Annotated in this window: 66 protein-coding genes and 1 tRNA gene (1 of these 67 running past the window's edge); 31 read left to right on the plus strand and 36 right to left on the minus strand. The window is 75.3% G+C overall.

What is annotated here, in order from left to right; all coding sequences use genetic code 11:
- Positions 1 to 94 precede the first annotated feature (94 nt).
- Complete coding sequence (locus ACL03H_RS10920) at positions 95 to 1009, plus strand: sugar kinase (RefSeq protein ID WP_412811045.1); 915 nt, start codon at positions 95 to 97, stop codon at positions 1007 to 1009.
- Between the two features lie 54 nt (positions 1010 to 1063).
- Positions 1064 to 2101 (plus strand): DUF3616 domain-containing protein, encoded by a 1038-nt coding sequence (locus ACL03H_RS10925; RefSeq protein WP_412811046.1) that lies wholly within the window; start codon positions 1064 to 1066, stop codon positions 2099 to 2101.
- A gap of 8 nt (positions 2102 to 2109) precedes the next feature.
- Here the strand turns inward: ACL03H_RS10925 and ACL03H_RS10930 are convergent, their stop codons facing one another.
- The 12 genes from ACL03H_RS10930 to ACL03H_RS10985 all read right to left on the minus strand — a co-directional run bounded on the left by ACL03H_RS10930 (position 2110) and on the right by ACL03H_RS10985 (position 10993).
- Entirely contained in the window at positions 2110 to 3114 is a 1005-nt protein-coding gene (locus ACL03H_RS10930) for an LLM class flavin-dependent oxidoreductase (protein ID WP_412811047.1), read from the minus strand.
- Positions 3111 to 3596, minus strand: coding sequence for a MarR family winged helix-turn-helix transcriptional regulator (locus tag ACL03H_RS10935; protein ID WP_412811048.1), 486 nt, complete (start codon positions 3594 to 3596; stop codon positions 3111 to 3113). The genes ACL03H_RS10930 and ACL03H_RS10935 overlap by 4 nt, the downstream gene beginning before the upstream one ends.
- 102 nt (positions 3597 to 3698) lie before the next feature.
- Positions 3699 to 4511 carry an IclR family transcriptional regulator domain-containing protein gene (locus tag ACL03H_RS10940; RefSeq protein WP_412811049.1) on the minus strand — a complete coding sequence of 271 codons (813 nt, stop codon included), beginning with the start codon at positions 4509 to 4511 and terminating at the stop codon, positions 3699 to 3701.
- An 89-nt stretch (positions 4512 to 4600) separates the two neighbouring features.
- A complete protein-coding gene (gene pcaC, locus ACL03H_RS10945) occupies positions 4601 to 4984 on the minus strand; it encodes a 4-carboxymuconolactone decarboxylase (protein ID WP_412811050.1) in 384 nt (127 codons plus the stop codon).
- Positions 4981 to 5739 (minus strand): 3-oxoadipate enol-lactonase, encoded by a 759-nt coding sequence (gene pcaD / locus ACL03H_RS10950; protein ID WP_412811051.1) that lies wholly within the window; start codon positions 5737 to 5739, stop codon positions 4981 to 4983. The genes pcaC and pcaD overlap by 4 nt, the downstream gene beginning before the upstream one ends.
- Complete coding sequence (pcaB, locus tag ACL03H_RS10955; RefSeq protein ID WP_412811052.1) at positions 5736 to 7061, minus strand: 3-carboxy-cis,cis-muconate cycloisomerase; 1326 nt, start codon at positions 7059 to 7061, stop codon at positions 5736 to 5738. Before pcaB ends, pcaD begins: the two co-directional genes overlap by 4 nt.
- 112 nt (positions 7062 to 7173) lie before the next feature.
- Positions 7174 to 7728: a protocatechuate 3,4-dioxygenase subunit alpha gene (pcaG, locus tag ACL03H_RS10960; protein ID WP_412811053.1), complete on the minus strand. Its 555-nt coding sequence runs from the start codon at positions 7726 to 7728 to the stop codon at positions 7174 to 7176.
- On the minus strand, positions 7728 to 8456 hold the full coding sequence (pcaH, locus tag ACL03H_RS10965; RefSeq protein WP_412811054.1) for a protocatechuate 3,4-dioxygenase subunit beta: 729 nt from the start codon (positions 8454 to 8456) through the stop codon (positions 7728 to 7730). The genes pcaG and pcaH overlap by 1 nt, the downstream gene beginning before the upstream one ends.
- A gap of 13 nt (positions 8457 to 8469) precedes the next feature.
- On the minus strand, positions 8470 to 9204 hold the full coding sequence (locus tag ACL03H_RS10970; RefSeq protein ID WP_412811180.1) for a CoA-transferase subunit beta: 735 nt from the start codon (positions 9202 to 9204) through the stop codon (positions 8470 to 8472).
- Positions 9205 to 9227: 23 nt separating this feature from the next.
- On the minus strand, positions 9228 to 10046 hold the full coding sequence (locus tag ACL03H_RS10975) for a CoA transferase subunit A (protein ID WP_412811055.1): 819 nt from the start codon (positions 10044 to 10046) through the stop codon (positions 9228 to 9230).
- A gap of 148 nt (positions 10047 to 10194) precedes the next feature.
- Positions 10195 to 10680 carry an NUDIX hydrolase gene (locus ACL03H_RS10980; protein ID WP_412811056.1) on the minus strand — a complete coding sequence of 162 codons (486 nt, stop codon included), beginning with the start codon at positions 10678 to 10680 and terminating at the stop codon, positions 10195 to 10197.
- 139 nt (positions 10681 to 10819) lie between these two features.
- Positions 10820 to 10993 carry a hypothetical protein gene (locus tag ACL03H_RS10985; protein WP_412811057.1) on the minus strand — a complete coding sequence of 58 codons (174 nt, stop codon included), beginning with the start codon at positions 10991 to 10993 and terminating at the stop codon, positions 10820 to 10822.
- A 330-nt stretch (positions 10994 to 11323) separates the two neighbouring features.
- On the opposite strand from ACL03H_RS10985, the gene ACL03H_RS10990 reads away from it, so the two are divergent.
- Positions 11324 to 12007: a response regulator gene (locus ACL03H_RS10990; protein WP_412811058.1), complete on the plus strand. Its 684-nt coding sequence runs from the start codon at positions 11324 to 11326 to the stop codon at positions 12005 to 12007.
- Between the two features lie 18 nt (positions 12008 to 12025).
- Here ACL03H_RS10990 and ACL03H_RS10995 read toward each other — a convergent pair whose 3' ends face one another.
- The 3 genes from ACL03H_RS10995 to ACL03H_RS11005 form a co-directional block, all read right to left on the minus strand.
- Entirely contained in the window at positions 12026 to 13783 is a 1758-nt protein-coding gene (locus ACL03H_RS10995; RefSeq protein WP_412811059.1) for a sensor histidine kinase, read from the minus strand.
- Between the two features lie 192 nt (positions 13784 to 13975).
- Entirely contained in the window at positions 13976 to 14452 is a 477-nt protein-coding gene (locus ACL03H_RS11000) for a MarR family winged helix-turn-helix transcriptional regulator (protein WP_412811060.1), read from the minus strand.
- A 57-nt stretch (positions 14453 to 14509) separates the two neighbouring features.
- Entirely contained in the window at positions 14510 to 15967 is a 1458-nt protein-coding gene (locus ACL03H_RS11005) for a DHA2 family efflux MFS transporter permease subunit (protein WP_412811061.1), read from the minus strand.
- Positions 15968 to 16738: 771 nt separating this feature from the next.
- Between ACL03H_RS11005 and cysC the strand changes: the two genes are divergently transcribed.
- The 7 genes from cysC to ACL03H_RS11040 all read left to right on the plus strand — a co-directional run bounded on the left by cysC (position 16739) and on the right by ACL03H_RS11040 (position 24954).
- A complete protein-coding gene (gene cysC / locus ACL03H_RS11010) occupies positions 16739 to 18226 on the plus strand; it encodes an adenylyl-sulfate kinase (protein ID WP_412811062.1) in 1488 nt (495 codons plus the stop codon).
- Positions 18227 to 18426: 200 nt separating this feature from the next.
- Positions 18427 to 19200: a 3'(2'),5'-bisphosphate nucleotidase CysQ gene (locus ACL03H_RS11015; RefSeq protein ID WP_412811063.1), complete on the plus strand. Its 774-nt coding sequence runs from the start codon at positions 18427 to 18429 to the stop codon at positions 19198 to 19200.
- On the plus strand, positions 19200 to 20105 hold the full coding sequence (cysD, locus tag ACL03H_RS11020) for a sulfate adenylyltransferase subunit CysD (protein ID WP_412811064.1): 906 nt from the start codon (positions 19200 to 19202) through the stop codon (positions 20103 to 20105). The genes ACL03H_RS11015 and cysD overlap by 1 nt, the downstream gene beginning before the upstream one ends.
- The gene (locus ACL03H_RS11025; protein ID WP_412811065.1) at positions 20105 to 21391 is read left to right on the plus strand and encodes a sulfate adenylyltransferase subunit 1; all 1287 of its coding nucleotides are present in this window, start codon (positions 20105 to 20107) and stop codon (positions 21389 to 21391) included. The genes cysD and ACL03H_RS11025 overlap by 1 nt, the downstream gene beginning before the upstream one ends.
- A 48-nt stretch (positions 21392 to 21439) precedes the next feature.
- Positions 21440 to 22102: a sulfotransferase family protein gene (locus ACL03H_RS11030; protein WP_412811066.1), complete on the plus strand. Its 663-nt coding sequence runs from the start codon at positions 21440 to 21442 to the stop codon at positions 22100 to 22102.
- A 115-nt stretch (positions 22103 to 22217) separates the two neighbouring features.
- Complete coding sequence (locus ACL03H_RS11035) at positions 22218 to 23738, plus strand: arylsulfotransferase family protein (RefSeq protein ID WP_412811067.1); 1521 nt, start codon at positions 22218 to 22220, stop codon at positions 23736 to 23738.
- A 100-nt stretch (positions 23739 to 23838) separates the two neighbouring features.
- Positions 23839 to 24954, plus strand: a complete 1116-nt coding sequence (locus tag ACL03H_RS11040) for a threonine synthase (protein ID WP_412811068.1) — start codon at positions 23839 to 23841, stop codon at positions 24952 to 24954.
- 3 nt (positions 24955 to 24957) lie between these two features.
- Here the strand turns inward: ACL03H_RS11040 and ACL03H_RS11045 are convergent, their stop codons facing one another.
- Both ACL03H_RS11045 and ACL03H_RS11050 read right to left on the minus strand, forming a co-directional pair.
- The gene (locus ACL03H_RS11045) at positions 24958 to 25941 is read right to left on the minus strand and encodes an NAD-dependent epimerase/dehydratase family protein (protein ID WP_412811069.1); all 984 of its coding nucleotides are present in this window, start codon (positions 25939 to 25941) and stop codon (positions 24958 to 24960) included.
- Positions 25942 to 26058: 117 nt separating this feature from the next.
- Complete coding sequence (locus tag ACL03H_RS11050) at positions 26059 to 26481, minus strand: universal stress protein (protein WP_412811070.1); 423 nt, start codon at positions 26479 to 26481, stop codon at positions 26059 to 26061.
- Between the two features lie 262 nt (positions 26482 to 26743).
- On the opposite strand from ACL03H_RS11050, the gene ACL03H_RS11055 reads away from it, so the two are divergent.
- Positions 26744 to 27913, plus strand: coding sequence for a S8 family serine peptidase (locus ACL03H_RS11055; RefSeq protein ID WP_412811071.1), 1170 nt, complete (start codon positions 26744 to 26746; stop codon positions 27911 to 27913).
- Between the two features lie 176 nt (positions 27914 to 28089).
- On the plus strand, positions 28090 to 28497 hold the full coding sequence (locus ACL03H_RS11060; RefSeq protein ID WP_412811072.1) for a hypothetical protein: 408 nt from the start codon (positions 28090 to 28092) through the stop codon (positions 28495 to 28497).
- A gap of 7 nt (positions 28498 to 28504) precedes the next feature.
- Here the strand turns inward: ACL03H_RS11060 and ACL03H_RS11065 are convergent, their stop codons facing one another.
- Positions 28505 to 28837 (minus strand): plasmid stabilization protein, encoded by a 333-nt coding sequence (locus ACL03H_RS11065; RefSeq protein ID WP_412811073.1) that lies wholly within the window; start codon positions 28835 to 28837, stop codon positions 28505 to 28507.
- A gap of 139 nt (positions 28838 to 28976) precedes the next feature.
- Between ACL03H_RS11065 and ACL03H_RS11070 the strand changes: the two genes are divergently transcribed.
- Positions 28977 to 29963 carry a DUF5914 domain-containing protein gene (locus tag ACL03H_RS11070; RefSeq protein WP_412811074.1) on the plus strand — a complete coding sequence of 329 codons (987 nt, stop codon included), beginning with the start codon at positions 28977 to 28979 and terminating at the stop codon, positions 29961 to 29963.
- Positions 29964 to 30213: 250 nt separating this feature from the next.
- Here ACL03H_RS11070 and ACL03H_RS11075 read toward each other — a convergent pair whose 3' ends face one another.
- From ACL03H_RS11075 to ACL03H_RS11100, 6 genes are all read right to left on the minus strand, one after another.
- Positions 30214 to 31749: an FAD-dependent oxidoreductase gene (locus ACL03H_RS11075; RefSeq protein WP_412811075.1), complete on the minus strand. Its 1536-nt coding sequence runs from the start codon at positions 31747 to 31749 to the stop codon at positions 30214 to 30216.
- On the minus strand, positions 31742 to 32443 hold the full coding sequence (locus ACL03H_RS11080; protein WP_412811076.1) for a methyltransferase domain-containing protein: 702 nt from the start codon (positions 32441 to 32443) through the stop codon (positions 31742 to 31744). Before ACL03H_RS11080 ends, ACL03H_RS11075 begins: the two co-directional genes overlap by 8 nt.
- Entirely contained in the window at positions 32440 to 33423 is a 984-nt protein-coding gene (locus ACL03H_RS11085; protein WP_412811181.1) for a phytoene/squalene synthase family protein, read from the minus strand. The genes ACL03H_RS11080 and ACL03H_RS11085 overlap by 4 nt, the downstream gene beginning before the upstream one ends.
- 91 nt (positions 33424 to 33514) lie before the next feature.
- A complete protein-coding gene (locus tag ACL03H_RS11090) occupies positions 33515 to 34192 on the minus strand; it encodes a fasciclin domain-containing protein (RefSeq protein ID WP_412811077.1) in 678 nt (225 codons plus the stop codon).
- Positions 34193 to 34314: 122 nt separating this feature from the next.
- Complete coding sequence (locus tag ACL03H_RS11095) at positions 34315 to 35832, minus strand: molybdopterin-dependent oxidoreductase (RefSeq protein ID WP_412811078.1); 1518 nt, start codon at positions 35830 to 35832, stop codon at positions 34315 to 34317.
- Positions 35829 to 36506 carry a hypothetical protein gene (locus ACL03H_RS11100; RefSeq protein WP_412811079.1) on the minus strand — a complete coding sequence of 226 codons (678 nt, stop codon included), beginning with the start codon at positions 36504 to 36506 and terminating at the stop codon, positions 35829 to 35831. Before ACL03H_RS11100 ends, ACL03H_RS11095 begins: the two co-directional genes overlap by 4 nt.
- 332 nt (positions 36507 to 36838) lie before the next feature.
- Between ACL03H_RS11100 and ACL03H_RS11105 the strand changes: the two genes are divergently transcribed.
- Positions 36839 to 37303 (plus strand): PPOX class F420-dependent oxidoreductase, encoded by a 465-nt coding sequence (locus ACL03H_RS11105; RefSeq protein WP_412811080.1) that lies wholly within the window; start codon positions 36839 to 36841, stop codon positions 37301 to 37303.
- Positions 37304 to 37457: 154 nt separating this feature from the next.
- On the opposite strand, the gene ACL03H_RS11110 is transcribed toward ACL03H_RS11105, so the two are convergent.
- From ACL03H_RS11110 to ACL03H_RS11140, 7 genes are all read right to left on the minus strand, one after another.
- Positions 37458 to 39980, minus strand: a complete 2523-nt coding sequence (locus tag ACL03H_RS11110; RefSeq protein WP_412811081.1) for an ATP-dependent Clp protease ATP-binding subunit — start codon at positions 39978 to 39980, stop codon at positions 37458 to 37460.
- Between the two features lie 78 nt (positions 39981 to 40058).
- Positions 40059 to 40964, minus strand: a complete 906-nt coding sequence (gene ligD / locus ACL03H_RS11115) for a non-homologous end-joining DNA ligase (RefSeq protein ID WP_412811082.1) — start codon at positions 40962 to 40964, stop codon at positions 40059 to 40061.
- An 11-nt stretch (positions 40965 to 40975) separates the two neighbouring features.
- Entirely contained in the window at positions 40976 to 41905 is a 930-nt protein-coding gene (ku, locus tag ACL03H_RS11120) for a non-homologous end joining protein Ku (RefSeq protein ID WP_412811083.1), read from the minus strand.
- 85 nt (positions 41906 to 41990) lie between these two features.
- A complete protein-coding gene (gene selB, locus ACL03H_RS11125; RefSeq protein WP_412811084.1) occupies positions 41991 to 43745 on the minus strand; it encodes a selenocysteine-specific translation elongation factor in 1755 nt (584 codons plus the stop codon).
- Entirely contained in the window at positions 43736 to 45031 is a 1296-nt protein-coding gene (gene selA, locus ACL03H_RS11130) for an L-seryl-tRNA(Sec) selenium transferase (RefSeq protein WP_412811085.1), read from the minus strand. Before selA ends, selB begins: the two co-directional genes overlap by 10 nt.
- 45 nt (positions 45032 to 45076) lie before the next feature.
- Positions 45077 to 45472: a DUF5313 family protein gene (locus tag ACL03H_RS11135; protein ID WP_412811086.1), complete on the minus strand. Its 396-nt coding sequence runs from the start codon at positions 45470 to 45472 to the stop codon at positions 45077 to 45079.
- Between the two features lie 36 nt (positions 45473 to 45508).
- Positions 45509 to 45604, minus strand: a tRNA-Sec gene (locus ACL03H_RS11140).
- Positions 45605 to 45753: 149 nt separating this feature from the next.
- Here ACL03H_RS11140 and selD point away from each other — a divergent pair.
- A complete protein-coding gene (gene selD, locus ACL03H_RS11145; RefSeq protein ID WP_412811182.1) occupies positions 45754 to 46743 on the plus strand; it encodes a selenide, water dikinase SelD in 990 nt (329 codons plus the stop codon).
- Between the two features lie 39 nt (positions 46744 to 46782).
- Here the strand turns inward: selD and ACL03H_RS11150 are convergent, their stop codons facing one another.
- Positions 46783 to 47433 carry a TetR family transcriptional regulator gene (locus tag ACL03H_RS11150; protein WP_412811087.1) on the minus strand — a complete coding sequence of 217 codons (651 nt, stop codon included), beginning with the start codon at positions 47431 to 47433 and terminating at the stop codon, positions 46783 to 46785.
- Positions 47434 to 47548: 115 nt separating this feature from the next.
- On the opposite strand from ACL03H_RS11150, the gene ACL03H_RS11155 reads away from it, so the two are divergent.
- The 9 genes from ACL03H_RS11155 to ACL03H_RS11195 all read left to right on the plus strand — a co-directional run bounded on the left by ACL03H_RS11155 (position 47549) and on the right by ACL03H_RS11195 (position 60514).
- Positions 47549 to 49231 carry an MFS transporter gene (locus ACL03H_RS11155; protein ID WP_412811088.1) on the plus strand — a complete coding sequence of 561 codons (1683 nt, stop codon included), beginning with the start codon at positions 47549 to 47551 and terminating at the stop codon, positions 49229 to 49231.
- A gap of 76 nt (positions 49232 to 49307) precedes the next feature.
- Positions 49308 to 52607: a formate dehydrogenase gene (gene fdh, locus ACL03H_RS11160; RefSeq protein ID WP_412811089.1), complete on the plus strand. Its 3300-nt coding sequence runs from the start codon at positions 49308 to 49310 to the stop codon at positions 52605 to 52607.
- 16 nt (positions 52608 to 52623) lie between these two features.
- On the plus strand, positions 52624 to 53520 hold the full coding sequence (locus tag ACL03H_RS11165) for a 4Fe-4S dicluster domain-containing protein (RefSeq protein WP_412811183.1): 897 nt from the start codon (positions 52624 to 52626) through the stop codon (positions 53518 to 53520).
- Positions 53517 to 54425: an NrfD/PsrC family molybdoenzyme membrane anchor subunit gene (gene nrfD, locus ACL03H_RS11170; RefSeq protein WP_412811090.1), complete on the plus strand. Its 909-nt coding sequence runs from the start codon at positions 53517 to 53519 to the stop codon at positions 54423 to 54425. The genes ACL03H_RS11165 and nrfD overlap by 4 nt, the downstream gene beginning before the upstream one ends.
- A gap of 256 nt (positions 54426 to 54681) precedes the next feature.
- The gene (locus tag ACL03H_RS11175; RefSeq protein ID WP_412811091.1) at positions 54682 to 55386 is read left to right on the plus strand and encodes an ABC transporter ATP-binding protein; all 705 of its coding nucleotides are present in this window, start codon (positions 54682 to 54684) and stop codon (positions 55384 to 55386) included.
- Entirely contained in the window at positions 55383 to 57743 is a 2361-nt protein-coding gene (locus ACL03H_RS11180) for an FtsX-like permease family protein (RefSeq protein ID WP_412811092.1), read from the plus strand. The genes ACL03H_RS11175 and ACL03H_RS11180 overlap by 4 nt, the downstream gene beginning before the upstream one ends.
- 426 nt (positions 57744 to 58169) lie before the next feature.
- Positions 58170 to 58364, plus strand: coding sequence for a hypothetical protein (locus ACL03H_RS11185; protein ID WP_412811093.1), 195 nt, complete (start codon positions 58170 to 58172; stop codon positions 58362 to 58364).
- Between the two features lie 54 nt (positions 58365 to 58418).
- Positions 58419 to 59795, plus strand: a complete 1377-nt coding sequence (locus ACL03H_RS11190; protein WP_412811094.1) for a DUF1727 domain-containing protein — start codon at positions 58419 to 58421, stop codon at positions 59793 to 59795.
- Complete coding sequence (locus tag ACL03H_RS11195; RefSeq protein WP_412811095.1) at positions 59792 to 60514, plus strand: type 1 glutamine amidotransferase; 723 nt, start codon at positions 59792 to 59794, stop codon at positions 60512 to 60514. The genes ACL03H_RS11190 and ACL03H_RS11195 overlap by 4 nt, the downstream gene beginning before the upstream one ends.
- On the opposite strand, the gene murJ is transcribed toward ACL03H_RS11195, so the two are convergent.
- Positions 60515 to 62164 (minus strand): murein biosynthesis integral membrane protein MurJ, encoded by a 1650-nt coding sequence (gene murJ, locus ACL03H_RS11200; protein WP_412811096.1) that lies wholly within the window; start codon positions 62162 to 62164, stop codon positions 60515 to 60517.
- Positions 62165 to 62258: 94 nt separating this feature from the next.
- On the opposite strand from murJ, the gene ACL03H_RS11205 reads away from it, so the two are divergent.
- Positions 62259 to 62720, plus strand: a complete 462-nt coding sequence (locus ACL03H_RS11205; RefSeq protein WP_412811097.1) for a YkvA family protein — start codon at positions 62259 to 62261, stop codon at positions 62718 to 62720.
- Positions 62721 to 62835: 115 nt separating this feature from the next.
- On the opposite strand, the gene ACL03H_RS11210 is transcribed toward ACL03H_RS11205, so the two are convergent.
- Positions 62836 to 63993, minus strand: a complete 1158-nt coding sequence (locus tag ACL03H_RS11210) for an acyl-CoA dehydrogenase (protein WP_412811098.1) — start codon at positions 63991 to 63993, stop codon at positions 62836 to 62838.
- Positions 63994 to 64133: 140 nt separating this feature from the next.
- Here ACL03H_RS11210 and ACL03H_RS11215 point away from each other — a divergent pair, with 140 nt between their 5' ends.
- The gene (locus ACL03H_RS11215; RefSeq protein ID WP_412811099.1) at positions 64134 to 64853 is read left to right on the plus strand and encodes a TetR family transcriptional regulator; all 720 of its coding nucleotides are present in this window, start codon (positions 64134 to 64136) and stop codon (positions 64851 to 64853) included.
- A 26-nt stretch (positions 64854 to 64879) separates the two neighbouring features.
- On the opposite strand, the gene ACL03H_RS11220 is transcribed toward ACL03H_RS11215, so the two are convergent.
- Both ACL03H_RS11220 and ccrA read right to left on the minus strand, forming a co-directional pair.
- Positions 64880 to 65038 (minus strand): hypothetical protein, encoded by a 159-nt coding sequence (locus tag ACL03H_RS11220; protein ID WP_412811100.1) that lies wholly within the window; start codon positions 65036 to 65038, stop codon positions 64880 to 64882.
- Positions 65039 to 65204: 166 nt separating this feature from the next.
- Positions 65205 to 66560 carry a crotonyl-CoA carboxylase/reductase gene (gene ccrA / locus ACL03H_RS11225; RefSeq protein ID WP_412811101.1) on the minus strand — a complete coding sequence of 452 codons (1356 nt, stop codon included), beginning with the start codon at positions 66558 to 66560 and terminating at the stop codon, positions 65205 to 65207.
- A 391-nt stretch (positions 66561 to 66951) separates the two neighbouring features.
- Between ccrA and ACL03H_RS11230 the strand changes: the two genes are divergently transcribed.
- The 5 genes in view from ACL03H_RS11230 to ACL03H_RS11250 are tightly spaced (at most 25 nt apart) and all read left to right on the plus strand, a layout consistent with a single transcriptional unit that may run on beyond the window.
- Positions 66952 to 72909: a Pnap_2097 family protein gene (locus ACL03H_RS11230; RefSeq protein ID WP_412811102.1), complete on the plus strand. Its 5958-nt coding sequence runs from the start codon at positions 66952 to 66954 to the stop codon at positions 72907 to 72909.
- Positions 72906 to 86204: an SDR family NAD(P)-dependent oxidoreductase gene (locus ACL03H_RS11235; protein ID WP_412811103.1), complete on the plus strand. Its 13299-nt coding sequence runs from the start codon at positions 72906 to 72908 to the stop codon at positions 86202 to 86204. Before ACL03H_RS11230 ends, ACL03H_RS11235 begins: the two co-directional genes overlap by 4 nt.
- Positions 86201 to 90805 carry an amino acid adenylation domain-containing protein gene (locus ACL03H_RS11240; RefSeq protein WP_412811104.1) on the plus strand — a complete coding sequence of 1535 codons (4605 nt, stop codon included), beginning with the start codon at positions 86201 to 86203 and terminating at the stop codon, positions 90803 to 90805. Before ACL03H_RS11235 ends, ACL03H_RS11240 begins: the two co-directional genes overlap by 4 nt.
- Complete coding sequence (locus ACL03H_RS11245; RefSeq protein ID WP_412811105.1) at positions 90802 to 109935, plus strand: SDR family NAD(P)-dependent oxidoreductase; 19134 nt, start codon at positions 90802 to 90804, stop codon at positions 109933 to 109935. Before ACL03H_RS11240 ends, ACL03H_RS11245 begins: the two co-directional genes overlap by 4 nt.
- 25 nt (positions 109936 to 109960) lie before the next feature.
- On the plus strand, positions 109961 to 115343 hold the 5' portion of the coding sequence (locus ACL03H_RS11250) for an SDR family NAD(P)-dependent oxidoreductase (RefSeq protein WP_412811106.1). It continues 1610 nt past the right edge of the window; 5383 of the gene's 6993 nt are visible here — the first part of the coding sequence; it begins with the start codon at positions 109961 to 109963; its stop codon lies beyond the right edge, outside the window.

Raw genomic sequence — 115343 nt, forward strand, 5'->3', positions numbered from 1 at the left:
CCCCTCCCCTTTTTCTCCCCCCTGGGCCTGGTCTCCCTCCCCCCCCCCCCCCCCCCCCCCCCCCCCCCCCCCCCCAGGACGGGGAGGACGGCGCGTGATCCGGGTTCTGGCGATCGGCGAGTGCATGGTCGAGCTCACCCACCGGGAGGGCGACCTGCTGTCGCTCGGCTGCGCGGGCGACACCTTCAACACCGCGACCTACCTGGCACGGCTGACCAGCCCGGACGACGTCGAGATCGACTACCTGACCCTGCTCGGCGACGACCACTACAGCGACCGGATCGTGGCCGCGATGCACGCCGAGGGCATCGGCACCGGCCGCGTCGGTCGGGTCCCCGGTGGCCAGCCGGGGCTGTACCTGGTGCGCACCGACGCGGCGGGGGAGCGCTCGTTCACCTACTACCGCTCGAACTCGGCGGCGCGCGGGATGTTCGGGGACGACGCGGAACCCGGTTTCGACGGCTACGACGTGGTGTTCCTGTCGGCGATCAGCGTGCAGATCCTCACCGATCCCGCGCGCGAGCGGCTCACCGCCGCGCTGGCCCGGTTCCGCGACGGCGGCGGCCGGGTGGCCTTCGACGGAAACTACCGGCCGGCGGGCTGGCCGGACGCGGCGACGGCGGCGGCCCGGATCGCCGAGCTGTGGGGGCTGGCGACGATCGGCCTGCCCACCTTCGCCGACGAGCAGGCGCTCTCCGGCGACCGCGACGCGGAGTCCACCGCGGAGCGGGTGCGGGCGGCAGGGGTGTCCGACGTGGCGGTCAAGGACGGTGCCGCGGGCTGCGTGGTCTTCGACGGACGGCGCCCGGTGCGGGTGCCCGCGGTGCCGGTCGAGTCCGTTGTGGACTCCACTGCCGCGGGCGACGCCTTCGACGCGGGATACCTGGCGGCCCGCTTCGCCGGCGCCGATCCGGTCGCGGCGGCGGGTGCGGCGCAGGAGCTGGCCGCCAAGGTGATCCGGCACCGGGGCGCCATCGTGGATCCCGGGCTGCTGCCCCGCCGCCGCTGATCCCGCGCGCCCGGCCCGTGCCTCCGCGCGGGCGGGCCCGGTGTAGAAAGTGGCATGGGCATCACACGGTCGGCGGCGCTGCGCTTCGGCGAGGACGCGGTCCGCGCGAGAACGCACCTCCACGTCTCCGCGGTGCGCACCGACGGCCACCACCTGTGGATCGGCGGGGACGAGACCTCCGCGGTGGAGCGGTTCAGCTGCGTCAACCCGAAGCACGCCGACGTCTACGCCGAGCATTCCTCGTACGACCTGACCGAGGTCCTGGAGCTGCCGGGCGAGCCCGCCCGGGAGCTCGACATCGAGGGACTGGCGCGGTGCGGCCCGTACCTGTGGGCCGTCGGCTCGCACAGCAGCGAGCGCAAGAAGCCCAAGGCGCACCACTCGGACGCGAAGGTGGTGAAGCGGCTCGCGGCGATCGAGCCCGAGCCGAGCCGCCAGGTGCTGGCCCGGATCGCGGTGGAGGACGGCGTCCCCGTGCGCACCGCGGCCGAGGGCCACCGCAGCGCGGCGCTCGGCGAGCCCGGTCTGCTCGGACTGCTGGCCGAGGACCCGCATCTGGCGCCGTTCCTCGGCATTCCCGGCAGGGACAACGGTTTTCACGTCGAGGGCGTCGCCGCGCTCGGCGAACCCGGTGCGGAGCGGGTGCTGCTCGGCCTGCGCGGTCCGGTGCTGCGCGGCTGGGCGGTGGTGCTGCGGCTGGAGCCGGTGGAACGGAACGGCCGGCTGGTCCCGAGCGAGCTGGACGGCCGCCGCCGCTACGCCAAGCACTTCCTGGACCTCGACGGTCTCGGCGTGCGCGACCTGTGCCCGCAGGGCGAGGACCTGCTGGTGCTGGCCGGTCCGTCGATGGCGCTGGACGGTCCGGCCCGGATCTACCGCTGGCTCGGCGGGGCACGTCCGGACGTTCCCGAGGTGGTGCGCGCGGAGGAGCTCGTGCACGAGGCGGACCTGCCCTTCGGCGCGGGCGATGACCGCGCCGAAGGGCTCGCCGAGCTCCCCGGCGGCGAACTGCTGGTCGTCTACGACAGCCCGGCGCCCGCGCGCCGCCCCGACCCGAACACGGTCCTCGCCGACGTGGTGCGCCTGGCCTGACGACCCGCTCAGAACCAGGCGTCGGCGAGGAGTTTCAGCGAGCGGTAGCGGTCGTTCGGGTCGTGGCAGTAGGTCACGGTGATCAGCTCGTCGGCGCCGGTGCGGTCGACGAGCGATTCGAGCTCGCGCACCGCGGTCTCCGGTGAGCCGATGGCGTTGATGCTGAGCATCGAGTCCGCGAACCGCCGCTCCTGCTCGCCGCCGACCTCAGCGGGGTCGGTCGGCGGTTGCAGGCCCCGGCGGTTGCCACCGCGGACGTCGAGGAACATCCGCTGGGCGGTGGTCCACAGCCGGGCGGCCTCCTCGTCGGTGGGGGCGACGACGACGTTGACGCCCACCATCACGCGCGGCCGGTCGATCTGCGCCGTGGGTGCCTCGGTGGAGAACGCCGAGCGGTACACCTCCAGGATCTCCTCCAGCCCCTGCGGCGCGAAGTGCGAGGCGACCGCGAACGGGAGGCCCAGCTGCCCGGCGATCGAGGCCCCGTTGACGGTGGAGCCGAGCACCCACAGCGGGACGTGCGTTCCCGTCGCCGGTCCCGCGGTGACGGGGGCGCTGTGCGCCAGTCCCTCATCGCTGAACCAGCCGGTGAGGTCGTAGAGCGAGTTGGCGAAGCTCTGCGGGTCGGCACCCGAGCGCGTCAGCAGCTGCGCGGTGAGCTGGTCGGTGCCGGGCGCGCGGCCGAGTCCGAGGTCGATCCGGCCGGGGTGCAGCTGGGCGATGGTGCCGAACGACTCGGCCACCTGCAGCGGCGCGTGGTTGGGCAGCATGATCCCGCCGGATCCGACGCGGATCCGCCGGGTGCGGTCGGCGGCGCGGGCGATCAGCAGGGCCGTGGCGGTGGCGCCGAGGTGCCGGGTGTTGTGGTGCTCGGCGTACCAGACCCGGGAGTAGCCGAGCTCGTCCGCGAGCACCGCCGCCCGCATCGAGGAGTCGATGGCGTCCGCCATGGTGGAGCCGTCCGAGACGGACACGAGATCGAGGACGTCGAGCGGGACGTGCGGTGTGCTCACGAGGCCCCTCCGGGCTGGTCGGTGTCGAGGAATTCGGCCGCGATGGCCTGGTTGTAGCGGGTGACCAGGTCCGCGAAGGCCCGCCGGTCCTGCTCGTCCCAGTCGGCGAGCAGGGCGGCGGTGCCGTCGATGCGGCGCGCGTGCACGGCTTGCACGGCACCGACGCCCCGGTCGGTGACCTGGGCGATCGATCGGCGCCGGTCGGCGGGGCAGGGCGAGCGCGTCAGCAGCCCGGCTCGTTCCGCGGCGAGCACCTGGCGACCCGTGGTCGAGGGGTCGAGGCCGAGCGCGGCGGCGAGGCAGGAGATGTCGGTCGGTCCCCGGAAGATCAGCGTGCGCAGCAGCAGGTACGCCGCTCGGTCGACCTCCTGGTAGAGGTCGCCGCGGCGGCACAGCATCTCCAGGTTCCGCGCCAGCACGGCGGTCTGGAACTCGATCGCGTCGAGCGGCCCGCACTCGTCCCCGGTGCCCGATGCTCCCACCGCGTCCTCCTGCCTCCGGAAGGGCCAACTACCGGTATCATACCGGTATTCGGGGGTGGCCGGTGTCGCGGGGCGGAGCGTCCGCTGCCGCGACGCGGCCGATCAGCGGACGGCGGCCGCCGAGCCGGGCGCCGCCCGCAGGTCCGCCGCGATCCCCTCGGCGGTGCGCAGCAGCGGCGGGAGGAGGTTCGCCTCGGCCTGTTCAGCGGTCGTCCTGCTGGCGTGCGAGGAGATGTTCGCGGCCGCCACCACCGCGCCGGAGCGGTCCCGGATCGGGGCGGCGATCGAGCGGAGCCCGGCCTCCAGCTCCTGATCCACGAGCGACCAGCCCCGCTCGCGGACGCGGTCCAGCTCCGCGCGCAGCTCCCCGGAACTGGTGATGGTGTGCGGGCCGAGCGGGTCGAGCCGCACCTCCGCCAGCAGCGCCTCCAGCCGCTCGGCGGGCAGGTGCGCCAGCAGCACCCGGCCCATCGAGGTCGCGTAGGCGGGGAAGCGGGTGCCGATGTTGATCGACACCGTCATGATGCGGGTGGTGGGCACCCGGGCGACGTAGACGATGTCGGCACCGTCGAGCACCGAGACCGAAGCCGATTCGCGCACCTCGGACACCAGCGATTCCAGGTGCGGCTGGGCGATCTCCGGCAGCGAGACGCTGGAGAGGTAGGCGAAGCCGAGCTCCAGCACGCGCGGGGTCAGCGCGAACGCCCTGCCATCGGTCCACACGTAGCCGAGCTGGACCAGGGTGTGCAGGAACCGGCGGGCCGCCGCGCGGGACAGGTCCGCGGCGCGGGCGACCTCGCTGAGCGTCATCTCCGGGCGCGTCTCGTCGAACGCGCGGATCACCGCGAGCCCGCGCGCGAGCGACTGCACGTACCCGGCCGATTCCGCGGCGGGTGAGGGCGGAGCCGGTTCCATCGTTCTCCTCGTTCGGGGTGGTTCCGACCGTCCACGGTGGCACACCGGATTCCGCGCGCGGCGGTGACCCGCGCCGGGCGGGCTCCTGGTCAGCTCTCCTCGGCGGCGAGGACGTCGCGGGCGAGCGCGAACGCGCGATTGGCCCTGGGAACCCCGGCGTAGACGGCGACGTGCATGAGCACCTCGCGGATCTCCTCCCGGCTCACGCCGTTGCCGCGCGCGGCGCGCACGTGCATCGCGAACTCCTCCTCGCAACCGGTGGCGGCCAGGATCGCCAGCGTCAGGCAGCTGCGGGCAGGACGCGGCAGCCCGTCGCCGCCCCACAGCTCGCCCCAGGCGTAGCGGGTGATGAAGTCCTGGAAACCGGCGGTGAACTCGGTGGTGGCCGCGACCGCGCGGTCCACGTGCGCATCGCCCAGCACCTCGCGGCGCACCGCCGTGCCCTGCTGGTGCCGCGTCGCGTCGTCGGTCATCGATCGCTCCTCGTGAAGTGGTCCAGCAACAACGCGTTCACCGCGTCCGGTCGCTCGGCGTTCGCGAGGTGCGCGGCGCCGTCCAGCACCTCCAGCCGAGCCCCGGGCACGGCGGCGGCGATCCGCTCGGCGTGCGGCGGGGGAGTGGCCGGGTCCTGGCGGCCCGCGATCACCAGCGTGGGCGCGGTGATCCGATCGAGGCCGCCGGCCAGGTCCATCGCGGCGATCGCCTCCGCGCAGCCCGCGTAGCCCTCGTCCGAGCAGGCGGCCAGCACCTCGCCGTGCCGCGCGAGCACCGCCGGGTCGGCGGCCGGGGTGAACCAGCGGGCCAGCGATCCGTCCACGAGGGAGCCCGTGCCCTCCCGGCGGGCCCGCGCCGCCCGTTCGCGCCAGGACCGGCGCGGGGCGAGTTCGGCCGAGGTGCACAGCAGCGCGAGCCGTCGGATCCGCTCCGGCGCGTGCTGGGCCAGCCACATCCCCGTCATTCCGCCCAGCGACACCCCCGCGAAGTGCGCGCGCCGGATCTCCAGGTGGTCCAGCAGCTCCAGCACGTCCCCCGCCAGGTCGGCCAGCGCGTACGGGCCGGCCGGGGCGGGCGTGCGGCCGTGGCCGCGCTGGTCGTAGCGCAGCACCCGGAAGCGCTCGGTGAGCGCGGGCAGCTGAGCGTCCCAGAGGCCGAGGTCGGTGCCCAGCGAGTTGGACAGCACCACCACCTCGGCGTCGGCGGGCCCGGTGAGCGCGCGGTGCGGGATCATCGTCGGGTGCCTTCCGAGTCGTGGTGGGCCAGGGCGCGATCGACGAACTCGCGCGCGGCACCGAGGTGCCCGGCGGGGTCGGTCGCGGCGCGGACCTCCTGTTCGGACAGCACCGCGCGCACCCGCTCGTCGGCGAGCATGGCGGCGCGCAGCGTGCCGCCGTCGACGGTGACCCGCTCGCACAGCTCCCGCACCAGGCCCTGCGCCTCGGCGCGTCCCAGGGGCAGCAGCGCCTCCGCCGCGCTCCCGGCGGTGATCAGGCCGCCGGTGAGCTCCAGGTTCGCGGCCATCCGCGCCGCGTCCACCCGCAACCCGCCCAGCAGCCGCCGCGCACCCGAGGCGGCGGCCGCCGCCAGCCGCAACAGCTCGACCAGCGGTTCCTGCTCCGCCTGCCAGGACCCGGCGCCACGCTCGTAGGCCTGCGGCATCGCCGCGAGCAGCGTGGCCACCAGGCCCGGCGCGCGGTGCGCGGCCGCGGAGATCAGCACCGAACCGGCGGGATTGCGCTTGTGCGGCATGGCCGAGGAACCACCGGCGGAGCCCTCGGCGAGCTCGCCGACCTCGGTCTGCGCGTGCAGCTCGACGTCCAGCGCGATCTTGCCCAGCGCCCCGGCGCTCGTCCCCAGGGCGCCCGCCAGCTCGGCCACCCGCGTGCGGTCGGTGTGCCAGGGCGCCACGGGCTCGGCCAGCCCCAGCTCGGCGGCGAGGCGGCGGAGGACCTCCGGGCCCCGCTCGCCCAGCGCGCCGCACGTGCCCACCGGGCCGCCGAGCTGCACCGCGAGCCGTCGCTCGACGACGTGGTGCAGCGCCGCGGTGGTGTCGGTGAGCGAGACCAGCCATCCCGCGCAGCGTCGGCCGAAGGTCGTCGGCAGCGCCTGCTGCAGCAGCGAGCGCCCGATCACGGGCGAGTCCCGGTGCTCCCGGGCCAGCTCCGCGCATCGCCGCGCCGCCGCGCGCAGGTCCGCGAGCACCTGCTCCAGCGTCCGGCGGGCGATCAGCATCGCGGCGGTGTCCAGCACGTCCTGGCTGGTCGCCCCGAGGTGCACCCAGCGCCGCGCGTCCGGGCCCAGCCGCGACCCGAGGTCATCGACCAGCGCGATCACCGGGGTCGCCGGGCCGACCGCGCGCCGGGAGATCGAGTCCAGGTCGAACAGCTCCGCCCGGCAGTGCGCGCCGATCTCGTGGGCGGCCTCCGGCGGGACCAGGCCCGCGCGGGCCTGAGCGCGCGCCAGCGCTGCCTCGAAGTCGAGCATCGCCTGCAACCACGCCCGGCCGCCGGTGCGCCGCTCGGCGTCGGGAGTGCTGAACATCGGCGTGAACACGGCGACCCACCTCCTGCCTTCGACGAACCCGGTTCTCGTCTTCGCGTTCCCGGCGCCGGGGCCGGGGTGTTTCGGCCAGCCAGCCCCGCGCGGGCCGTTCGAGGACGGGACGTCAGAGCGCGAAGAAGACGGTCTCGCCGTCCCCCTGCAACCGCACGTCGAAGCGGAGCCCGTCGGGTTCGGCGACCGCCAGCAGCGTGCCGCGCCGGGCGGAGTCCACCGCGGACAGCACCGGATCCGCGGCGTTCGCGGCCTCCTCGTCCGGGAAGTACACCCGGGTGATCAGGCGGTCCAGCATTCCGCGCGCGAGCACCGTGACGTCCAGGTGCGGTGCCTCGGAGCGCCCGTCGGGCGTCGGCAGCGGCCCCGGCTTGACGGTGCGGAACCAGTACCCGCCCGCCGGATCGGTGCCGCAGCGCCCGAACCCGCGGCAGGAGGCGCGCTGCCCGCGCGGATCGGCGGGGTGCGAGAACCGGCCGCGCTCGTCGGCCTGCCAGATCTCCAGCACCGCGTCCGGCACCGGATCGCCCGCGCCGTCGCGCACGGTGCCGCGCAGCAGCAGGGCACCCGGCGCGTTCGCGGGGACCACCTCCGGGCCGTCCGGCCACAGCAGGCCGTCGGGCAGCGCGTAGAAGGGACCGATCGTCTGCGAGGGGGTCTCCGGCATCAGTCGTCCTCCTCGTCCTCGAACGGGGTCGTCTCCGCGCCGCGCAGCACGATGTCGAAGCGGTAGCTCAACGCCCATTCCGGCACCGTGCCGGCCAGGTCGAATCGGCTGATCATGCGCTGGCGGGCTCGCGGGTCGCGGACCGAGTTGAAGATCGGGTCCTGGCCGAGCAGCGGATCGCCCGGGAAGTACATCTGCGTGATCAGCCGCTGGGCGAACGCCTGGCCGAACAGCGAGAAGTGCAGGTGCGCGGGTCGCCAGGCGTTGTCGTGGTTGCGCCACGGGTACGCGCCCGGCTTGATGGTGACGAACCGGTAGCGGCCCCGCTCGTCGGTCGTGGTCCGCCCCGTTCCGGTGAAGTGCGGGTCCAGCGGCGCCGGGTGCCGGTCGCCGGCGTGCCGGTAGCGGCCCGCCGCGTTCGCCTGCCACAGCTCGATCAGGGTGTGCGGCACCGGCTTCCCGCCCGAATCGAGGACGCGCCCGGTCACGACGATCCGCTCGCCCAGCGGCTCGCCCGCGTGCCCTGCGGTGAGGTCGTGGTCGTGCTCGCCGACCCGGTCGTGCCCGAGCAGCGGGCCGGTGACCTCGGTGAGGTGCTGCGGCAGCAGCTCCAGGGGCCGCTTGGGGTGGCGCAGCGCCGAGGAGCGGTACTCGGGCGTGTCCAGCGCCGGGTGCGCGGCCTCGTCGCGCGGGTAGTGCGGCAGCAGCAGGCCGCCTTCGGTGCTCATCCTCGGCTCCTCCTCACGCCTCGGCCGTCGCCGTGAGCGCCCGCAGCACCCGCAGTTCGGCGGGGGAGGGCGGTTCCTGGACCACGAGCCGCTCGGCGACCGCGAGCTCCCAGCCGGTTGCGGCGCGCACCCGCTCGACCGACACCCCGGGAGCGAGGTGGGTGAGGGTGAGTTCGCGGGTCGCCGGGTCCGGCTCCAGCACGCCCAGGTCGGTGATCACCTTCACCGGGCCGCGCCCGCGCAGCCCCAGCCGCTCGCGGTCGCCGGGTCCGCGCCCGTGGCCCGCGGAGCTGATGAAGTCGATCGACTCCACGAAGCTGCGGGTGCTCTGCCGCATCACCACCAGCACCTCCCCGCAGGACGCGGCGATCTCCGGGGCGCCGCCCGCGCCGGGCAGCCGCACCCGGGGGTTCGCGTAGTCGTCGCCGATCACGGTGGAGTTGATGTTGCCGAACCGGTCGAGCTGCGCACCGCTGAGGAAGCCGACGTCGATCCGGCCGGGCTGCAACCAGTAGTTGAAGATCTCCGGCACGCTCACCACCGAGTCGGCGGTGTCGGCGAGCTCGCCGTCCCCGATGGACAGCGGCAGCCGGTCCGGTTTCGCGCCGAGGGTGCCGGACTCGTAGACCAGCACCAGCTCGGGAGCGTGGGTGCGGCGGGCGAGGTTCGCGGCCGTGCTGGGCAGTCCGATCCCGACGAAGCAGGCGGCGCCGTCGGTGAGCGATCGCGCGGCGGCCACGGTCATCATCTCGTCGGAGGTGAAGGCGCCGGTCACCGCGCGGTCCTCCCGGTCAGTCCCTCGCGCCGCAGCCAGGACGCGAATCCCTCGCGGTCCCGGGAGATCTCGTCCCAGCGCCGGTAGTAGTCGTTGTCCCGCTCGGAGTACCCCTGCGCGTAGGAGGGATGCGCGCCACCGGGGACCTCGGCGACGGCGGTGACGGCCCACCCCGGCAGCACCACGGCCCCCGGGCGCGGGGTGAGCTCGTCGACGATCTCCTCCACGGTGACCAGGGAGCGCTTCGACGCGAGCACGGTCTCCTTCTGCACCCCGGTGATGCCCCACAGCTGCACGGTGCCCCTCCGGTCGGCCCGCTGCGCGTGCACGATGCCGACGTCCGGGTTCAGCGCGGGCACCGCGGCCAGCACCTCGCCGGTGAACGGGCAGGTCACCGTTCTGATGGAGTCGGTGCACCCGGGCAGGTCGGTGCCGGTGTAGCCGCGCAGCACCGCGAACGGCAGCCCGGAGGCCCCGGCGACGTAGCGGTTGGCCATGCCGGCGTGGCTGTGCTCCTCGATCTCCAGCGGGCGCGGCCAGGAGTGCTGCACCGCGTCCCGGAACCGGTGCAGCGAGCCCACGCCCGGGTTCCCGCCCCAGGAGAACACCAGCTTGCGCGCGCACCCGGCGCCGATGAGCTGGTCGTAGACGATGTCCGGGGTCATCCGGCACAGCACGAGGTCCTGCTTGCGCTGACGGATGATCTCCTGGCCCGCGGCCACCGGGATGAGGTGGGTGAAGCCCTCGAGCGCGACGGTGTCGCCGTCGCGGACGAGCTCCGCGATCGCCTCGCTCAACGTCAGGACGCGTGCCACCGATCCGCTCCGATCGTGCGCATGGCGAACATCTGTTCTTCCAGCGAACACTAATCGGGGCGCGCGACGGCGGTCAAGCGTGCGGCGGAGGGCAGCGGACGCGCGGCGAGAAACCCTCGCGGCGGCGGGGGTGTTCGGGCGCGGGAGGTCAGAAGTAGGAGCTGTCCGGCAGGCCGTCGGCGGGCAGGCCGAGCGCGGCGACGGCGGCGTGCGCGGCGGCCGCGGCCTGCTGGTGGCCGGTCTCGCCCCAGTTCAGCAGGTCACCTGCCTTGCCCGGGTGCACCAGCAGCCGCCGGTAGGTCCGGCCGTTGTCGGGGTCCGGCCGCGCGGGGTGCACCCCGCTGATCACGGCGGCCATCCGCACCTGCGCGTAGGGCGCGATTCCGTCGTCCACGCACTGGAAGCCGAGGTAGTGCGGTTCGGCGATGTCCAGGGTGACCTCCTCGAAGGTCTCCCGCCGCAGGATGTCCGCGTACTCCGATTCGCCGCGCTCCGGGCGGCCCCCGGGCAGCGAGTGCTTCGCGCCGTCCACCCGGATCAGCACTCGCCCGTCCGGGGCGAACAGGAAGCCGTACACCTGGCGGACGGGCAGGTCTGCTGGGACGTCGCGGGTGTGCCACGTGAACCTGGCCATGCGGATTCCCCTCTCTGCTCATGCCCGGCAGGGGTGCTGCCGCGTGGTCGGGGAGATCACGTTACCGGGTCGGGGAAGGGGTTCCGGCGCGCCGCGCGGAGCGAGCCGGCGGGATCGGAGTCCCTCCGCCGCGGAGCGGTCAGCCGCCGAGCCAGGTGGCGACGAACTTCGCGACCCGGCCGACCCGGCGCACCTTCGGCCGCCCGCCCGCGACGCCGTGGATCTCCCACTCCTGGCCGCATTCCGGGCAGTACCACGGACCGAGCCTGCTCGAATCGGGCTCGCAGGGGTGCCCCCGTCGTCCTCGTCGCACGCGCCGCCTCCTCTTCCCGCCGTGGCCGCCACCCGGGCGGTGATGATCGGCAACGATGACACCACAGCGCCGCCGGGTGCGGAACCGTTCCCGCCGCAGGTCATCCGGCCGGGCGCGGGACCTTCGGCCGTGTGACGGCGCGTGTTCGGTACCTACCTTCGAACAGGTGAAAACCGGCGGAGAGCGGCGGGTGGCCCGGCCAGATCGGAGGTGAGCGGATGGAAGCGAACCTGCGCACCGCCGGAGTGCGGATCAGCTGAGCCGCGCGTCCCGGCCGACGCCGCCCTTAGCCTGAGGGCAGGACACCAGGAGCGGAGCGGGGGCTGCGAGATGAACGACGACGGAGCGGAGGGCGCCGGGGCCGCCCCCGGCACGACCCGCATCGCGCTCGTCGACGACCACGAGGTGGTGCGCCGGGGCATCGCGGACCTGCTGGAGGACGAGAACGACTTCACGATCGTCGCCGAGGTGGGCACCGTCCGGGAGGCCCTGGTCCGGCTGCCGGCGGCGGAACCCGACGTGGCCGTGCTGGACGTGCGGCTGCCCGACGGCAACGGCATCGAGCTGTGCCGCGAGCTGCGGTCCCGCCAGCCGGGCGTGCGCTGCCTGGTGCTGACCTCGTTCTCCGACGACGAGGCGCTGCTCGACGCGATCATGGCCGGGGCCTCCGGCTACGTGCTCAAGCAGGTGCTCGGCTCCGACCTGCGCTCGGCGATCCGGGAGGTCGCCGCGGGCCGGTCGCTGCTGGACTCCCGGACCACCGCCGCCGTGCTGGAGCGCCAGCGCCGCAGGCACGCCCAGGCCGATCCGCTGCGGCGCCTCACCGAGCAGGAGCGCTCCGTGCTGGAGCTGATCGGCGCCGGCATGACCAACCGCCAGATCGCGGAGCGGATGTTCCTCGCGGAGAAGACGGTGAAGAACTACGTCTCCCAGCTGCTGTCCAAGCTGGGGATGCAGCGGCGCACCCAGGCGGCCGTGCTCGCCACCGAACTGCGCCAGTCGGGCTCCCTCTGATCCGTCTCGCCCGGGGCCTCACCCCGGGGTCTCCCGGCCGGGCAGCGGCACCTCCCACCGCAGCAGCGTGCCGCCCTCGTCGAGGGGGACGAGGCTGGAGGTGCCGCCGTGCTGCACGGCGCGGGCGCGGAGGTTGCGCAGCCCGTTGCCGGCGTGGGCGGACCCGGGACCGCGGCCGTTGTCCCGGACCTCGATCCGCAGCCGTTCGCCGGTGTCGACCGATACCGACACCGAGATCGCGCTCGCCGCGCCGTGCCGGAGCGCGTTGGTCACCGCCTCCCGCACCACCGCCTCGGCGTGCCCGAAGTACTCCGTCGGCACCTCGGTGTCGATCGGTCCGGACAACCGCACCGCCGGGGCGAAGCCCGCCCCGCTGCTGGCGTCCGCGACGGTGTCGAGCAGGCGGCGGCGCAGGCTCACCGGCTCGTCGGTCTCCGGGGCCGAGTGCAGGTCGAAGATCGCGGTGCGGATCTCCCGGACCGTGTCGTCGAGCTGCTCCACCGCGCGCTGCAACCGCTGCCGCACGTCGGCGTCCTCGGCGCGGCGCAGCGTCCCCTGCAGGCTCAGCCCGATCGCGAACAGCCGCTGGATGACCTGGTCGTGCAGGTCGCGGGCGATGCGGTCCCGGTCGCCGAACACGTCGAGCTGCCGCTGCGCGCGGTTCTTCGCCGCCAGCTCCAGCGCGATCGCGGTCTGGTCCGCGAAGGAGGCCAGCAGCGGCACCTGCTCCGGGCCGAACGAGCTGCTCTCCTTGCGCCGCAACGCGATCACGGCTCCCGCCCCGGCCTCGCCGAAGTGCAGCGGCACCGCCAGCGCCGGGCCGTAGCCGGGCAGCACGTGCTCCAGGCCGCTCACCGGGGAGGCCGACACGTCGGTCTCCAGCACCGGGGTCTCGTCGCGCAGCCCCGCCAGCACCGGGCCGTCCGTGGTCACCGGGATCCCCACCTCGATGTGGGCCTCCCCGGCGACCGCCTCGACCCGGGCCTGGCCGGTGGCCGCCCCCTGCCGGGCGAGGACGATCAGCGCGCAGTCGGCGCGGGAGATCTCCATGGCCCGCTGCGCGATGAGGCGCAGGCCGTCGGCGGTGCTGACCCCGGACAGCAGCTCGGTGGTGATCTCGCTGGAGGCCTGCAACCAGCGGTGCCGCAGCCGGGCCTGGTCGAACAGCTGGGCGTTCTCCACCGTCACACCGGCCGCGGCGGCCAGCGCTCGCAGCACCACCTCGTCGTCCGGCCCGAAGTCCCCGCCGTCGGTCCGGTCCGCCAGGTAGAGGTTGCCGAACACCCCGTCGCGCACCCGGATCGGCGTGGCCAGCAGGCCGCGCATCGGCGGGTGGTGCGCGGGGAAACCGGCGGCGGCCGGGTGGAGCGTGAGGTCGGCCAGCCGCAACGGCCGCGGGTCCCGGGTGACCTGGCCGAGCAGGCCGTGCCCGCGCGGCGGCCTGCCGATCCGCGCCGCGGTGGCCTCGTCGACGCCGACCTGCACGAACCGGGTGAACTCGCCGTCCGGGCCGAGGACCCCGAGCGCCCCGTACCGGGCACCCACCAGCTCGGCGGCCGCGGCGGTGATCCGGTGCAGCGTGTTGTCGAGCTCCAGCTCCGCGCCGATGGCGAGCACCGCGTCCAGCAGGTCCTGCATCCGGTCCCGGGTGCTGACCACCCGGCTCAGCCGCTCCTGGAGCTCGCCCAGCAGCTCGTCCAGCCGCAGGTCGCCGAGCGCGGAGGCGACGCCCTGCAACCGGTCGGTCGCCGGGTCGGGCGAAGAGGCGTCGGGCATCGCTGATCCCTCGGTCTGCGGCGGAGCGGCGTGCCGGAGCGGCACGGGGTCGTCCGGGCCGGATCGGCGGACCTGCGGCGGATGCGCGGAGCTGCCGCGCTCGGGCCTGCCGCGTGCCGTCGGCGGGGCCCGGAATGACCCGAGTGTGACCGACCGCGAGGAGGGAGGCGAGTCGTTCTCACCCGCCGGGAGCTACTCCCGGCGCCCGCTCCCGTCCTGGTCGGCGGCGGGCGGTTCGGGTGGCGGGGCGAGCTCGCCGGTCTCGTCGGCGGCCAGCTTCGCCAGCAGCGTCCGCAGCGAATCGGACTCCTCGGCGGTGAGCCGGTCGAGCAGGCTGGCGTTGACCTCCTCGGCCAGCTCATCGGTCTCCCGCAGCACCCGCCGACCCTCGTCGGTGAGCTCCAGGACGCGCCGCCGGCGGTCCTGCCGGTCCACGGTCCGGGCGACGAGCTCGCGCTGTTCGAGGCGGGTGAGCATCGCGGCCAGCGTGGCCTTGTCGATCGCCGCTCGCCTGCCCAGCGCGGCCTGCTCGATGCCCGGGCTCCGGTCGATGACCGTGAGCGCGGCGTACTGCGGTTTGGTCAGCTCCGGCGATCTCGCCAGCCAGCGGGCGCCGTGGTCCTGGATGACCCGGCGCATCAGGTGGAAGACAGCGCTTTCCAGCTCCACTGCACACTCCTCGATCCCGTTGGGTGGCCCAGCATCCTACGAGATGATCAGCGGCGATCAGGGGCGTTCGCAGGTGCAGGGGTCCTGGCAGCAGTGGTCCACGGCGGGGACCGCGACCGGATCGACGCCGAGGCGGCGGTCGCCGACGGTGAACCAGGACAGCGCCCCGCCGAGCGCGCAGGCCCCGGCCGAGATGAGCATCGCCCGGGTGAACCCGGTGCCGACCGTGCCACCGGGATCGCTCATCCCCGCCACGAGCGGGAGCACCGCGACCGCGACCAGCCCGGCCAGCCGGGAGATCGCGTTGTTCACCCCGGAGGCCACCCCGGTCCGGTCCGCGTCGACGGAGGCGAGCACGGCCGAGGTCAGCGGCGCGACCGTGACCGACAGGCCGAGCCCGAACACCACCACTCCGGGCACCACCCCGCTGAGGTAGGCCGCTCCGGGCTGCGCCCGGGTCAGCAGCACCAGGCCGGCCGCGCAGCCCAGCGGGCCGATCGACATCGGCAGCCGAGGGCCGGTGCGCTGGGCGATCGCGCCCATCCGCCCCGAGATCAGCAGCATGATCACCGTGATCGGCAGCGTGGCGAGCCCGGCCTGCAGCGCCGAGTAGCCCATCGTCTGCTGGAGTTGCAGCGAGAGCAGGAACAGCGCCCCGCTCAGCGCCGCGTACACGCTGAAGGTGGTGAGGTTCGCCCCGGTGAACTGCCGGGAGGAGAACAGGTTCAGCGGCAGGATCGGGTGCCGCCCCCGGAGTTCGACGAACGGGAACGCCGCCAGCCCGAGCACGCCGACGACCAGCGCCGCGGCGGTCAGCGGCGTCCAGCCGCGCGCGGGCAGCTCGATCAGCGCGTAGGTCGCCCCGGCCAGTCCGAACGTCACGCTCGCCGAGCCCAGCAGGTCCGGTGGGCCGGCCTGGCCGCTGCGCGTCTCGGGGACGTGGCGGGCGGTGACCGCGAAGGCGAGCGCGGCCAGCGGCACGTTGATGAAGAACACCCACCGCCAGGAGGCCGCGTCGACCAGCCAGCCCCCGAGGAACGGCCCCAGCGCCGAGGACACCCCGGTGAACCCGGCCCAGGTGCCCACCGCCCGGCCGCGGTCCTCGGCGGCGATCGTGGAGTTGATCAGCGCCAGGCTGCCCGGGACGAGCAGCGCCCCGCCCGCGCCCTGCACCAGCCGCGCCACGATGAGCGCCTCCCCGGTGGGCGCCAGCCCGCAGCCCAGGGACGCCGCGGTGAACACCACCAGCCCCACCTGGAACACCCGGCGCCGCCCGTACCGGTCCCCGAGCGCGCCGCCGAGCAGCAGCAGTGCGCTGAGGGTGAGCAGGTAGGCGTCGAGCACCCATTGCAGGACCGCGAACCCGCCGCCGGTGTCCCGGCCGATCGCGGGCAGCGCCACGTTCACCACGGACCCGTCCAGGAAGGCCACCCCGGAGCCCAGGACCGTGCTGACCACGATCCACCGCCCCGCGCGGCTCGCCAGCGGGATCGAGGCGGTGTCCGGACCGCTCATCGCCGTGCTCCCCGGGTCGTCCGCGACCGCCCGGTCCGGCGGCCGATCCGTCGAGGATAGGCGGGCGCGGGGCCCGCGGCACCCGCCGTCCGGCGCAGCTTGCTGGTCCACTGTGGAGCGTGACCCGGTTCGGGGTGGTTCGCGGCGCGCGGGTGAGGACCGGGCGGGACTCGCCGCTGACCGGTTTGATCGCCGGGCGGCGTGGCGGACCGGAACTGGCGGGTCCGCGCGGACGGCCGCGCCCGCCCGGCCGCGCTCGCACCGCCGGGTCCGGCCGTCATCGGGAGCCGGGCCGCGCGGGGACCGGGACGGCGAGGTCGATAACCCGTCCCGAGCGCGAGCCCGGCGACGCGCCGCCGATCTCCACCCGCTCCTTCGGGGCCGGCCGTGCGGGCGGCCGGCCGAGCCGCGCCCGCCCGGCGCGTGCGGACCGCTGCGCCCGGGCGCTCCCGGCGCCCCGCGCCCGCGCGGGTCCTCCGGAGCGCGCGGCGGGGGAGTGGAGCAGGGCCGGCCGGCACCCGGCGACCGGCTCGCGCGAGCGCGCCGCGCCGGACCGCGCGCGGATCGCTCCACCGCGGCGTCCTCGTCGGACCGGGGCACGCGGTGAACTTCAGGCGGAATGCCGGTTTTCGCCTGCTGTCGCGGCGGAATCGGCGCTCTCGCGCCGGGGTCGGCGAGATCTGGCGAGAACTGGCCACCGGGGTTCTCCGGAGCGGTCGGCTCGGTCACGGTATGGATCCAGACGTCCCCGATCAGCGGACAGAGGTGCGTGTGAGCGCGAACGGAGCGGAGCCCGAGTGCTCGGCGGTTCCCGCTGGCGGCGCGCAGCCGCCCTGCTGGACGCCGGAGCCCGCTGAGCTGTCCGATGTGGAATTGCTGCTCGACGGGGCTTTCGGCCCGCTGACCGGTTTCCTGGGAGCCGCCGACGCCGAGTCGGTGCGCACCCGCGGGCAGCTGGTCGACGGAACCGCCTGGCCCGCCCCGATCACGCTGCCGGTGCCCGCCGAACTGGCCGCCGCCCCGCGGATCGAGCTGCGCGACGCCGAAGGCGCCCCGGTGGCGGTGCTGCGCAACGAGGCGCCCTGGACCGACTCGGACGTCACCCGCGCCGCCGGCCCGCTGCGGGCGGTGGCCGCGCCCGGTGGGGTGCTGCGCCGGATGCGGCCACCGGCCGCCTCCGTGCGGGCCGGGCTGCCCGCGGGTCCGGTGCTCGGGATCGTCGTGGAAGCCCCGCTGCACCACCGGGAACTCGCCCAGCTCCGCGAGCTCGCCACCGAGTTCGACGCGCACCTGCTGCTCCTGCCCCGGATGACCGGCCCGCGCGCCGAGATCCTGGTGCGGGCCGTGCTCGCCGCCCGCTCCCAGCTGCCCCGGGGCACCACCGTGGTCCCGGTGCCGCTGGCGCTGCGGACCGACCCGAAGCGGGACGCCGCACTGGCCGCCCACGTCGCCGCCTCCTACGGGGCCACGCACCTCGTCACCCGGCGGACCGCGGAGGGCGCACCGATCCCCGCGGTGGAACCGCCCGACGTGGTGCGCGACTCCACCGACCGCTGGGTCCGGGCCGGGAGCGCGCGTTCCGGCGGCCTCGGCGGTCTCAGCGACGAGCAGCTGCGCCACCACCTCGACGAGGGGCTGCCGCTGCCGTCCTGGTTCACCACCCCGGAGATCGCCGAGCAGCAGCGGCGGTGGCACCCACCGCTGCACCGGCGCGGGTTCACCGTGCTGTTCACCGGGCTCTCCGGCGCGGGCAAGTCCACGCTCGCCCGCGCGCTGCGCGATGAGCTCAACCAGCACGACCACCGCGCCGTGACCCTGCTCGACGGCGACGTGGTGCGCCGGACCCTGTGCGAGGGCCTCGGCTTCTCCGCCGCCGACCGCAGCCGGAACGTGCGGCGCATCGGCTACGTCGCCGCCGAGGTGACCCGCCACGGCGGCGTGGCGATCTGCGCGCCCATCGCTCCGTACGAGGACGACCGGGACGCCGTGCGCCGGATGGTGCGGGAGTGCGGCGGGTTCGTGCTCGTGCACGTGGCCACCCCGCTCGGCGAGTGCGAGCGCCGCGACCGCAAGGGCCTCTACCGCCGGGCGCGGGCCGGGACGATCCCGGAGTTCACCGGGGTCTCCGCCCCCTACGAACCGCCCGCCGCCGCCGACCTGGTGCTCGACACCTCCGGAGTGGACCGGGACGCGGCGGTCGCCGAGGTCGTCGCGCTGCTGCGGGAACGGGGCTGGGTGCGCCCGTGGACGGGGGAGTGAAGCTGACCGGAGCGGGTGGTGCAGCGCGGGCGGACGCCGTCGTGCGCGGGCGTGCCCGGAGCCGCCCCGCTGTCCGGGGTGCGCCTCGGTGGACCGCTGACCGCGGCTGCCGCCGTCGCGACGCCCGGAACCTCCTCCCGCGATCGGGCGCCGGCCCCGGTGGGAGGACGAATCGACGCCGGCGCGGAAGGAGGAACCGGGTGGAACCGGACGACGATCACGGGCTCGCCGCGCGGTTGGCGGGCGAGGCGGGCCGGTGCCTGCTGGACCTCCGCGACCGCAGGAAGTCCGAAGTGGACGGCAGAACCCTCGGGGACGAGGGCGACGGTGCCGCCCACGAGCTGCTCGTGACCGCGTTGGGCGAGCAGCGCCCGCACGACCCGGTGCTCTCCGAGCACGGCCTCGCCGGACCGGCCCGGCAACCGGGCGGGCGGGTGTGGATCGTGGACCCGCTCGACGGCACCCGCGAGTTCTCCGAACCGGGCCGCGGCGACTGGGCCGTGCACGTCGCGCTCGCCGAGCACCACGAGGTCATCGCCTCGGCGGTCGCGCTGCCCGTCGCCGGGCGGGTGCTCGGCACCGGCGCCCCGCCGCCGCTGCCACCCGCCCGCTCCGGCGCGCCGCGCATCGCGGTCAGCCGCAGCCGCCCACCGGAGTTCGTCGCCGAGGTGGCCGCCGCCCTCGGCGCGGAACTGGTCCCGATGGGCTCGGCGGGCGCGAAGATCGCCGCCGTGGTGCTCGGCGACGTCGACGCCTACCTGCACGACGGTGGCCAGTACGAGTGGGACAGCGCCGCCCCGGTCGGCGTCGCCCGCGCCTCCGGGCTGCACGCCAGCAGGCTGGACGGCTCCCCGCTGCGCTACGACCGGGACGATCCGTGGCTGCCGGACCTGCTGGTGTGCCGGCCCGAGCTCGCCGAACCGCTGCTGTCCGCCGCGCGCGCGGCGACCGGGCGCGCCGAGGGGAGCCGCTGATGCCCGCGCCGCTGTCCCGCCTCGACGTGCTCGAATCCGAGGCGCTGCACCTGATCCGCGAGGTCGCCGCCGAGTTCGACCGGCCCGCGCTGCTGTTCTCCGGCGGCAAGGACTCCGCCGTGCTGCTGCGGCTGGCGGAGAAGGCGTTCTGGCCCGCGCCGATCCCGTTCCCGGTGCTGCACGTCGACACCGGCCACAACTTCGGGGAGGTGCTGGAGTTCCGCGACCGGCGCGCCGAGGAGCTCGGGGTGCGCCTCGTCGTGGCCTCGGTGCAGGACTCCATCGACGCCGGGCGCGTCGTCGAGCAGGAGGGGCGCGGCGCCAGCCGCAACCGCGCCCAGACCGTCACCCTGCTCGACGCCATCGCCGAGCACCGCTTCGACGCGCTGTTCGGCGGTGCCCGCCGGGACGAGGAACGCGCCCGCGCGAAGGAGCGGATGCTGTCCTTCCGCGACGCCTTCGGCCAGTGGGACCCGCGAAACCAGCGCCCCGAGCTGTGGAACCTCCACAACGGGCTGATCGCCCCCGGCGAGAACGTGCGCGCCTTCCCGCTGTCGAACTGGACCGAGCGCGACATCTGGACCTACGTCGAACAGGACGGGGTGGAGCTGCCCGGGCTGTACTTCGCCCACCGCAGGAAGGTCTTCCTGCGCGACGGCATGTACCTCGCCGACAGCCCCTTCGTGCAGCGCGATCCGGACGAGGCGCTGATCGAGAAGTCCGTGCGGTTCCGCACGATCGGCGACATGACCTGCACCGGCGCGGTGCTGTCCGCGGCCACCACGGTGCCCGAGGTGATCGCCGAGATCGCGGCCACCAAGGTCACCGAGCGCGGCCAGACCCGCGCGGACGACCGCGCCGGCGCCGCCTCGATGGAGGACCGCAAGCGAGAGGGGTACTTCTGATGAGCCTGCCCACCGAGGCCGGGCAGCCGACCTTCGCCCCCGCCGACAGCCTGCTGCGGTTCGCCACCGCCGGAGCCGTCGACGACGGGAAGAGCACCCTGATCGGCAGGCTGCTGCACGACTCCCGCTCGCTGCTGGCCGACCAGCTGGAGATGCTGGAGCTGGCGGGCGCGGAGCGCGGCGACGAGTCGCTGGACCTCGCGATGGTCACCGACGGGCTGCGCGCCGAGCGCGAGCAGGGCATCACCATCGACGTGGCGCACCGCTACTTCGAGACGGCGCGGCGGGCGTTCATCATCGCCGACACCCCGGGCCACGCCCAGTACACCCGGAACATGGTCACCGGCGCCTCCACCGCGGACCTGGCGATCGTGCTCGTCGACGCCCGCAACGGGCTCACCGAGCAGAGCCGCAGGCACGCGGTGCTCGCCGGGCTGCTGCGAGTGCCCCGGCTGGTGCTGGCGGTGAACAAGATGGACCTCGTCGACTACGACCGGTCCGCGTTCGAGGAGATCACCGCCGAGTTCGCCCGGTTCACCGGGGAGCTGGAGCCGCGCGACGTCACCGCGATCCCGATCTCGGCGCTGCGCGGCGACAACGTGGTGCACCGCGCCGCCACGATGCCCTGGTACGACGGGCCAGCGCTGCTGGAGCACCTGGAGGAGGTGCGGATCGACGACGACCGGGCCGCGGGCGGCTTCCGGCTGCCGGTGCAGTACGCGATCCGCGCGCCGGACCGGGACTACCGGGGCTACGCGGGACAGCTCAGCGGTGGAACGGTGCACGAGGGCGCGGAGGTGCTGCACCTGCCCTCCGGGCTGCGCACCCGGGTGACGGCCGTGGACACCGCCGACGGCGCGCTCGCCGAGGCCAGGGCCCCGCAGTCGGTGGCGGTGCGGCTGGCCGACGAGATCGACGTGGGCCGCGGCGACCTGCTGTGCGCGCCGGAGGACCCGCCGACCGCGGCCACCGAGCTCTCCGCGCGGGTGTGCTGGATGGCCGCCAGCCCGGTGCTGCGGGCGGGTTCCCGGCTGCTGCTCAAGCACACCACGCGAACCGTCAAGGCCCTCGCCACCGAGATCCGCCACCAGGTCGACGTCACCACGCTGCGCCGCGATCCGGCTGGGCAGCTGGGGCTCAACGACATCGGCGAGGTGGGGCTGCGGCTCGCGCGGCCGGTGTTCTGCGACCCCTACGCGAGCAACCGCCTCACCGGCGGCGGGCTGCTCATCGACGAGGCCACCCGCGCCACCGTCGGCGCGATCATGATCACCGAGGCGCGCTGAGACCGGCGCGTCCGGGCACCCGCACGAGCACGAGGAGGAGAACGACCCATGGTGGAGATCATCGGAGCCGGGTTCGGTCGCACCGGCACGGCGTCGATCAAGGGCGCGCTGGAGCACCTCGGCTTCGGGCCCTGCTACCACATGTTCGAGGTCATCGCGGAGCCCGACCGGATGCGGGACTGGGCGCGAGCGCTGGACGGCGACGCCGACTGGGACCGGGTTCTCGCGGGCTACCAGTCCACGGTGGACTGGCCCGGCTGCGCGTTCTGGCGCGAGCTCGTCGAGGCGTACCCCGAGGCGAAGGTGCTGCTGACCACCCGCGACCCGCAGCGCTGGTACGACAGCACCTACAACACGATCTACCAGTTCGTGCGGGATCCGCCCGGCGACAGCACCGACCCGTTCACCGCGAAGCTGCGCCCCACGATCGAGCGGATGATCTGGAACGGCACCTTCGACGGCCGGTTCGAGGACCGCGACCACGCCATCGCGGTCTTCGAGCGGCACAACGCGGAGGTCCGCGCCGCCGTCCCCGCCGACCGCCTGCTGGAGTACCAGGTGGGGCAGGGCTGGGAGCCGCTGTGCGAGTTCCTCGGCGTCGACGTCCCCCACGAGGACTTCCCGCACCTCAACGACTCCGCCTCGATCCGGGACCTCGCCGAGCGGGTCCAGAACGAGGGCAGATTCCCCTCCCCGTTCGCGGGGGCCTGAGCCCCCGGTGACGCCCCGGAGCGGCCCCGCCGGGGCGGTCCGGGGCGCGCCGCTCCGCGCGGGCCCCGAGCGGAGCGGCCCCAGTCAGGCGACGACCCCTCCGAGGAGCCCACCGATGACGACCACCCCTGACCGGACCACCCTCGGGCGCCGCGACGTGCTGCGGATGCTGGCTGCCGCCGCCGCGGTCCCCGCGCTGGCGAGCACCGGCACCGCGGCGGTGGCGGCCGCCGCGCCGCGCGCCGGGAGCCGGGCGGGCCACACCTTCGTGAGCCGCCCCGACCTGAGCCCGCCGCAGGTGGAGATCAGCACCCCCGCCAGCGGCGTCGAACCGGGCTACCTGCTGCTCACCCCGGCCGGGGCGAACCAGCTCGACCCCGAGGCCGCGGCGCCGCGCGCCGATTTCCAACCCGGTGCGCTGATCATGGACGATCTCGGGCAGCCCGTGTGGTTCAACCGGCCCGCCGAGGGCGTCATCGCCGACATGCAGGTGCAGCGGTACCGGGGCAAGCCGGTGCTGACCTGGTGGGAGGGCGCGATCCACGTCCCGCCGGGCTTCGGCGAGGGCCAGTTCGCCGTCGTCGACGAGAGCTACGAGCGGATCGCGACCGTGCGCCCCGCGAACGGCTTGCGAGGCGACATGCACGAGTTCGTGCTCACCCCGCGCGACACCGCGCTGGTGATCGTCTACGCGGAGGTGCGGGCCGACACCACCCCGGTCGGCGGCGCGGCGAACGCGAAGGTCCTCGAAGGCGTCGTGCAGGAGATCGACATCGCCACCGGCGATCTGCTGTTCGAGTGGCGCAGCCTGGAGCACGTCGCGGTGGAGGAGTCCTTCTACCCGGTTCCGGCGGACCCGGAGGAGTGGTTCGACTACATCCACCTCAACTCGGTCTGCGAGGACGGCGACGCGCTGCTGGTCTCGGCGCGCTGCACCCACGCCGTTTATCGGATCGACCGAGCCACCGGTGAGGTGACCTGGCGCCTCAACGGCAGGAGGAGCGACTTCGAGATGGGCCCCGACGCCCCGTTCGCCTGGCAGCACGACTGCCGCCGCCGGGGGGACGGCACCCTCACCCTGTTCGACAACGCCGCCGCCGCGCCCGGCCGGGGCCGCTCCCGCGCGCTGTCGCTGCGCGTCGACGAGACCGCGCGCAGCGCCGAGGTGGTGCGCAGTCACGAGAGCCCGGAGGGCCTGCTGGCGCCGAACCAGGGCAACACCCAGCTGCTCGGCGACGGGCACTTCTTCGTGGGCTGGGGCGGGGAGCCCTACTTCACCGAGTTCGACGGCCAGGGCGGCGTGCTCTTCCACGGGAAGTTCGTCGACTCCATCACCTCCTACCGCGCGTTCCGCTCGGCCTGGGTCGGCAGGCCGCGGGACGCCCCGGCCGCGGCCGGGCGGTCCGGTGCCGGGGTGACCAGCGTGTACGCCAGCTGGAACGGGGCCACCGAGGTCGCGTCCTGGCGGGTGCTCACCGGCCCGGACGAGCAGCACCTGACCCCCGTGCTCGACGCCCCGCGCGCCGGGTTCGAGACCCGGATCGACGTGCCCGGCACCGCGGCCTTCGTCGGCGTGCGGGCGCTGGACGCCGACGGCGGCGTCCTCGGCACCTCGCCGGTGGTGGCGGTGGGCTGATCCCGCGGCGGGCGGACGCCCCTTCGCCGGGCGCGAGGGACGTCCGCGCCGGGCTCTACAGTGTGCGCAGTCGCCGTCCTAGTGATCGTGAGCCCGCGCCATGCACCGCATCCCGCCCGCCCGGCCCGTCATGAACGAACGACTCGCGGACCTCTGCTGCCCGCGCTGCGGCCGGTCCTGGCCGGTGGCCGACCACCCGGCGGGCTGCCCGCACTGCCTGGACCGGGGCACCCCGGCGAACCTGCGCTGCCGCTTCGAGGGCGACTCGTTCGGCGAGCTCGCGGTGCTCGGCGCCCGCACGCTCGGCGAGGGCGGCACCCCGCTGTTCCCGCTGGTGCCGGGCCTGGCACCAGCGGGGATCGAGGTGTGGGTGAAGAACGAGTCGGCCAACCCCACCGGCTCGCACAAGGACCGCTTCAGCAGCGGCGCCGCGGGCCGCGCGGCCGCCGCCGGGTACGCGGGGATCGTCGCCGCCTCCTCGGGCAACGCGGCCGTGTCGCTGGCCGCCTACGCCGCCGCCTCCGGCCTCGGCTGCGAGCTCGCCGTCACCCGCGAGGTGCCCGCCCCGGTCGCCGCCGCCGTGCGCGCGGCCGGGGCCCGGCTGTACCTGTTCGACACCGCCGAGCAGCGCTGGGACTTCGTCCGCGAGCGGGGCGCGGAGCCGGACCTGCTCGCGGTGACCAACCACGCGCGGCCGGTCGTGGGCAGCAGCCCGTTCGGGGTCGACTCGATGCGCCCGATCGGCTGGGAGATCGCCGACGGGCTGGGGCGGCTGCCGGAGCACGTGCTGCTGCCGACGGCGCGCGGGGACCTCGCCTCGGGCGTCCACCTCGGCCTGCGCGAGGCCGCGCGGCGCCGGGACCAGCCCTGCCCCCGGGTTCACCTGGTAGAACCCTTCCCGAGGCTGAGCGCGGTGCGCGCGGGCGCGAGCGTGCACGACTCGTTCCCCGGCAGCGCGGCCAGCACCCCCTCGATCGGCGGGGACTCCACCACGGCGCAGGCCTGGCAGGTGCTGGAGGAGTCCGGGGGCAGCCCGGTCGTCGTCGACACCGGTGTCGAGCGGGCGAGGCTGCGGCTGGCCGGCGCGGGAATCCTGCTGGAGGGCGCCAGCGCCATCGTGCTGCCCGCGCTGCACTCCCTGCACGAGCGCGGCGAGATCGTCCCGGGGGAGACCGCCGTGCTGATCGCCACCGCGCACCCGTTCAAGGGGCTGTGAGGCTCACCGCGTGTACACGCCGTGCGGGTGCTGGTGGTAGCCCTTCGCGCCGACCGCCCTGGCCATCGGGCTGCGCACGTCCTCGCCGGCCCGCAACAGGTCGAGCACCCGGCGGAAGTCGTACTCCGGCACCCAGCCCAGCTCGGTTCGGGCGCGGTCGTTGACGTACACCCGGTCCAGCGCGGGGAACATCCGCCAGCGCCGCCGCGCGAACTCCGCTTCCTGGTCGGGGAACAGCCGCCGGACGACCGCCGGGGCATCGGCGCGCAGCTCCGTCAGATCGGCCGGGGTGAACGGGGTGGTCGCGCTGACGACGTAGCGCCCGAACCCGAGCCGCGGCGCGCGGGCCAGCGCCAGCCGGTGCGCGGAGACCACGTCGTGCAGCTCCACCCGCCGGTGCAGGTACTCGACGACCTTGGTGTTGAGCCCGTCGTAGGCGGCGCGGACCTCGTCGCGGTCGTCGTCCTCCGGGAAGAACCGCGCGACGCGCAGCACCACCACCGGCAGCCCCAGCTCCCGGTGGACCAGTTCGCAGAGCTGCTCAGCGGCGATCTTGGTGACGCCGTAGACGTTGCGCGGCACGGGCGGCACGTCCTCGGTGATCCACGCAGCCGGGGCGCCCTCGGCGGGGGAGAGGGCCCGGCCGAAGGCGCTGGTGCTGCTGGTGAACACGAAGGAGCGCACCCCGGCGGCCGCGGACTCCTCCAGCAGCGCCAGGGTTCCCGCGACGTTGGTGTCCACGAACGCCTGCCGGTCGTGCGAGCCGACGTGCGGCTTGTGCAGGGTCGCCGCGTGCAGCACGCCGGTCACCCCGGCCAGGCGGCGTCGCAGCAGGGCCCGGTCGGTGATCGAACCGGTGGCCGTGGTGAACCGCGACTCCAGCAGGTCGAGCCCGACGACCTCCCGCCCTTCGGCGCGCAGGCTGCGCACCAGCGCCTCACCCAGGTGCCCGGCGCTGCCGGTGACCAGAACCTTCTCCGCCGCCACGCCGGGGACGCTACTGCGCCGCCGCGCAGCGGTCGAGCGAATTGACCCGGAAGTCCATTGTGGAGGGATGCCGCCGATCGGGTGGCCGGGTGACCACCGGACGGCGCATCGCGGGGATCAGCGGACGATGACCACCGGGCACTTCGCGTGCACCGCGCAGCGCTGGCTCACGGACCCCAGCAGCGTGCGGTAGAAGCTCCCGTGGCCCCGGCTGCCGACCACCAGCAGGTCCGCCCCGGAGGCGGCCTCCAGCAGGGCCTGCGCCGAGTGCCCCTGCACCACCGACCGCTCCACCCCGGCGGCCGCGCCCGCCACCTCGTCCACGGCCTCGTCCAGGTTCCGCCGCGCGGCGTCCTGGAAGTCGTCCGGCGGCATCGGGCCGCCCTCCCAGCTGTAGAAGGCCGGGTACTCCCAGGCCGCGACGGCGCGCACCCGCGCGCCGGTGAGCCGCGCCTGCCGCAGCGCCCAGCGCAGCGCTGCCCGGGACGGCTCCGAGCCGTCCACCCCGACGACGATCACGTGCTCGGTCGTGCTGTCCATGCGCCACCTCGATCGGTGTGCTCCGCGCCCGGCGCGGAGGGACGGCTCCGTCGCTCCCAGTGTGCGACCGCGCGCAAGTCCGGTGGAACGCTCCGTGGCCGAATCGCCGATCAGGGGTCACACGCACTGATGGCGAATGGAGATTTTCCCTTCGTTCCGGGGAATCGAGGCACGAGATCCACACACGACCGGCGTCTTGCCGTGACGGGTGGGACGGGAGTTACCTCAAGGGGGAACCTGTCAGCGAGAGCAAGGGGCGATCATGACCACAGCGGAGAACGCGACCACCGGTCGCTACCTGGTCCTGCTGGAGGACGACGCGACCGTGCTGGGCGCCCGGGAGCTGACCAGGCTCGCGGGCATTCGCACCGCCAGCACCGCCGACGCCGCCGGTGCCGCGCCCGGCGAACTGTTCAGCAGCGCCGGGGGAGTGGTGCTGCACGAGCTCGGCGTCGCGCTCATCGACGCCGACGACGAACAGGTCACCGCGCTGCGCGGCTCCGTCGGGGAGCGCGGAACCCCGCTGGCGGCCCTGGAGGCGGAGCGCCGGGTGTTCGCCATCGGCTCGCCGCAACCGCCCGCCGAGGACGAGGTCACCTGGGGCCTGCGCGCGGTGCGCGCGGACCGCAGCGCGCCCACCGGCGCCGGGATCCGGGTCGCGGTGCTCGACACCGGTTTCGACCAGCAGCACCCGGACTTCGCCGGGCGCGACGTCGTGACCCAGTCCTTCGTGGAGGGCCAGGACGCCCAGGACGGCCACGGGCACGGCACGCACTGCATCGGCACCGCCTGCGGTCCGCGCACCACCCAGTCGGGGCCGGGCTACGGCATCGCCTCCGAGGCGTCGATCTACGCGGGGAAGGTGCTCAGCGACGAGGGCTCCGGCGCCGACGGCGGGATCCTGTCCGGCATCCAGTGGGCGATCTCCAACGGCGTCAGCGTGATCTCCATGTCGCTGGGCGCGCCGACCCAGCCGGGCCAGCCGTTCTCGGACGCCTTCGAGCGCGTCGCGCAGCGCGCGATCCAGCGCGGCGCGCTGATCGTGGCGGCGGCGGGCAACGAGAGCCAGCGCTCCGCCGGGACGATCGCGCCGGTCGGGCACCCGGCGAACTGCCCGTCGATCCTCGCGGTCGGGGCCATCGACGAGCAGGGCGCCATCGCCGACTTCTCCTGCGGCACCGTGGACGAGATCGGCCAGGTCGACGTGGTCGGTCCCGGCGTGGACGTGTACTCCAGCTGGCCCGGGCAGGAGCGCTACCGCAAGCTCAGCGGTACCAGCATGGCCACCCCGCACGTCGCGGGAGTCGCCGCGCTGCTGGCCCAGCAGCACCCCGAGCGCGCCTGGGGCCTGTGGGCGCGGCTGTCGCAGAACGCGCGTCGGCTCCCGCTGCCCGCGACCGACATCGGCGCCGGGATCGTGCAGGCGCCCTGATCTCCGGATCCGGCGAGCGGAGGGCGGAGGAACCCGGTTCCTCCGCCCTCCGCGAGTGTGTTGTTCCCCCGATCTGGGTAATCCTCGCGCAGCCGGTCAGCACCGCTGAACCGGTCCAGCACGATGGGATGATCACTGCTCAGACGTGCGCGAGATGCGTTCGGGGGGATGTTGACATGAGCACGGGCAGCGCCTCGGGAGGACGCGACGGATCGCGGCGCGCCGCGTCCGGTCCGGTTCGCGGCGCGGCTGGAGCGCGCGACGCGCTGCGGGCGGGCGAGGAGATCGACGCCGCGATCGAGAGCGCGCGCCGCGCGGAGGCCCGCGGCCGGATTCCGGGCGCGCGCGGCCAGCCCGTCGCGGAGCGGGCCGAGCCGACGGTGCGGGACGCGCTGCTGGACGTCGCCGTGCGCGGGCACCGGCTCGCGCACGCGCTCGACGACCTCGCGCTGCGGTACGCCACGCCCGGCACGGCCCGGCCCGCGGCGGCCCACGTGGCGCTGGACCAAGCGGCCGCGGCCGCCGAGGATCTCGGCAACTGCGTGCGCGACGCGGTCGCCGCCCTCGGCGAGCCGGAGCGCTGAGCGGCGCTCAGCGAGCGCCCAGCGCGCGCTCCAGCTCGGCCTTGGTCATCTTCGAACGCCCTTCGACGCCCGCCCGCCGCGCGTCCTGGTACAGCTGGTCCTTGGTCCGACCGCCGGGACCCATCCGGTTGCCGGAGCGCAGCCCGCCGCGTCGCTGCGGTGAGATGTCCTCCACGGAGGTCCTGCTGCGCTGCCGGGCCTGGCCGCTGCGGGCGCGGTTCTTGTTCACGGTCCGGGCGGCGATCTCCTCGGCGCGGCTCTCGCTGCTGCCGCGTTCGCGGGCGCTCTCCTTGATGTGCTCGTACTGCCGCTCATGCTTGCGGTTCGCTCCTGCGGGCATGGCGTGACTCCTCCCCGTTCCTCCCCGTCGGTTCCGCGTTACCCGCCCGGGGCCGGTCGCACACCCGATCCGGGTCGGGAGACCCTTGCGCGGGCGGCGGAATCGGTCCCGCGACTACGCTCCCGCGCGGGAGGCGAGCATGGTTGCTGGCAGGTCGTGGCAGGAGCGGTTGCCGTTGCGCCGGATCCGGGCGCCGCGGTGGGCGGAGCAGGAGGGCACCTGGCGACAGGCGGCGCCGGAGCTGATCGCGGCGGCGCTGGACCGGGCGCGGGCGCGGCCCTCCGGGAACTGGTTCGTGCTGGGCGCGAGCCGCGAGGTGGTGGGGGACCGGCCGTTCGGGCGCACCGTGGCGGGCGTGGAGCTGGTGGCCTGGCGCGACGGCGGCGAGCTGCGGGTGGGAGCCGGGGCCTGCCCGCACCTCGGCGCTCCGCTGCGCGAGGCGCGGGTGCACGCCGGGGACCTGATCTGCCGCTGGCACGGGATGTGCCTGGGTGCCCGCTCGCCGGGATGGCGGACCTACCCGGCGCACGACGACGGGGTGCTGGCCTGGGTCCGGCTCGACGAGATCGGCGGTGAACCGCCGCTGGCCGCGCCGGTGCTCCCGCGCCGACCGCCACCGGGGGAGAGCATCGACGCGGTGGCCACCGCGATCGGGGTGTGCGAACCGGCGGACGTGGTGGCGAACCGGCTCGACCCGTGGCACGGCTCCTGGTTCCACCCGTACTCCTTCGCGAACCTGGAGGTGCTGCGCGAGCCCGACGCGGCGTGCGACGAGTTCGAGGTGGCGGTGTCGTTCCGGCTGGCCCGGGGGGTGGGGGTGCCGGTGCGGGCGACGTTCACCGCCCCCGAGCCGCGCACGGTCGTGATGCACATCGTGTCGGGGGAGGGCGTGGGCAGCGTGGTGGAGACGCACGCGACGCCGCTGGGCCGGAACTCGGCCGGACGTCCGACGACGGCGGTGATCGAGGCGGTGGTGGCGCACTCGACGCGGCCCGGTTTCCGGTTCGCCCGCGCGGCGGCGGGCGGGTTGCGTCCGGTGATGCGGCGAGCGGCGCTGCGGCTGTGGCGGGATGACCTGGCCTACGCCGAACGACGGTACGAGCTGCGCCACCGCTCGGGACGCTGAACTCGGTCGGTGCCGCCGCGCCGGCGGCACCGACCGCCATGAGCCTCGCCTTCCGGCGCGCGTCTCCGCCGTGACCGACGGGAGCCTCCGGGGCAGCGGTGGCCGAGCGGGCCTGAGCAGGAGTGATTTCCCCTTCCGCTGAACTCCCATCCGGCCGGCCAATTCGCTTATTTAGTACAGTCGCTTCAGTGTTGAGTGAAATCAAATCGCGAAGAACCAAACCAACGGCCAGCTGAGGACGAGGGACGCCTCAGGCCGACCGCGCTGCCATCCGCAACAGGGCGGAGCGGCCGCGCACCGGGACGGTCCACACGTCGTGGCCGCGCAGCCCCCAGCCCCGCAGCAGCCGGTTCGCGGCGAGCATCCCGGTGGTGGCCGCGCGTTCCATCAGCGCCACCGGCAGGTCCACCCGCACGTGATCTCCGGCCAGCACGAGCGCCGGTTCCGGCGTGCCGATCGCGGGTCGGCCGGCGAAGCCTCCCGGGGGGAACAGCGGGCAGTCCGCGCGGAGCTCGTGGCGCTCGTCGAGCACCCGGGCACCCGAGGTCTCCGGGTAGATCCGGTGCAGCTCGGCGAGCACCCGGGAGCGCATTCCGGCGGTGGTGGCGTCCTCGGGCAGCGCGTAGCAGTGCACCTCGACGACCGAGCCGCCGCGGTCGCGGGCCCACCGGGCCGCGCTGCGCTCGTAGCGCTCCAGGACGCTGATGTTGTCCACGGGACCGAAGCCGCTGGTGCCGAGGAACGGGTGGCGGTCCGCGCGCACCGCGCGGTCCAGCCAGAACCGGGACACCAGGAACGGCGGGGCGGAGGGCAGTCCCGCGATGCGGTCCCGCCAGGCCCGGTGCCCGATCCCGGGGGAGCGGCCCAGCAGCCGCTGGGCGGCGCGCAGCTCGGTGGCCAGCACGACGGCGTCCGCGGGCAGCGCGGTCCCCCCGTCCAGGTGTGCGGCGAACTCGCGCGGCCCCTCGTGCGAGACGGCCAGGACCTCGGTGCCGCGCCGGATGTCCGCGCCGCGCGTGGTGAGGTGCTCGGCCAGCGGTTCCCAGAGAGCGGTGGGGAAGGAGTCGGCGGCGACGTCGAACAGGAGTCCCTCGGAGGAACCGAGGAAGTACAGGTGGAACATGAGCGCCAGCTCGGCCGCGGAGAGCTGCTCCGGTGGGGCGAAGAAGCTGCGGGAGAACACCTCGAACGCGAGGTGGCGGGCGGCGGCGGGGAAGCCGATGCGGCGCAGGAGCTCGGTGGCGCTGAGGTGGTCGAGGCGGGCGTAGTTCTCCGGTACGCGGACGTCGGCGAGGGCGGCGGCCGCTCGAAGGTCCATGCCGAGCACGTCGCGCCAGCGGAAGGTGGGGCTGCGGGCGACGAAGCCGAGCGCGTTCCAGGGCGGGGAGGACGGGAGCCCGGCGAAGGTGTCGGTGCTGCCCGCGGCGTTGAGCAGCGGGTACTCGGCCAGCGCGGTGAGCCCGGCGAGCTGCGGGTCGGCCCGGCGCAGCAGGCGCCGGAGGTTGTAGTACTGGCGGAAGAAGGCGTGGAAGCCGCGGTTCATCGGTGCGGTGGTGCGGTCGGCGAGCGTGGTGTTCCACCCGCCGACGCGGCCGCCGAGGTGCGGTTCGCGTTCGAGCAGGACCACCTCGACGCCGCGATCGCGCAGGCAGGCGGTGGCGGCGAGCCCGGCGATGCCAGCGCCGATGACCACGACGCGGGGCGCTGGCCCGGTGGGGCGTTCGGCACCGGGACGGGCGGGGTGGCGCACGGCGCCGCGATCGGTGGTGCGGCGGGGCTCAGTCATGGGGCCGGGTTCCGAGGAAGGTGTGGGTGAGGGTGCGTTGCCAGCCCGTCGTGGGGACGGCGCGGGGCCGGGCGAGCCCGGCGCGGCGCATCCGGGCGAGGAGTTCGGGGGGCGAGTCGAAGCGCAGGGCGCTCCGCCAGAGGTGCCGGTAGAGGTCGGTGGAGCCGGTGGCGAGCCCTCCGGCGGGGATGATCACGGTCCAGCAGATCGCGTGCCAGAGCAACCGGTCGGGGAGGCGGCGCGGCAGCGAGTAGTCGTGGACGGCCAGCGGGGCACCGGGGCGCAGCAGGTCGTGCAGCAGCCGGAGGCCGTGGTCGGGGTCGGGGAGGTTGCGCAGCAGGTAGGCGGCGAGGATGCCGTCGAAGGGGCCGTGCACGCCCGCTTCGGGCAGGTGCCGGGCGTCGGCGTGGACGAAGTGGACGGTGCGGGGCCAGCGCTTGCGGCGGGCGCGGTCGAGCATCCGGGAGGAGCCGTCGACGGCGGTGATGGTGGCGGCGGGCAGGGCGCGGTGCAGGGCTCGGGTGGAGGCGCCGGTGCCGCAGCCGAGGTCGAGCAGGTGCAGGCCCGCGCCCCCGCCCGGGAGGTCGAGCAGGTGGGCGGCGCGGGTGAGGTGGCGGTGGTAGCCGGGATTGGCGGCGACGAGGGCGTCGTAGCCGCGGCCGCCGTGGTCGAAGAGCCCGGGGACGCCGGTCACGGGTGGTTCCGGTGGCGGGCGCGGGTGGCGAGGGCGGTGAGCAGGCCGGGCGCGGCGATGCTGAGCCGGGTGGGGGTGGGGACGACGAGGCGGTCGGCGAAGACCTGGTACCCGGATTCGACGACGAGGTCCAGGATGGCGCGGTAGAGCACCAGGGCGGTGGCGATGCAGGGCCGGGCCGTGGGGTGGAGCAGGTCGATCCCCGGTTCGGCCTGGCGGTAGACGGCGCGGGTGCGGGCAACCTGGTCGGCGAGGGCGCGGCGGACGGGCCCGTCGGGGCGGCGGCGTCGGCGGCACCAGTGCAGGCGTTCCGCGTCGACGCCGAACGCGGCGAGCTCGTCAGCGGGGAGGTAGACGCGGCCGCGGTCGAGGTCTTCGCCGACGTCGCGGAGGAAGTTGGTGTGCTGGAAGGCGTGGCCGAGCGCGGTGGCGTGGGGGGCGGCTTCGTCGCGTGGGGCGGTGGTGCCGAGAACGGGCAGCACCTGGAGACCGATGACGCCCGCGGAGCCGTGGACGTAGTCGTCGAGCGCGGCGCGGGTGGGGTAGCCGCTGGTGTGGAGGTCCATCCGCATGGAGCGCATGAAATCGGTGAACAGGGTGCCGGGCAACTGGTAGCGGTGCGCGGTGTGGGCGAGAGCGGTGAGCGCCTGGTGGTGCGGGGTGCCTCCGGCGAGGGCGTTCCGCAGGTCGTCGTCGACGCGGTCGAGGGCGGCGTGGCGGGTGCCGGGTGCGGTGGTGGTGTCGTCGACGATGTCGTCGGCCCAGCGGGCGAAGCCGTAGAGGGCGTGCACGGCGGGGCGTCGGGGTGGGGGGAGCAGCCGGGTGGCGAGGAAGTAGGTGCGGCCGTGCTGGGCGTTGAGGCGGCGGCAGTGGAGGTAGGCGGCGCGCAGTCGGGGGTCGCGGATGTCGGCGGCGTCGAGTTCGGCGCGGGCGGCGGTGGGTGGTTTCCGGTCGCGTCGCTGGGAATTCGGGCTGACCACGGGCACGGGTGGATGGAAGCACACCACGTGCGGGCGGCGCTCGGCAGCGCTGCCCGCACGTGGGCCGGGACACCCCGGTCGTGTGGTGGGGTCACATGCCGGGCATGAGGACCTTGTCGATGACGAACACGGTGGCGTTGGCGGTGGGGACGTTGCCGCAGAGCACGGAAGCGCCGTTGACCTTGAGGTCGTCGCCGGAGCCCTCGATGGTGAGCTGCTCGCCCTGGGCGGTGGGGACGGTCTTGGCCTGGCTGAGGCCCTCGGCGTCCATGCGCTCGGGGACGACGTGGTAGGTGAGGATGTCGGTGAGCTTCTGCTTCTGGGCGGGGTCGTTGAGCAGCTGGTTGAGCTGGTCCTCGGGGATCGCGTCGAAGGCGGGGTCGGCGGGGGCGAAGACGGTGTAGGGCGTGTCGGCCTTGTTGAGGGTGTCGCCGAGCCCGGCGGCCTGGACGGCGGCGGTGAGCTTGGTGAGCAGCGGGTTGTTGCTCGCGGCGGTGCCGACCGGGTCGTCGATCATGCCCTGCACGGAGCCGGGGTCGTTCGGGTCGGTGGGGACCTGGGCGCAGCCGGGGCCGAAGACGTCGTCGGCGGTGGTGACGCCGTTGGCGGCGGGCTGGGTGTCCTGCGCGTCGCCGGGGGCGGGTGCGGGCGCGGGAGCGGGGGGCTGCGCGGCCGGTTCGGAGGACTGCTCGCCCTGGCCGCAGGCGCTGAGCGCGAGGGCGAGGGCGGCGGCGGTTCCGGTGATCGCGGTGGTGCGGCGGATGCGCATGGGGTGGTGTCTCCCTGGGTCGGGGTGGGCGGTGGCCCGCTGTCTCGTCTGGTGTTCGGGGCGGTGGGTGGGGTGGATTGGTGCGATCGGGATCTTTTTCGGCGCGCGTCCGATGGGGACGGTCAGCGGGCGGTGCAGAACACGGAGTGCCAGCCGGTCGCGCCGTCGGGGAGGACGGGGGCGCGGCGGGGTGTCTGGGTGGTGCCCGCTCGGTCGGTGGCGCGGCATTCGATGGTGTGGCCGCCGGGGGTGAGCTCGACCTCGGCTCGCCACATCCGCCAGGTGCTGGGGTTGACGTCCGCGGAGAGCCGGGCGTCTTGCCAGGGGCCGCCGTCGACGCGGACTTCCACGCGGTCGATGCCGATGGGTTGGGCCCAGGCGGTGCCGGCGATGGTGGTGCGTCCGGCGGGGACGCGGGCGAAGCCGCTGGGGCTGTCGATGCGGGATTGGACCTTGATGGGGGCGAGGCGGCCCCAGCCGCGCTGGACCCAGTAGGCGGGTTTGTCGAAGGTGGTGAGTTCGAGGTCGGTGAGCCACTTGGTGGCGGAGACGTAGCCGTAGAGGCCGGGGGTGACCATGCGGACGGGGAAGCCGTGCTCGTCGGGCAGGGGCTGGCCGTTCATGCCGTAGGCGAGCAGGGCTCCGCGGCGCGGGTCGAGGAGGGCTTCGGTGGGGGTTCCGGCGGTGAAGCCGTCGGTGCTGGTGCTGAAGACCTGGTCGGCGCCGGGGCGCACGCCCGCCTGCAGGAGGACGTCGCGGATGAGGATGCCGGTGAACTGGGAGGTGGAGACGTAGGGCCCGCCGACCTCGTTGGACACGCAGGTCATGGTGATGGTGCTGGTGGTCTGCGGGTAGCGGGTCAGGGCTGCGAAGTCGAGGTCGAGTTCGCGGTCGACCATGCCGTGCACGCGCAGCCGCCAGTCGGCGAGGTCGACCCGGGGGACGGTGAGGGCGGTGTCGACGCGGTAGAAGTCGCTGTTGGGGGTGAGGAAGGTGGGGGTTCCGGCGTCGGCGAAGTCGGTTCCGGGCGGGAGGGGTCGGGGTCGCGCGGTGGTGAGGGCGCGGGCGATGGTGCGGCGGGAGTTGTCGGCGCCGCGGCCGCTGGTGAGCAGGGTGCCGGTAGCGGCGGTGACGCCGGCGGTGGTGGCGAGGGCGGCGGCGGTGGTGAGGAAGCGGCGGCGGCCGGTGGCGGTGTCGCGGGGCCGGGTGGCGGCGCGGTGCAGCAGCCGGAAGGAGGCGACGCCGGCGAGGGTGGCGACCGCGGGGGCGAGGACGGCGAGGGCGCCGAGGTCGGGGCGGGAGAAGACCGCGACGATGCCGAGCAGGCCGAAGGCGCCGATGATCGCGCTGCCGGGCAGGGGGCTGCGGCGGGACAGGAGCCCGGCGGTGATGGCGAGGACCGCGATGACGAGGCTCATGCCGACGAGCAGTGCGGTCTTGTCGGCTTCGCCGAAGGTGGCGATGGCGAACTGCTTGACCGCTTCGGGGGTGCGGTCGATGGCGGCGTTGCCGACGGCGACCACGGGGGAGGAGCGGGGTTCGAACAGGGCCGCGGCGAGGTGGCCGGTGCCCAGTGCGGTGGCGGTGGCGAGCAGGCCGCACGAGGCCGCGGCCGCGGGTCGTGGGGTGGTGGTGTTCACCTGGGGTGTTCGGAGCGGGTGGGTCGGGGGACGGGTGGGTCGGGGAGCTGGGCTTCGCGGACGGCTTCGTCGAGGCCGTCGAGCAGGACGATGCCGAGGGTGTTGGCCATGGATCCGGTGGTGAGTTCGGCGCGGAGCCGGGCGGCGAGGTGCCGGACCCGGCGCGGGTCGGGGCGGCTGGTGCGGGCCGCGGCCCAGAGGGCGCGGGCGGTGCGCTGGACCTGTTCGTCCTCGCCGTAGCGGGCGTGCACGGTGGGGAGGGCGAGCAGGCAGACGCGGGCGACGCGGGCGATGCCGTCGAGGGCGTCGGGGGGGACGGTGGTGGGTTCGGCGGAGTGGCGCGGGCCGATGACGGTGGGGGGTGCGGGGCTCGGATCGAGGCGGGTGGAGTCGCGCCAGGCGCGGGGGTCGGCGTCGTGCTCGCTGACGCAGATGAGGCCGGAACCGGTGAGTCCGGCGCGGTGGGGGAGTTCGTCGTCGGGATCGCCGGTGGTGGCGACGAGGTGGTGGTGGCGGAGCAGGGCCAGCGCGGCCGCGAGTTCGCCCGCGTGGGGCGGGGGTGCGAGGGCGAGGGCGCGGGCGCTGCGCAGGAAGGCGGCGACCTCGGGGCGGAAGTGGTCTTCGGCGTAGAGGTAGCGCAGGAATTCCCGTGCGATGGTGTCGGTCCTCGGCAACGTGCTCTCCCCGTGTCGCGCGGCCGGACGTGTCGTTCCGGCGCGCGGTGCGGTGCTCCTCGCGGGACGGCCGCGGGTGGCCGTCGCCGCGTCCCCAGTTCGCGGTTCCCCAGTTCGCGGTGCCCGGTGCGATGCCGGCCCGCCGGGTCAGGCTAAGCGGGCGGCGGCGCAGATCGCAGGGCCTTTCGTCACTCACAAGGAGCGTTCAGCAGGGGGATTGTGCCGTGTGATCGAGCTGCGGGCGGCTGGAAACGTCACGAGCGCGGGGGTGCCGGTCGGGGTGCTGGGGTAGGTTTCGCGGCGGAAGTCGTTCGCCCGTGGGAAGGATCGTCGTGGCCCCCTCCATCGCCACCAACAGCAGGGTGGATCGTGCTGAGCTGCTGGAGTTCCTGCGTCCGCGGCATCGGGCGTTGCTGGTCACGGAGCGGGAGAGCGGGCGTCCGCAGATCTCACCGGTGACCTGCGGGGTGGATGCCGAGGGCCGGGTCGTGATCTCGACGTATCCGGAGCGGGCGAAGGCGGTGAACGCGCGGCGCCGGGAGCGGGTGTCGGTGTGCGTGCTCTCCGACGAGTTCAACGGGCCGTGGGTGCAGGTGGACGGTCGGGCGGAGGTGGTCGATCCGCCGGAGAGCGTGGAGCCGCTGGTGGAGTACTTCCGCTGCATCTCGGGGGAGCACCCGGATTGGGAGGAGTACCGGGAGGCGATGCGCAAGCAGGGCAAGTCGCTGATCCGGGTGGAGATCGAGGAGTGGGGTCCGATCGCGACGGGCGGGTTCCCGGCGCGGTTGGCGGAGTGATCCGTCGCTGGACGTGGTGACGCCCAGGGCTTGCTGGGGGTTCGAGCCCTGGGCGCCTTCGCACCGCACGAGGGGGAGGTGCGGCGGCAGCTCCATCGTAACCCATCGCAGCGGTTTCGTCACCGTCCGTGCTGTTGTGGTGGTGGCGCTCGGCTCAGGACGTGCCCGCTCCGGTTTCGAGCGCGGGGCGGACCTCGAACGTGAGGTGGTCGCCGGAGGTGTCGACCTCGACCCGCTGTCCTTCGCCGAGCCTGCCTTCGAGGAGGAGTTCGGAGAGGGAGTCGTCGACTTCGCGCTGGATGGTGCGCCGCAGGGGGCGGGCGCCGTAGTCGGGCTGGTGACCGTGTTCGGTGATCCAGTCGACGGCGGCGGCGCTGAAGTCGACCTCGATGTCCTGGGTGTGCAGGCGTTGGCGGGTGTCGCCGAGCAGGAGCTCGGTGATGCGGTGCAGCTGTTCGCTCTCCAGCCTGCGGAAGACGACGACTTCGTCGATGCGGTTGAGGAATTCGGGGCGGAACGTCTCCCGGAGTCGCGCGAGGATGCGGTCGCGGGCCGGTTCGTCGGCGCGTTCCTGGTCCCGGCTGGAGAAGCCGAGGACGCCGGAGCGCTGCGAGATGATGTCGGAGCCGAGGTTGCTGGTCATGATCAGCACGGTGTTGGTGAAGTCGACGGTGCGGCCCTGGCCGTCGGTGAGGCGGCCGTCGTCGAGGACCTGCAGCAGCGTGTTGAACACGTCGGGGTGGGCCTTCTCGATCTCGTCGAGCAGGATCACCGAGTAGGGGCGGCGGCGGACGGCTTCGGTGAGCTGGCCCGCTTCGCCGTAGCCGACGTAGCCGGGTGGTGAGCCGACGAGCCTGCTGGCGGTGTGGGATTCCTGGAACTCGCTCATGTCGAGGCGGATCATGCGGTCCTGGTCGCCGAAGAGGGATTCGGCGAGGGCGCGGGCGAGTTCGGTCTTGCCGACGCCGGTGGGTCCGAGGAACAGGAAGGTCCCCACCGGCCGGTGCGGGTCGCCCATGCCGGTGCGCGAGCGGCGCACGGCGCGGGCGATGGCGTGCACGGCTTCGTCCTGGCCGATGACGCGCTCGTGCAGGTGGTGCTCGAGGTTCATCAGCCGGGTCTTCTCCTGCTCGGTGAGCTGGGTGGCGGGGATGCCGGTGGCGCTGGCGACGATGTCGGCGATCTCCTCGCGGCCGACGACGGGGATCCCCTCGCCACCGCGGCGCTGGGAGCTGATGCGGTCGCGGACCTCGCTGATCTGGTCGCGCAGGGCCGCGGCGCGTTCGTAGTCCTCCTCGGCGATGGCCTGCGCCTTGTCCCGGGCGAGGTCGTCGGATCGGGCCTCCAGCTCGCGCAGATCGGTGTCGGGAGTTCCGGCGCGGAGGCGTTTGCGGGCGCCGGCCTGGTCGACGAGGTCGATGGCCTTGTCGGGCAGGAACCGGTCGGTGATGTAGCGGTCGCCGAGTTCGGCGGCGGCGCGCAGCGCGTCGTCGGAGAAGCGGACCTGGTGGTGGGCTTCGTAGCGGTCGCGGAGGCCGCAGAGGATGCGGGTGGTGTCGGCGACGGTCGGCTCGTCGACGGTGATGGGCTGGAAGCGGCGTTCGAGGGCGGCGTCCTTCTCGATCGTGGTGCGGTATTCGTCGAGGGTGGTGGCGCCGACGACGTGCAGTTCGCCGCGGGCGAGCTTGGGCTTGAGCATGTTGCCCGCGTCGACGGCGCCCTCGGAGCCGCCGGCGCCGACGATGGTGTGCAGCTCGTCGAGGAAGATGATCAGCTGTTCGCGATGCCTGCTGATCTCGTCGAGGATCTTGTTCATGCGTTCTTCGAAGTCGCCGCGGTAGCGGGTTCCGGCGACGACCCCGGCGAGGTCGAGCTGCACGACGCGCTTGTCGTGCAGGGAGTCGGGCACGTCGCCGTCGATGATGCGCTGGGCGAGTCCTTCGACGACGGCGGTCTTGCCGACCCCGGCTTCGCCGATGAGCACGGGGTTGTTCTTGGTGCGGCGGGACAGGACCTCGATGGTCTGCTCGATCTCGTCGTCGCGGCCGATGACGGGGTCCAGCTCGCCGTCGCGGGCGCGGGCGGTGAGGTCTTGGCCGAACTGCTCGAGGGTGGGGGTGCTGGCGGTGTCGGCCTGGTCGCCCTGGCGCGCCGAGGGGTGGTCGGCTGCTCCCGCCTGCAGCGATTCGAGGGTGACGTGGGCGGTGGCGAGCAGGCGTCCGGCGGGGGACTCGGGATTGGCGGCCAGGGCCAGCAGCAGGTGATCGGGGCCGATGTAGGAGGAGCCGACGGCGCGGGCGATCTGGTGGGATTCGAGCAGGGCGCGCTTGGCTCCCGGGGTGAGGGCCGGGGGCTGGGTGACCGGTTCACCGCCGGGCAGCTGGGCTTCGACGCGACCGGCGAGGCCGTCGGGGTCGGCTCCGGCTCGGTCCAGCATCCCGCGGGGCACCTCGGAGCGGGTGGCGGCCCACAGCAGGTGGTGGGTGTCGAGGTCGCGGCCGCCGCGGTCGACGGCGAGGCGCGCGGCGTCGGCGACGAGGTCCTGGGCGTGGCGGCTCATCAGCCGGGTGAGGTCGACGCGCTGGGGCTGAGGGCTGTCACCGCCCGAGAGGTAGCGGGCGAGGAAGTCGTCGAACGGGCTCGAACCGAACCCGCCGGAGCCGAAGAAGCCGGACATGGTCGCCCCTTCCGGTCGATGGCACTCCTCGGGGTCTTCCCGCGCGGCTCGTGACCTCAAACCCGAGGTGGTGGCGGGTCAGAGGGGATGCGGGTCGCGGTGCAGGTCGGCGAGGAGGTCCCCGTCGCGTTCGACGCGGGCGAGGACGTCGGAGGCGGTGAAGCGCAGCTGGGCGGGGTCGCGGCAGGAGCGCACCTCGTCCCAGGTGATCGGGGTGGAAGCGGTGGGGTGTTCGCGGGCGCGCAGCGAGTAGGGAGCGATGGTGGTCTTGGCGGTGTTGTTCTGGCTCCAGTCCAGGAAGACCTTGCCGGTGCGCTCGGCGCGGCTCATGGTGGCCAGCAGCTCGCCGGGGTGGGTGGCGGCCAGGGAACGGGCGAGGTCCTTGGCGTAGGCGGAGGTCTGGTCGCCTCGGGTGGTCGTGACGGGGCAGTACAGCTGCATCCCCTTGGCGCCGCTGGTCTTCGGGTAGGCGCGCAGCCCGTCGGCGCGGAGCCGGTCGTGCAGGAGTTCCGCGGCGCGGCAGCAGTCGACGACGGTGGCGGGCGGGCCGGGGTCGAGGTCGAACACGAGCAGGTCGGGCGGGTTGCGCCGGTCGCCGTCGCCGACGGTCCACTGCGGGACGTGCAGTTCGAGGGCGGCGAGGTTCGCGGTCCACACCAGGGTGGGCAGGCTGTCGATGAGCACGTGGTGGTTCACGGCGCGGCCGGTGCCGTCGGCGCCGCTGACGAGGCGGGCGGTGGGCACCCAGCCGGGGGCGTGGCGGGAGACGTTCTTCTCGTAGAAGGAGTCGCCGTTGACGCCGTCGGGGAAGCGGATGAGGGTGGCGGCGCGGCCGCGCACGTGCGGCAGCAGCGCGGGGGCGATGCGCCGGTAGTAGTCGATGACGTCGCGCTTGCGGAAGTCAGCGGCGGGGTAGAGGACCTTGTCCAGGTTGGACAGGGTGAGGTCTCGGTCCTCGACCCGGACGGTGACGCGGCTGCTCACGGCGGGCCCGCTCAGCTGGCGGCGCGGGAGGCGTCGCGCACGGCGGCCTCCAGGTCGGAGCGGTTCATCTTGGAGCGGCCGCGCACGCCGAGCTCCCTGGCGCGCTTGTCCAGCTCGCCCTTGGTGAGCTCGGCGAGGTCCTCGCGGCCCCGGCGGCGCTTCTTGCGGCCGCGGGCTTCGTCGACGCTGCGGCGCAGCGCGTCGGTGAGATCGATGACGTCGGTGGGCTCGGCGGGTTCCTCGGCGGTCTCGGGGGCGGCACCGCGGGCCTTGTCGGCGAGGAGCTTCTCGACGCGCTCGGTGTAGGTGTCCTCGTAGTCCTGGGGGCGCCAGTCGTCGGCCATGGATTCGATGACGGTCTCGGCCATGCGCACCTCCTTGTCGGAGGGCGCGGTGCCCTCGACGTCGCCGAGGAGCTCGCCGGGTTCGCGGATCTCGTCGGCGAAGAACAGGGTGTCCAGGGCGAGCGCGGTGTCGTCGGCGCGCACGGCGGTGAGGTATTCCCTGCCGCGCAGCACGAACCGGGCGATGCCGACCTGGTTGGTCTGCTCCATGGCGCGGCGCAGCAGGTCGTAGGGCCGGTGGTTCTCCTTGGCGTTGGGGGCGAGCCAGTAGGTGCGCTGGAAGTGCACCGGATCGATCTCGTCGAGGTCGACGAACGAGGTGATGTCGATGGTGCGGGAGCGGCCGGGGGCGATCTCGTCGAGCTCCTCGGGTTCGACCGTGACCAGGACGCCGTTGATCTCCCGGCCCTTGACGATGTCGCCGTAGTCGACCTCCGCGCCGGTGCGCTCGTTGACGCGCTTGTAGCGGACGCGATCGGTGGTGCCGCGCTCGTACTGGTGGAAGGAGGGGCTGTGGTCCTCGGTGGCGGCGTAGAGACCGACCGGGATGGTGACCAGCCCGAAGTGGATCGAGCCCGTCCAGATCTTGCGCGCCATGACGTGCCTCCCTCGCCGCCGGGGCGCCGCGGCCCGCTGCTCGTTCCACGATGCGCCGGGGCGGGCCTGATCGCAGGGGCGTGCGTCAGCGGAGCTGGTGGGTTCCGTCGGGCAGGGCCCGGGTGCCGCCTCGGGCGGCGAGCAGTTCCAGCAGGGGGATGGTGACGCGGCGGGTGGTGCCGAGGGCGCGGCGGGCCTGGGCGGGGGTGAACGGCTGCGGGAGCGCCGCGAGCAGGACCAGGGCCCGCCGCTCGGCGCCGGGCAGCAGGACGACGTCGGGGGCCAGCCGCAGCAGTTCTCCGGCGCGCACGGCGGCGGCCAGGGGGGCGCCGCGCAATCCGAGCTCGTCGAGTTCGGCGGTGGTGGGCGCGGTGAACGGGGCGTCGGTGAGGGCGCGGCGCAACCGGTCCAGCGCGTCGGCGACGGGCCGCGGCCAGGGCGTGCTGCCGAGGTGCAGCCTGCCGCGCTCGGCGCGGACCTCGCGGGCGGCGGGCACGTCCAGCAGCAGCGGGAGCAGGCCCGGTTCGGGCAGCTGGAGGGCGCGCCGCGCGGCGTCGGTGCTGAGACCGTCGGCGAGCGGGTCGCGGTCGCGGTGCTCGCGCAGCAGCCGCAGCAGGTCGGCGGTGAGGACGTCGCGGTGGCCGGGGTCGAGCAGCCACCCCGCCGCTTCCGGGGTGCCGGGCGGGGTGGTGGCGCCCATCGCCGACAGCAGTTCGCGCGGTACCAGCCGGCGTCGCCGCAGTTCGGCCGCGCCGTCGGGTCGGGCGCTCATCGCGGCGAGCGCGGCGGCCCGGCGGCGGGCGTCGCCGCGTCGCCGCAGCGGGGGCGGGTGCACGTCGAGGAGCACGGCGCCGCCGAGGACGCGGTGCGCGCCGGGGTCGCGCAGCAGCGCCCGGTCGCCGATGTGCACGGGCAGCGGGCGGCGCAGGGCGAGCCGCGCGGTGTCGGTGCCCAGCGGCCGCACCCGGGCGGGGACGGCGGCCGAGCCCAGGTGCAGCACGAGGTGGCGCGGCAGGTCGGCGGCCTCGCCCGCGCACAGCCGCACGTCGAGCAGGTCGCTGTCGAGCCAGTGCCCGGGCGCGAGCAGGGCGTGCCCGCGGCGGACCTCGTCGAGGGGCAGGCCCCGCAGGTTCACGGCGACCCGCGCCACGGCGGTGACCTCGGTGCGGGCCTGCCCGAGGGCGTGCAGGCCGCGCACCCGGAGGTCGCGGCCGTGCAGGCGCAGCTGGTCGCCGGTGCGCAGCGTCCCGGCGGGAAGGGTGCCGGTGACGACGGTCCCCGCGCCGCGCAGGGTGAACGCCCGGTCCACCCACAGCCGCACGGGTGCGGCGGGGTCGGCGGCGGGAAGTCGCCGGGCCAGGTGCGCGAGCGCGGTGCGCAGCCGGGCCAGTCCGTGCCCGGTGCGGCCGCTGACGTGCACGGCGGGGGGCGCGCCGAGGCTGCTGCGGGCGAGGTGGTGGCGGGCCTGCTCGGTGGCCGCGGCCGGGTCGGCGAGGTCGCAGCGGGTGACCGCCAGCAGGCCGTGGCGCACGCCGAGGGCGTGCAGGGCGTCGAGGTGTTCCTCGGATTGCCGCTGCCACCCCTCGTCGGCGGCGACGACGAACAGCACGGCGGGCACGGGGCCGATCCCGGCGAGCATGTTCGGCACGAATCGTTCGTGGCCGGGAACGTCGACGAACGCCAGCAGCTGCTCGTCGACGCGGGTCCAGGCGAAACCGAGGTCGATGGTGAGGCCGCGGTCGCGTTCCCCGGCCCACCGGTCGGGTTCCATGCCGGTGAGCTGCCGCAGCAGGGTCGTCTTGCCGTGGTCGACGTGCCCGGCGGTGGCGATCACCCGCATCCGGCCGCCGCCAGCACCGCGTCGCCCAGCGCCGCGTCCGCCTCGGGGGCCACGGCCCGCAGGTCGAGCAGGCAACGGCCGCGTTCCACGCGCCCGAGCACCGGGGCAGGCGCGGTGCGCAGGGCCGCGGCGAACTCGGCGGGCAGTCGCACGGCTGCGCTGGGCAGCTCGACGCCGGGCGCGCCGCCGCCCCCGACGGTGGCGGTGCTGGGTCCCGCGTCGGCGTCGAGGCCGTGGTCGCGCAGCCGGGCGGCGAGCCGCCGCGCGCGGTCGAGCAACCGGTCGGGGGCCCGGTCGAGGGCCTCGGCGGTGGGGGTGGCCGGGCCGCGCACGGTGGCTTCCAGGGCGGCGAGGGTGAGCTTGTCGACCCGCAGCGCCCGGGCGAGCGGGTGCCGCCGCAACCGGTTGATCAGCTCGGCGCTGCCCAGCAGCAGTCCCGCTTGCGGGCCGCCGAGCAGCTTGTCGCCGCTGGCGGTCACCAGGTCCGCCCCGGCGGCGAGGGTGGACTGCGCGTCGGGTTCGTCGGGCAGCGCGGGGTGCGGGTGCAGCAGGCCGGAGCCGATGTCGGCGATGATCGGCACGTTCAGCGCGCGCAGCGCGGTGACCGGCACCTGGGAGGTGAAGCCGGTGATGCGGAAGTTCGACGGGTGAACCTTGAGCACCGCGCCGGTCTCGGGGCCGAGGGCGTCTCGGTAGTCGGCGAGGTGGACCCGGTTGGTGGTGCCGACCTCGCGCAGCCGGGCCCCGGTGGCGGTGAGCAGTTCGGGGATGCGGAACCCGTCGCCGATCTCGACGAGCTCACCGCGGGCGAGGACGAGTTCGCGGCCCGCGGCCAGCGCGGTGGCGACGAGGGCGAGGGCCGCGGCGCCGTTGTTGACCACGTGCGCGTCCTCGGCGGCGGGAATCGCGGCCAGCAGCGCCTCGCGGGCGCCGCGTCCGCGCCGGCCGCGGCGGCCGGTGGCCAGGTCGAGCTCCACGTCGGTGGTGCCCGCGGCAGCCCGGACGGCGTCGACGGCGGTGGGGGAGAGCGGGGCGCGGCCGAGGTTGGTGTGCAGCAGGACGCCGGTGGCGTTGAGCACCGGCCGCGGCCCGCCGGGCGTGCGGGGCAGGTGTTCGCGGGCGGCGGGCACGACGTGCTCGGGCGGGATCAGCCCCTCCCGGGCGTCGTCCTGCGCGCGGTGCACGGCGGCGCGGACGGCGTCGCGGCCGAGGTGGCGGGCCGCCTCGGCCAGCGCCGGATCGTCGAGCACCCGGTCGGTGGCGGGGATCCGGCGCCGCGCGTCCATGCGCCGGAGCATAGGAGCCTCGGCGCCGGTCCGCGCCCGGCGAGCTCAGCCGGGTCCGTCGCGCCAGACGGCCCGGTATCGGGCGGCCGCGTCGGCGTCCATCCGGCCGCGCACGGCCGCGCCGTGCCCGGGCGGGAAGCCGTGCCTGCTCAGGCGCGCGTCGACGCTCTCCACGGAGCTGGTGAGCACGATCCGCAGCACCACCAGCACCCCGAGCAGGACCGCGCCGAGCGCGATCGGCCACGATCCGCCGGCCCACCACAGCACGGCGAGCACGAGCGCGGTCAGCGGCAGCACGTGCAGCAGGCCCCGCACGCACACCCGCAGCACCCAGCTGGGGCAGGTGGCGTCGTGCAGCACCCAGTCGCGGAACCGCTCGGGCAGCGTTCCGCCGTACTGGTAGTAGATCCACCACCCGGGGCCCGGCCGCGTGAACGACATCGCGGCATCGTATCCACCCGGTCGGGTGGCTTGGCGTGGCGGAGGCGGACGGGAATCGAACCCGCCTGACCGAGGTGCTCGGCCACGTCGGTGTTGAAGACCGCGGGGGCCACCAGGCGCCCTGACGCCTCCTCCGCCCGTCGTGCGGGCGGCGCCCAAGCTACGCCCGCCGCGTTCCAGCCGCGCGGGGACCGGTGCGGGTGGGCCGCGCCCCGTCGGTGTGCGGACCGCTGCCGGAGGCGGGCGGCGGGGTTACGGTCCGCGACGTGACGGAACTCGACGTGCCCGCCCGGTACCGGCTCACCCAGCACGCCCACGGCGGTGGGTGCGCCTGCAAGATCCCGCCCGGGGAGCTGGAGGAGGTCGTCGCCGACCTGCGCGCCCTGCCCGACCCGGCGCTGCTGGTCGGGGTGGACGACGGCGACGACGCCGCCGCGGTGCGCCTCGATCAGGCCGGGCAGGCGGTGGTGAGCACCGCGGACTTCTTCACCCCCGTCGTCGACGACGCCTACGACTGGGGGCGGATCGCCGCCGCCAATGCCCTGTCCGACGTCTACGCCATGGGGGCTCGCCCGGTGCTGGCGATCAACCTGCTGTGCTGGCCCCGCGAGCGGCTTCCGCTGGAGCTGGCCCGCGAGGTGCTGCGCGGCGGGCTCGACATCGGCCGCACCGCCGGGTGCCCGGTGGCCGGCGGGCACAGCGTTGACGACCCCGAACCCAAGTACGGCATGGCGGTGACCGGCGTCGCCGACCCGGAGGCGTTGCTGCGCAACGACTCGGGCCGGGCGGGGCTGCCGCTGTCGCTGTCGAAACCCCTCGGCGTCGGGGTGCTCAACACCCGGCACAAGGCGACCGGCGAGGTGTTCCCGCAGGCCGTGGCAGCCATGACCGAGCTCAACGCCGACGCCTCGGCCGCCGCGCTGACCGCCGGGGTGCGCTGCGCCACCGACGTGACCGGGTTCGGGTTGCTCGGCCACCTGCTGAAACTGGTGCGCGCCAGCGGGATCTCCGCCGTGCTGGACGCTTCCGCGGTCCCCTACCTGGAGGGGGCGCGGGAGGCGCTGCGCGACGGGCACGTCAGCGGCGGCACCCAGCGCAACCTGGACTGGGTGCGCCCGCACTGCGCGCTGGGGGCGGTCAGCGAGGGCGAGGCGCTGCTGCTGGCCGACGCCCAGACCTCCGGGGGCCTGCTGATCGCCGGGGAGATCCCCGGGGCGCCGGTCATCGGCGAGCTCGTCCCGCGCGGCGACCACCTCATCACGGTCCGCTGAGCCCGGAGGCGCCCGGCCGGGCGAGGCGCGAGGCGGGCCTCAGCTCGTCCCCGGGAACCCGGCGTCGCCGGTGATCTCGCGCATCCCGGCGGCGGTGTCCTCCAGCAGCGCGGACAGCACCTCGGGCAGCGGGGTGCCGTCGGTGCGCACCAGCCAGGACCGCATCGCCGTGCCGAAGCAGGTCATCATCAGCATCGCCCAGGTGTAGAGGTGGGGTTCCGGGCGCCCGTCGCCGCACTGCTCGGCGAGCGCGGCGGCCACGTCGTGCACCCAGCGGCGGTGCAGCAGGTGCGATTCGTAGTCGCCGGTGGCCTCCAGGGACTCCAGCAACCGGGCCCGCAGGAGGTGCTGCTCGCGGTCGGCCTGCACCCGCTCGGCGGTGTCGAACATGGCGGCGGCGAGCTTGCGCATCGGGTGCTCGCCGGGCGGGCGGGCGGACAGGACGGCGCGCATCCGCTCCTGCTCGCGCAGCGAGTCGCCGAACAGCACGGCGTCCTTGCTGGGGAAGTGGCGGAAGAAGGTGCGGGGCGCGATGTCGGCGGCCTCGGCGATCTGCTCGACGGTGGTGTGGTCGAAGCCCCGCTCGGTGAACAACCGCAGCGCCGCCTCCTCGATGCCCGCCCGGGTGCGTGCGGTCCGGCGCCGCCTGCGGTCGGCGGGTTCGGGAGGGTGCGCGGGTGCGGCGGTCATGCGCCCCAGGTTCGTCCCGCCGGACGAGGGCGTCAACGGTGACTGATGTCATGAGTGACAGATGGCAGTCCTGACATAACGTGGTCGCGTCACGTTCGCGAACTGAGGAGACCTCGTGTCCGGTACCGACCCCGATCCGGCCCCGGGAGGCGCCTCCAACGGCGGCGCGCGGCACGAGGGCCCGCGCACCGAGGGGGAGCGCCGCGCCGTGGCCGACGGCATCGACCTGGGGGTGTACCGCCGCCGCTGGGCCACGCTGCTGGTGCTGTGCCTGGCGCTGTCGGCGACGATGCTGGCCAACACCTCGCTCGGGGTGGCGCTGCCGTTCCTGTCCCAGGACCTCGGGTCCTCGCTGTCGGACCAGCAGTGGTTCAGCAACGCCTACGCGCTGGTGTTCGCGGGCCTGCTGTTCACGACGTCCACGATCGCCGACCGCTACGGGCGCAAGGCGATGCTGCAGGCGGGGCTGGTGCTGTTCGGGGCCGTGTCGCTGTACGTGTGGCTGTTCGTGGGCTCCAGCGCGGAGCTGATCGCCGCCCGCGGCCTGCTCGGCCTCGGCGCCTCGATGATCATGCCGGTGACGTTGTCGATCCTCACCAGCGTGTTCCCCAGCTCCGAGCGCACCAAGGCGGTCGGGGTGTGGGCGGCGGTCTCCGGTGCGGGCACCGCGCTGGGCCCGGTGATCGCCGGGCTGCTCCTGGAGTTCACCACCTGGCACGCCACGTTCGCCATCAACGTCCCGGTCGTGATCGTCGCGGTGATCGCCGGCGTGCGGTACGTGCCGAAGCACGCGGGAAGCGCCGGACCCGAGGGCGGGCACGGCGGCATCGACCTCGGCGGTGCGCTGCTGTCGACGGCGGGCATCACCGCCGTGGTCTACGGGCTCATCGACGCCCAGCACGTCGGCTGGACCGCGCCGCGCACCCTGGTGGTGGTCGCGGCCGGGTTGGTGCTCGTCGGGGCGTTCGTGCTCTGGGAGCGCCGCGCGAAGGACCCGATGCTGGACGTGTCGCTGTTCGCCAACGCCGCCTTCTCGGCGTCGGCGGTCGCGCTGACCCTGGTGTTCTTCGCGATGATCGGCGTGTTCTTCTCGCTGAGCCAGACGCTGATCCTCGTGTTCGGCTACTCGCCGCTGGGTTCGTCGGTGGCGATGCTGCCGATGTCGGTGATGATGGTGCTGATCGCCCCGCAGGTCGCGGGCATCGTGGGCCGGTTCGGCCCGCGCGGCACGATCGCGACCGGGCTGGTGCTGGCCGCGGCGGGCATGGCCGGGCTGAGCACGCTGACGGCCGGTTCCGGCTACTGGCACCTGCTGCTGCCGCTGGCGCTGACCGCGGCCGGCATGTCGCTGGCGATGGCCCCGGCCACCGATCAGCTCATGGCCAACGTGCCGAGGGCGCGCGCGGGCATGGGCTCGGCCACCAACGACGTCACCCGCGAGGTCGGGGCCTCGCTGGGCGTCGCGGTCCTCGGCAGCGTCCTGGGCAGCACCTACGCGAGCCACCTCGGGCCGTCGCTGGCGGGACTGCCCGCGCGGGCCCGGGAGACCGCGGAGCTGTCGCTGGCCGGGGGCCTTCGGGTCGCCGCGTCGCTGGGCGAGCGCGGCACCGGCCTGACCCGGGACGTGCTGGTGGCCTGGATGAGCGGGATGCGCTTCGCCAACCTCGCCGGGGCCGGGCTGATCCTGGTGGCCGCGCTGATCGCGTTCATCTGGATGCCCCGCACCTCCGCCCGCGCGGAGGAATCCGATGCGGGCGAGGCGGCGGACGACGCGGTGCGGGAGGACGTCGGCGGCTGACCGGCTTGCGGTGATCACCCGGCGGGTGTCCCCTTGGGGGGCACCCGCCGTCGTCGTCCGGGGAGGAGGGCAGCCGATGCCGCAGTGGCTGAACTGGCCGCTGGTGCGCCAGCTCACCGGGCCCGACCCCCTCGGGCGCGGCACCGCCGCCCGCTCGCGGCGCACCGACGAGCTCACCTCCCGCACCGAGCAGGCCGACGAGGTGGTGCGCTCGGTGTGCCCGTACTGCGCGGTCGGCTGCGGGCAGCGGGTGTTCGTCCGCGACGGGGAGGTCACCCAGATCGAGGGCGACCCGGATTCCCCGATCAGCAGGGGGCGGTTGTGCCCGAAGGGCGCCGCCAGCCGCGAACTGGTCACCGCCGCCACGCGCCAGCACCGGGTGCGCTACCGGCGCCCGCACGGCGCGGAGTGGGAGGACCTGGACCTCGACACCGCCCTGGACATGATCGTCGAGCGCGTGCTGGACACGCGCGACGCCACCTGGCAGCAGGCCGACGCGAACGGGCGGCCGCTGCGGCGCACGATGGGCATCGCGAGCCTCGGAGGAGCGACCCTCGACAACGAGGAGAACTACCTCATGAAGAAGCTCTACACCGCCCTGGGCGCGATCCAGGTGGAGAACCAGGCGCGCATTTGACACTCCTCCACGGTTCCCGGTCTGGGGACCTCGTTCGGGCGCGGAGGGGCCACGACCTTCCTGCAGGACCTCGCTGAGGCCGACTGCATCCTCATCCAGGGCTCGAACATGGCCGAGGCCCACCCGGTCGGGTTCCAGTGGGTGATGGAGGCCAAGCGGCGCGGCGCCACCGTCATCCACGTCGACCCGCGCTTCACCCGCACCTCCGCGGTCGCCGACCAGCACGTGCCGCTGCGCGCGGGCAGCGACCTGGCGTTCCTCGGCGGGCTGATCAACCACGTGCTCGGCAACGACGCCCACTTCCACGACTACGTGGTGCACTACACCAACGCCGCGATGATCGTCGGGGAGGACTTCGCCGACACCGAGGACCTCGACGGGGTGTTCTCGGGGTTCGACGCGGCCGAAGGGGCTTACGACCCGGCCAGCTGGCAGTACGAGGGCGCCGAGGCGGTGTCCGCGGTGTCCTGGGAGCGCCCCGAGGGCACCGGGCCCGCCACCCCGCACGGGCGGGAGCGCGCCGGCAGCCGTCCGGAACGCGCCGGTTCCGGCGGGCCCGTCTACCACGGCGAACCCGAGACCGACCCGACGCTGCAACACCCGCGATGCGTGTTCCAGCTGCTCAAGCGGCACTTCGCCCGCTACACCCCGGAGATGGTCGAACGGGCCTGCGGGGTGCCGCCCGAGGAGTTCCGCCGCGTCGCCGACACCCTCATCGCCCACTCCGGGCGCGAGCGCACCAGCACCATCGCCTACGCCGTCGGCTGGACCCACCACACCGTCGGCGTGCAGTACATCCGCGCCGCCTCGATCCTGCAGCTGCTGCTGGGGAACATCGGCCGCCCCGGCGCGGGGATTCTCGCGCTGCGCGGGCACGCCAGCATCCAGGGCTCCACCGACATCCCGACGCTGTTCAACCTGCTGCCCGGCTACGTCCCCATGCCGCAGGCCCGCACCGACCACGACCTCGACACCTTCGTCGCCGAGGACGAGGGCGCCCGGGGCTACTGGGGCAACATGCGCGCCTACGTCGTCAGCCTCCTCAAGGCGTGGTGGGGGGAGGCGGCCACGGCGGGCAACGACTTCGCGTTCGACCGGCTGCCCCGGATCACCGGCGACCACGGCAGCTTCCAGACCGTCGCCGACCAGATCGACGGCACCGTCAAGGGCTACTTCGTCATCGGCGAGAACCCCGCCGTGGGCACCGCGAACTCCCGTCAGCAGCGCCTCGGGCTGGCCAACCTCGACTGGCTCGTCGTCCGCGACCTCAACATGATCGAGACCGCGACGTTCTGGCGCGACGGGCCCGAGGTCCAGAACGGCGAACTGTCCACCGAGGACATCGGCACCGAGGTGTTCTTCCTGCCCGCCGCCGCCCACACCGAGAAGGACGGCTCGTTCACCAACACCCACCGGCTGCTGCAGTGGCACCACAAGGCCGTCGAACCCGCTGGGGACCGGCGCAGCGACCTGTGGTTCTACTACCACCTCGGCCGCAGGCTCCGAGCCGCGCTCGCCGCCCGCGCCCCCGGCCGCACCGCCGAGCAGCGGGAGAACGACCGCGCCCTGCTGGAACTCACCTGGGACTACCCGACCGAGGGCGACCTCGCCGAGCCCAGCGCGGAGGCCGTGCTGCGCGAGATCAGCGGCACCGGACCCGACGGCACGGCCCTGTCCGGCTACACCGAGCTCGCGGCGGACGGCAGCACCGCCTGCGGCTGCTGGATCTACAGCGGCGTCTACGCCGGGGAGGCCAACCAGGCCGCGCGGCGCCGCCCCGGCCGGGAGCAGAGCTGGGTCGCGCCCGACTGGGGCTGGGCGTGGCCGGCCAACCGGCGCTCCCTCTACAACCGCGCCTCCGCCGACCCCGACGGCAGGCCGTGGAGCGACCGCAAGGCCTACGTGTGGTGGGACGCCGAGGCGGGGGAGTGGACCGGGCACGACGTCCCCGACTTCGACCGCGGCAAGCATCCCGGCTACCGGCCCCCGCCCGGCGCCACCGGGCCCGCGGGCATCGGCGGCACCGACCCGTTCATCATGCAGAGCGACGGGCGCGGCTGGCTCTACGTGCCCGCCGGACTCGTCGACGGGCCGCTGCCCGCGCACTACGAACCGCAGGAATCCCCGCTGGCCAACCCGCTGCACCAGCACCAGCAGCGCAACCCCGCCCGGCAGACGTCCTCGCGTCCGGAGAACCGCTACCAGCCCAGCGGTGCCGAACCCGGCGCCGAGGTCTACCCGATCGCGTTCACCACCTTCCGGCTCACCGAACACCACACCGCGGGCGGCATGAGCCGGTGGCTGCACCACCTGGCCGAGCTCGCGCCCGCGATGTTCGTCGAGGTGTCCCCGGAACTCGCCGCCGAACGCGGCCTCGCGCACCTGGGCTGGGCGACCGTGATCACCGCCCGCGGAGCCATCGAGGCCCGCGTCCTGATCACCCGTCGGCTGCGGCCGCTGCGCCTCGGCGACCGGGTGGTACACCAGATCGGGCTGCCCTGGCACTGGGGACCCAACGGGCTGAGCACCGGCGACGCCGCCAACGAGCTGATCGGCGTGTCCCTGGACCCGAACGTGCACATCATGGAGACCAAGGCCGGGACCTGCGACATCCGGCCGGGCCGGCGGCCTCGCGGCCCCGCGCTGGCCGACCTGGTCGCCGAGCACCGCCGCCGGGCGGGCATCACCGAGCGCACCGGCACCGAGCACGCCGACGATCCCCGCGACACCGGACGATGAGGAGGACCCGCCAGTGCTGCCCGAGAAGCCAGTGCCGTCCGAGGCCCCGGGGCCGAACAGGCTCAGCGGACCGCTGCCCGACCCCGCCGCCGACGCCGGGTACTCCGGGCACCCCGAGCGCGTCGGGTTCTTCACCGACACCAGCGTCTGCATCGGGTGCAAGGCGTGCGAGGTCGCCTGCAAGGAGTGGAACCTGCTGCCCGAGGACGGGCTCGAACTCACCGGCATGTCCTACGACAACACCGGCGAGCTCGGCGCCTCCACCTGGCGGCACGTCGCGTTCGTCGAGCAGTCCACCACCGACCTCGGGATGCCCGGCACCGGCCCGCCCGGGCCGGCCGGTGCCGAGGTGCGGTGGCTGATGTCGTCGGACGTGTGCAAGCACTGCACCCACGCCGCCTGCCTCGACGTGTGCCCCACCGGAGCGCTCATCCGCACCGAGCACGGCACCGTGCTGGTGCAGGACGACGTCTGCAACGGCTGCGGCTACTGCGTGCCCGCCTGCCCGTACGGGGTGATCGACATCCGGCCCGGGGACGGCGGTGCGTTCAAGTGCACCCTGTGCCAGGACCGTCTCGGTGCCGGGCTCGCCCCGGCCTGCGCCACCGCCTGCCCGACCGAGTCCATCCAGTTCGGCCCCCTGGACCAGCTGCGCGAGCGCGCCGCGCACCGAGTCGAGGAGCTGCACGAACTCGGCGAGACCACCGCCCGCCTCTACGGCCACGACCCCGACGACGGCGTCGGCGGCGACGGGGCGTTCTTCCTGCTGCTGGACGAACCTGAGGTCTACGGATTGCCGCCCGACCCGGTGGTGACCACCCGGGACCTGCCGTCGATGTGGCGGTGCGCGGCGGCCGCCGCCGGGACCGCGGCCGCCCTCGTCGCGGCCTGCTTCGCCGGGCGGCGCGGGTGAAGCGCCCGGCCGAACCGGCGGCGTTCCGGTCCTACTACGGCCGGCCGATCATCAAGACCCCCACCTGGAAGGTCCCCGACGTGCCCGCCTACCTGTTCCTCGGTGGACTGGCGGGCGCCTCGGCCACGATGGCCGCGCTCGCCGGAGCCACCCGGCGGCCCCTGCTGCGCCGCACCGGGCTCCTCGCGGCGGCGGGAGGGGCGGGCGCCAGCGTCGTCGCGCTCGTGCACGACCTCGGCAGGCCCGCCAGGTTCCTGAACATGCTGCGGGTGCTGAAACCGACGTCGCCGCTGAGCGTGGGGTCCTGGATCCTCGCCCCGTTCTCCGCGCTGGCGACCGCCGCCGCGGGAAGCGAGATCACCGGCCTGCTGCCGGGGACCGGCAGGCTCGCCGGCGTCGCGGCCGGGCTCGTCGGACCGGCGATGACCACCTACACCGCTGTGCTGCTCGCGGACACCGCCGTGCCCGGTTGGCACGAGGTGCACCGCGGGTTGCCGTTCCTGTTCGCCGGCAGCGCCGTGTCCAGCGCCGGAGGTCTCGCCCTGCTGTGCGTGCCGACCGCCGAAGCCGGTCCTGCCCGGCGGATGGCGGTCGCGGGGTCCGCGCTGGAACTGGCCGCCGAGGAGGTCGTGCTGGCCGAGGCGGGCCTGATCGCGCGGGCCTACCGAACCGGGCGGCCCGGCCGGGTGCTGCGCGTCGCTCGCGCCCTCACCGCCGCGGGAGCGCTCGCGGCCGCGGTAGGGGGGCATCGCCGGGACGTGGCCGCCGCCGCCGGGCTGTGCCTGCTCATCGGGGGTGCGGCCACCCGCTTCGGCGTGTTCGACGCCGGGTGCGACACCGCCCGCGATCCCGCCTACACCGTCGTCCCGCAGCGTCAACGCCTCGGCGGGCAGCGGCCCGATTGATCTTTCGACAACGGCCCTGGGCGGTGGCAGCTGCCGTGTAGGGTTCGCGCATGTTCGAACGGTCGGCCTCCCCGCACCGGCCTGCGCCTCCGCGGCGCCGCACCCGCCCCGCGCGTCCCGGGGCCGGTCCCGGAACAGGGGTGAGCCCGCGCCGCGGCCGCTCCCCCCACCACCCGCCGAGCCGTTCCGCGGCGTGGTCCGCGCACGCGCGTCGCGCCCGGAGCGGATCCGCCAGTTCGCCAGAGGAGAAGTCGCCATGACCGCCGCGTCGAGGACCGGGACCGAATCGATGCTCACCGGCACCGGCCTGGTCTGCTCCTTCGGCCCCACCCCCGCGCTGCGCGGCGCCGATCTGGCCGTCGACGCCGGTGAGGTCGTCGCCGTCGTCGGTGCCTCCGGTTCCGGCAAGTCCACGCTGCTGCACTGCTTGGCGGGGGTCGTCGAGCCGGAGGCCGGGCAGGTGCGGTTCCGGGGTCGCGAGCTGACCGCCCTGTCCGACGAGGAGCGCAGCGCGCTGCGGCGCACCGAGTTCGGCTTCGTGTTCCAGTTCGGCCAGCTCGTCCCCGAGCTCAGCGTGCTGGAGAACATCGCGCTGCCGCTGCGGCTCAACGGTGTCGCCCGGCGCAAGGCCGAGGGGCGTGCCCGCGAGTGGGCCGACAAGCTCGGTGTCGCGGCCCAGGCTGCCAAGCGGCCCGGGGAGATCTCCGGTGGCCAGGGGCAGCGGGCGGCGCTGGCCCGAGCCCTCGTCGCGGATCCCTCGGTGATCTTCGCCGACGAACCCACCGGCGCCCTCGACTCGACCGGTGGTGCGGAGGTGATGCGGCTGCTCACCGAGACCGCGGCCGAAGCGGGCAGCGCCGTGCTGCTGGTGACCCACGAACCGGCCGTCGCCGCCCACGCCCATCGCGAGGTCGTGCTGCGCGACGGGCGCACCGCGGCCGCCGAGGGGACCGCGCGATGAGCCGGCTGCGCGCCTGGTTCGCCGACCTCGCCCTCGGTGTCCGGCTGGCCGTCGGCGACCGCCACACCCCGTGGGGGCGGCTGGCCCTGATGACCGCGGGCATCGGGATCGGGGTCGCGGTGCTGCTGGCCAGCGCCGCGATGCCCACGATGATGGACGCCCGCGACGAGCGCAGCACCGCCCGCCACATGGGCTGGGCCGATGCCGAGGACGCGAACCTGCCCGCGCTGGTGCTGGCCGTCGACGGCTCCACCTCGTTCCACGGCGATGTGATCCACGGCAAGCTGGTGCAGCCGCAGCGCCCGGACGCACCGCTGCCCGGTGGGCTCGGCCGCTATCCGGCGCCGGGCGAGCTGGTGGTGTCCCCGGCCCTGGCCGAGCTGCTCGCCGAGCCCGGTTCCGGTCTGCTGCGGGAACGCCTGCACGGCCCCGTCACCGGCTTGATCGGGCAGGACGGTCTGCTCGCGCCGGGCGAGCTGTACTTCTACCAGGGAGCCACCGGGCTGACCGGGTCGAACGCCACGCACCGCGTGGACCACCACTACGGCGAGGACGCGGACGACGGCGGCTCCGGGCTGAGGGAGTTGTGGCTGCTGTGGGCCGTCGGGGTGTGCGTGCTGCTGCTGCCCGTGGCGGTGTTCGTGATCAGCACGACGCGGTTGGCGGAGGCCGCCCGGCAGCGCAGGCTGGCCGCGCTGCGCCTGGTCGGCGGCGGGGCCTGGCAGGTGCGGCGCATCGCCTCGGGGGAGGCGCTCGTCGGCGCGCTGACGGGGGTCGTGGCCGGGTGGGCGCTGTTCCTCGGGCTGCGGGCCGGGGCCGAGGGTTTCGGGAGCGGGCAGGGTTCGGTGTTCACCTCCGATCTCAACCCGGTGTGGTGGATGGCGGTGCTGATCACGCTGGGCGTGCCGGTGCTGACGGTGTTCATCTCGCTCGTGGTGCTGCGCGGTGCCGTGCGCGACCCGCTGCGGTCGGTGCGCCGCGGTAGCCCGGTGCGGCGCAGGTTGTGGCCGCGCTGCGTGCCGCTGGTGCTCGGTGCGTGCGGCATCGCCGCGGGCGCCTGGGCGGCACGGCTGCAGGGTTCCGCGTTCGCCTACCAGCTGATCGTTTCGGTGTCGCTGATGCTGCTGTCGGTGCCGCTGCTGCTGCCGTGGCTCCTCGACGAGCTCGCTCGCCGCACCCGCGGCGGCCCGGTGGCCTGGCAGCTGGCGCTGCGCAGGTTGCACATCACCAGCGGCACCGCCGCACGCTCGGTCAGCGCGATCGCCGTGGTCGTCACCGGTGTCATCGCGTTGCAGACCATCATCACCTCGATGGAGCGCAGCGTGTTCGCCCCGGAGCACGGCGCCTCCCGCACGGGTGAACTCGTCGCGTCGGGGCAGGAGCACGTCCCCGGGCGCGACGGTCTCGTCGCGGCGCTCGACGGGATCCGCGAGCTGCCGGGGGTGGGGGAGGTGCTCGGCGGGCATTCGGTGTCGGTGGAGCTGGGTTCGTCCTCGCGGTCGGTCGACATCGTCGACTGCGCCACCCTGGCTCGCCACACGCGGGTCGAAGGCTGCGTCGACGGTGCGGCGTACCGCACCCCGCGCGGGCGCGGCGAGCCGGACGCCTCCGGCGGAACCGAGCCGGCGCCGCCGCTGCGCGAGGGCGACGTGGTCGAGCTCTCCACCAGGGGTTCGGACTCGGCCGGCGCGGTGGCGTGGCCGCTGCCGCCGCTGCGCGACATCGGCGAGGTCGACGGGCGTTCCGGGCAGCTGCAGTACGCGGACGTCGTGCTCACGCCGGCGGCCGCCGCGGCGATCCCCGTGGAGGTGCGCTCGGCGTGGATCGAGGTCGAGACGCTCGGCGAACCGTCGCAAGACCTGGTGGAGGCGGTGCGCAACCAGGTCGCGGCGAACCTGGCGTCGAGCACCGTCAACGACTACGGCGCGAGCCGCGCGCAGCTGCGCGAGCAGGCCGAGCAGATCCGCACGGCCAAGTACGTGCTGCTGCTGGGGGCGGTGGTGCCGTTCGGCCTGATCGGGTGCAGCCTGCTGGTCACCGCGATCGAGCAGATCCAGGAGCGGCGCCGCCCGATGGCGGTGCTCGGTGCGGTCGGCGCGCGCCGCAGCACCCTGGTGTGGTCGGCGTTCCTGCAGAACGCGGTGCCGATGCTGCTCACCGTGCTGCTCGCCGTCCCGATCGGGGTGGGGACCGGGGCGCTGATCATGGTCGTGTACTTCCAGGAGTTCCCGGGCCTGGATCTGCCGGGGATGGGCGCGGTGCTCGGGTTCGCGGCGGTGTCGGTGCTGGTCGTGACCGCGTTGACGGCACCGGCGCTGTCCCGGGCGATGAGTTCCGAGGGCCTGCACTTCGAATAGTTCACCCGCAGGGGTAACCCGCCGAGTCCTCGCGCGCCTCGAACTCTTTCTTGGCACGATAACTTCAGTGTCGACTGAAACTAATGGTCGACAACGAGAAGAACCCCAGCTGTGGAAGGGGAGTCACTTGAGCCTGCGGCGGCGCAGGTCGGTGCGCACGTCCCACACCGTCCACCACACCCCGCCGAACGCCAGCGCGCCCAGCAGGAACAGCACCAGGTACTCCGTCATCGCACCCCCAGGTCCGCACACCGGACCTGCCGAGGGTAGGGAGGGAGCGCCGCTGATCGCCGCTCGACCACCTGCTTCGGAGCGCACCGACGGGGCCCGGACGGGTGACGTTCCGGCATGTCCGCCCCGGACCACCACCAGGTGGCTCCGACCATGGGAGCCCCGGACCGATCCCGAGGAGGAGGTGAGGCGGCGGTGTCCCCCGCGCAGCAGGTCGTGCTCGCCGAGGCGATCACCGAGCACGGGCAGGTCGGGGCGGTGACCTTGACCGCCGGTGGCCTGCTCGGGTTCGTCGCGCTGTATCGGTGGCGGCGGGCCACACTGGCCGAGCGGCGGGCGAAGGCGGTGAACGCGCCGGACGTGGGCGAACCCCTCCTCCCGCGGCAGTGAGGTGCGGCCACCGGCGGCATCGCGCCACCGCGGTTCGTCAAGGGGGAGTGACGAATGACCGGAACCAGGGACGGGCAGGGCGAGCTCGACGAGCTCGGCCCGGCCACCGGGGAGAGCCCACCGCGGCCCCGCACCGGCGATGATCCACCGCGCGCCGCGGTTCCGCCGTGGCAGCTCGTCGGCCCGCCCGCCGCACCGAAGCCCGCGACGGGCGGGCGGGTCCGGACCTCGCTCGCGCTCGGCGCCGGGCGCGTCGTGGCGGGCATGTCGCGCCGGCTGCGGCTGGGCAGCGGCGGCATGATCGGCGGCCGGCTGGCCCTGAGCCTGCAACCCGGCTTGCTGGCCCGCCTCGCCACCGGGCGCCGCATCGTCATGATCACCGGCACCAACGGCAAGACCACCACCACCGCGCTCGTCGCCGCCGCGCTGCGCACTCGGGGCACGGCCACCAGCAACGCCACCGGCGCCAACATGCTCGACGGGCACGTGGCCGCGCTCATGACCGACCTGTCCGCGCCGTTCGCCTCGCTGGAGGTCGACGAGCTGCACCTGGCCCAGGTCACCGCCGAGTTCTCCCCCTCGGTGATCGTGCTGCTGAACCTGAGCCGGGACCAGATGGATCGCGTCGGGGAGATCCGCACCGTGCAGCGCAGCCTGAGCACCGCGCTGCGGCAGGCGCCCGGGACCCGCGTCGTGGCCAACCGCGACGACCCCAACGTCGTCGCCGTCTGCGCCGATCACGCGGCGGTGACCTGGATCTCCGGGGGGACCAGGTGGCGGCACGACGCGCTGAACTGCCCCCGCTGCGGCGCCTCGCTGACCGACGTCGACGGGCCCTGGCGCTGCGCGTGCGGCCTGGCCCGGCCGGAGGCGGACTGGACGGTCACCGGCGGCGGGCTGCTCGGCCCGGACGGGCGGGAGCGGGCGCTGGAGCTGGCGCTGCCCGGTCACGTGAACCGGATCAACGCGGCGTTCGCGGTCGCCGCGGCCGCCGAGCTCGGGTGCGACCCCGACGCGGTGCTGCACCGGATCGCCGGGTTGCGCCAGGCCAGCGGTCGTTACGCGAGCGTGCTGCTCGACGACCGGGTGGTGCGGTTGCTGCTGGCGAAGAACCCGGCCAGCTGGTTGGAGATGCTCGACCTCGCGACCGGGCACGAGCGGCCGCTGGTGCTGGCGGTGAACAGCCGCGAGGCGGATGGGCATGACGTGTCCTGGCTCTGGGACGTGGACTTCGAGGTGTTGCGGGGCCGTTCGGTGCTGGTGACCGGGGATCGCGGCCTGGATCTGGCGGTGCGGTTGCGGTACGCGGGGGTGCGCTGCGAGCTGGCGGACACCGCGCAGGAGGCGTTGGCGCGGTGCGGTCCGGAACCGGACGTGATCGCGAACTACACCGCGTTCCGCGATCTGCTGGCCCGGAGCGCGGCGCCGTGAGCGGCGGGGTGCGGATCGCGCTGGTGCTGCCGGATCTGCTGGGCACCTACGGTGATCGGGGCAACGTGCTGGTGCTGGAGCGGCGGTTGCACTGGCGGGGCATTCCGAGCGAGACGGTGACGGTGCTGTCGTCGTCGGAGTCGGTGCCGGAGTCGTGCGACCTGTACCTGCTGGGTGGTGGTGAGGACGTGGCTCAGACGGCGGCGATGCGGGTGCTGTCGCGCTCGCCCGGGTTGCAGCGGGCGGCGGGCCGGGGTGTGCCGGTGCTGGGGATCTGCGGGGGGTTGCAGGTGTTGGGTGCGGAGTTCGTGACCGGTGACGGGGCTCGGCACGCGGGCCTCGGGTTGGTGGACGCGGTGACCGAGCCCGCGGCGGATCGGGCGATCGGTGAGGTCACGGCGGAGTGCCTGCTGGCCGGGGTGGGGATGTTGACGGGGTTCGAGAACCACCTGGGGCGCACCCGGTTGGGGCCGGGGGCGATGCCGCTGGGGCGGGTGACGCGCGGGATCGGGAACGGGCCCGGGCGGGCGGAGGGCGCGGTGCACGGTCATGTGGTGTGCACGTATCTGCACGGTCCGGTGCTGGCGCGCAATCCGGCGTTGGCGGATCTGCTGCTGGAGTGGGCGGTGGGGGCGCCGTTGCAGCCGATCGCGGAGCCCGCGGAGCTGGCCGCGTTGCGGATGGAGCGGACGAGGGTGCGGGCGCGCAACCCGAAGTGATCATCGGCGGCGGGTGAGCAGGGCGCGGAGGGGGTCGAGTTCGGGTGCTTTGAGCAGCAGCAGGCCGCCGTAGGCGATGGTGAGGACGAGGGTGCCGTCGATCAGCAGTGCGGTCCAGGCGGCGGCGGCGCCGTCGAGGGCGCTGGTGAGCGCGGTGCGGGCGGCGAGGGCGCAGCCGCATCCGGCGGTGGTGGTGGTGAGGGCGCGCAGCAGGCTCAGGGTGCTGCGGCGGGTGCCGATGGGGCCGAGTCGGGCGGTGAGCCAGAGCTGGCCGGCGAGGGCTCCGATGACGAAGCTGAGCGACATGGCGAGGGCGACGCCGATGACGAGGTCGTCGGGGTCGGTGGTGGCCAGGAACAGGTAGCACAGGGCGCTGCGGGTGAGCACCATGATGAGGTTGATGGCGGTGGGGGTGCGGGCGTCCTTCATGGCGTAGAAGGCGCGCAGCTGGAGCATGGTGATGGCGAAGGGGACGATGCCGAGGGCGCAGGCGCCGATGGTGGCGCCGAGGCGGTCGGCGGTGGCGGTGTCGTGGTCGCCGAGGGTGAGGAAGGCGGTGCCCAGGGGGCCGCCGGCGGTGAGCATGAGTGCGCTGATGGGGAGCAGCAGGACGGCGCTGGTACGGGTGCCCAGGGAGAGGTCGGCGATGAATTCGGTGGGGTCGTCGTCGGTGGCGGAGCGGCTGAGCCTGGGCATGAGGGCGGTGAGCAGGGAGACGCCGAGGACGCCGTAGGGGACTTGGGTCAGCAGCCAGGCGTAGGTGAAGGTGGCGACGCCGCCTTCGGTGCCTTGGGCGGCGACGCGGGTGGTGACGATCATGCCGAGTTGGCTGATGAGGGTGTAGAGCACGACCCATCCGGCGAGTGCGGCGAATTCGCCGAGTCGGTGGTCCCAGCCCCAGTTCCAGCGGTAGCGGAATCCGGTGCGGCGCAGGCAGTGGGCGACCAGGAGGCTTTGGGCGGCGATGCCGAGGGCGGTGCCGATGCCGAGGACGAGGAGTTTGGGTTCGCCCATGCGGACGGGGTCGGGGCTGATGGTGCCGGGCATGAGCGCGTAGGTGGCTGCGGTGGCGAGGACGACGAGGTTGTTGAGCACGGGGGCCCAGGCGGGTGGGCCGAAGACGTGGCGGGCGTTGAGGATGGCGGAGAGCAGGGCGGACAGGCCGTAGAAGAGGATCGCGGGTAGCAGCAGGTAGGCGAATGCGGTGGTCAGTTCGGTGTTGGCGGGGGTGTTGGTGCCGAGGTAGAGGGTGGTGAGCAGGGGTGCGGTGGCGACGGCGAGGAGGGTGGCGGCGGCCATGAGGACGCCGCCGGTGGTGATGAGCCAGCGGGCGTAGGCGTCTCCGGCGCGGGGGCCGGTCTGCTGGGCGCGGACGAGCAGCGGGATGGCGACGCTGGTGAGGACTCCGCCGAGGAGGAGTTCGTTGACGACGGTGGGCAGGGTGTTGGCGACGGTGTAGGAGTCGTTGACCATGCCGAGGCCGAGAACCGCGGCGAGCGCGACTTTGGCGGCGAGTCCGGTGATGCGGCTGATGATGGTGGCGATGGCCATGGTGCTGCCCGCGCGGGCCAGTGATGGTTGCTGGCGCGGTGTTCGGGCTTGTTCGACCACGGTGCCCCCCGGGTGCGGATTCCGGGGCGAGGGTGGCACGGAACGGGGTGGGGCGCGTGCCGGGCCACCGGGCGGGGTGAGTGGCGTGGCAGGGTGGTGGGGCTCGTGCCGTGCGGGCGGGGAGAGGTGCGTTGTGATCGCCGTGGGTGGGGTGCTGGTGCTGGCCGGTGCGCTCGTGTGGGGGTTGGGTGGTGACGGCGGGTCGTGGTGGTTGCCGGGTGCGTTGCTGGCGGCGGGTGTGGGGGTGTTGGTGGCCGGTGTGGTCGCGCGGGTGCGGCGCAGGTGGGTTCCGCTGCGGCGGGTGCGGCGGGCGGCGGTGTCGGCGCCGGGTGTTGGTGGGCCGTTGCGGCGGGCGCGGGCGGTTCCGGGGATGATCGCGGCGCCGTGGCGGGGTGAGGAGTCGGCGGTGCCGCGCTATCAGACGGTGTTGTGGCTGGGGGCGGTGCTGTACATGATCTGGCCGTTGGACTTCGTGCCGGATCTGCTGCCGTTGGTGGGGATCACCGATGACATCGGGGTGGGCGCGTGGTTGGTGACGAGCTTGTACGCGGAGGCGGGGAACCAGCTGGCGCGGGCCGAGTCCGAGGAGGGGTGATCGGTGGTGGTTGCCGTGGGCCGCGGGTCCGCGGTGGCCGGGTGGTGGGTCGGTCGTTCGTGCGGTGGCCGCGGCCCCACTGGTCGGTTTCCGGGGGTGGGGCCGCGGGTGGGGGTCAGCTCTTGAGCAGGGCGCGGGACATGACCATGCGCTGGATCTGGTTGGTGCCTTCGTAGATCTGGGTGATCTTGGCGTCGCGCATCATGCGTTCGACGGGGAAGTCGCGGGTGTAGCCCGCGCCGCCGAAGAGCTGGACGGCGTCGGTGGTGACTTCCATGGCGGTGTCGGAGGCGAAGCACTTGGCCGCGGCGGAGATGAATCCGAGGTTGTTCTCGCCGCGTTCGGCGCGGGCGGCGGAGATGTAGACCATGTGGCGGGCGGCTTCGATCTTCATGGCCATGTCGGCGAGCATGAATTGGACGCCTTGGAAGTCGCTGATGGCCTTGCCGAACTGCTTGCGCTCCTTGGTGTAGGCGAGGGCGGCGTCGAGTGCGCCTTGGGCGATGCCGAGGGCTTGGGCGCCGATGGTGGGGCGGGTGTGGTCGAGGGTGCGCAGTGCGGTTTTGAAGCCGGTGCCGGGTTCGCCGATGATCCGGTCGGCGGGGATGGTGCAGTCCTCGAAGTAGAGTTCGACGGTGGGGGAGCCCTTGATGCCGAGCTTCTTCTCCTTGGGGCCGACGACGAAGCCGGGGTCGTCCTTGTGCACGGCGAAGGCGCTGATGCCGTTGGCGCCCTTGTCGGGGTCGGTGACGGCCATGACGGTGTACCAGCTGGAGATGCCGCCGTTGGTGATCCAGCACTTGCTTCCGTTGAGGACCCAGGTGTCGCCGTCCTGGTGGGCGCGGGTCTTCATGGCGGCGGCGTCGGAGCCGGCTTCGCGTTCGGAGAGGGCGTAGGAGGCGGTGGCGGTGCCCGCGGCGAGGTCGCCGAGGACTTTCTTCTTCAGGTCTTCGGAGCCGGACAGGATGATCGGCATGGTGCCGAGCTTGTTGACGGCGGGGATGAGGGAGGAGGAGGCGCAGGCTCGGGCGACCTCTTCGATGACGATGCAGGTGGCGATGGAGTCGGCGCCTTCGCCGCCGTAGGCCTCGGGGACGTGGACGGCGGCGAAGCCTGCTTTGACGAGGGCGTCGAGGGCTTCGTGCGGGTAGCGCTCCTGCTCGTCGACTTCGGCGGCGTGCGGGGCGATTTCCTTGTCTGCGAGGGCGCGGACGGCTTCGCGCAGCGCGTCGTGCTCGTCGGCCAGCCGGTAGGTCTCGAAGTTCGGGTTCACTGCTGCCTCCCCGTCGCCAGCGTGCCGCTGGGGTGTTGTGGTGATCGCCGGTTCCGGGGTGCGGGTGTGCCGGCGAGCCCGGTGCGCCGAATCCTAACGGCACGCAGTGCCACCAACAATCGGGTGGGTATATTTCGCTCATGTCGCAGGAGCCGAGGCCGCGGGTCGGCCGCACGCCGCAGGGCCGCCGCCGGATTCGCGGGTCGGTGTCGCTGGCGGCGCTGGCCCTGTTCGCCGAGAAGGGGTTCGAGGCGACCACGGTCGACCAGATCGCCGAGGCGGCCGGGGTCGGCAGGCGCACGTTCTTCCGCTACTTCCGCTCCAAGGAGGACGCGGCCTTCGGCGATCACGAGGAGCGGCTGGCCGACGTCGCCGAGCTGCTCGCCGGTCCCGGGACGGGGGAGGATCCGCTGCTGGTGGTCAGCCGCGCGGCGGAGGCGGTGCTGGAGACCTACCTCGCCGAGCCCGAGGTGTCGTTGCAGCGCTTCGAGCTGACCAGGCAGGTTCCCGCGCTGCGGGACAAGGAGATCGCCAGCACCGACGGCTACCAGCGGGCGTTCGCCCGCTACCTGCGCGAGCGCTACGCCGGGGAGGACGACGCGGGCCTGCGGTCGGCGGTGGCCGCCGCCGCGGTGGTCGCCGCGCACAACCAGGTGCTGCGGGAGTGGTTGCGCAGCGGGGCGCGGCTGGAGGCCCGGGGCCGGCTGCGTTCGGCGCTGGCGGTGGTGCGCACCGGGATCGCGGCCGGCTGGTCGGGTGCGGGGGAGGACGTCGTGGTGGGTGTCGTGCGCACCGCTGCCCCGGCGGCGGCGGTGCTCACGCAGCTGGAGGAGGCGTTGCGCGGCCTCCCCCGCAGTTGACGGCACGGAGTGCCGCGGGGTGGGTTTCAGTCGTAGCCGCGGACGAGGTGGCTCTCGTCGTTGTCGTCGAGGTCGATGACGCGGGGCCTCACCGGTGGCGGGCGGCGGTCCTGCGCGGGGATGGCCGCGTCGGGCGGCAGGGTGCTCACCATCGGTTCGGGTCGGGCGGGTTCGGCCTGTTCCAAGGCGGGTCTCCTTCGTGGCTGGCGGTGGTCGTCGCGGTGACGGGAGGGTACGGCTGATGCTCCTAGGGAGTGGCGCAGATCGCACTCGCTCCACCCGCCCGATACCTCCAGATAACCGGAATGGCGCCATCTGCGCAGGTCGTTCCGCGTGCGCCACCGCCGGGGCTCAGGTTCCGGCGGCCGTCGTCCCCGCGACGCGGAAGCGGTTGATGTCGTCGACGTGCCTGGCGCGCAGCTGCTCGTCCTCGACCCCCAGGCCCGGGTGGGGCGCCAGGCACAGCACTCCGACCTTGCCGCTGTGGGCGTTGCGGTGCACGGCCCGCACCGCCTGCGCGACCTGCGGCAGCGGGTGCACCTCGGAGAGCGTGGGGTGGATCATCCCCTTGCGCAGCAGGCGGTTGGCCTCCCACGCCTCGCGGTAGTTGGCGAAGTGGCTGCCGAGGATGCGCTTGAGCGACATCCACAGGTACCGGTTGTCGTAGAGGTGCTGGTACCCGGAGGTCGAGGCGCAGGTGACGATCGTGCCGCCGCGCCGGGTGACGAACACGCTGGCGCCGAAGGTCTGCCTGCCGGGGTGCTCCAGCACCGCGTCCACGTCCTCACCGCCGGTGAGTTCGCGGATGTGGGCGCCGAAGCGCTTCCACTCCGCCGGGTCCGGGGTGTGCTCGTCGCGCCAGAACGAGTAGCCCTCCGCCGCCCGGTCGATCACGAGCTCGGCTCCCATCGAGCGGACCAGCTCGGCCTTCTGCTCGCTGGAGACGACGCAGACCGGCACCGCGCCGCCGTTGCGCACCAGCTGCACCGCGTAGGAGCCCAGCCCGCCGGCCGCGCCCCACACCAGCACGTTGTCGCCCTGCTTGATCCGCGCACCGTTGCGGGAGACCAGCTGGCGGTAGGCGGTCGAGTGCACCAGCCCCGAGCAGGCCGCCTCCTCCCAGGTGAGGTGGGCGGGTTTGGGCATCAGCTGGTTGACCCGCACCAGCGACAGCTGGGCGAGGCCGCCGAAGTTGGTCTCGTAGCCCCAGATCCGCTGCTCCGGGTCGAGCATCGCGTCGTCGTGGCCGTCGGCGTGCTCCATCCCGGTGGACAGGCAGTGCGCCACCACCCGGTCGCCGGGGCGCCACCGCCGCACCCCCGGGCCGACGCGGAGCACGACGCCGGCGAGGTCCGAGCCGAGCACGTGGTACGGCAGGTCGTGGCGGGCGCCCTCGGGGCCGGTGCGGCCGTAGCGGCGCAGGAACGCGAACGTCGGGACCGGTTCGAACAGGGCGCTCCAGACGGTGTTGTAGTTGATGGCCGAGGCCATCACCGCCACCAGCGCTTCGCCGGGGCCCGGTTGCGGGGTGGGCACGTGCTCGACGTGCAGCGACTTGCCCGGGTCCTTGTCGGCGCCGTCGAGCCCGTCGAACATGTCGACCTCGTCGGCGTGGAGCGTGGCGGCCTGGTGCTCGGCGGGCACCGGTAGGGCCGCGAAGTCCTCGGGGCCCGCTGCGCTCGCGATCGCGTCCGCGACTTCGTCCATCGGCGGTGGTCTCCTCGCTCGGTGTGCGGGTGGCGCGTGCGTCGCGCTGGTCGGCCCGCAGGATCTACCGCGCCGGGGGAGGGCGGGGCCACCGCCGGTCATCGCGAACAGTCGGACACCGCTGCTGAGCTGGACGTTCGAGCGTGCACGTCGATCAGTCGAACACGGCTTCCGGCGACCTAGGGTGAGGCCGTGCCCGGGCCGCGCCGGGTGCGTGAACTGGGGATCGTCCGCGGCTCGCGGGGTGTGCCCGATCGGCCGCGCGAGGACCGCGAGCCACGTCCGCCCGTCCGCGGCGGCGTATTCCGAGCACCACGAGGATGGACATGCCGGTTGTTCGATCGTCCGCGATGCGGGAAGTGCTCCACCGTCCGTTCCGTCCCCTGTCGTGATGGGCAGGCAGCTGCGCCTGGCGCTGCCGCAGCTGGCGGCGGGTGGGCTTTCGGAGAACTGGTTCCTCAAGGACGCGGGTGATCTGCACTGGGAGCTGCTGGGCGCGCTGCACGGGCTGCCGGTGACCGGTCTGACCGATGAGGACGGTGAGCGGCTGCTGCCCGCCTTCGTGCGCGTGCGGCTGAGCGCGCCGGACTCGCTGAGCTGCTTCGCCGAGGGCGATGAGGCCGAGCTGAGTGGGCGCATCGCGCGGCTGGACGCGCACAGCTTCGCCGGGGACGTGCGGCTGACCGCGGGGGATCGGCACGTGCGGGCGCGGCTGCTGTCGGTGTTCGTGCGCCGTTCCGCGGGCAACGTGCTGGCTCCCGGGGTGCCGGTGCAGCAGCCGGTCGCCGCGGCCGGGGAGCCCTCCGCCGAGCAGCGGGAGCTGCACCGGGAGTTCCGGGAGGCGGCGCCGGGGGGTGCGGGGCGGGGTGCGGCGCTGCACACCCGCGTGCACCGGCTGAACCCGTACGTGGACGTCAACGGTGCGGGGTTGCTGTACTTCGCCTCCTACCCGCACGTCGCCGACCGCTGCGAGCGCGAGCACCTGCACGGTCTGCTGGGGTCCGGGGAGGCGGACTGGGCGGTGGAGGCGGCGACCGTCGAGCGGGACGTGGTCTACCTGGGCAACTGCGGGATCGGCGACGCGGTGCGGGTGCGGTTGGAGTCGTGCCGGTTCGAGGCGGGGTTGCGGGTGCGGACGCGCTGCACGCTGCTGCGCGAGGGCGATGGTGAGGTGATCGCGCGGGTCGAGGCGGTCAAGCAGGTCCGGGCGGGCAGCGCGTTCGCGGTGCTGTGGGGGCAGCGGGTGGCGGCGCCGGTGCGGCGGGTGGTTCGGGAGCCGGTGGCGCGGGAGCTGACCGGGCGGGTGCTGCCACTGCTGGCCGAGGTGCTCGGCGTGCCGGAGGCGGAGGTCGCTGCCGGGGAGGATCTGCGGGAGCTGGGTCTGGACAGCTTCGCCCTGACGACGTTCGCGGCGGAGGCCGGGGCGCGGCTGGGCGTCCCGGTGGATCCGAGCGCGTTGTTCCAGGCGCGCACCGCGGCCGAGATCGCCCGGGTGCTGGGTGGTGGGGAGCCGGTGCGGGCGGTGGTGCGGTCGCGGCCGCGTTCGTCCGGGCGGATCGCGGTGGTGGGCATGGCGGGCCGGTTTCCCGGTGCCGAGACCCCGGCGCGGTTGTGGGAGCTGCTGGAGGGCGGCGGGGAGGCGGTGCGGGACGTGCCCGCCGACCGGTGGGATCCCGCCGAGCACCCCGGGGCGCCCGCGCGGGCGGGCCTGCTGTCGGACGTGCGGCGGTTCGACCACGCCTTCTTCCGGGTCTCGCCGCGCGAGGCGGAGCTGATGGACCCGCAGCAGCGGCTGTTCCTGGAGACCGCTTGGGAGACGTTCGAGGACGCCGGCCAGGACGTGCACGCGCTCGCGGGCAGCTCGACGGGCGTGTACGTCGGGGTGTGCCACAGCGATTACGCGGCGCTGCTGGCCGGGCGGGTGGGGGAGGAACCGCACGCGGCGGTGGCGACCTCGCCGTCGATCATCCCGAACCGGGTGTCGCACAGCTTCGGGCTGCGCGGCCCGAGCGTCGCGGTGGACACGCTGTGCTCCTCGTCGTTGGTCGCGCTCGCCGACGCGGTCGCGGCGTTGCGCGCGGGCGCCTGCGAGCAGGCGCTGGTCGGCGGGGTGAACGTGCTGTGCGATCCGGCGCGGCACGTGGCCTACGCGCGGACGGGGGCGTTGAGCCCGCGCGGGCGGTGCCTCGCGTTCGACGAGGACGCCGACGGGTACGTGCGCGGGGAGGGCGTGTGCGCGGTGCTGCTCAAGCCGCTGGAGCGGGCGCTGGCCGACGGTGATCACGTGCACGCGGTGGTGCGGGCGGCGGTGACCAACCACGGGGGGCGGTCCCGGTCGTTGACGGCGCCGAACGCGCAGGCGCAGGCGGATCTGCTGGTGGCGGCCTACGAGCAGGCGGAGGTCGATCCGGTGACGGTCGGCTATCTCGAAGCGCACGGCACCGGCACGCGGTTGGGCGACCCGATCGAGATGCGGGGGGCCAGGGAGGCGTTCGAGCGGTTGCACGCCGGGTGGGGGCGGTCCGGTCCGGTGGAGCCGCACTGCGCGGTGGGGTCGGTGAAGCCGGTGATCGGTCATCTGGAGGCCGCCGCCGGGCTGGCCGGGGTGGTCAAGGTGGTGCTGGCGATGCGGCACGGCGTGCTGCCGGGGACGCGGTCGGTGCGGCGGTTGAACCCGTTGATCCGGTTGGCGGGTTCTCCGCTGCGGGTGGGGGTCGAGCGGGCCGGGTGGCCGCGTCCGCGGGCCGCCGACGGGACCGAGCTGCCCCGGCGGGCGGGGGTCAGCTCGTTCGGGATGGGTGGCAGCAACGCGCACGTGGTGCTGGAGGAGCCGCCGGCGGTCGAGGACGGGCCGGAGGCCGCCGAGGGCGGGCGGGTGCTGGTGCCGCTGTCGGCGCGCACCCCGGAGGAGTTGGGCGAGGTCGCCCGGGAGCTGCTGGGCGTGCTGGAGCGCGCGGATCGACCGGGGCTGGGGCCGGTGGCGCACACCTTGCGGTGCGGCCGGGCGCCGCTGCCGGTGAGGGCCGTGTTCGAGGTGTCCGCGGTGGAGGAGCTGGTGCGGGCGTTGCGGGAGTTCGACCCGGGGTCGCCGCCGGAACCGCCGCCGGGCCCGGGGGCCGAGTGGATGTCCGGGTCCGATGTGGACTGGGAGCCGGTGCCGGGCGGGCGGGTGGTGCCGCTGCCCACCTACCCGTTCCGCCGCACCCAGCACTGGGTCGGGGAGCCGGAGCCGGTGGCGCCGCCGCCCGCGGCGAGCGCGCCCGCGCTGCTCGGGTGGGAGTGGGTGCCCGCCCCCGCGGCGGCGGACCAGCCGCTGACCGGTGCGTGCCTGGTGCTGGTCCCCGGTGGCCGGGAGCTGCCCGCGGATCTGCTCGGGCCGGGGTTGCGGGCGGTCCCCGTGGTCGTCGAGGACGGTGCCGCGCCCGCGCTGCCGACGGTCGAGTCACCCGTCACGGCCCTGGTCGACCTGCTGGACTGGCCCGCCGCCGCGCCCGGCGGGACGGCGGCGGCGCGGATCGCGCTGCTGACGGAGGTGCTGGCCGCCCACCGGCGGACCGTGCGGGCCTGCCTGCACGTCAGCGGTTCCTCCCGGGGCGAGGTCGCCGGCTGCTACCGGGCGCTGTCGGCGGAGTTCACCGCGGTGCGCGCCCGCACGATCCAGGTCGAGGGCGCGGCGGGGGATCTCGCCGGCGTGGTGCGCGCGGAGCTGGCCACCGCCGACAGGCAGACCGAGGTGCGCTACCGGGGTGGTGTGCGGCTGGGACCGAGGGCGCTGCCGGTGTCGGCCGATCCGGCCGCTCCCTCGGCGCTGGACCAGCTCGCCGACGGCGCGGTGGTGATCACCGGCGGGACCGGGGGCATCGGGCTGCTGCTGGCGGCCGACCTGGTCCGGCGCGGCGTGCGGCGGCTGGTGCTGATCGGCCGCCGCCGGCTGCCCCCTCGGGCCCGTTGGGCGGCGCTGTCGGCGGCGGAGGACACCGATCCGGACCTGCGGCGGAAGCTGACCGGGCTGCTCGATCTGATCGCGGCCGGGGCGTCGGTGACCGTGCGCACCCACGACCTGTCCGACGTCGCCTCGCTGCGCAAGCTGCTGGGCGGGGTGCGCTCGGCGGCGGGCGGGATCTCCGGGGTGTTCCACTGCGCCGGGGCGCTGGAGGCGCCGCGTTCGCTGCTGGCCCGGCCGGTGCCGGAGCGCGAGCGGATCATCGCGGCCAAGGCGGGCGGGCTGCGGGTGCTGTGGGCGGCGCTGGGGTCGCGGCCGCCGCGGCTGCTGGTGCTGTTCTCCTCGATCGCCGCGGCGCTGCCCCGGCTCGGTGCCGGGCACGCGGACTACGCGGCGGCGAACCTGGTGCTCGACGACTTCGCCGAGGCGCAGGCGGACCATCCCGGGTGCGCGGTGCGCTCGTTGCAGTGGCCGCTGTGGCGGGACGTCGGGATGGGCCGCGAGCACGGCAGCGCGGGCGCGGAGCTGGGCGTCCCGGACCTCACCGCGCGCGACGCGCTGGACCTGCTGGATGCTGCGCTGCGCGTCGACGGGCACCCGGTGCTGCTGCCCTGCCTGCCCGATCCGGCCCGGTTGCGCGTCGCGGAGCTGCGGCTGGGCCCCGAGGCGCCGGTGCGGACCCCGGCACCACCTGACCCGGTGGTGGCGGCGGGGGCCGTGCTGCCGGAGTGGTTGCGGCGGGTGGTGGCCCGCACGGTGCGCGTCGAGGAGGCCGAGCTGGGCGCGGAGGTGTCGTTCACCGACCTCGGCCTGGACTCGCTGCTGCTGGCCGAGCTGGTCGCCGCGCTGGAGGACGAGCTCGGGGTGCCGGTCGACCCGGGGCTGCCGCAGGAGCACCCGGTGCTCGGGGAGTTCGCCGCGGCCCTGGGTGAACGGTTGCCGGGGCGGGTGCGGCCCGCGCCCGGCCCGGCTGCGGCGGGGACCGCGGGGGAGGGGCCGGTGCCGATCGCGGTGATCGGGATGGCCTGCCGGTTCCCCGGTTCCGCCGATCCCGAGCGGTTCTGGCGCAACCTCGTCGACGGCCGGGACCTGGTGGGCGAGGTGCCCGCCGACCGGTGGGACGTCGGCGAGCTCTACTGCCCGGAGGGCTCGGCGGGGCGCAGCATCAGCAAGTGGGGCGGGTTCCTCACCGACGCCGCGGACTTCGACCCCGGCTTCTTCGGTTTCGACGAGGAGGCCGCGCGCCAGCTGGACCCGCTGGTGCGCAAGACCCTGGAGGTCGGCGTGGAATGCGCGCGCGACGCCGGATATCCCGACGAGCAGCTGCGCGGCCGCGCCGTCGGGGTGTTCGTCGGCTCCCGCGTCGGCAACTACCACGAGTACCTGCGCCCGCTGGGGCGCGAGGCGATCACCGGGATGAACCAGAACTTCATCGCCGCGCACCTGTCCCACCACCTCGACCTGACCGGGCCGAACATGGTCGTCGACAGTGCCTGCTCGTCCTCCCTGGTCGCGGTGCACCTGGCGGCGCAGAGCCTGGCGCTGGGCGAATCGGAGCTGGCGCTGGCCGGCGGGGTGGACCTGCTGCTGGACGCGGAGCCCTACCTGGTGCTGAGCGCGGGCGGGGCGCTGTCGCCGACGGGTCGCTGCCGCACCTTCGACGCCTCGGCCGACGGTTTCGTGCCGGGTGAGGGCGCGGGCATGGTGCTGCTGAAGCGGCTGGACGCCGCCGAGCGCGACGGCGACCGGATCCTCGCGGTGATCGAGGCCTCGGGGGTGAACAACGACGGGCGCACGATGGGCCGCACCACCCCGAACGGCAAGGCGCAGCGGGCGCTGATCGCCGACGTGCTGCGGCGGGGGCGGATCGACCCGCGCACCATCGGCTACGTCGAGGCCCACGGCACCGGCACCATGATCGGTGATCCGATCGAGTTGCAGGCCCTGACCGCGGTGTTCCGCGAGCACACCGCCGACCGCGGGTTCTGCGGGATCGGCAGCGCCAAGTCGAACACCGGGCACCTGCTCAGCGCGGCCGGGATCGCCGGGCTGATCAAGGCGGTGCAGTGCCTGCGTTACCGGACGCTGCCGCCCACGCTGCACTGCGAGCGGCCGAACCCGCGGTTCGCGTTCGACCGGTCGCCGTTCTTCCCGGTGACCGGGGTGCGGCCGTGGGAGAACGATTCGGGGCCGGGCCGGGCCGCGGTGAGCGCGTTCGGCTTCGGCGGCACCAACGCGCACCTGGTGCTGCGCGCCGCGCCGGAGGTGGAGGGCGCCCGGGTGCCGCTGCCCGCCCCCGAGTACCGGCGTCGCCGGTTCTGGTGGTGCCCGCAGCAACCGCAGGGGGCCGCGCCGCGTTCGGCGCGGCTGGACCTGCGCTTCCCGGGAGCGGGTGAGGCGTGGTGAGCTCGGAGGAGATCATGGGGACGCGGCCGATCAGCTGCACGGTGACCCTGGCCGCGGACAACCCGCTGGTGGACGACCACCGGGTGCACGGGCAGCGCACCCTGCCCGGGGTGACCTTCCTGGACCTGGTGCACCGGGTGCTGCTGGAGCGCGGTGGTTCGCTGCGGGGCACCGAGCTGCGCGACGTGCTGTTCGTGGAGCCCGCGGTGACCGACGGCTCGTTCGACCGCGAGGTGCGGATCGAGCTGGCACCGGAGGGCTCCGGGTACCGGGTCGCGGCCCGCAGCAGGCGCGCGGGAGGTGACGGCTCCCAGGAGTGGACCGAGCACCTGCGGGCGCGGTTGCGCCGCGACGCGCCCGAGGCGGACGACGTCCCGGAGCCGCCGGTGGTGGGCGCGCCCGTCGGGGCCGAGCGGGTCTACGAGCTCGGCCGCGCCGCCGACATCGAGCACCGCGCTTTCATGACCTGCCGCGGGCAGCTGCGCGCGGCAGGCGACCGGGTCTCGGCCGAGCTCGCGCTGGGGCCGGAGGCGGCGGCCGGGGCGGGGGACTTCCTGCTGCACCCGGCGCTGCTGGACGGCGCGACCATGCAGGCCTACGCGCTCGCGTTCGCCGACGACGACGCGCCGCGGCGGCCCCTGATCCCGCTGCACGTGGAGTCGTTCCGGGTGTTCGGTCCGCTCGGCGACCGCTGCCGGGTCGAGCTGCGGGCCAGGCCCGCCCGCGGGGACGACGTGTTCCGCGCCGACATCGCGCTGCGCGACCCGGAGGGGGAGCTGGTGGCCAGGTTCACCGGGTTGTCGTTGAAGCGGGTCCGTTCCAGCGCCTCGATCACCCGGCTCGCCGACGGCACCCCGGCCCCGGCCCGGCCCGCGACCGAGATCGCCGACACCGGGGTTGCCGGGGTGCCCGCTGACACCGCGGCGCCGGAGCGGGCCGCGGTGCGGGAGGTGGTGCTCGCCGCGGCCCGCGAGGTCAGCGGCGACCCCGGCGCCGAGATCGACCCGGCCAGCGGTTTCTACGAATCGGGGCTGGAATCCGCGCAGCTGCTGGCGCTCGTGCGCGCGCTGGAGGCGGAGCTGGGCGTCGAGCTGTACCCGACGCTGCTGTTCGAGTACCCGACCCCGGACGAGGTGACCGACCACCTGCTGACCGTGCTGGCCGAATCCGCTCCGCGGGCCCCGGCCGGGGCAGCGGCGGAAACCGGGCGCGCCGAGACGGCCGTGCTGACCGGCTCGTGGCACCCGGCCCCGCTGCCGCACGACCGGCCGTGGCCGGGCCCGCTGCTGCTGGTGGGCGCCGGGGACGACGTCGACGAGCTCGCCGCGCGGCTGCCCGGCCGGGCAGCGATCACCGCCCGCGCGGGCACCGGGTTCCGCCAGCTCACCGACCGGGACTACGAGGTCCGGGCGGACTCCGCCGCCGACCTGAGCCGGGTGCTGGCCGCCCTCGCCGACCAGGAGCTGATGCCGCGCGGCGTGGTGCACCTCGGGCCGCTGCGGACCGGTGCGGTCGCGGAGGACGTCGAGCGCTGCTGCGCGGAGGTCCTCGCCCTGACCCAGGCGCTGCTCGGCGCACCGCAGGGCCCGGACCGCGCCCTGCACCTGTCCGCGCCGCTGCTCGCGGCCACGGTGGCGGGGCTGGCGCGGACGGCGGCGCTGGAGCAGCGCCGGGTCGCGATCACCGCGGTCGAGTGCGAGCGGCTGCCCGCGACCGGGGCGCTGCTGGCGGAGCTCGCCGACCGCGGCGAGACGTGGGTGCGCCTGGAGGGCCAGCAGCGCTACGAGCGCCGCTACCGCCCGGCCGAACCCACCCCGCTGGCCCCCCGCGACGGCGGGGTCTACCTGATCAGCGGCGGGGCGGGCGGCATCGGCCGCGCGGTCGCCGCCGAGCTGGCCGCCGCCGGGGCCCGGGTGGTGCTGTTCGGCCGCGGCGAACCCGACCAGCGGGCGCGGGCGGAGCTGGCCGCCTCCGGCGCGCGCGTGCACCTCGCGCGCGGGGACGTGACCGACCGGGAGGACGTGCGGCGGGTCGTGGCCGAGGCCAGGCACCGCTTCGGGCCGATCAACGGTGTCGTGCACGCCGCCGGGGTGCTGCGCGACGGGCTGCTGCCCACCACGACCGCCGAGGACCTGCGGGCGGTGCTGGCCCCGAAGGTCGGCGGCGCGGTGCTGCTGGAGGAGGAGACCCGCCACGAGCCGCGGGACTTCTTCGCGCTGATGTCCTCGGTGACCGGGGTCGCGGGCAACGCGGGCCAGGCCGGGTACGCGGCCGCGAACGCCTTCGCCGACGCCTTCGCCCGCGCCAGGGGACTGGTCTCGATCGCCTGGCCGCTGTGGGCCTCGGCGGGGATGCGGACCGACGAGCGGACCGAGCGGCTGTTCCGCTCGCAGGGGCAGGTGCCGCTGCCGACCCGCGACGGCCTCGACGTCGTCGGCCGGGTGCTCGGGACCACCGGCGCGGAACTCGTGGTGCTGCACGGGGATCCGGAGCGGGCGGCCGCCTCGTTGCGGCTGCGCGCGCCCGGACCGCGGCCACCGGCGACCACCGGCGACCGCGAGGACGTCACCGGCCGCGAGGACATCGCGATCATCGGGCTGGCCGGGCGCTACCCGGGGGCCGAGGACCTGGCGGAGTTCTGGTCGAACCTGCTGGCCGGGCGTGATTGCGTCACCGAGATCCCGCCACAGCGCTGGGACCTGGAGGGCTTCTACGACGCCGACCGCGCGCCCGGGCGCTCCCGGAGCCGCTGGGGCGGATTCCTGTCCGATGTGGACAAGTTCGATCCGGGGTTCTTCCGGATCACGCCTCGGGAAGCCGCGGGGATGGATCCGCAGGAGCGGGTGTTCCTGGAAGTCGCCTGGCACGCCCTGGAAGACGCCGGGGTGACCCGCGCGGACCTCGGCGGGCGCGAGGTCGGCGTGTTCGCCGGGGTGATGTTCAACCAGTACCAGCTGCTGGGGCTCGACGACCCCGCGCGGTTGCCGGTGCTGCCCACGTCGTTCTCGGCGGCGGTGGCCAACCGGGTCTCGCACTTCCTGGACCTGCGCGGACCCAGCATCGGGCTGGACACCATGTGCTCGTCCTCGCTGACCGCGATCCACCTGGCCTGCCGGAGCCTGCGCGCGGGCGACTGCGACGTGGCGCTGGCCGGTGGGGTGAACATCGCCGCGCACCCCTACAAGTACCTGCACCTGAGCCAGGTCGGGTTCGTCTCCGGCGACGGCCGCTGCCGCAGCTTCGGCGCGGGTGGCGACGGCTACGTGCCCGGCGAGGGCGCCGGTGCGGTGCTGCTCAAGCCGCTGAACCGCGCGCTGGCCGACGGCGACCGGGTGCACGCGGTGATCCGCGGCAGCGGGCTGGGCCACGGCGGGCGCGCCAGCGGGTTCTACGTCCCCCGCCCCGGCGCCCAGGCCGAGGTGGTGCGGCGGGCGTGGCGGGAAGCCGACCTGCCACCGGAGGCCGCCGACTACCTGGAAGCCCACGGCACGGGCACCGCGCTCGGTGACCCGGTGGAGCTCGACGCGCTGCGCAGCGCGTTCGGTGCGACCGAGCCGGGCCGGTTCCCGATCGGATCGGTGAAGTCCTCCATCGGGCACCTGGAATCCGCCGCGGGCATCGCCGGGCTCACCAAGGTGCTGCTGCAACTGCGGCACCGGACGCTGGTCCCCTCGCTGCACGCCGACCCGCCGAACCCGGAGATCGACTGGCAGTCCTCCCCGTTCCGGGTGCAGCGGCAGGTGCAGCCGTGGCGGGCGCGCGGGAACCGGCCGCTGCGGGCCGGGGTGAGCGCTTTCGGCGCGGGCGGGAGCAACGCCCACCTGGTCGTCGAGGAAGCCCCCGCGACACCCGCCCCTGCCGCCGAGGAGGAACCCGGGGCGCAGCTCGTGCTGCTGTCGGCGCGCGGTGCGCAGAACCTGCGGGTGCTCGCCGAGCGCTACGCCGACCTGGTCGAAACCCCCGCCACCGCCGGCACCGGTGCGGCCGGTCCGGCGGAACCGCTCGCGGATCTCCTCGGGCCCGAGCGCGCGCGGCTCGATCCGGCCACGACCCTCGACGAACTGGGGCTGGACGCCGCCGAGCTGCGCGCGCTGGACGCGCGGATGCCCGCGGCGGGCCCGCGCGTGGACGTCGGCAGCACCCTCGGCGAGCTGGCCGCGGCACTCGCCCCGGCGACACCGGGAGCACCGGCCGTGGCGCTCGCCGACCTCGCCCGCACCACCCAGCTCGGCCGCGAAGCGATGCCCGAACGGCTCGCCGTCATCGCCAGCTCGACCGCTCAGCTGCGCGAGTCGCTGCGCGCGTTCCTCGCCGGGAACCCGGACGAGCGGACCTTCCGGGGGACCGTGCGGCCGGGTTCGTCGGCGGTCCCGGACGTGCCCGCCGACGCGGAGCTCGACGCGCTCGCCGACCTGTGGGTGCGCGGCGCGGCCCCGGACTGGCGACGGCTGCACCCCGCCGGCGCGCGACGCCGGATCGCGCTGCCGCTGTACCCGTTCACCCGGACCCGCTGCTGGGTGGAGGCCGAACCCAACACCGGCGAACCCGGCACCGGCGAACCCGGGGACGTGCCCGCCGGGGCGCTGCCGCTGCACGTGCCGGACTGGGAACCCGAACCCGCACCCGCCGCGCCCGCACCCGGGGGCACCGCGCTGATCGTGTGCACCGCGGCCGCGATGCCCATCGCCCGCGAACTGGCGGCCCGGCACCCCGAGGGCGCGGTGATCGCCGAGCTCGGCGCGGCCACGCGCCGCATCGCCGCCGGTCACTGGGAACTGGACCGGCACGACCCCGGCGCGCCGCGCGAGGTGGCCGCGGACTGCCCAGCCCCGGGCACGCTCTACTTCCTCACGGGCCTGGCCGCGCCCGAACCGGACGCGACCGAGGCGCAGCGCGTGCGGGTCGCCGAGACCACCGGGGTGCTGGCGCTGCACCGGTTCGTGCGCCACTACGGCGACCTGCCCGGCCTGGTGTGCCGCATCGCCACCGCCGGGATGTGGCCGGTGGCCGGCGGACGCGCCACCAACCCGTACCCGGCGGGCCTGGCCGGGTACGCCCGGGGTCTGGAGAGCGAGCGCTCCGGGTGGGCGGCCCCGGTGCTCGACCTCGATCCCGGCGCAGCCCCCGCCGACGCGGTCCGCGAGCTGCTCCGCGAACCGGCCGCGCGCGGGGTCCGGGCCGCCCTGCGCGGCGGCGTCCGCCACCGCCAGGTGCTGCGCGAGGTGACCCCCGACGCGCCGGGAGGCGAGCCGATCCGCCTCGGTGGGGTGCACGTCCTCGTCGGCGGTGCCGGTGGCATCGGTCTCGACCTGGCGGAGCGCCTGCTCCGCGAAGGTGGGAAGGTCGCGCTGCTGGGCCGCGGCGAGCTCGACCCGGCCCGCCAGCGGCACCTGGACCGCCTGGCCGGCCGCGACCGGTTGCGCTACCTGCGCGCCGACGCCGCCGACCCCGACCAGCTGCGGCGAGCGCTGGACGAGGTGATCGCCGAGTGGGGCGCGCTGACCGGCGTGGTGCACGCCGCGGCCGCGCGCCACGAGCACCTGGTGCGCAACCTCGACGAGCACGCGCTGCGGTCGGGCCTGGTGGCGAAGTCCGCCGTGGCCGCGGCCCTGGTCGACGCGCTGCGGGACCGGCCGGTGGAGCACCTGCTGCTGTTCTCCTCGGCGCAGTCGCTGCTCGGCGACCCCGGCCTGGCCGGGTACGCCGCCGGATCGGCCTTCCTCGACGCCTACGCCGCCGTCCTCGACGGGGCGCTGCCGTTCCGCGTCCGCGCCGTGGCCTGGGGGTTGTGGGAGCAGGTCGGTTCGGTCGCCGGAGCAGGCGACCAGGCACGCCTGGCCGCGGCGGGCTTCCGCCCGCTGACCCCGTCGCAGGGCTGGCGCACCGTGCGGCGCAGCCTGCGCGGCGCGGAACCCGTGCTGGTCGCGGTACCCGGCACCGCGGCCCTGCTGGAACGCCTCGGCGCGCCGTCCGGGCGCGGCGCCCCGGACCGGCGGGACGTGCTCGGCGACTTCCGGGAGCTCGACGCCGCGATGACCGAGGCCGCCCTGGACCGGGTGCTGCGGGTGCTCGACGAGCTGGGCGCGTGGCGGGACGGGCCGGCCACCGCCTCCGAGGTCGTCGACCGCACCGGCACCACCGGCCGCTACGCGCGTCTCGTGCACGTCCTGCTCGACCGGTTGACCGGCAGCGGCCGCCTCACCGAGCGGGACGGCCGGTGCTCGCCCGACCCGGCCGCGCTCGCCGCCGCCCGCCGCACCGACCACGCCGCCGCGTTCGCCGAACTCGCCGAGCGGCACCCGGGCGGGGCGGTGTTCGTGCGGCTGCTGGCGCACTGCCTGGAGCGGTACCCGGAGCTGCTGCGCGGTGAGCTGCTGGCCACCGACCTGCTGTTCCCCGGCTCGGGAACGTCGCTGATGGCCGCGGTGTACAAGGGAAACCCGGTCAGCGACCTCTACAACGACCTGCTCGCCGACCGCGCGGTGGAGCACGTCCGCCAGCTGCTCGCGAGCCGGGGCGGGCCGGTGCGGGTGCTGGAGGTGGGTTCCGGCACCGGAGGCACCTCCGAGGGGCTGCTGCGGGCGCTGCACCCGGACGCCGAGAACGTGGAGTACTGGTACACGGACCTGTCGGCGGCGTTCCTGGAGCACGGCAAGCGCGAGTACGGCGCCCGGCACCCGTTCTGCCGGTTCCGCCGCTTCGACCTGGACACCGATCCGGCCGCGCAGGGCTTCCCCGCTGACCGCTTCGACCTGGTGGTGGGGGCCAACGTCCTGCACGCCACCAGCGACCTGCGGCGCGCGCTGCGGCACCTGCGGGCGGTGCTGCGGCCCGGCGGGCTGCTGCTGCTCAACGAGCTCACCACCGCCACCACCCAGGCGACCGCGGTCTACGGGCTGTTCGACGGCTGGTGGGCGCACGACGACGCGCGGCTGCGGCTGCCCGGCTCCCCGCTGCTGGACCTGCCGCGCTGGACCTCGGTGCTCGGCGAGCTCGGCTACCGCGCGATCACCGGCGTCCCGGCGGGCGGGGACGGGTTCCAGCACGTCATCGCCGCCGACGCGGGCAAGTCCGCCACCGGCCCCGAACCCGAGCCGGCCCGGACACCGGCCGAGGGGGGCACCCGCCCGGCCGGGTTCACCGCGCGCGTGCTCGACCTGGTCTCCGACGCCTCGGCGATCCCCGTGGCGGAGCTGGAGCTGGAGCGCCCGCTCGGCGAGTACGGCTTCGACTCGGTCAGCTACGGGATGCTCGCGGCCAAGCTGAACGAGCGACTCGGCCGCGACATCACCCCGGCGCTGTTCTACGAGACGTCCACGCTGCGGGAGCTGGTCGACCGGCTCGCCGCCGACCACCCACCCGAAGCGACGCCCGAACCAGCGCGCGAGGCGGTCCGCGAGGTGCTGCCCGAACCGGAGACGACGCGGGCGGACGGGGCGCCGGCCATCATCGGGCTCGCGGGAACCCTGCCCGGCAGCGCCGACCTGGAGCAGTTCTGGCAGCACCTGCTCACCGGCGCCGACCTCGTCGGCGAAGTCCCCGCCGACCGGTGGGACTGGCGCGCCCAACCTGCCGGGGTGCACGCCCGCTGGGGCGGGTTCATCGACGGGATCGACCTGTTCGACCCGCTGTTCTTCGGGATCTCCCCGGCCGAGGCCGCCGCGATGGACCCCCAGCAGCGGCTCGTGCTGCACGCCGTGTGGTCGGCGCTGGAGGACGCGGGCATCGCGCCCGGGGACCTGGCCGGCAGCGACACCGGGGTGTTCATCGGCGCGGGCTCGCACGACTACGAGCGGCTGCGGCGCGACGCCGGTGTCCCGGCCGGGCCGCACGGCGCGACCTCCGACACCCACTCGATCCTGGTCAACCGCGTCTCCTACCTGCTGGACCTGCACGGGCCGAGCGAGCCGGTCAACACCGGGTGCTCCAGCTCCCTGGTCGCCCTGCACCGCGCCGCCGAGGCCATCCGGGCCGGGGAGTGCGAGATCGCGGTGGCCGGAGGGGTGAACCTGCTGCTGTCCCCCGAGGACCACGCGCTGCTCAGCGAGGCCGGGATGCTCAGCCCCACCGGCCGGTGCCGGTCGTTCGACTCGGCCGCCGACGGGTTCGTCCGCGGTGAGGGCATCGGCGTCGTGGTCCTCACCTCCCGCCGCCGCGCCGAGGAGCACGGGCACCCGGTGCGCGGCTGGCTGCTCGGCAGCGCCGTCAACCACGGCGGGCGGGCCCGCTCCCTGACCGCGCCGAACCCGGTGGCCCAGGCCGACCTGATCGTGCGGGCGCACCGCCGCGCGGGCGTCGACCCGGCGACCGTCGGCTACGTCGAGACCCACGGCACCGGCACCGAGCTCGGCGACCCGGTCGAGATCAACGGGCTCCTGCGGGCCTTCCGCGAGCTGCGCGGCGGCGAGTGGTCCGGGCCGCCGCACTGCGGTCTCGGCGCGGTCAAGGCCAACATCGGGCACCTCGAATCCGCCGCCGGGATCGCGGGCGTGCTCAAGGTGCTGCTGGCGATGCGGGACGCGACGCTGCCGCCGCTGGCGCACCTGACCGAGCGCAACCCGCACCTGCGCCTGGACGGCGGCCCGTTCTTCCTGGTGGACCGGGCGCGGCCGTGGCCGGGTGACGGGCCGCGCCGCGCCGGGGTGAGCTCCTTCGGCTACGGCGGGGTGAACGCGCACGTCGTGCTGGAGGGCGCCCCACCGCCACCACCCGCCCCCGCGACGGCCACCCCGCGCGCGTTCCCGCTGTCCGCGCACACCCCGGAAGCGCTGGCGCGCCGCGCCGCCGACCTGCACCACCACCTCGCCACCCACCCGGACCTGGCGCTCGCGGACGTGGCGCACACCTTGCAGGTGGGCCGGGACGCCATGGCGCACCGCCTGGTCGTCGTCGCGGCGGACCGGGAGCGGCTGGTCGCCGCGCTGCGCGCCGCGGAGGAGGGCACCGGGCACGACGGTCTGATCCGGCCCGGGGAGACCGCCCCCGCCGGGTCCGCGCCGCACGACGATCCCCGGGCGCCGCTGCGGGAATGGGTGGCGGGCGGCGAGATCGACTGGGCGGTGCGCGGCGACCGCGGCAGGCTGGTACCGCTGCCCACCTACCCGTTCGCCCGACGCCGGTGCTGGTTCACCGCGGACGAGAACGCCCCCGAGCGGGGTGGCGCACCGGCCGCCGAGTCCACTTCGGACGGGGACGCCGATCCCCGGCCCGGCACCTACGTCCCCTCCTGGGCGCCGTGCCCGCCCCCGCGCCGCGAGCCGGGTGGGGGAGTGCTCTGGCTCGTCGCCGAGGCAGGCGCCGAGGCCCTGGCCGAGGCCGTGACCGCCACCCGAGGAACGGACCTCGTCGTTCGGCTGCGCCCCGAGGAGCTGCACGAGGACCGCCTGGCGGAACTGCCCGCACCGGCCGAAGTGCACGTCCTGCCCGCGCTCACCGGCAGCGGGGGACTCGCCGGGCTGCTGGCCGGGCGCGAGGCCACCGGGACGCACGCCCTGTTCCGCCTGGTCCAGCACCTGGCCCGGCGCCCGGCGCCCGGCGAGCTGCGGCTGGTCCTGGGCACCGCCGACGCGACCACCGCCGGACCGGTGCTCGATCCGTGGGCCGCCGCCGCGCGGGGACTGCTGAAGTCCGTGCGCCGCGAGTGCGAGGGCTGGCGGGTGACCTCGGTCGACTTCGCCGCGGCCGACGTGCGGGCCGACCCCACCGGCACCGCGCGGGACCTGCTGTCGCTGGAGGCGGGCGAGTTCGCCCGCCGCGGCGGGCGGTGGTGGCGGCCCGAGCTGCGCCCGGCGCACCCGGGCGGGAGCGGGCCGTGGCGCCCCGGCGGGTGCTACCTGATCGTCGGCGGCACCGGGGACCTCGGTCTCGATCTGGCCGAGCACCTGGTGGGCAACCACGGCGCCCGCGTCGGGCTCGTCAGCCGCTCGGCGCCCGGTGGCGCGCAGCGGGCGCGGATCGCCGCGTTCGACCCGGCCGGGGACCACGTGCTGCACGTGGCCGCCGACGCCACCGACCCGGCGGCGCTGCGCGGCGCGGTCGCCGAGGTGACCGCGCGCCTCGGCGACCTGCACGGCGCGGTGCACGCGGCCAACGACCTGCGGGACGGGGCGCTGGCCTCGCTCGACGAAGCGGCGCTGCGGGCCGGGCTGGCGAAGGCCCGCGCCACCGCCGTGCTCGCCGACGCCGTCGCCGGGCTGCGGCTGGACTTCCTGCTGCTGTGCTCGTCGGTGCAGTCGTTCCTCGGCAACCCCGGCCAAGCCCCGTACGCGGCGGCGTCGGCCTGCCAGGACGCCTTGGCGCACGCGGTGGCCGCGGAGCTCGGCTTCCCGGTGCACGTCGTGAACTGGGGCGCCTGGGCCGGTTCCGAGCTGGCCGTGCGGCACGCGCGGCGGCTGCGCAGCGCCGGGGTGCGCCCCCTCTCCCCGGCGGGCGGATTCGCCGCCCTGGAAACCCTGATCGGACAGCGGGAGGTTCAGGTGGCAGTGGTGTCCGGCGAGTCCGGGTTCCTGGCCGAGCTGGGCGTGCGGGACGACCGCCCAGGCGGGGAGGCGGCCCCGGAGTGGCTGCCGGCGTTCCGGGCGGAGCTGCACGAACTGGTCCGCGCCGTCGCCGGAGCGGGAGCGGCCGAACTGACCCCGGCGACCGAGCTGCGGCTGTTCGGCTTCGACTCGATCACCTACACCACGCTGAGCAACCGGGTGCGCGAGATCTACGACCTCGACGTGACACCCGCGTCGTTCTTCGGCGCGGCCACCTCGGGCGAGCTGGCCGACAAGCTCGCCCGCGACCACGGCGCCGACCTCGCCCGGCACCACGCGGCGGGCGCCCCGGCCGAACCGGAACCGGCCCGCCCGGCACCCGAGCACCCGGGACCCCAGCGCCCGGGGCCCGAGCGCGCGCCCGCCGCCGCCGAGCCCCGCGATGCCGACCGCGGCGAGGTCGCCGTGGTGGGCATGGCGGGGATGCTGCCCGGCTGCACCGGCCTCGACGAGTTCTGGGCGCGCCTGCTCGCCGGGGACGACCTGGTCACCGAGGTGCCCGCCGACCGGTGGGACTGGCGGCGCCTGCACGGGGAACCGGCACCGGGCGAGTTCCGCACCACCGCCCGGTGGGGCGGTTTCCTGCCGCGCGTCGACCTGTTCGACCCGCTGTTCTTCGGGATCTCCCCGGCCGAGGCCGCCGCGATGGACCCCCAGCACCGGCTCGTGCTGCAAGCGGCGTGGAGCGCGGTCGAGGACGCCGCGATCCGGCCCTCCGCGCTGGCCGGGACCGACACCGGGGTGTTCCTCGGCTGCGGCACCTACGACTACTTCGAGGTGCAGCACGCCTTCGAGACCCCACCGGACGGCTACCAGACCGTGGGGCGCGCGCACGCGATGCTGGCCAACCGCGTCTCCTACCTGCTGGACCTGCGCGGGCCCAGTGAAACCATCGACACCGCCTGCTCCTCGTCGCTGGTGGCGCTGCACCGGGCCGCCGAAGCGATCCGGCTCGGCGACTGCGAGCTGGCCTTCGCCGGCGGGGTCAACGTGCTGGCCTCCCCGACGCTGTTCGTGGACATGAGCCAGGCCGACATGCTCAGCCCGCACGGCAGGTGCCGGACCTTCGACGCCTCCGCCGACGGCATCGCCCGCGCCGAAGGGGTCGGCGTCGTCCTGCTCAAGAGGCTGTCGGCGGCGCTCGCCGACGGCGACGTGATCCACGGCGTGCTGCGCGGCAGCGCCGTCAACCACGGAGGCCGGACCAACTCGCTGACCGCGCCCAACCCGGACGCGCAGGCCGCGTGCATCGTGCGCGCGCACCGCCGGGCCGGCACCGACCCCCGCCGGGTCAGCTACGTCGAGACCCACGGCACCGGCACCGAGCTCGGCGACCCGGTCGAGATCAACGGCCTGCGCTCCGCCTTCGACCAGCTCTACCGGGACCAGGAGGCGGCCGTGGGCGAACCGCACGTGGCCCTGGGCGCGGTCAAGAGCAGCACCGGTCACCTCGAAGCGGGCGCCGGGATCACCGGGCTGCTCAAGGTGCTGCTGGCGATGCGCCACGACGCGCTGCCCGGCAACCTGCACATCGAACGGGTCAACCCGCACATCAAGCTCGACGGCAGCCCGCTGCGGATCCTCCGCGACGCCGAGCCCTGGCCCCGCCCCGACGGCGGGGAGCGGATCGCCGGGGTCAGCTCGTTCGGGCTCGGCGGGGTCAACGCGCACGTGGTCGTCTCGGACGCCCCCGCGCGGCCCCCGGCCCCCGCGCCGGACGGGCCGGAGCTGTTCGTGCTCTCGGCGAAGGACCCCGAGCGGCTGCGCGCCTACGTCGAGCGGATCGTGCGGTGGCTCGGTTCCGGTGCCGCCGACGGGACCGGTCTGCCCGCGCTGTGCCGCACCGCGCAGGCCGGGCGGGACCCGATGCCCGCCCGGCTGGCCGTGGTCGCCGCCGACCTGCCCGGACTGCGCCACGACCTGACCGAGTGGCTCGCCGGGCGCGACGCGCCCGCCGTGCGCACCGGGCAGGTGCGCCGGCCCGGTGACCCCACCGCCGAGCTGCTCGACGGACCGGAGGGCGCCGCCTACCTGCGCGCCCTGGCCGCGGCGCGCAGGCTCGACAAGCTCGCCGTGCTCTGGACGGGCGGGATCGACCTGGACTGGGAGCTGCTGCGGCCCGCTGGAGCGCCGAGCCGGGTGCCGATGCCGACCTACCCGTTCGCCGAGGAGAGCTACTGGATCACCCCCGGCGAACGGTTCCGCTCCACCGGCGCGCCCCGGCAACCCGAACCCGAACCGGAACCGGAACCAGCACCGGCGCCCGCCCCCGAAGCCGAGCCCGAACCGGCGCCCGCGGTCCCCGCGCGGTCACCGGGGCAGGCCGACCGGGTGCGGGAGCGGATCACCGCGCTGCTCGCCGGGCACCTCGGCATGGACCCCGCGCGGCTGCGGCCGGACCGGGCCGTGGCCGAGTACGGGGTGGACTCGCTGGGGCTGCGGCGGCTGAGCAGGCGGCTGTCGGCCGAGCTGGAGATCGACATCCCGGCGCGGCTGCTGACCACCGGCCGCACGATCAGCGCCATCACCGCTGACCTCCTCGACCGGATCGACGCCCCACCGGCCCCGGCGGCCCCACCGGCCCCGGCGGCCCCACCGGCCCCGGCGGTCACCGCGCCACCAGACCCCGAGCCCGCGACCGCCCCGGACGCGGCCGTCGAGTCCGACCGGATCGCGCCGCTGCTGGCGGACCTGCGCGCCGGACGCCGCACCGTGGCCGAGGCCGTCACCGAGCTGCGCGGGGGAGGGCTCCGATGACCGCCCAGCTGCACGAGGTGCTCGCCGCCGTGGCCGACGGCCGGATCAGCGACGACGTGGCCGAGCCGCTGCTGCGCGCCCGCGCCGGGCACGCCACCCCGGCGCGGACGGGGGAACCCGAGGGCGAGCCCTATCCGCTCAGCCGGGGCCAGGCGGCGCTGTGGGCGATCCACCAGCGCGACCCCGCGACCACCAGCTACAACCTGCCGCTGGGCCTGTGGCTCGCCGCCGACGCGCGGCTGGACCTGCTGGAGCGGGCGCTGGCCGCGGTGGTGCGCGGACGACCCGGACTGCGGATCTCGGTGAGCGACGGCGACGGCGGACCCCGGCAGCGCGTCCTCGACCGCGGACTGGAGGTGGAGCGGATCGACTGGTCGCACCTGACCGACCGCGAGTTCACCGACCGGGTGCGGCAACGGGTCGAGGTGCCCTTCGACCTGGAGCACGACCCGCTGTACCGGGCCGCGCTGCTCGCCGCACCCGGCGGGAAGCAGCTGCTGCTGCTGGTGTTCCACCACCTGATCACCGACGGAATCTCCAGCCACCTGCTGCTGCGCGACATCACGAGCGGTTACGCGGCGCTGGTGGCCGGAGCGGAACCCGTGCTGCGGCCACCGGCGGCGGAGTACCGCGACTTCGTCCGCTGGCAGCGGGAGGCGCTGACCGGCCCCGGGTTCCAGCGGCACCGGGAGCACTGGCGCGACCGGCTGGCCGGTTGCTCCAGCACCCCCGTGCTCGACGCGCTGACCGACCGGGCCCGCGCGGGCGACGACGCCCGCGGGCGGGGCGACCTGGTGCAGCTGCGGATCGACGGGCACGAGTGGCACCGCGTCCTGGACACCGCCCGCGCGTTCGGGGTCACCGCCTTCAGCGTGGTGCACGCCGCCTTCACCGCCCTGCTGCACCGCGCGAGCGGGCAGCGGGACATCGGCGTGCTGGTGCCCACCGACGGCCGGCCGGAGCACCGCTTCGACGACACCACCGGCTACCTGATCAACCCGGTGGTGCTGCGCACCACCTGCGACCCGGGCCGCACCGGGCGACAGCTGATCGACGCCACCCACGAGGCGATGCTCGACGCCGAGGACCACGGCGGCCTGCCGTTCGCGGCCGTCGTCGACGAGCTGCGGCGCCACGACCCGGCAGCGGCCTTCGACATCGGCTTCTACCTCCAGCACGGCGTCGGCGCCGATCAGGACATGGCCGCCGGGCAGAGCCTGTTCACCGACGCGATGGAGCTCACCCAGCTCGGCGAGAACGACCTGGTCGTGGAGATCGTGGTGCGCGGCGAGGGTGCGCTGCTCTACCTCAAGTACGCCCAGGACGTCTTCGACCGCGCCACCGCGCAACGGCTCGCCGAGCACTACCGCCTGGTCCTGGCCGGAATCGTCGCCGACCCCGACCGCCCGATCAGCTCGATCCCGCTGGCGACCCCCGCCGAAGCCGCCCTGCTGCGGCGGGCCAACGACACCGCCGCGCCGCTGCCGGACGCGGGCACCGCGGCCGAGCTGGTGCTGGCCCGCGCGGCCGAGCACCCCGGTCGGCCCGCGCTGGTGGACGCCGACCGGCAGCTCAGCTACGGGGAACTCGCCCAGCGGGTGCGCCGCTGCGCCGCCGCGCTGCGCGAGCGGGGCCTGGGCGCCGGCCGGACCGTCGGGCTGCTGCTGGACCGCCGCGCCGACCTGGTCGTGGCGATGCTGGCCACCCAGCTGACCGGGGCCGCCTACGTGCCGATGGACCCGGAGTTCCCGGCCGCGCGCTTGGCGTTCATCGCCACCGACGCCGCGCTCTCCGCGCTGGTGGTGGATGCGGCCTCGGCCGACCGGCTGCCGGCGGAGGCGCCGGGCGCGCGCGTCCGGGTCGACGAGCTCGTCGACGAGACCGGCTCCGGCTCCGGCTCCGAACCACCGACCGGGTCAGGTGGGCTGGACCAGCTCGCCTACGTCCTCTACACCTCGGGTTCCACCGGCACCCCCAAGGGCGTCGAGGTCACCCACGGCAACCTGCTCAACCTGCTGGCCGCGATGGCGCGACGACCCGGTTTCGGCCCCGCCGACCGGATGCTGGCGCTGACCACCGCCGGGTTCGACATCTCCGCGCTGGAACTGCTGCTGCCGCTGACCACCGGAGGGCTGCTGCACATCGCCCCGGCCGAGGTGGTCGGGGACGGGGCCGCGCTGGCGGCGCTGATCGACGAGTCCGCCCCCACCGCCGTGCAGGCCACCCCCGCCACCTGGCGCCTGCTGCTGGCAGCGGGGTGGCGCGGCCGGATCCGCGGCCGCCTGCTCTGCGGAGGGGAGGCGCTGCCCCGGGACCTGGCCGACGCGCTGCTGGGCAGGGCCGAGCAGGTGTGGAACATGTACGGCCCCACCGAGACCACGATCTGGTCCTCGGCGGGCCGGGTCCGCTCCCACGGCCCGGTGACCGTCGGCACCCCGATCGCCAACACCACGTTCCGGGTGCTGGACGCCGACGGCGCCGAGGTCCCCTTCGGGGCGCGCGGCGAGCTGCACATCGGTGGCGCGGGCGTGGCCGCCGGCTACCGCGGCCGCCCCGAGCTGACCGCCGAGCGCTTCGCGCACGACCCCGCCACCGGGCAGCGGCTGTTCCGCACCGGTGACCTGGCGCGCTGGGAACCCGACGGGTCGCTGCGGCTGTTCGGCCGCACCGACCGGCAGGTGAAGCTGCGCGGCTACCGCATCGAACTCGGCGAGGTCGAGGACGCGGTGCGCGGCACCGGCCTGGTCCGGGACGTCCGCGTGCTGCTGCGCGAGCAGGACGACGGGCACCGGGAGCTGGTGGCGTTCCTGCTGGCCGACGCCGACCCCGGACCGCGCCTGCGAGACCGCCTCGCCGAGCTGCTGCCCTCGTACATGGTCCCGGCCCGGCTCGCGGTGCTGCCGGAGTTCCCGGAGACGCCGAACGCGAAGGTGGACCTCGCCGCGCTCGCCGGGATGGACCCGGGTCCCGCCGCGCCGCGGCCCGCCCGCGCGGCGCCGCACCGGGACGCGGAGCTGGTGGGGGAGCTGCGCCGGATCGCCGCGGACATCGCCGGCGCGGCGCGGGAGCAGATCCCGCTGGACCGCCCGCTGGGCGAGTCCGGGTTCGATTCGATCCGGTTCACCCGCTTCAGCAGCGAGATCGGGGACCGGTTCGGGGTGCGGGTGGCGCCCACCGCGTTCTACGCGCACCCCACCCTGACCGGCCTCGCCGCCCACCTCGGCACCGCGTTCCCGGACGCGTTCACCGCCCGGGGGCCGGATCCCGGGACCGCGGCGGCACCGCCCGGCCCGGCCGGGTACCCGCCGGTGGCGATCGTGGGCATCGGCGCGCGGTTGCCCGGCTCGGACGACCTCGACGAGTTCTGGGGGCATCTGGAGGCCGGGCGCGACCTCATCCGCCCCTATCCCGTCGAGCGGGGGTTCGCCGCGCGCCTGTTCGGCGACGAGCCGGAGTTCCGCGGCGCGTTCGTGCGCGACGTGGAGTCCTTCGACGCCGCGGCGTTCCGCATCTCCCGGCGGGAGGCGGCGCAGATGGACCCGCAGCAGCGGCTGCTGCTGCACGCCGCGCAGGAGGCGGTGCTCGACGCCGGGCACGCCCCGGCCAGCCTGGCCGGGAGCCGCACCGGGGTGTTCGTCGGGCTCAGCGGGTCCGACTACCGCGACCTCGTGGGGCCGGACGCGGCGCGGGCCGGGGACCACTTCCTGCTCGGCAACGTGCCCTCGATCGCGGCGAACCGGATCTCCTACGTCTTCGACCTGCACGGCCCCAGCGCCACCTGCGACACCGCCTGCTCCAGCTCGCTGGTCGCGCTGCACCGGGCCGCCCGGTCGCTGCAACTCGGCGAGTGCGACGCGGCGCTGGCCGGCGGGGCGAACCTGCTGCTGGCGCCCTACGGATTCGCCGGGCTGAGCAGGGCGGGGATGCTCAGCCCCGACGGCCGCTGCAAGACCTTCGACGCCCGCGCCGACGGCTACGGGCGGGGCGAAGGGGTCGTGCTGCTCATGCTCAAGACCCTCGATCGCGCCCTGGCCGACGGTGACCCGGTGCACGCGGTGCTGATCGGCTCCGCGGAGAACCACGGCGGACGCACCCACTCGCTCACCGCCCCCAGCCCGCGGGCGCAGGCCGAGGTGGTCCGCGCCGCCCACCGGGCGGCGGCGGTCCCGCCCGACTCGATCGACTACCTGGAGGCCCACGGCACCGGGACCCGGCTCGGCGATCCGATCGAGATCGACGGACTCGCGGCGGCGTTCGCCGAGCTGTACGCGGAGTGGGGGACACCGGTGCGCGCCGGACGCACCGGGATCGGCTCGGTCAAGACCAACATCGGCCACCTGGAGTCGGCCGCCGGAGCGGCCGGGGTGGTGAAGGTCGTGCTGGCGATGCGCCACCGCACCCTGCCGGGAATGGCGGGCGCGCTGCGGCCGAACCCGATGATCGACCTGGCCGGCAGCCCGTTCCGGCTGCACGAGCGGACCTCGGCGTGGGACGGCGGCACGAGTCCGCGCCGCGCCGGGGTCAGCTCGTTCGGCATGGGAGGCAGCAACGTGCACGTGGTGCTGGAAGACGCACCGCAGGAGAGAGGGAACGCGCGATGACCACGGCGAACGGATCGCAGGCCCGGCACGTGGTCGTGCTCTCCGCCGGAGGCGAGCAGCAGCTCGACCGGTACGCGGCGCGGATCCGGGACTGGGCCGCCGGGAACCCCGGGGCCGAGCTGTCCCGCGTCGCCCACACGCTGCAGGTGGGACGGGACGCCCTGGAGCACCGGCTGGCGGTGGTCGCCGGAACGCTCGCGGAGCTGGCCGAGCGGTTGCGCACCGGCGACGGCGCGCACCGGGGCCTCGCCCGGCGGGACGGCGGTGTCCCGCTCGACCCGCGCGCGCTGGACCCCGCGGAGCTGGCGCGGCAGTGGGTGGCGGGCGCCGAGGTCGACTGGCTCGCACCGCACCAGGACGCCACGCCGCCCGCGCGGCTCTCGCTGCCCACCCCGCCCGGGGTGCACCGCGAGTACTGGATCGACCCGCCCGAGTCCGGGGACGCGCCGCCGGACGCGGTGCGGGTGCTCACCGGCGACGAGTTCTACCTGCGCGACCACGTCCTCGGAACCGCGCGCGTGCTGCCCGCCGTGGCCAGCCTGGAGTTCGCCGTCGCCGGGGCCGCCCGCGCCGGGCACCGGGTCACCGGGATCGCGCACGTCATGTGGGCGCGGCCCGTGGTGGTCGGCGACGAGCCCGCGACGATCCGGGTCAGCTACCGCCCGGTGCCCGACGGGCTGTCCTACGAGCTGCGCCGGGACGACGCCGACGGCGCGCTGTGCGCGACCGGCACCCTCCGGAGCACCCCCGCGGAGCAGCCGTCACCGGTCGATCCGGCCGCGATCCGCGAGCGCTGCGCCCGCAGCACCAGCGGCGAGGAGTGCTACGCGGAGTTCACCAGGCTCGGCGGCGGCTACGGGCCGAGCCTGCGCGGGCTGCGGTCGGTGCGGCACCGGCCGGGGGAGGCGCTGGCCGAGGTCGCGGTGCCCGCGGCCGCCGACGCACCGCTCGACGGGTTCACCCTGCACCCCTCGCTGCTGGACGCGATGTTGCAGACGGCGCTGTGGACGGCGGAGCAGCCGGGAGCGGTCGGCGAGCGGGAGCTGCCGTTCTCGGTCGGCTCCGTGGAGTGGTTCGGCCCGCTGCCCCGGAGCGGTCTCGTGCACGCGGTGGCCACCGGCGACGCCCACGAGATCGCGCTGCTGGACGACGAGGGCCGGGTCGCGGTGCGGATGCGGGAGGTCGTCACCCGCGCCACCGGGCAGGCGGGTCCCGGTGCGCAGCAGCCGCGGACCGAGCTGCTCGCGCAGCGCTGGCGGCCCGAACCGGCCGGGACCGCCGAGACCCCGCCGGGCGAGGTGGTCGTCATCGGGGCCGCGCTGGCGGAGCTGCTGCGGCCCACTCCGCTGGGCCGCGTCGGGTTCCGCACCGAGGAGCCCGGCGAACCGGTCGGCGGCCTGACCGGGTCCCAGCCGCTGCTGGTGCTCGCCGACGGCGACACCACCGGCGACCCGTTCGAGACCACCACCGCGTTCTTCCGCTCGTGGGTCGCCCGCGGCGACCGGCGCCCGGTCCGGCTGCTGCACCTGCACCGGCGCAGCGGAGACGTCACCGATGCCCGGCACGCGGCGCTGGACGGGCTGGCGCGCACCATCGCCCGGGAGCACCCGGACTTCCTGCTCGGCGTGATCACCGCCGAGGACACCACCGAGCTCGGCGCGCTGCTTTCCGCCGAAGCCGCCGGTGACCACGCCTTCCAGGTCCGCTGCACCGGCGGTCGCCGCGAGGTCCCGGCCTGGGAACCGGTCGCGATCACCGGCCAGGCGGCACCGCCGCGCCCCGACGGCACCTACCTGATCACCGGTGGCACCGGGGCGATCGGCCGGGCGCTGGTGGAGCACCTGGGCGATCGGGGCCGGTTCGTGCTCACCGGCCGGTCGACGGTCGCCGACCTCGCCGAGCTGCGCGCCGTTGGGGCGCGGGTGCACCACTACCCGGCCGACCTCGGCCGCCCGGGCGCGGCCGCGGAGCTGGTGCGGCAGGTGCACGACGACCTCGGCCCGCTGCACGGGGTGCTGCACCTGGCGGGCACCACCCGGGACTCGCTGCTGGCCCGCAAGACCGACGCCGAGATCGCCGAGGTGCTGGGGCCGAAGGTGCGCGGCACGGTCGAGCTGGACCTGGCCACCGCGCGGGACCCGCTGGAGTTCTTCGTGCTGTTCTCCTCGCTGTCCGGTGCGGCGGGCACTCCCGGGCAGGCCGACTACGCCTACGCCAACCGGTTCCTGGACGACTTCGCCCGGTGGCGCCGCGAGCAGGACAGGCCCGGCCGCACCCTGTCGCTGCTGTGGCCGCTGTGGGCGGAGGGCGGGATCCGCGCGGACGCCGACGACGCCACCCAGCAGCGCCTGGCGCAGCGGATCGGGCTGCGGCCGCTGCCCACCCCGGAGGCGCTGGCCGCGTTCGACACCGCGCTGCGCCACGACGGGGACCACCTCCTCGTCGCCCACGGCGACCCCCACCGGCTGCGCGGGGTCCTCGACGCCCGCGTGCCCGCGCCCGGCCCCCGCGCGGAGCCCGCGCCCTCGACCGTTGACCTGCGCGGACCCGCCGAGGACCTGCTGCGCGGCGTGCTGGCCGAGGTCTTCGACGTGGCCGCCGAGGAGATCGAGCCGGACGCGGCGTTCGAGCTCTACGGCATCGACTCGCTGCTGATCATGGACCTGACCCGGCGGCTGGAGGAGCACTTCGGCTCGCTGCCCAAGACGCTGTTCTTCGAGTACCAGGACCTCGCCGCGCTGACCGGCTACTTCCTGGACCGGCACGGCGACCGGCTCGCCGAGCTGCTCGGCCCCCGGGTGCCCGCCCCCGTCCAGGTGGCGGAGCCGCCGCCCGCGGCGGACCCCGTCCCCGCCGAGCCCCGCCCGGCAGGCACCCCGGAACCGATCGCGATCATCGGGGTCGCCGCCCGGTTCCCGGGATCCCCCGGGCTGGACGGCTTCTGGGCCGACCTGCGGGCCGGGCGCGACCTGATCACCGAGATCCCGCCGGAGCGCTGGGACTGGCGCGACTACGACCAGGCGACCCCGGCCGACCGGGCCGCCGAGTACAGCAGGTGGGGCGGTTTCCTCGACGGCGTCGAGGAGTTCGACCCGCTGTTCTTCGGCATCTCGCCCCGCGAGGCCGAGATCATCGACCCGCAGGAGCGGCTGTTCCTGCAAACGGCGTGGCACACCGCCGAGAACGCCGGCTACACCCGCGCCGAGCTGCGGGCCCGCCGCACCGGGGTCTACGTGGGCGCGATGTACACGCTCTACCAGCTCTACGAGGGCGAGGACGGGCGCATCGCCGCCTCCTCCTACGCGGCCATCTCCAACCGGGTCTCCTACACGCTCGGCCTCACCGGCCCGAGCCTGGCCGTGGACACCATGTGCTCGTCGGCGCTGAGCGCGATCCACCTGGCCGTGCGCGATCTGCGCTCCGGGGACGCCGAACTCGCCCTCGCCGGCGGGGTCAACCTGCACGTGCACCCGTACAAGTACCGGTTCCTCGGGCAGGGCGGGTTCACCTCCAGCGACGGGCGCTGCCGCAGCTTCGGCGAGGGCGGCGACGGCTACGTGCCGGGGGAGGGCGTCGGGGCGGTGCTGCTCAAGCCGCTGGCCGCCGCGCGCCGGGACGGCGACCACGTGCACGGCGTCATCCTGGCCAGCGGCGTCAACCACGGCGGCCGCACCAACGGCTTCACCGTGCCCAACCCGGTCGCGCAGGGCGACCTCATCGCGGGCGCGCTGCGGGAGTCCGGGATCGACCCCGGTTCGCTGGGCTACCTGGAAGCGCACGGCACGGGCACGGCGCTCGGCGACCCGGTGGAGATCCGGGGCCTGGGTCGCGCGTTCGGCGACGCCGACCTGCCGCCCGGTGGCCTGCCGATCGGCTCGGTCAAGGCCAACGTCGGGCACCTGGAATCCGCCTCCGGCATGGCCGGGCTGTGCAAGGTGCTGCTGCAGCTGCGCCACCGCGAACTGGTGCCCTCGATCCACGCCGAGGAGCTCAACCCGAACATCGACTGGGACGAGGTCCCCTTCGCGGTGCAGCGCGCGGTGGCGCCCTGGCACCGCCGCGACGAGCTGCCGCTGCGGGCCGGGATCAGCTCGTTCGGCGCGGGCGGCGCCAACGCGCACCTGATCGTCGAGGAGCACCGCCCGCACCGGACCCCGCGCGCGGCGACCGGCCCGTGGCTGTTCCCGCTGTCGGCGAAGACGCCGGAACGGCTGCGGGTGCTGGCCGCCGAGCTCGCCGACTTCCTGGAGGGCGAGCCGCCGGGCGACTCAGCCCGGCTGGCCGACGTGGCGCACACCCTGGCCGTGGGCCGGGAGGAGTGCCCGGACCGGATGGTGGTGCTGGCCTCCTCGGCGCCGGAGCTGGTCTCCCGGCTGCGCGCGGGCGACGGGGACGGGGTCTGGAGCGGTACCGCCCGCGGCCGATCCCGCCGGACGAGCCCGGACGGCGACGACCCCGCCGCTCTCGCCCGGGCGTGGGTGTCGGGATCCCCGGTGGACTGGCCCGGCGCGGGAGCGGCCGACCGGTGCCGCGTGCCGCTGCCCGGCTACCCGTTCGAACGGATCCGGTGCTGGATCACCCCCGGCACCGGGGCCCTGTGGCGGCCGGCCGGCGCGGCCGGCCACCCCCTGCTGGGCTCGATCGACCCGGCCGGGAGCCTCGACGGGCTCGCCTTCCGCAGCACCTTCGGGCCGGACCACCCGCTGATCACCGATCACCGCGTGGGCTCGTCCCGGCTGCTGCCCGGTGCGGCGGTGCTGGAGATGGCGCTGGCCGCCGCCGCCGAGGCCGGGATCCCGGCGCCCGCGCTGCGCGGCGTGCGCTGGCTGCGCCCGCTCGTGGTGACCGACGCCGAGCGGGCGGTCCGGCTGCGGCTGTCCCGCGGCGGGGAGCGGATCGCCTTCGCCCTGCTCGACGACTCCGGCGCGGAGCTGGCCGGGGGAGAGGTGATCTCCGACCCGGTCGCCGACGACGAGGAGGTGGACCTCGACGCGCTGCGGCAGCGCTGCCCGCGGCGGCACGACGCGGCGCGGCTGTACGCGGACCTGGCCGAGCACGGGCTCGTCTACGGCCCTTCGCTGCGCGGCGCCGAGCAGGTCGCCACCGGCGGCGGTGAGGCCCTGGTGCGCCTCGTCGTCCCGGCCGGCGGGCTGGACGGCTGCGGGCTGCACCCGGCCGCGCTCGACAGCGCCCTGCACGCCCTGGGCGTGCTGCGCGACCGCACCGCCGGTCCGGCGATGGTGCCGTTCGCGGCGGCCTCGGTCGAGCTGCGGCACCCGGTGCCGCGCCGCTGCCACGCCCACGTGCGCCCCGCCGGGGCCGATCGCTACGACGTGGTGCTGCTCGACGACGGCGGCACCGTGCTGGCGCGGGTCCGGGACCTCGCGCTGCGCCCGGCCGCCGGCGCCGAGCGCCCGGCCGCGGCGGAACCGGCCGCTCAGGATCCCGAGCTCGACGGTCTCGTGTTCGCCGCCGAGTGGGTCGCGCGGCCCGGCGAACCGGTCGCGCCCGCGCCCGGCGGGCTCTGGGTGATCGCCGAGCCGGAATCCGCGGTGGCCGAGGCGATCGTCGCCTCGGCGGACGGACCCGCATCGCGGCTCGCACCGCGGCGGCTGGACGCCGCGCGGGACCTGCCGCTGCCCGCCGAGATCCACTGGCTCGCCGGATCCGGTGCCGCCCGCACCGACGACCCGGACGCGCTGGAGACCGCGCAGCGCAGCGGTGTGCTCGGGCTGTTCGGTCTGGTGAAGTCGCTGCTGGCGCGCGGCGCGTCGGCTCACCGGCTGCGGATCGTCGTCGGCACCACCGACGCCTGCCCGGTTCCGGGGCACCCGGTGCACCGGCCGTTCGCGGCGAGCCTGCACGGGTTCGCCCTCTCCCTCGCCCAGGAGCTCCCGGACTGGCAGGTGGTGGTGGCCGACCACGGCAGCACCGACGACCCCATCCAGGTGGCCCGCGCGCTGCGCACCCTGCCCCCGGGCGGGCCGCACGCCCTGCGCGGCGGGGTGGTGCACCAGCGCAGGTTGCGGCCGGTGCGCCCCACCCCGGGCCGCGCGGCGCTGCGCACCGGCGGGGTGTACGTGCTCCTCGGCGGGGCCGGGGGGATCGGGCTGGAACTCGCCGAGCGGCTGGCGCGGCGGTACCGGGCGCACGTCGTGCTGGTGGGCCGCAGCGAGCTGGACCCCGGGCGGCGCGACCGGATCGCCCGGGCCGAGGGCCTGATCACCTACCACCGCGCCGACGCGACCGATCCGACGGCGCTCGGCGAGGTCTTCGAGCGGGCCGAAGCCGCGCACGGGGCGGTGCACGGCGTCTTCCACGGCACCATCGTGCTGCGCGACCAGAGCATCGCGGCGATGCCGGAGGAGGCGTTCCGGGAGGCCTTGGAGGCCAAGACCCGCACCAGCGTGGCGATGCGGGCCGCTCTCGGCGCCCGCGAACCGGACTTCGTGGTGTTCTTCTCCTCGGCGGTGGCGCTGTCGGGCAGCGCGGGGCAGAGCAACTACGCGGCGGGCGCCGCGTTCGAGGACGCCTACGGCCACCACCTCGACGCCCGGCTGGGCACCTCGGTGCGGGTGGTGAACTGGGGCTACTGGGGCACCGTCGGCATCGTCGCCGACGAGGCGCACCGCGAGCGGCTGGCCGCCGCGGGCATCCACTCGCTGAGCCCGGACGAAGGGCTCAGCGCCCTCGAACACGTCCTCGCCGGCGACGAACCCCAGGTCCTGGTGATGCGCGCCGACCGGCAGGTGCTCGCCGCCGCCGGGGCGGACTTCGCCGAACCGGAGGCCCCCGAACCGGATGTCTCCGGCGACGGTGAGCTGGTCGCGGAGCTCGCCGCGCGCCCACCGGTGCCGCGGCTGCTCGGCCCGGAGGAGGACGACCGGCTCGACCGGGTGCTGCTGGACTGCCTGTGGGCGGAGTTCCGCGACCGCGGCGTCCCGTGGCCGGGGGAGCGGGACCTGCGGACGGCGTCGCTGGCGCAGCGCATCGGGGTGCTGCCCGAGCGGCGGCGGTTGTTCGCCGAGCTGATCCGGGTGCTGGCCGGGGGCGGCTACCTCACCGGCGCCGAGGGCTCCTACGCGGTGGCCGACCGGGCCCCGGAGCCGCCTGCGGCGCCGCGGGAGGAACTGGTGCGGCTGTGCGAGCGGACCCCGGCGCTGCGCGGCTTCGACCGGTTGCTGCTGCCCTGCCTGGAGAACCTGTTCCCGGTGCTGCGCGGCGAGGTGCGCGCCACCGACGTGCTGTTCCCCGGCGGCTCCAGCGAGCTGGTGGAGGGCGCCTACCGGGGCAGCCCGGTGGTCGACCGCGCCAACGAGCTGGTGGTCGGCGCCGTGCTGGACCACGTGCGGCGCGCGACCGGACCGGTGACGGTGCTGGAGATCGGCGCCGGGACCGGCGGCACCACCGCCGCCCTGCTGCCCGCCCTCGCGGACCGGCCGGTGCGCTACGTCTACACCGACCTCTCCCGGGCGTTCCTGCAGCACGGGCGCGCGCTGTTCGCCGAGCGGCACCCGTTCGTCGAGTTCCGGCCGCTGGACATCTCCCGCGACGTCGAACCGCAGGGGTTCGAGCCCGGCGGGGCGGATGTCGTGGTGGCCGCGAACGTGCTGCACGCGACCGAGGACCTGCTGGGCACCCTGCGCCAGGTCCGCCGGCTGCTGCGGCCGGGCGGGCGGTTGGTGCTCAACGAGGCGACGAGCAACGTGCTCACCGCGACGCTCACCTTCGGGCTGCTGGACGGCTGGTGGCTCAACCGGGACGAGCACCTGCGGCTGCCGGGGAGCCCGCTGCTGTCCGGCGCGGGATGGCGTTCGGCGCTGGCCGAGGGCGGATTCGGCCGCAGCCGCGCGCTGCCCGCCGACGAGGGCGGGGCCCAGCACGTCGTCGTGGCCGAGGCCACCCGTGCGGAAGCCGCCGCCGGGGCACCGGCCGCACCGCCCGCCGCGCCCGGGGCCGAGCCGGTCGCCGAACCGGAGGCGGCGGGCGACGGCCCCGAAGCCGCGGCGCAGGAACTGGTGCGCACCGCGTTCGAGGAGGTCCTCAGCGTCCCCGGGGACCGGCTGTGGCTGGACGAGACCTACGAGAACTTCGGCGTCGACTCGCTGACGGTCCCGCGCATCACCGACCGGCTGGCCAGCCAGGTCGGGGAGCTGCCCGCGACGCTGCTGTTCGAGCACCCGACCATCCGCCAGGTCGCCGCGCACCTGGTCGAGCGATACCCCGGCGCGTTCCGGGCCCCGGCGCCGAGCAGCCCCGCTCCCGCCACCGCCCCTCCGACCGCCCCAGCACCGGCCGCGGTCGCCGCTCCCGACCCGATGCCCTCGCGCGGGATCGCGGTCATCGGCGTCGCCGGCCGCTACCCGGCCGCTGCCGACGTCGAGGAGTTCTGGCGGAACCTCCGCGCCGGGCGGGACTGCGTCCGCGAGGTTCCCCCCGAGCGCTGGGACTGGCGCTCGGAATCCGATGTGGATGGTCATCCGGTCGGGCGCTGGGGTGGGTTCCTCGACGGCATCGACGAGTTCGACCCCCGGTTCTTCCAGCTTTCCAAGCACGAAGCCGAGCTCACCGACCCCCAGGAACGGCTGATGCTGCAAACGGCCTGGCACGCGCTGGAGGACGCCGGGTGCACCCGGTCCCGCCTGCGCGACCACCGGGTCGGCGTCTACATCGGCGTGATGTACGGCCACTACCAGCTGTTCGAGAACGAGCAGGGGCTCGCGGGCGGCATGGGATCGGCGTCGATCGCCAACCGGGTGTCCTACTTCTTCGACTTCGACGGCCCCAGCCTGGCCGTGGACACCATGTGCTCGTCCTCGCTGACCGCGGTGCACCTGGCGTGCCAGGCGCTGACGGCGGGCGAGATCGATCACGCCCTGGTCGGCGGGGTCAACCTGACGCCGCATCCCCGCAAGCACCGCCAGCTCGCCGCCGGCGGGTTCACCTCCAGCGACGGCCGGTGCCGCAGCTTCGGCGCGGGCGGGGACGGCATGGTGCCCGGCGAAGGTGTCGGCGCCGTGCTGCTCAAACCGCTGGCCGATGCCGAGCGCGACGGCGACCGGGTGCTGGGCGTGCTGCTGGGCTCCTCGGTCAACCACGGCGGCAAGACCGGCGGGTTCGCGGTGCCGAACCCGGCCGCGCAAGGCCGGTTGATCGGTGAGGCGCTGCGCGCCGCCCAGATCGCCCCGGGCGCGGTGTCCTACGTGGAGGCGCACGGCACCGGGACCGCGCTCGGCGACCCCACCGAGATCGCCGGGCTGACCCGCGCGTTCGGGACCGGGGCCGACGCGGCGGGACCGATCGCGCTGGGCTCGGCGAAGTCCTCCATCGGGCACCTGGAATCCGCGGCGGGCATCGCCGCGCTGACCAAGGTGCTGCTGCAGCTGCGGGAGCGGGAGCTGGTGCCGTCGCTGCACGCCGACCCGCCGCATCCGGACATCGACTGGTCGGCCACCCCGTTCCGGGTGCAGCGGGAGCGGGCCGCGTGGACCGGGGCGGCCCCGCTCGTGGCCGGGATCAGCGCGTTCGGCGCGGGCGGCTCCAACGCGCACCTGATCGTGGCCGAGCCGCCCGCACCGGCGCCGCCCCGGCAGCAGCGGCGCCGCGCGCGCCTGTTCCCCTTCTCCGCGCGCGACGCCGAGCGCCTGGACGAGGTCGTGCGCGGTGTCGCCGGAGCGCTGGCGGCGGCGGGGCCAGCGGACGAGGCGGTGCTCGCCGAACTGCTCGACCTGACCGGGGTGCCCGCCGAGCGGTCCGACGACCCGCTCGACGAGCTCGGCGTCGACCCGGCGACGGTCCTGCGGCTGCTGCGTCGCGGCAGCGGTGCGGTGCGGCCCGGCGCCCCGCACGCCGGCCTGAGCCTGCGCGGCCTGGCGGCCGAGCTCGGCGGCGCGGGCACCGGCGTCGACCTGGACCGGCTCGCCGGCACGCTCCAGCTCGGCCGGGAGCCGATGGCGCACCGGCTCGCCGTGATCGCCTCCGACGCGGCGGAGCTGGCCGCCCTGCTGGCGGACTTCCTCGCCGGGAGCCGCACCGCTGAACATCACGTCGGCATCGCGGACGAGGAACCGGTCCGGCGGCCCGTTCCCGCCGACCCGGACCTCGCCGAGCTGGCCCGCGCCTGGGTGCGCGGCGCCGAGCTCGACTGGGCGGGGCTGCACCCCGAGCGGCCGCGACCGATGTCGCTGCCGGGCTACCCGTTCGCGCGCACCCGCTGCTGGATCGACGCCGCGCCCGACCGCCGCCCGGGCGCACCGGAACCCGCCAGCGGAGGAACCGCCGAGGAACCGGTCCGCACCCGGGTGCTGGCCCTCCTCGCCGAGGTCAGCGGCCACCCGGTCGACGAGATCGACCCGTCGGGCACCTTCCACGACCACGGACTCGACTCGCTGAGCCTGCTGAAGCTGGCGAACCGCGCCGGCGCGGAGTTCGGGATCCCGATCGGCCCGGACCAGCTGCTCGCCACGCCCACCGCTCGGGCGCTCAGCGACTGGCTGATCGCGAAGGGCGGCGTCCGCGCCCCCGAGCGGGCTGCCGCCTCCCGCACCTCCACCTCGGCCCCGGCGAACTCCGCGGACCCGATCGCGATCGTCGGCATGGCCGCGGCGCTGCCCGGCTCCGCCGACCTCCGGTCGTTCTGGGCGAACCTCGCGGCGGGTGCCGAGCTGATCTCGGAGGTCCCCGCCGACCGCTGGGACTGGCGCGCCGCCCACGGCGACCCGGCGGCGCGGCCCGGCAGCACCCGGATCACGCGGGCGGGCTTCATGCCGGGCGTGGACCGCTTCGACCCGCTGTTCTTCGGCATCTCCCCGCGCGAGGCGAAGTGGATGGACCCGCGGCAGCGGCTGCTGCTGCGCACCACGTGGAGCGCCCTGGAGGACGCGGGCATCGATCCGCACGCGCTGGCGGGCACCAGCACCGGGCTGTTCGTCGGAGCCGGAGCGTCGGAGTACGCCGAGCTGATCCAGCGGTCCGGGGTGGCCACCGACGCCTACGCCTCCACCGGGCTGACCCCGTCCATGCTGGCCAACCGGATCTCCTACCAGCTCGACCTGCGCGGCCCGAGCGAACCGGTGGACACCGCCTGCTCCAGCTCGCTGGTCGCGCTGCACCGGGCAGCGGAAGCGGTGCGGCTCGGGCACTGCGACACCGCCCTCGCCGGCGGGGTCAGCGTGCTGCTCGGGCCCGGTGCGTTCGCCTCGCTGGAGCAGGCCGGGATGCTCAGCCCCGACGGGGTGGGGCGGGCCTTCGCCGCCGACGCGGCCGGATACGTGCGCGGCGAGGGCGTCGGGGTCGTGGTGCTCAAGCGCCTCAGCCGCGCGCTCGCCGACGGCAACCCCGTGCACGGGCTGCTGCGCGGCACGGCGGTCAACCACGGCGGCCGGGCGAACTCGCCGACCGCGCCGAACCCGCTCGCCCAGGCCGAGGTGGTGGTGCGCGCGCACCGCGAGGCGGGAACGGACCCCGCCACGATCGGCCTGGTCGAGGCGCACGGCACCGGCACGGTCATCGGGGACCCGGCGGAGGTCAACGGACTGAAGCGGGCGTTCGCCGAGCTCTACCGCGACTGGGGGCATCCCGCCCCGGCAGGACCGCACTGCGCGCTCGGCGCGCTCAAGAACGTCATCGGCCACCTGGAACCCGCGGCGGGCATCGCCTCGGTGGTGCGGGTGCTGCTGTCGATGCGGCACGGCCGGTTCACCGGCAACCCGAACATCGGCGAGCTCAACCCGCACCTGGACCTCACCGGCTCGCCGTTCCACGTCCCGGTCGCGGCCCAGGGCTGGCCGCGCCCGGCCGACGGGGTGCCGCGCCGCGCCGGGGTGAGCTCGTTCGGATACGGGGGAGTGAACGCGCACGTGGTGCTGGAAGAACACCTGCCGGAGGACGACCAGGCGCGGGCGGGCGAGCCGGTGGTCTTCGCGCTCTCCGCGCGCGACCCGCAGCGGCTGCGCGCCTACGCGGAGTCCTTCCTCAGCAACGCCGCCGAGTGGGCGCACGACCTCGCGGGCACCGCCCGCACGCTGCACGTCGGCCGCCCCCGGCTGCCGCAGCGGCTGGCGTTCACCGCGCGGGACGGCGCCGAGGCGATCAGCCGCCTCCGCGAGTTCCTGGCCGGGGACGCGGCGGCGGTGCGCACCGGGCGCGTCGAGAACGCGGACGGCGCGGTGCACCCCGGGACGGACCCGGAGGGCATCGCCGCCGGGTGGGTGCTCGGCGCGGAAGCCGACTGGGACCGCCTGCCCACCGGCTCCGCGCGGATGCGCCCGCTGCCGACCTACCCGTTCGCCGCGGAACCGCACTGGTTCACCGAGCGGCGCGGCGGCGAGCTCAGCGAAGGCGAGCTCAGCTGGTTCCGCGCGGCCTGGACCGCCCGGGCCGCCCCGCCGGAAGGCCCGCTGCCGGGCGCGGTGCTCGTGCTCGGGGAGCTCGCCCTGCCCGGAGCGGTGCACGTGCGCCCCGGCGCGGAGTTCCGCGAGGACGCGCCCGGCTCGTTCGAGATCCGGCCGGAGGAGGCCACCGACCACCTGCGGCTGCTGCGGACCCTGCGCGAGCGCGGAGTGCGGATCACGCGGGTGGTGCACTCGTGGACGCTGGCCGAGCAGGACGCCGACCGGGCGTTCGCGCGGGGACCGGAGGCGGTCTTCCTGCTCCTGCGGGCGTTCCTGGAACTGGGAGCCGAGGGACTGGACCGGGTGCACGTGTTCGCGCCGGACGGCGATCCGCTGGCCGAGGCTTGGGGCGGTTTCGACGCGTCGCTGCGCGCGGTGCTGCCCGGGCTGGCGTTCTCGGTGGTGCGGGTGTCCGGGGAGGTCGAGCCCGAGCGGCTGCGCCGCGAGGTCGCCGCCGAGCACCTCGACGCCACGATGGTGCGGTTGACCCCGGACGGGCGCAGCGTGCGCGCGGTCCTCGAGGCCGAGCCCGTCCCGGCCGGGCCCTCGCCGCTGCGACCCGGCGGCACCTACCTGATCACCGGGGGGCTGGGCGGGCTGGGACGGCTGCTGGCCCGGTCGCTGGTGGCCCGCGGGGCCCGCCTCGCGCTCACCGGGCGGTCCGGAGTGGACGACGAGCGCGCCGCGGCGATCGCCGAGCTGCGCGCCCTCGGCGGCGAGGTCGAGCACTTCACCGCCGATGTGACCGACGCGCGGGCGATGGCCGCGGTCGTCGCCGAGGTCGATCGGCGGTGGGGCGCGCTGCACGGGGTGTTCCACCTGGCCGGGACCGCCTCGCGCACCGCGCTGCCGGACAAGGACCTGGCCGAGTTCCGCGGCCGGCTGCGCGAGCGCGTGGCGGGCACGAGGGTGCTCGACGAGGTGACCGCGCACGAACCGCTGGAGCTGTTCGTGCTCTACTCCTCGACCGCCGGGCAGCTCGGGGACTTCGGCCTGCTCGACTACGCCGTCGGCGCCCGCTACCTGGACGGCTACGCCGAGGAGCGCGAGCGCAGGAGAGCGGCCGGGCTGTGCCGGGGGCGGTCGGTGGCCGTCGACTGGCCGATGTGGCGCCACGGCGGGATGCACGTCGCGCCCGAGGACGAGCACCGCTACCTGGCGAGCACCGGCTTCCGCTACCTCGACGACGAGGAGGGCCACGCGGCGCTGGAGCGGGTGCTGCGCAGCGGGTCCGGTCACGCGATCGTGCTGCCCGGCGAGCCGCAGCGGATGCGCGAGCTGGTCGAGCGCGCCACGGCACCGCCCCGGCCGCGGCCCGCGCCGGAACCCACCGCCTCGCACGCCGCGCCGGACCAGGGCCCCGCGCCCGCCCCGTCCGCGGACGCCGTGGCCCTCGTCCGGGAGCTGGTGGCCGGGATCGTCGAACTGCCCGCCGCGCGGCTCGACGTCGACGCCGGATTCGGCGAGTACGGGCTCGACTCGTTCGGCCTGCAGAACCTGGCCGCGGCGCTGTCCGCGCGGTGTGGCGTCGAGGTGCCGACCACGACGCTGTTCGGCGCCAACACGATCAGCAGGCTCGCCGCCCACCTGGTCGAGGAGTTCCCGCGAGCCCTGCCGCCGCAACCGGCCGCCGAGACCGCACCGCTGCCCGCGTCCCCGCCCCAGCCCCAGCCTCGACCCGAGCCCCAGCCCGAGCCGATCGCGGAGCACGACGCGGCCGCCGAGCCGATCGCCGTGATCGGCATGAGCGGCCGCTTCCCCGGCTCACCCGATCTGGAGTCGTTCTGGCGGAACCTGGCCGAGGAGCGCGACCTCATCACCGAGGTCCCCGGGGACCGCTGGGACTGGCGCGCGGTCTCCCGCGAGCACGGCGCCGAGGCCCGCTGGGGCGGTTTCCTCGACGAGGTGGACCGGTTCGACCCGCTGTTCTTCCGGATCTCCCCGCGCGAAGCGGAGGTCATGGACCCGCAGCACCGGCTGTTCCTGGAGCACACCTGGTCGGCGCTGGAGGACGCCGGGCAGCGCCCGGACCTGCTGGCGGGCCGGCCGGTGTGCGTGTTCGCGGGCGTCCAGTTCAACGACTACGAGTCGATGGTGCTCGACGGCGGCGCCGACAACGCCCACACCGGGACCGGGCTGGCCCGCACCATGCTCGCCAACCGGATCTCGTACCTGCTGGACCTGCGCGGTCCCAGCGAGAGCGTGGACACGGCGTGCTCCAGCTCGCTGGTCGCGCTGCACCGGGCGGTGCGCTCGCTGCGCTCCGGGGAGAGCGAGCTGGCCATCGCGGGCGGGGTGAGCCTGGTGCTGTCCGCGCAGACCGTGGTGGCGGGCCACCGGCTCGGCGTGCTGTCCCCGGACGGCCGCTGCAAGGCGCTCGACGCCGGCGCCGACGGTTACGTCAAGGGCGAAGGCGTCGCGGCACTGGTGCTCAAACCGCTCTCGCGGGCCCTGGCCGACGGCGACCGGGTGCACGCGGTGATCCGGGGCAGCGCCGTGGGACACGGCGGGCACGCCAGCTCGCTGACCGCCCCCAACCCGCTCGCCCAGGCCGACCTGCTCGCCGCCGCCTACCGGGACGCCCAGGTGCCGATCGGCACCGTGTCCTGCTGGGAGCTGCACGGCACCGGCACCCGGCTCGGCGACCCGGTCGAGGTGGAGGCGCTGCGCACCGCGCACCGGCGCGCCGCCGGGACCACCTCGGAGGTGGCGTGCGGACTCGGCACGGTCAAGAGCAACATCGGGCACCTCGAACCGGCGGCGGGCATCGCGGGCGTGTGCAAGGTGATCCTCGCGATGCGCCACCGCACCCTGCCCGCGACGCTGCACCTCGACGAGCTGAACCCGCTGATCCGCCTGGACGGGACCCGGTTCGAGCCGGTGCTCCGCACCCGCGCCTGGGAACCGGTGGACGGCTCCGGGGCGGCGCTGCCGCTGCGGGCCGGGGTCAGCTCGTTCGGCTTCGGCGGGGTCAACGCGCACGTGGTGCTGGAGGAACCCCCCGCGCCCCGGGTGGCCGCCGAGTCCACCGGCCCGGAGGTGTTCCTGCTCTCCGCCCTGGACGACGCGGCGCTGCGCCGGCACGCGGCCCGCGTCGCGGACTTCCTGGACCGCACCGACGCGCCGCTGGCCTCGCTCGCGCACACCTCGCAGGTCGGTCGCACGCCGCTGGCCGCGCGGCTGGCCGTCGTCGCCGAGTCCACCGGCCAGCTGCGCGCGGCGCTGGCGGAGTTCGCGACCGGGGATCGCCCCGGCACCACCTCCGCCGCCGAGCACGACTGGCTCACCGAACCGGAGGGCCGCGCCTACCTGGCCAGGCTCGCCCGCGAAGGGCGATGGGACCGGATCGCGCGCCTGTGGGAGACCGGGGCGGAGGTGGCCTGGGCCGAGCTGCGCTCCCACCGCCCGCCGCTGACCAGCCTCCCCGCCTACCCGTTCGCCCGCGACCGGCACTGGCTGCCAGCGCCAGCAGCGCCGGTGGCCCCGGCGGCCGCGGAGCCCGGCTCCGGGCAGCGGCGCCTGCTCACCCGCGGGTGGCGACGGGCCGAGCCGGTCGAGCACCCGCGGCCCCCGGAGGACGGCTTCCTCGTCCTGGCCGGGCCCGCCAGCGCCGAACTCGCCCGCAGCGCCTTCGACGGCCGCGCCCGGATCGTCGTGCTCGACGACGACGCCGACGCGGACCCCGTGACCGGGGACCGGCTGGCGGCCCAGGCGGCCGGGGCCGGCGGCGTGCTCGACCTCGTCGACCTGAGCGCCCGCCCCACCACGACGTCCGTCGGCTGGGCGCGGATCCGCCTCGCCCAGGAGCTCGTCGCGGCCCACCGCACCACCGGGGCGTGGTACCTGCACCTCACGGGCGGGCACGGCGGCGCCGCCGAGCTGCGCGGCGCCGGTCTCGACGGGCTGCTGCGGGCGGTGGCGGCGGAATACCCCTCGGTGCTGGCGCGCACCGCCGAGGTCGACGAGCTCACCCCCGCCGGGTTGCGGCGACTGCTGGCCGACGAGCTCGGCGCGCCGGAACCGGTGGCCGAGGTCCGAGTGCGCTCGGGCGAGCGCCACCTGCCGGAGCTGCTGCCGATCGACGCCCCCGCCGCGACGGACTGGTGCCACGACCTCGCGGGCCGCACCGTGCTGATCACCGGCGGCACCGGGGCCCTCGGCCGCGCGGTGGCCGCCCGGCTGATCGAGCGCGGCGCCGACCGGCTCGTGCTCGCCGGGCGCACCGCACTGCCGGACCCGGGGAGGTGGGCGGAGGCGCTGGCCGATCCGGGCACCGATCCGGCCGTGGCCCGCAGGCTCCGCGCCCTGCTGGACCTGCGCCGCCCCGGGGTGCGGATCACCGCACCGGCCATGCCGGTGGAGGACCGCGACCGCGTTCGCGCGGTGCTGGAGGAGATCCGCCGGGAGAGCGGCCCGATCCACGGGCTGATCCACTGCGCGGGGGTCGGGCTGGTGGACGATCCCGCGTTCATCGCCAAGGGCATCGACGCGATGCGCTCGGTCCTGGCGCCGAAGGTCACCGGCACGCGCGAGCTGTTCGACGGCTGCGGGGAGGACCCGCTGCGGTTCGCGGTGCTGTTCTCCTCCGTCGCCGGGGCGGTGCCCGCCCTCGGGGCCGGGTTGAGCGACTACGCGCTGGCGAACTCGTTCCTGGACCGCTTCGCCGAACACCGCGCCGGGACCGGCTCGCCGACGGTGGTGCGCGCGATCCAGTGGCCGAGCTGGCGCTCGGACGGGATGCCGGAGGTGCGCACCCGCGCCTACCAGGAGCTGGGGCTGCGCACGCTGGACGTCCCCACCGGACTCGACCTGCTGGATCGCGCGATGAGCGCGGAGGCCCCGGTGGTGCTGCCCTGCGTCGTGGACCCGGAGAGGTTCGATCCGGCCCGGCTCACCGCCGTCCCCTGGCGCGCGCGCCCCGCCCCGGCACGCCCCCACCGGGAGCCTCGGCCGGACGCGGCACCGGAACCGCTCGTGGCGCGGCTGACCGAGGTGTTCGCTGGGCAGCTGCGCCTGGACCCGGCCCAGCTGGCGCCGGACGCGGACTTCGCCGACCTCGGCGTCGACTCGATCATGATCGCTCAGCTGCTGTCGGCGCTGGAGCGCGAGCTCGGCGTCGTGGCCGAACCCTCCGCGCTGCTGGAGAACCCGACGATCCGCCAGCTCGCCGACCACCTTGGCGAGCGGCTTCCCGCCCCGGCGGCGCCCGCGGGCGAGCCGGAACCCGCGGGCGAAGCGGAACCCGCCGCGCCCGAACCCGGTGCGCGCGCGGTGAGCGCACCACCGGGCGGCGGCGAGCAGGGCGGCGGCACCCCGATGGCCGTGATCGGCATGGCCTGCCACTTCCCGGGCGCACCCGATCACGCGGCCTTCTGGCGCAACCTCGTCGCGGGCGTCGACTCGATCGGCGAGGTCCCGCCCACCCGCTGGGACCCCGACCGGTACCACCTGCCGCACCCCGCCCCCGGCAGCAGCGCGAGCCGGTGGGGCGGATTCCTCGACGGCATCGAGGAATTCGACCCGGAGCACTTCGGCCTGGACCCCGCGGGCGCCCGGTGGGTCGACCCGCTGGTCCGGCAGTTCCTGGAGGTCTCCGCGGAATGCCTGGCCGACGCCGGGCTGCGCCCGCAGGACGTCCGGGGCAGCGCGCTGGGCGTCTACGCCGGGGCGCGCACGGCGAACTTCGGCAGCCACCACTCCGGAGCGGGCCGGGACGCGATCAGCGGCATGGCGCAGAACTTCATCGCCGCGCACGTCTCGCACCACCTCGACGTGCACGGGCCCGCCGTGGTGATCGACTCCGCCTGCTCGTCCTCGCTGGTCAGCGTGCACCTGGCCGCGCAGGCGCTGCGGGCGGGAGAGGTCGACCTGGCACTGGCGGGCGGGGTGGAGATCCTGCTCGACCAGGTGCCCTTCGTCGGCATGAGCGAGGCCGGTGCGCTCTCGCCGACCGGCCGCTGCCGCACCTTCGACGAGAGCGCCGACGGGATCGCCCTCGGCGAAGGAGCGGGGGTGCTGCTGCTCAAGCGGTTGCCGGACGCGCTGCGCGACGGAGACCCGATCCACGCCGTGCTGGAGGGCAGCGCCGTCAACAACGACGGCCGCACGATGGGCATCACCACGCCGAACCCGCTGGCCCAGCAGCGCACGATCGAACGAGCCTGGCGCGCCGCCGGGATCCGCGCCGAGCAGCTCGGCTACGTCGAGGCGCACGGCACCGGCACGAAGATCGGCGACCCGATGGAGCTCAAGGCGCTCACGGAGGTTTTCCGCCGGGAGACCGGGGACGTCGGGTTCTGCGGAGTCGGCAGCGTCAAGACCAACATCGGCCACACCCTCAGCGCCGCGGGCATCGCCGGACTGCTCAAGGTGATCCTCGCGGTGCGCCACGGGCAGCTGCCGCCGACGCTGCACTGCCCGCGGCTGAACCGGCGCTTCCGGTTCGAGGACTCCCCGCTGTACCCGGTGCGGGAGCTGCGCGACTGGCCCGGCCGGGACGGGGTGCGCCGCGCCGCGGTGAGCTCGTTCGGCTTCGGCGGCACCAACGCGCACGCGGTGGTGCGCCAGGCCCCGGACGGGCACGTGGGCCGCGACCCGCTGCCCCCGATCCGCTACCGGCGCCGCCGGTTCTGGTTCGACGAGGCGGACGAGGTGGACGAGGCGGCGGATCCCGGCGCGAACGGCACCACCCCGGCGGCCGATCCCGAGGTGCGGCCGTTCTTCGAGCTGCGGTTCTGAACCCACGAGCACGAGCCGGAAGGACATGATGGACGTGTTGGACGGAGTCCGGTGCGCAGTGCTGGTCCGCGGTGCGGATCCGGTGCTGCGCGACCACCGGGTGCACGGCACCCGGGTCCTGCCCGGGGTGTCCTTCCTGGACATGATCTACCGGGTGCTGCTGGCGCGCGGCGCCGACACCGCCCGCGCCGAGCTGCGCCGGGTGCTGTTCCGGAACCCGGTGGCGCTCCCCGCCGACGGCAGCGCGCGGCTGCGGCTGCGGTTCGACGCCGAGGGCGGCCACCACCGCGTCCGCGTCGAGGTCGACGAACCCGGCGCCGAGCCGGTGCCGGTGCTGGAATGCGAGCTGCACCTGGGTGAACCGTTCCCGCACCGCACCGCCGACCTCGGCGCGCTGCGCGGCGGCGCGGCGCGCGAGGTGGACGTGGCGCGGCTGTACGGGGTGGTGCGCGGCACCGGGATCGAGCACGGCGAGTTCATGCGCGGGCGCGGGACGCTGCACGTCGCCGAGCGGGAGCTGCTCGCCGACCTGGAGCTGGGGCCCTCGGCCGCGGCGCACGGCGCGCACTTCCACCTCCACCCGGCCGCCCTGGACTCCGCGACGCTGCTGCCGACCCAGTTCGCCGGGGCAGAGCCCGGCGAGCTCGGCGACGGGGAGCTCCGGCCGTACATCCCGATGCTCATCGACTCGGTGCGCGCCCGCGGTCCGGTCAGCGCGGACTACCGGGTGCGGACGTCCCCGCCGACGGCCGGCGGGGACGGTGACCTCACCCGCTGCGACCTGGACTTCTACGACGCGGACGGCCGGCTGCTGCTGTGGCTGCACGGGTTGACCTCCAAGCGCGTCCGGACCCCGGAGGCGATCGCGCGCGGCCCGGAGGCAGCCGAGGTGGTGCGGGAGCTGGTCGCGCGGCGGCTCGACGCGGACGTCGGATTCGACCCGGATCTCGGGTTCTACGAGCTGGGGCTGGACTCCTCGGCGCTGCTGGGCATCGCCTCGGACCTGGAGGGCGCGTTCGGCACCGACTTCTCCCCGACGCTGCTGTTCGAGCACAACACCGCCGCCGCCCTGGCGGCCCACCTGCGGGAGGTGGCGGGCCCGCCCCGGCGCGCGGTTCCGGCCGCTCCGACGACCCCGGAACGACCGGGCGCGCCGGAACCGGGCCAGGAACCGGACGTCGTGCGGTTCCGGCCGGGCTGGGCGCCCCGGGAGCGCTCCGACGGCGACTTCCCGGCGCGGGTGCTGCTCGTCGGCCCCTGCGGCCGGGCCGGGGAGCTGGTCGCCCGCCGCGGCGCGGAACCGATCGCGGTCCGCCCGGGCGCGGAGTTCGCCCGCACGTCGGACGGTTTCGCGCTCGACCCGCGGGACCCCGGGCACTGGCGGCGGTTGCTGGCGGAGGTGCCCGGCGAACCGGGCGTGCTGTGGTGCCCGGCGGACCACGCCGACCTGGAAGCGGAGTGCGCGGCGCTGCTGGGCCTGGTCGCCGAGCTCGCCCGCCGACCCGGCCGCTCCCGGCTCGTCTACCACCTCGACGAGCCGGATTTCGCGCCGGTGCAGGCGTTGTCGGCACTGCTGCGCACCCTCGGCCGGGAGCACCCCGAGGTGCGGGCCGGCGTGGTGCGGGCGCCGGGACGGGTCGAGCTCGCCCTGGCCGAGCTCGGCGCGCAGGACGGCCCGGAACCCGAGGTCCGCCACCTCGGGCAGCGGCGCGAAATCCGCGCGTTCACCCCGGTCGAGGGGCCCGGCGACCCGGCCCGGCTGCGCGACCGGGGCGTGTACCTGATCACCGGTGGGCTCGGCGGGGTGGGCCGGGCGCTGGCCCGGGCCCTGGCCGCCGAGCACCGCGCCAGGCTGGTCCTGTGCGGGCGGTCGGAGCCGGACCCCGCCGCGCTCGCCGAGATCACCGAGCTCGGCGGCGAGGTGCTGCACGTCGTCGCCGATGTCACCGACCCCGCGCAGGTCCGCCGGGCGGTGGCCCGCGCCCGGGAGCGGTTCGGCGCGCTGCACGGCGTGGTGCACGCCGCCGGGGTGCTGCGCGACGGCCTGGTCCTGGGCAAGTCCGCCGACGACGCCCGCGCGGTGCTGGCGCCGAAGGTCACCGGGGCCCGCAACCTCGCCGAAGCGGTGCGGGAGCTGCCGCTGGACTTCCTCGCGCTGTGCTCGTCCACGGCGGGCAGCTGGGGCAACCCGGGGCAAGCGGACTACGCCTGCGCGAACGCCTTCCTCGACGGGTTCGCGGGGCAGGTACCGGGCGCGGTGTCGATCGGCTGGCCCGCCTGGGCCGAGGGCGGGATGCCGGTGGACGCGGCGGCGCTGCGCGCGGCCGGGCTCAGCCCGTTGCCGACGAACCTGGCGCTGCGCCTGCTGGAGCAGGCGATCGGCGGCGGCGAGCCGCACGTGCTCGCGCTGGCCGGGGACCGGCGGCGCATCCTCGACGCCGTCGCCACGACCGAACCCACCGCCGCGGCACCGGAGCCGGCCCGCGCCGAACCAGCCGAGCCGGACGCCATCGCGATCGTGGGCATGAGCGGGCGCTACCCGATGGCCGCCGACCTCACCGAGTTCTGGGCCAACCTGCGGGCCGGGCGCGACTGCATCACCGAGGTGCCCGCCGATCGCTGGGACGACGCCGTGCTCCCGCCCGGCCGGGGCGGCACCCCCGGCAGCACCTGCTGGGGCGGGTTCCTCGACGGCATCGACGAGTTCGACCCGGCCTTCTTCCACATCTCGCCGAACGAGGCGGCGGTCCTCGACCCGCAGGAGCGGCTGTTCCTGCAAACGGCCTGGCACGCCTTCGAGGACGCCGGGCACGCCCCCTCGACGTGGCGGGGCCGCCGGGTGGGGGTCTACGTCGGGGTGATGTACGGCCAGTACCAGCTGTTCGGCGTGCGCGGGCCGCAGGAGGAACCGGGCCTGGTGCCCTCCTCGTTCCACGCCTCGGTGGCCAACCGGGTGTCGTACTTCCTGGACCTGCGGGGCCCGAGCATCGCGCTGGACACCATGTGCTCGTCGTCGCTGACCGCGATCCACCTCGCAGCCGAAGCGGTGCGCGGCGGCGAGTGCGAGGCCGCGCTCGCGGGCGGGGTGAACCTGACGGTGCACCCGAACAAGTACCTGCTGCTGGGCCAGTCGTCGTTCCTGTCCACCGACGGCCGGTGCCGCGCCTTCGGCGCGGGCGGCGACGGCTACGTGCCCGGTGAGGGCGTCGGCGCGGTGCTGCTGCGGCCGCTGCGCGACGCGCTGCGCGACGGCGATCAGGTGCTGGGCGTGATCCGGGGCCAGGCGCTCAACCACGGCGGGCGCACCGCCGGGTTCTCGGTGCCGAACCCGGAATCGCAGGCCGGACTCATCACCGAGGCCCTGCGCGGGGTCGGCGCCGACGGCGTCGGCTACGTCGAAGCGCACGGGACCGGGACGGCGCTGGGCGATCCCATCGAGATCCGCGCGCTGGAGAAGGCGTTCGACCGTCTCGGCGGATCCGGCGCGACCTGCCCCGTCGGATCGGTGAAGTCCAACGTCGGGCACCTCGAATCGGCGGCCGGGATCGCCGCGGTGACGAAGGTGCTGCTGCAGCTGCGGCACCGGACGCTGGTGCCGTCGTTGCACGCCGAGCAGCTGAACCCCGACGTGGACTGGGAGCGGTCGCCGTTCGCGGTGCAGCGGGAACCGGCCCCGTGGCTGCCGAGCGGCGCCGAGCCGCTGCGCGCCGCCATCAGCTCCTTCGGCGCCGGCGGGGCGAACGCGCACCTGGTGCTGGAGGAGCACCCCACCGACCCGCGCGTCCCGGCGCCCGAGGAACCCCGGTTGTTCGCGTTCTCGGCCCGCGACGCCGACCGGCTGCGCGCGCTGGTGGAGCGGTTCGAGCGGTTCCTCGCCGCCGGGGAGGGGGACGTCGCGGCCCGGCTGGTCCGGCTGGCCGGTGACCTCATCGGGATGCCCGCCGATCCCGGCGCGCGGCTGGCCGAGCTCGGATTCGACTACCCCGCGCTGACCGAGCTGACGCGGCGCGTCGAGGCCGAGTTCGGCGTCCGCACCGCGCCCCACGCGGAGACGACGCTGACGGAGCTGGCCACCGCGCTGCCCGCGACCGCCGAGATCGACGCCGTTTCGCTGGCGCACACGCTGTGGGCGGGCCGCGATCACTTCGCGGAACGCCTCGCCGTGGTGGCCACCGGCGTCGGCGATCTGCTGGAGGCGCTGCGCGGGTGGCTCACCGGTCAGGAGCGGGAGGGCGTGCTGCGGGGCAGCCGCCGCGACCCGGCCCCGCTGCCGCCGGCCGGGGCCGATCTGCGCGCGGCGGCGCGCGCGTGGACCGAGGGTGCCGAGCTGGTCGACCCCGTCGCGCCCGCGGCCCGGATCTCGCTGCCCGGCTACCCGTTCGAGCGCGGCCGGTACTGGGTCGACGCGGCGGCCGGGGAGCGGGGGCACCCGCTGGCCGGCGAGCCGGTGGAGCTGCCGGGCGGACGGATGTTCCGCGGCTCCCTGCTGGTCTCCGCGCATCCCTGGCTGCTGGAGCACGCCCCGGCGGGCCTCCCGCTGCTCCCGGCCACGGCGCTGGCGGAACTCCTGCTGCACGCGGGCGGCCGGTCGGACTGCCCGGAACTGGCCGAGCTCGTCCTGGAACGGCCCGTCCCGCTGGAGGGGGTCTCCCGCCTGGAACTGCGCGTGCTGGTCGGGGAGGGCACCCGGCGGCGCGACTGCGAGCTGCACTCGCGGGCGGACGGCGGGGAGTGGACGCGGCACGCCACGGCCGTGCTCGCCGAACCCTCCCCGGCGGCACCGGAGCGGGAAGCCGAGTGGCCGCCCGCCGGGGCCGAGCCGGTCGACACGGGTTCGCTCTACCGCGAGCTGGCGGCCGCCGGTGTCCACTACGGACCCGCGTTCCAGGGGGTGCGCGCGGCGTGGCGCCGGGGCACCGAGGTCTGCGCCGAAATCGCCCTGCCCGCGGCGGCGGAGGGGCCGTGGGCGCTGCACCCTGCCTTGCTGGACGCGGTGTTCCACGCGGTACCCCTCGGTGATTTCCTGACCGCCCCGGGGCGGGCGCACCTGCCGTTCGCGCTGCGCGGCATGCGGCTGCACGCGCGCGGGGCCAGGGCGTTGCGGGTGCGGTTGAGCCCGGCGGGGACCGACGAGATCGCCGTGCGCCTGTCCGATGCGGACGGCGCGCCGGTGGCGGAGGTCGCCGCGGTGTCGCTGCGCCCCCTCACCGCCGCCGAACCGGTGCATCGCCTCGCGTGGGCGCCGCAACCGGACCCGGCTCCGGCGGCCCCGGGCTGGGCGGTGCTCGACCTGCTCGGCCGCGTCCCCGCCCTGGTCCACGCCCCGGACGACCGCTGCTTCACCTCGATCGCCGAGCTGGCGGCGGAAGCGCCCGAGCTGGTCCTCCTGCCGTGCCCCGGCGGTGAGA

Source organism: Saccharopolyspora antibiotica (assembly GCF_047200635.1).
Classification (GTDB): domain Bacteria; phylum Actinomycetota; class Actinomycetes; order Mycobacteriales; family Pseudonocardiaceae; genus Saccharopolyspora_C.

Bases quoted from the DNA above. Each gene is read 5' to 3' on its own strand.
- ACL03H_RS10925 (WP_412811046.1), top strand. From the start codon at position 1,064: ATGGGCATCACACGGTCGGCGGCGCTGCGCTTCGGCGAGGACGCGGTC.
- ACL03H_RS10940 (WP_412811049.1), bottom strand. From the start codon at position 4,511: ATGGAACCGGCTCCGCCCTCACCCGCCGCGGAATCGGCCGGGTACGTG.
- pcaC (WP_412811050.1), bottom strand. From the start codon at position 4,984: ATGACCGACGACGCGACGCGGCACCAGCAGGGCACGGCGGTGCGCCGC.
- pcaD (WP_412811051.1), bottom strand. From the start codon at position 5,739: ATGATCCCGCACCGCGCGCTCACCGGGCCCGCCGACGCCGAGGTGGTG.
- pcaG (WP_412811053.1), bottom strand. From the start codon at position 7,728: ATGCCGGAGACCCCCTCGCAGACGATCGGTCCCTTCTACGCGCTGCCC.
- pcaH (WP_412811054.1), bottom strand. From the start codon at position 8,456: ATGAGCACCGAAGGCGGCCTGCTGCTGCCGCACTACCCGCGCGACGAG.
- ACL03H_RS10970 (WP_412811180.1), bottom strand. From the start codon at position 9,204: ATGATGACCGTGGCCGCCGCGCGATCGCTCACCGACGGCGCCGCCTGC.
- ACL03H_RS10980 (WP_412811056.1), bottom strand. From the start codon at position 10,680: ATGGCCAGGTTCACGTGGCACACCCGCGACGTCCCAGCAGACCTGCCC.
- ACL03H_RS10990 (WP_412811058.1), top strand. From the start codon at position 11,324: ATGAACGACGACGGAGCGGAGGGCGCCGGGGCCGCCCCCGGCACGACC.
- ACL03H_RS10995 (WP_412811059.1), bottom strand. From the start codon at position 13,783: ATGCCCGACGCCTCTTCGCCCGACCCGGCGACCGACCGGTTGCAGGGC.
- ACL03H_RS11005 (WP_412811061.1), bottom strand. From the start codon at position 15,967: ATGAGCGGTCCGGACACCGCCTCGATCCCGCTGGCGAGCCGCGCGGGG.
- cysD (WP_412811064.1), top strand. From the start codon at position 19,200: ATGCCCGCGCCGCTGTCCCGCCTCGACGTGCTCGAATCCGAGGCGCTG.
- ACL03H_RS11025 (WP_412811065.1), top strand. From the start codon at position 20,105: ATGAGCCTGCCCACCGAGGCCGGGCAGCCGACCTTCGCCCCCGCCGAC.
- ACL03H_RS11030 (WP_412811066.1), top strand. From the start codon at position 21,440: ATGGTGGAGATCATCGGAGCCGGGTTCGGTCGCACCGGCACGGCGTCG.
- ACL03H_RS11035 (WP_412811067.1), top strand. From the start codon at position 22,218: ATGACGACCACCCCTGACCGGACCACCCTCGGGCGCCGCGACGTGCTG.
- ACL03H_RS11040 (WP_412811068.1), top strand. From the start codon at position 23,839: ATGCACCGCATCCCGCCCGCCCGGCCCGTCATGAACGAACGACTCGCG.
- ACL03H_RS11050 (WP_412811070.1), bottom strand. From the start codon at position 26,481: ATGGACAGCACGACCGAGCACGTGATCGTCGTCGGGGTGGACGGCTCG.
- ACL03H_RS11055 (WP_412811071.1), top strand. From the start codon at position 26,744: ATGACCACAGCGGAGAACGCGACCACCGGTCGCTACCTGGTCCTGCTG.
- ACL03H_RS11060 (WP_412811072.1), top strand. From the start codon at position 28,090: ATGAGCACGGGCAGCGCCTCGGGAGGACGCGACGGATCGCGGCGCGCC.
- ACL03H_RS11065 (WP_412811073.1), bottom strand. From the start codon at position 28,837: ATGCCCGCAGGAGCGAACCGCAAGCATGAGCGGCAGTACGAGCACATC.
- ACL03H_RS11070 (WP_412811074.1), top strand. From the start codon at position 28,977: ATGGTTGCTGGCAGGTCGTGGCAGGAGCGGTTGCCGTTGCGCCGGATC.
- ACL03H_RS11075 (WP_412811075.1), bottom strand. From the start codon at position 31,749: ATGACTGAGCCCCGCCGCACCACCGATCGCGGCGCCGTGCGCCACCCC.
- ACL03H_RS11090 (WP_412811077.1), bottom strand. From the start codon at position 34,192: ATGCGCATCCGCCGCACCACCGCGATCACCGGAACCGCCGCCGCCCTC.
- ACL03H_RS11110 (WP_412811081.1), bottom strand. From the start codon at position 39,980: ATGTCCGGCTTCTTCGGCTCCGGCGGGTTCGGTTCGAGCCCGTTCGAC.
- ku (WP_412811083.1), bottom strand. From the start codon at position 41,905: ATGGCGCGCAAGATCTGGACGGGCTCGATCCACTTCGGGCTGGTCACC.
- selB (WP_412811084.1), bottom strand. From the start codon at position 43,745: ATGCGGGTGATCGCCACCGCCGGGCACGTCGACCACGGCAAGACGACC.
- selA (WP_412811085.1), bottom strand. From the start codon at position 45,031: ATGGACGCGCGGCGCCGGATCCCCGCCACCGACCGGGTGCTCGACGAT.
- ACL03H_RS11135 (WP_412811086.1), bottom strand. From the start codon at position 45,472: ATGTCGTTCACGCGGCCGGGCCCCGGGTGGTGGATCTACTACCAGTAC.
- ACL03H_RS11150 (WP_412811087.1), bottom strand. From the start codon at position 47,433: ATGACCGCCGCACCCGCGCACCCTCCCGAACCCGCCGACCGCAGGCGG.
- ACL03H_RS11175 (WP_412811091.1), top strand. From the start codon at position 54,682: ATGACCGCCGCGTCGAGGACCGGGACCGAATCGATGCTCACCGGCACC.
- ACL03H_RS11180 (WP_412811092.1), top strand. From the start codon at position 55,383: ATGAGCCGGCTGCGCGCCTGGTTCGCCGACCTCGCCCTCGGTGTCCGG.
- ACL03H_RS11190 (WP_412811094.1), top strand. From the start codon at position 58,419: ATGACCGGAACCAGGGACGGGCAGGGCGAGCTCGACGAGCTCGGCCCG.
- ACL03H_RS11215 (WP_412811099.1), top strand. From the start codon at position 64,134: ATGTCGCAGGAGCCGAGGCCGCGGGTCGGCCGCACGCCGCAGGGCCGC.
- ccrA (WP_412811101.1), bottom strand. From the start codon at position 66,560: ATGGACGAAGTCGCGGACGCGATCGCGAGCGCAGCGGGCCCCGAGGAC.
- ACL03H_RS11230 (WP_412811102.1), top strand. From the start codon at position 66,952: ATGGGCAGGCAGCTGCGCCTGGCGCTGCCGCAGCTGGCGGCGGGTGGG.
- ACL03H_RS11240 (WP_412811104.1), top strand. From the start codon at position 86,201: ATGACCGCCCAGCTGCACGAGGTGCTCGCCGCCGTGGCCGACGGCCGG.
- ACL03H_RS11245 (WP_412811105.1), top strand. From the start codon at position 90,802: ATGACCACGGCGAACGGATCGCAGGCCCGGCACGTGGTCGTGCTCTCC.